This is a genomic window from Baekduia sp. (genome assembly GCF_035685985.1).
Classification (GTDB): domain Bacteria; phylum Actinomycetota; class Thermoleophilia; order Solirubrobacterales; family Solirubrobacteraceae; genus Baekduia.
This window is the reverse complement of record NZ_DASRZV010000030.1, coordinates 1-97,593: the sequence shown is the minus strand read 5'-3', so window position 1 is coordinate 97,593 and position 97,593 is coordinate 1. Positions and strand designations below refer to the sequence as shown.

Sequence of the window (97,593 nt, the reverse complement as noted above, 5' to 3'; positions counted from 1 at the left end):
GCGCTGGTCGCGGGCGTCCCGGTCGTCGGCCTGCTGGCCTACGTGGCGATCGGCGCCGGGCTGTCGGTCGTGATCCCGCTGGTCTTCCGCGCCGCCGCGGGCGGCGGCGACGCCGGGCCCGCGCTCGCGAGCGTCACGACGACCGGCTACCTCGGCCTGCTCTCCGGCCCGCCGATCATCGGCGCGGTCGCGTCGCTGACCTCGGTGCCGGGCGCGCTCGTCCTCGTCATCGTCGCCGCCGCCGGGATCTGCGCCGGCGCCCCCGCCCTGCGAACCCCGACCCTCGTCCCCGCCTCCGCATGACCGACACCATCGCCATCTCCGCCATCCTCTCCGACCTCGACGGCGTCCTCGTCGACTCCGGCGACGCCATCGAGACCACCTGGGCCACGTGGGCCGTCTCGCGCGGCATCGACCCCGACGCGCTCGCCGGTCGCATCCACGGCCGCCCGGCGGGCGACGTGATCCGCGAGATCGCGCCGCACCTCGACGCCGAGGCGGAGGGCGCGGCGGTCACCCAGATGGACATCGACGGCCCGCCCGCCAAGCTGCTGGACGGCGCGCGCCGCCTGCTCGACGAGGACCTCGGCGTGCCGGTCGCGATCGTGACCTCGTGCCCGGACGCGCTGGCGCACGTGCGGCTGAAGACCGCGGAGCTGCGCGTGCCCGACGTGCTGGTGACCGCCGACCGCGTCGCCAACGGCAAGCCCGATCCCGAGGGCTACCGCCTGGCCGCGACCGAGCTGGGCGTCGACCCGGCGGCGGCCGTCGTCTTCGAGGACGCGCCCGCGGGCATCGTGGCCGCCAAGGCCGCGGGCGCGCGCGTGATCGGCATCACGACCACGCATCCGCGCGCGGAGCTGCTGGAGGCCGGAGCCGACGACACCGCGGCGTCGGTCGCCGACGCGCTGGCGCGCCTGGCGCTCTGAGCCGCGGCGGGCCGAGCCGAGCCGCCAGCGGCCCACCGGCCGCGCCTTCGCCTACAGCCCCAGCTCGTGCCGGTACGTCGACCGGTACTGCTTGCGCGCGTCGAGCACCTTGGTGACGTAGGAGCGCGTCTCGCCGAACGGGATCGCGTCGATGTCCAGGTCCTTGCCCTTGGCGCGCGCGGAGGCGATCCACTTGTCGACGTTGCCCTCCCCCGCGTTGTAGGCCGCGAGCACGAGCGGGACGTCGTTGCCGTAGCGCCGCATCAGGTAGCGCAGGTAGAACGCGCCGTAGGAGATGTTGACCTGCGGCGTGCCGAGGTCCGACGTGCGGAACGCGGTGCCGCCGGACTTCTGGGCGATGTAGTGCGCGGTGGCCGGCGTGAGCTGCATCAGGCCCTCCGCGCCGGCCGACGAGGTGCGGCCGTCGATGAAGTGCGACTCGGCGTAGATCACGCCGGCGATCAGCGCCGGGTCCAGGCCCTTGTCGCGCGCCTGCTGGCGGATGATGTCCTCGTGGCGCAGCGGCAGGGAGATCTCCTTGACCGCGTGGTGGAACGCGGGCCGCAGCATCAGCACCGCGCACAGCGCGAGGCCTGCGGCGGCCAGGATCGCCAGCCCGCGGCGGCGGCGCATCCGCGCCTCGCGACGGCGCCGGTCGGCGATCCGGCGCGACGACGCGGTCGCGGCCGGCCGACGGCGCGGCGCGGAGGTGGCGGTCCGGGTGCTCATCGCGAAGCAGTCAGCTTGCCAAGCACGGAGGACAGTGCGGCCTCCAGGTCAGCTTCCGTACCGTCATTCCGCACCGTGAAGGTCGCACGTTGCGCCTTCTCGTCCTGGGAGAGCTGGCGCGCCGCCCGCTCGTCGACCGCCTCGTGGCCGCGGGCCGCCGCGCGCGCCGCGCGCACCGACTCGTCGGCGACGACCGCGATCGTCGCGTCGTAGATCCCGTCCATCCCGGCCTCGAACAGCAGCGGCGTCTCCACCACCGTCGCCTTCGGCGCCGGGTCGGCGGACTCCTGCTCGACGCGGAACGCCCAGATCCGCTCGCCGACCAAGGGCCACAGCATCTGCTCCAGCCACTCGCGCTCGGCGGGCGCGGAGAACACGTGGCGCGCGATCGCGCCGCGATCGGCGCCGCCGTCGGGCGCGATGACGTCGTCGCCCCAGCGCTCGCGGATCGCGTCCAGCACGCGCTGCGAGCCGTACAGCTCGTGCACGACCGCGTCGCTGGAGATCGTGGCCGCGCCCAGCCGGGCCAGCGCCGCCAGCGCGGTCGACTTGCCCGAGCCCAGCCCGCCGGTCAGGCCGACGAAGGGCACCCGGCCGCGACCGGCCGAAGGGTCTGGGTTGGCGGTCGTCATCGTCCGGTCGTCGTCGTGAAAAGCTCGACGGCCGCACCGGGATCGGTGCGGCCGTCGGATGCAGCGTTGCGCTCGGGAGATGCGGCCAAGCCGCGGCTCCTAGGCCTCCGGCTCGGCGTCGCCCTCGGCGGCCGCGGGCTCCTCGCCCTCGGCCTCGGGAGCGGCCTCCTCGGCGGCGGCCTCCTCGGCCTCGGCGGCCGGCTCCTCGGCGGGAGCCTCCTCCGCGGCGGGAGCCTCCTCCGCGGCGGCGGCCTCCGGCTCGGCGGCCGCGTCGTCGGCGGCCTCCACCGGCAGCTCGGCCTCGACCGTGGCGGCGTCCGCCTCGGCCACCGGAGCGGCGGCGTCGGGGTCGCCCTCGCCGGCGAAGACGTCCTCGGACAGGCCGAGGTCGGCCACGTCGCTGAGGTCGCCGGCACCGGCCACGCCGGCGGCCGCGGCCTCGCCCGGCGTGGGCAGGCCGGCCTCGCGGGCGCGGATCTCGCTCGGCAGGATCTGGCCCTCGACGCGCTTGATCGACAGCGACAGACGGCGGCGCTCGGAGTCGATCTCGAGGATCTTCACACGGACGACGTCGCCCGGCTGGACGACCTCACGCGGGTTCTCCACGTGGTGCGCGGCCAGCTCGGAGATGTGCACCAGGCCCTCGACGCCGTCGAGGATCTCGACGAACGCGCCGAACGTGACGACCTTGGTGACCGTCCCCTCCAGCTCGTCGCCGACGTTGTAGGTGTCGACGACGCGCTGCCACGGATCCTCCTGGGTCTGCTTGAGACCCAGCGAGATGCGCTGGCGGTCGCGATCGATGTCCAGGACCTTGACCTGGACGGTGTCGCCGATGTTGAGGATCTCCGACGGGTGGTTGACGTGCGACCACGACAGCTCGGAGATGTGGATGAGACCGTCGATGCCGTTCAGATCCACGAACGCGCCGAAGTCGACGATGTTCGAGATGACGCCCTCGACGACGAGGCCGGGCTGCAGGCGGTCCAGGATCTCCTGGCGCTGCTCCTTGCGCTCCTCTTCCAGCACGGCCCGTCGCGACAGGACCACATTGTTTCGCGACCGGTTTAGCTCTATAACCTTGCACTCGATCGGCTGGGACATGTACTCGTCCAGGTTCGGAACCCGGCGAATGTCCACCAGCGAGGCGGGCAGGAAGCCGCGGACGCCGAGGTCCACGATCAGGCCGCCCTTGACGACCTCGATGACCGTGCCGGTGACGGGCTGACCCGACTCCGCCGCGGCCTCGATGTTGCGCCAAGCCTTCTCGAAGCGAGCCCGCTTCTTGGAGACGATCAGACGGCCGTCCTGATCCTCCTTGGTGAGGACGAGGGCGTCGACCTCCTCGCCGAGCTCGACCTCGTCGTGCGGATCCACGTTCTTGCGGATCGAAAGCTCGTTGGAGGGGATGACCCCCTCGCTCTTGTAGCCGATGTCGACAAGGACCTCGTCGTTGTCGATGCGGACGACCTTGCCGCTGACGACGTCACCCTCCTCGAAGGGAGAGAACGTGGCGTCATAGTTCGGGACGATGTGACCGTCGATCTCGAGCAGCAGGCCGTCGCTGCCCTCGACGATCTTCGCCTCGGGGGTAGGTGAAATGGTCTGGGTCATGTGCGACCAGGGAGGGTAGCGCGAAACGGCACTTGGCCGCCGACCGAGTCTTCCCGCGCGAGGGACGGCTACGATCGCCAGCGCATGCCCGTTCGCGCGACGAAGAGAGGGGCCGAGCGCACGCCGCTGGCCGGGGACCACGACGTCATCATCTGTGGCGCGTCCTTCGCGGGCCTCGCCGTGGCGCGGGAGCTGGCGGGCAGCGGGGCCGACGTGCTCGTCGTGGACCGCTACGAGATCGGCGAGCGGCAGACCAGCGCCTGCGCGGCGCCGACCGAGTGGCTGGCCAACCTCGGCCTGGAGGCGTCGGTCCGCCAGACCTTCCGCGACCTCGTCGTCCACCGCCCGTCCGGCAAGGCCTACCGCTGGACGCTGCCGTGGTCGTTCTCGACCTTCGACTACCGCCTGCTGTGCGCGCTGCTGGCCGAGCAGGGCGACTTCACCTTCGACACCGCGAAGGTCGACGGCATCACGCGCGGCGGCGCGATCCACACCGTGCACACCGACCGCGGCGACCTGCGGGCGCCGCTGGTCGTCGACGCGCTCGGCTGGCGCCGGGTGCTGAGCGAGACGCCCGACGCGATCCAGCCGCCGAACGCGCGCCTGTCGCGCGGCCTGGAGGTCCACCCGCCGGCCACCGGCGAGGACCTCGAGCTGTGGCTGGACCCCAAGTACATCGGCCCCGGCTACTCGTGGGCGTTCCCCGCGGGCGACGAGGTCCGCACCGGCGTCGGCTCCTTCGACCCGCACCTGCACGTCAAGGACCCGACCGTCGCGCTGGCCACCGACCTCGGCATCGGCACCGAGGGCGGCTACCAGGGCAACTGGATCCCCCACCGCCTGCGACCCGCCACCGGCGCCGGCGTCTTCTTCGTCGGCGACAGCGCCGGCCACTGCCTGCCGACCACGGCCGAGGGCATCCGGACGGCGCTGTACTTCGGCCTGGCCGCCGGGCGCGAGCTGCGCCGCGTGATCGAGGGCCGCCAGACGCGCGAGCAGGCGCTGGCGCGCTACGGCTCGTTCAGCGAAGACCACCGCTGGGCGTTCGACTGGCTCTGGCGCGTGCAGTGCCTGGTCTCCGGGATCAACAGGTACCCGGCGATGGACACCGCGTTGAACGTCATGAGCCGCCCGAAGCTCATCCGCTGGGCGTTCACGCACTACCTCGACATCGCCCCGCCGTCGTTCGCGCTGCAGGGCGCGCGGCCGTTCACCCGGCCGGCCGCGCTCCCGCTGGCCGCCTAGCCCTCAGAACCCACGCCGCTCGCGGGCGTGGACGAGCCGCGGGTCCCGGTCGTCGCGCCGTCGGCGGCCGGACGTGACCGCGCGCAGGATCCACAGCGCCACCAGCACGGCGACCGCGACCGTGAGCGGGAGCACGTCGCCGGGCGAGAACGCGCCGAGCGCCGCGAAGAACGCGTAGGCGGCGATCACGCCGATCGCCAGGACCCAGAACAGGTCGATCGCGGTCCGCCCCGCCTGGGGATGGTCACGGATCGGGTGCGGGACCCGCACGGCAGCCATGGACTCGGCACCTCCTGGACGGACTCGGCGACGGTTCGTGACGATCGTAACGATCCCGCCGGTCCTCGTTCAAGGTCCGAGGTTCCACCGATGCGCTGACGATCGGCACCGATCACCGTGAGGCGCCATGCGCCGTCCGCTCGCCGTCGTGCTCCCCGCCGTCCTCGTCCTCGTCGCCGCGCCGCCCGCCGCGCGCGCGGCCTCCTCCGACCTCACGATCGACGACCGCGCGCTCGGCCACGCCGGGACGTGGGCGAAGGTCGCCTCCGCCAAGGCCAAGGGCCGGACGCTGCTGAAGGCGACGCGCAAGGGCGCGACCCTGACCGCCAAGACGAAGGCGAAGGCCGGCGGCGCGGTCGTCGTGCAGGTCGGCCAGGGGCGCGGGACCGTGGCGATCGCGGTGAACGGCAGGCGCGCGCGGACGGTGGCGACCGCGGCGCGGAGGACCGCGTTCAAGACCTACGCCTTCAGCGGCAAGGGCACCGTGAAGCTCACGGTGACCAAGGCGGGCAAGGGCGTCTACGTGGACGCGGTCGTGCTGAAGGGCCTGGGCAGGGCGACGGGCACGGGGTCCTCGCCCGCGGGCTCGGGCGGCGCCGGCGCGGGCGGCGCGGCGTCGCCGTCCGGGCCGGGCGGGATCGGCTCTGGCGGCGGCGCGGCGGCGCTCCCGCCCCTGGCCGGAGGACCGCTCGCGCAGGTCGACACCGACGCCGCCGGCAACGGCGGCAACGGCGGCGACGTGACCACGGTCGCGGTCTCCCCCGACGGCCGGCACGTGGCCTTCTGGTCGCCGGCGACCAACCTCGTGCCCGGCGTGGCCAACGGCGTCCAGCACCTCTACCTCAAGACGTTGGCCACCGGCGCGATCCGCGTGCTGGACGCGGCGCAGGACGGCACGCTGTCCAACGACGTCTCGTCCGACAGCGGCGCGCACGCGCTCGCCTGGAAGCCGGACTCCAACGAGGTGCTCTTCACCTCCGGCGCCACGAACCTCGGCCCGGACGTGTCGGGCCTCTCGGCGCCGTACCTGTACGCCAAGGAGATCGACGACAACTCGGTCGGCCTCCTGGCCGAGAAGGCCACCAGCAACGCGGCCTGGTCGCCGGACGGCAAGAAGATCGCCTACGGGTCCAGCGGCGACTACTGCTTCCCGGCGCAGTCGCCGTGCACGAGCACGTCGGTCAGCGACTCCAAGCTGTACGTGCTGGACCTGACGACGTTCAAGCACATCCCGGTCAGCGCGACCCAGTCGGGCGTGCAGCCGGTCGTCAACGGCGGCCCCAACGGCAGCTACCACCCGGTCTGGTCCCCGGACTCGACCAGGGTCGCCTTCGAGTCCGACAGCCCGCAGCTCGTCCCCAACGACACCAACACCGCCACCGACGTCTTCGTCAAGGACATCACCTCGCTGGCCATCGCGCGGGTGTCGGTCACCGCCGCGGGCAGCCAGGCCAACGCCTCCAGCGAGTGGCCGGCGTGGTCGCCCGACGGCACCCGCATCGCCTTCGACTCCAAGGCCGACAACTTCGTCGCAGGCGACAACAACTCGGGCGAGGACGTCTTCGTCAAGGAGCTGGGCACCGGCGCGGTGAGCGCGATCTCGGCCGAGCCGTCGGGCGAGTTCAAGCTGTTCTCGCACCGGATCCCGAAGTGGTCCCCGGACGGCACCCGGATCGCGTTCAACTCCAAGTCGGTGGACCTGATCCCCGGCTACGTGGACAGCAACCAGCGCGAGGACGTCTACGTCCGCGACCTGCGGACCGGCACGTTCCAGGTCGTCTCGGCGCGGGCCGACGGCGTCATCGGCAACGGCGACTCGACCCAGTGGAGCGTCCTCGGCTCGACCGGCGGCTGGCTGCCCGACGGCCACGGGCTCGTCTTCCTGTCGCGGTCGACGAACTTCTCGGCCGACGGCAACGCCTTCAACGAGAGCGTGTTCGTGAAGTCCGGGCTCTAGTTGCGCACGACCAGCAGCACTCCGGCCGCGAGCAGCACGATGCCCAGCACGCGCGCCGGCGTGATCACCTGCTGCTGGACGCCGAACCAGCCGAACTGGTCGATCAGCACGGCGACGGTCAGCTCGCCGGCGATCGTCGCGGCGATCACGCCGCCGGTGCCCAGCGAGCGGACGCTGACCAGCGCGGTCGTCACGTAGCCCGCGCCGAGGACGCCGCCGGTGAGGTAGATCGCGTTGACCTCGCCGACGTGCCCGATCCGGCCCAGGCCGCCGCGCGCCAGCGCCGCGGCGACGAACAGCACGACGGTCCCCACGGCGAACGAGACGAACGCGCCCTGCAGCGCGCCGACCGCGTGGCCGAGCCGCGAGTTGATCGGCGACTGCAGCGCGATGAAGCCCCCGGCGATCACCATCAGGACCGCCGCGACGCCACGGTCCATCGCGCTACTTCGCCTCCAGCCAGGTGATCCCCACGCCGCCCTCGACGGCCAGCGGCGGCGTGCGGTCGCCCCACGGCGCGAGCATCTCGCGCTCGGCCAGCGCCTTGACCTGCTCGGCCTCCTCGGGCGGGCCCTCGAACAGCAGCTCGTCGTGGATCGTGAGGATCATCCGCGTCTTCAGCCCGGACGCCTTCAGCGCGTTGTGCGCGCCGATCATCGCTAGCTTCATGACGTCGGCCGCCGTGCCCTGGATGACCGTGTTGACCGCCAGGCGCTCGCCGAGCGTGCGCACCTGGTAGTTGCGCGCCCGCAGCTCGGGGATCTGGCGGCGGCGGCCGAAGAGCGTCGTGACGTATCCGCGCTCCTTGGCCTCCTCGATCGTCGTCGTCATGAACGCGTGCACGCGCGCGAAGCGCTCCAGGTAGGCGTCGATGAACGACTTGGCCTCCTCGCGCGCGATGTTGAGGCGGTCGGCCAAGCCGTAGTCGCTCAACCCGTACACGATGCCGTAGTTGATCATCTTGGACTTGGAGCGGTCCATCGGCGTCAGCTCCTCCGGCGGCTTGCCGAAGACCTGCGACGCGGTCGCGGTGTGGACGTCCTCGCCCTTGACGAAGATCTCCTTGAGCACCGCCTCGTCGGCGATGAAGGCCATCACGCGCAGCTCGACCTGGGAGTAGTCGACGCTGACCAGCACGTTGCCGGGCGCCGCCTCGAAGCAGCCGCGGATCTCGCGGCCCAGCTCGGTGCGGACCGGGACGTTCTGCAGGTTGGGGTTGATCGACGCCAGGCGGCCGGTCGTGGCCGCGGCCTGCACGAACGTGGTGTGGATCCGCGCCTCGTCGTCGGTCAGCGACGGCAGGACGTCGAGGTAGGTCTTCATGAGCTGGTTGAGCTCACGCCAGCGCTCGATCTTGGGGACGATCGGATGCTCGTCGCGGATCGCCTGCAGGACGCGCGCGTCGGTCGAGAAGCCGGTCTTGCCGCGGCGCTTGCGCGACAGCTTCAGCTTGTCGAACAGGATCGCGCCGAGCTGCTGGGGCGAGCCGATCGTGAACTCCTCGTCGGCCAGCGCGAAGATGTCGCGCTGCAGGTCGGCGATCTCGTCCACGACCCGCGTCCGGATGCCCGCCAGGCGCTCCTTGTTCAGCCGGACGCCCGCCAGCTCCATGTCGCGCAGCACCGGGACCAGCGGCAGCTCGACCTCGTCCATCAGCCCGGTGAGGCCGCGGTCGTCGAGCTGCTCGCGCTGCCAGGCGGTGAGCGCCTGGATGAGCGCGGCGTCGGCGGCCAGCGCGGGCGTGCCGTCGTCGGCCTTCAGCCCGCGCTCCTCGCAGATCTCGGCGAACGGGAAGCCGCGGCGCGCGGGCTCCAGCAGGTAGGCGGCCAGCAGCGTGTCGTGCGTGAGGTTGGCCGGGATCGACCCCCACGCCTTGGCGTCGTGGGCGACGACCGGGCGGTCGCCGAGCGCGGCGACCAGCTCGGCCGGGTCGGCGACCGTGCCGAAGATGGCCTCCTCCCCCACGATCGCGCCGAACCGCCAGTTGGGCTCCTCGGCCAGCAGCTGGCCCTCGGCGGGCTCGGGCGCGACGAACGCGATCGCGATCTCCTGGTCGGCCCCGCCGCCGCCCAGCGCGCGGACCTCGGCGGGCGTGCCCTCCCGCGCGCGCACGCGGACCGTGGCGGCCTCGACCGGGATCGAGGACGGGACGCCGGCGACGTCGTCGGCGGCCAGCGCCTCCTCCAGGCGCGCGAGCGGGGCGCGCAGCTCGAACTGGCGGAAGACGTCGCGCAGCCGGGAGCGGTCGGGCTCGCGGGCGGCCTCGGCGGCCGGGTCGACGTCGACCGGGACGTCGCGCATGATGGTGGCCAACTGCTTGGACAGCCGCGCGTCGTCGGCGTGGTTGGTCAGGTTCTCCTTGCGCTTGGCGCCGGAGATCTGGTCGACCGACGCCAGGACCGTCTCGAGGTCCTTGAACTTGTCGAGCAGCTGCGCGGCCGTCTTGTCGCCGATGCCCGGGACGCCGGGGATGTTGTCCGACGTGTCGCCCTTCAGGCCGTAGAAGTCGGGGATCTTCTCGGGCGGCAGGCCGTAGCGGTCGATGACCGCCTGGTAGTCATACAGCTTGGTGTCGGTGATCCCGCGGCCGGTCGCCATCACGCGGACCTTCGAGTCCGGGTCGATCAGCTGGAAGATGTCGCGGTCGCCGGTGACGATCACCACCGGCACGTCCTGCGCGCGCGCCTTCTCGGCGATCGAGGCGATGACGTCGTCGGCCTCGTAGCCGTCGACCGACACGTTCTTGTAGCCGAACGCCTCGACCAGCGGCGCGAGGTGCGGCCACTGCTCGCGCAGCAGGTCCGGGCGCGACTGGCGCGTGGACTTGTAGTCGGCGCTGACGTCCTTGCGCCCCGAGTGGCCGGCGTCCCAGACCACGATCGTCGGCTTCTGGCCGTGCTCGGTCAGCAGCTTCACCAACATGGAGGCGAACCCGAAGATCGCGTTGGTCGGCATGCCCGTGGAGGTCGCGATCGACTCGGGCAACGCGAAGAACGCCCGGTACGCGAGGGAGCTGCCGTCGATCAGGTAGAGCTCGTCGTGGCCATTGGAGGACATCGACTGTGACCCTATCGTCGCGCGGGCGGCGAGCTAAGGCAGCGGAGCGACGCGGACCTGCGGGAGACCGACCGGCGGAACGTCGGCCCAGGCGACCGTGTCGCCCGCGACGCCGAAGCCCACGGGGCAGGCCGCCGGGTCGACGCGCCGGGGCGGGACGGCGATCGTCCCGTCGGGCAGCGTCGCCAGGGTCGGGACCGCGTGTCGCCAGAGGTCCGAGGCCATCCGCGCGTCGGCCGTGGTCCGGCGGCCGTCGGGCCCGACGCGGGCCAGGGCGAGCGAGGAGCCGAGGACGACCGCCGCCGTCGGCGCGGCCGCCTCGGCGTCGGAGCAGCAGCCGCGTGCGGCGCGCGCGGTCGCCGCCGCGCTGGCCGGCCGCGCGGGCTCGGCGTGCGCGGGCTGGACCTGCGCGGCCGGGGCGAGCGTCGTGGCGAGCGCGATCGGCACGAGCGCGCATGTCCGGTGGAGCCTCCTCACCGGAGCGAGCGTAGACGCCGTCGCGGTCGTCCAGGACGCCCGGCCCAGCTGCCATACAAGTACGCAGCCTCCCTGGCCGTCGTGGCGGCGGATTCCGTCGTATTGTGCGGTCCCGATGTCGTCCTCCCCGTCCGCCCAGTACAGCCTCACGATCCGCGTCGAGATCGCCGACCGGCCCGGGATGCTCGGGCTGGTAACGAGCGCGATCGGCACGGCGGGCGGGTCGATCGGGTCGATCGACCTGGTCGAGGTCAAGGAGGACGTGCTGCTGCGCGACATCACGGTCGACGCGACCGGCGCCGAGCACTGGGACGTGATCACGGCCGCGCTGGACGCGATCGACGGCGTGACCGTCGTCGACACGACCGACCGCACGTTCCTGCTGCACATCGGCGGCAAGATCGAGCAGGCCAACAAGTCGCCGCTGAAGACGCGCGCGGACCTCTCGATGGCCTACACGCCGGGCGTCGCGCGCGTGTGCACCGCGATCCACGAGGACCGCGACAAGGCGTTCCAGTACACGATCAAGCGCAACACGGTGGCCGTCGTCTCCGACGGCACCGCGGTCCTCGGCCTCGGTGACATCGGCCCGGAGGCCGCCATGCCGGTCATGGAGGGCAAGGCGATGCTCTTCAAGGAGTTCGCCAACGTCGACGCGTTCCCGATCTGCCTGAACACCAAGGACCCCGACGAGATCGTCTCGATCGTCAGGGCGATGGCGCCGACCTTCGGCGGGATCAACCTGGAGGACATCTCCGCCCCGCGCTGCTTCGAGATCGAGGACCGGCTGAAGGCCGAGCTCGACATCCCGGTCTTCCACGACGACCAGCACGGCACCGCGATCGTCACGATGGCCGCGCTGATCAACGCCTGCAAGCTGACCGGCAAGTCGCTGGCCGACCTGCGCGTGCTGATCATCGGCCTCGGCGCCGCGGGGGTCGCGGTCACCAAGATCCTCATGGAGGCCGGCGTCCGCCACATCATCGGCGCCGACTCGCGCGGCGTGCTGAGCGTCGACCGCGGCGACTACCAGGACGGCTCGATGCCGCCGATCAAGCGCTGGTACGCGGAGTCGACGAACCCGGACCGCCTCGGCGGCACGCCCGCGACGGTCATCGACGGCATCGACCTGCTGATCGGCCTGTCGGGCGCCAAGGTCTTCCCCGCCGACGCGCTGGCGCGGATGAACAGCGACGCCATGGTCTTCGCGATGGCCAACCCGACGCCCGAGGTCTCCCCCGAGGAGGCCGCGCCCTACGCGCGGATCGTCGCGACCGGCCGCAGCGACTACCCCAACCAGATCAACAACGTGCTCGCGTTCCCGGGCATCTTCCGCGGCGCGCTGGACGTGCGCGCGCCGCAGATCACCGAGCCGATGAAGATGGCCGCCGCCCGCGCGATCGCCGACATCGTCCCCGAGTCCGAGCTGCGCGAGGACTACATCATCCCGTCGGTGTTCAACCGCGACGTGGCGCCCGCGGTCGCCGAGGCGGTGTCCGCCGAGGCGCGCCGCGCCGGCGAGGACCGCGCCGGGGACACGATCGGCTTCGCCGCGATGGACATCGAGCAACTGCGCAACTGACACGCGAAGCCCAGCTTCCGCCGCGATGGACATCGAGCAGCTGCGCAACTGATCGCTGCGCGGCCGCGGGCCGTAGGTGATGGAGATGAACGTCACCGTCACCGGCGCCACCGGCCTCGTCGGCCGCAAGCTCGTCCTCGCGCTGCGCGACCACGGCGAGGACGTCACCGTGCTGTCGCGCTCGCCCGAGAAGGCGCAGGCCTCGTTGGGCGTGGCCGCCGTCGCCTGGGATCCGCTGTCGGGCCCCGCGCCCGCCGAGGCGCTGGCGGGCCGCGACGCGGTGGTGCACCTGGCGGGCGAGCCGGTCGCCCAGCGCTGGAACGCCGACGTCAAGCGGCGCATCCGCGAGAGCCGCGAGACCGGGACGCGCAACCTCGTCGCCGGCCTGGCCGCGCTCGACGACGCGCGGCGCCCGCGGGCGCTCGTCAGCTCCAGCGCCGTCGGCTACTACGGCAAGCACGGCGACGAGCGCGTCCCCGAGTCGGCGCCGCCCGGCTCGGACTTCCTGGCGGAGGTCTGCGTGGCCTGGGAGCGCGAGGCCGACGCGGCCGCCGCCCACGGCCTGCGCGTCGCGAAGATCCGCACCGGCGTCGTGCTCGACCGGTCCGGCGGCGCGCTGAAGACGATGCTCCCGCCGTTCCGCCTCGGCGTCGGCGGCCCGGTCGCCGGCGGCGACCAGTACCTGCCGTGGATCCACGTCGACGACCTCGTCGGCCTCTACCTCCGCGCGCTGACCGACGCCTCGTGGTCCGGCGCCTACAACGGCGCGGCGCCCGAGCCCGTCACCAACAAGGCCTTCAGCAAGGCGCTCGGCCGCGCGCTGCGCCGCCCCGCCTTCGCGCCCGTCCCGGCCTTCGCGATCCGCCTGCTCTACGGCGACATGGCCGAGATCGTCACCGAAGGCCAACGCGCCGTGCCCGAGCGCCCGCTCGCGCAGGGCTTCGCGTTCGCCCACGCGGACCTGGACGCCGCGCTGGCCGACGCGCTGAGGTGACCGCCGCGGCCCGGGGCGCCGCGTTCAGACCGACGTGGGCTCCTCGCCCTCGTTCGCCGCGTCACGCCGGCGCTTCTGCATCCACGGCGAATCGGGCTTGGGCGGCACGATCAGCCAGATGACCACGCCGATGGCCGAGAGGATCAGGCCGCAGCCCAGGCCCCACTTCTCGCCGTAGCCCTTCCGCTTGGACAGCTCGGACGCGCCCCAGGCGGAGGCGAGCCAGAGGTAGAGCAGCCAGAAGGCCTTGGAGCCGAAGGCGGCGGTGATCAAGGCGATGGTCATGGCTCAGGCTCCCAGGTACGCGGCCTTGACGCGGTCGTCGGTGCGCAGCGCCGACGAGCTGTCGGTCAGCGCCACCGACCCGGTCTCCAGCACGTAGCCGCGCGAGGAGACGTCGAGGGCGTAGTTGGCGTTCTGCTCCACGAGCAGAATCGTCACGCCCTGCTCGTTGATCTCCCGGATGATCTCGTAGATCTTGTCCACGATCACCGGCGCGAGGCCCAGCGACGGCTCGTCCAGCAGCAGCAGCGTGGGCTGCGCCATCAGCGCGCGGCCCATCGCGAGCATCTGCTGCTCGCCGCCGGACATCGTCCCCGCCTTCTGCTTCTCGCGCTCCTTCAGGCGCGGGAACAGCTCGAAGACGCGCTCGATGTCGGCGCGGATCCCGTCGGCGTCGCGGCGCGTGAAGGCCCCCATGTCGAGGTTCTCGCGCACGCTCATGCGCGGGAAGATCCGCCGGCCCTCCGGCGAGTGCGCGATCCCCATCGCCGCGACCTGATGGCCGGGCAGGCCGGTGATGTCCCGGCCCTGGTAGACGATCTTGCCGGTGCGCGGCGGCACGATCCCCGAGATCGAGCGCAAGGTGGTGGTCTTCCCGGCGCCGTTGGAGCCGATCAGCGTGACGACCTCGCCCTCGTAGACCTCCAGCGAGATCCCCTTCAGCGCCTGGATCGCGCCGTAGTAGGTCTGGATGTCCTCGACCCGCAGGACCGGCTTGGTCTTGCCGTCGCCGTCGATGCCGGGCGTGGTAGCGGGCGCTTGCGGTGTCGTGCTCATCAGGCCTGGCTCCCGAGGTAGGCCTCGATCACCCGCGGGTTCTCGCGCACCTCTTGCGGCGTGCCCTCCGCGATCTTCTCGCCGTGGTCGAGCACGGTGATGTGGTCGCTCACGTTCATGATGACCTTCATGTCGTGCTCGATCAGCAGGATCGAGATGTCCTGCTCGGTGCGCAGCTTCTCCATCAGCCGGCGCAGCTCCTCGGACTCCTTGGCGTTCATGCCCGCCGTCGGCTCGTCCAACAGCAACAGCTTGGGCTCGGACGCCAGCGCGCGGGCGATCTCCAGCCGCCGCTGGTCGCCGTAGGGCAGGTTCATGGCCAGCTCGTCCTTGCGCTTGAGCCCGACGAGCTCCAGCAGCTCCCGCGCGCGCTCGCGGCCGGCCTTCTCCTCCCGGCGCACGAACGGCGTGCGCAGGACCATCCCGGTCACCCGGGCGCGGAGCCGCGGGTGCATGCCGACCTGGACGTTCTCGGTCGCGGTCATCGTCCGGAACAGCTTGATGTTCTGGAACGTGCGCGCGACGCCGGCGCGGGTGACGATGTCCGGCCGCTTGGCGGTGATGTCGACGCCGTCGAAGCTGACGCGGCCGGTCGTCGGCCGGTACAGGCCCGTCAGGCAGTTGAAGAACGTGGTCTTCCCCGCCCCGTTGGGGCCGATGAGCGACACGATGGCCTTGTGCGGCACGACGAAGTTGACGTCGTTGACCGCCACCAGGCCGCCGAACACCTTCGAGATGCCGGCGGCGTCCAGCAGGACGTCCTCCGGCGCGACGTCGACGGCGACCTTGTCGACCGCGGTGATCTGATCGCTCACTGTCGCACCTCGTACATCTGGGACATGTCGCCGACGGCCGCGGCCTCTTCCGCGCCCTCGATCTCGGACTCGTGCAGCTCCAGCCGCCTTCGACCGGACGGGATCAGGCCCTCGGGCCGCAGCACCATCATCACCAGCAGGAAGAACCCGAAGATGCCGAACGAGATCGACGTCACGTCGAACCCGAGCGGGCCGGACAGGTTGTTCAGCTGCGGCAGGCCGTAGCGGTTCATCATCGACAGCGCGACGGCGCCGACGATCACGCCCCAGATGTTGCCCATGCCGCCGACGATGACCATCGCCAGGATGAACACGGAGAAGCCGAACTCGAACTGGTCGACGTTGACCGTGTTGTTGTAGGAGCCCAAGAACACGCCCGCGAAGCCGCCGAACGCGGCGCCGATCGCGTAGGCCCACAGCTTGGTCCGCACGAGGTTGACGCCCATCGACGCGGCGGCGACCTCGTCCTCGCGCACCGCGATCCACGCGCGGCCCAGGCGCGAGTCGCGCAGCCGGCGGTTCACGAAGACCGTGAACACGACCATGCCGAGCGCCACCCAGTACGCGGGTTTGAGGTTCTGGTCCGTGTAGAGGATGTCGTGCGACCAGGGCAGGTTGATGGTGTCGATCGGCGTGATGCCCTGGCGGCCGTGCGAGAAGTCGGTCGAGCCGATGCCGAACAGGCCGCTCGTCGAGTTCTCGAAGATGCGCGGCACGATCTCGCCGAAGGCCAGCGTGACGATGGCCAGGTAGTCGCCGCGCAGGCGCAGCGTCGGCGCGCCGAGCAGCACGCCCCACAGCGCCGTGATCGCCATCGCGATGAAGATCACGATGAAGAAGTTGATGTGGATCCCCGCGATGTCCAGCCTGCCGCCGTCGAGCTTGGGCTGGAACGTCGAGCGGTCCGACACCAGGATGTGGATGCCCTTGCCGCCGTTGACGTTCGGGAACTGCTGGCTGCCGAACCAGCCGATGACGAAGGCGCCGATCGCGTAGAACGCGACGTAGCCGAGGTCGAGCAGGCCGGCGAAGCCGACCACGATGTTCAGGCCCAGCGCCATGATCACGTAGGCCAGCGTCTGGATCGACGCGTCGAGCAGATCGCCCGAGCCGATCAGCAGCGGGAAGGCGATCGCGGCCACGAGCGCCGCGAGCATCCACGCGGTCGGCGGAAGGACCCGCGTGAAGGAGCCCCAACGGGTGCGCAGGTCGGTCATCCCTCTCGCGTCTCCTCGCCGAAGAGGCCCTGGGGACGGAAGACCATCACCAGGATCAGGATCCCGAACACCACGGCGGGCGTCCACTCCTCGCCGAGCGGCAGGCCGAGGAAGTTGCCGCCGTCGGAGACGGCCTGGATCACGCCGATGATGAGGCCGCCCGCCACCGCGCCCTTGAGGTTGCCGATGCCGCCCATGACCGCCGCCGTGAAGGCGATCAGCCCGGCCGTGAAGCCCATGTTGAAGCGGACGGTCAGGTTGTAGAGCGCGTAGATCAGGCCCGCCGCGCCGGCCATCGCGCCGCCGAGCAGGAAGGTCAGGCTGATCGTCCGGTCCACGTTGATGCCCATCAGGCGGGCCGCGTCCGGATCCTGCGCGGTGGCGCGCATCGCCTTGCCGTGCTTGGTCGTGTTCACGAACCACAGCAGCGCGACCAGCAGCGGGACCGTGATGATCACCGCGAAGACGTCGGAGTGCAGGATGTCGACGTCGAAGACCGTGAAGTACTTGGAGTGGGAGCCGATGAGGTCCGGCACCTGGTCGGGCGTCGGGCGCCACAGCAGGCCCACGTTCTGCAGGATGAAGCTCATGCCGATCGCGGTGATCAGCGGCGCGAGCTTCGGCGCGCCTCTGAGCGGCCGGTAGGCCGCGCGCTCGATCAGCACGTTGAGCGTCGCGCTCGCGGTCATCGCGAGCAGGAGGAAGACGACGATCGAGACGACGATCAGCGCCAGGCCCGTGTCGGCGGTGACGCCGAAGGTCTGCCACAGCGACAGCGACACGAACGCGCCGATCATGAACACCTCGCCGTGGGCGAAGTTGATCAGCTCGACGATGCCGTAGACCAGCGTGTACCCCAGCGCGATCAGCGCCCAGACCATGCCGTTGGAGAGGCCGGTCTTGACGTTGTCGAGCGTCGCGGTGGGCTCGTAGATGAACTGCGCCACCAGCGCGCCGAACAGCAGCAGCGGCAACGCGTAGGCGTTGAGGATGTCGCCCACCTTGCGCGCCGGAGGCGGCGCGGAGGCGGTCTCGGTGATGGATGCGGCTTCCATGGTGTGGGGCTCCTCGGAAGGCGGCGGCCCCGCCGGTCGGGGCGTCACGCCCCGACCGGCGGACTCCGCGAGGCCTCAGGAGGTCTTGGCCTTGATCACCTTGTTGAACACGAGCTTGCCGTTCTTGACGGTGTCTCCGCCGTAGTCCGACAGCGTCGTGTCGCCGTTCTGGTCGATCGAGTACGTGCCCAGCACCGACTCACGGTTCTTGATCTTGTAGAAGGCGTCGATGACCGCCTGGCGGTCGTTGCCCTTGTCCCCGGCGTTCTTGATCGCCTCGAGCACGACGCTCATCGCCTCGTACCCGTAGATCGCGTACGCCTCGGGATCCGTGCCGTACTTCGCCTTGTAGTCCTTGAAGAAGTCCTGCCCCGCCGCGGGGTAGAGCTTCGGATCGAGGGTCGGGTTGGTGATGTACGTCTGCTTCTCGGCCTTGGAGCCGATCTTCGTCGTGAAGGGCGACTCCGCGACGCCGTCGGGGCCGAACAGCTTGGCGCTCGGCATCGTGGCGTTGAGGTCCTTCCACAGCTGCACCGCGTTGTTCTGCGTGATGCCGCCGAAGAAGATGCAGTCGGCGCCCTTGGACTTGATCGACTGGGCCAGCGCGCGGTAGTTCGCGGCCTTCGGGTCGATGCCGTCGTTGCCGAGGACCGTCAGGCCCTGGGCCTTGGCGATCGGCACGACCTGGTCGGCGAGGCCCTTCCCGTAGACCTCCTTGTCGTTCAGGATGTACAGCTTGCTGCAGCCGTTGTCCTTCTGGTAGGTCACCTGGGCGGCGGCCTGGATGTGGTCCGCCGGGACGACGCGGCCGAACGTCCGCTTGCCCGTCGGGTAGTACTTGTCCGGCTCGCCCTTGTCGGCACCCTGGGAGCGCGTCAGGCCGACGGCCGTGTTGGACGGCGACACCTGCAGGATCCCGGCCTCGTTGAGGATCGGGAGCGAGATGGCGGTCGCGCCGGAGTTGAACTCGCCGATGTAGGCGATCGTGGACTTGTCCTGCGCGGCCTTGCGGGCGTCCGACGACGTGGCGCCCGGCTCCCACTTGCCGGCCGCCGCGGTGGCGTCGTCCAGCTTCTTGAACGTGATGGTGAACTTGCCGGCCTTGTTGCCGGCCTTCTCGAGCGCGAGCTGCTCGCCATCGTTGACGGACATGGACTGCGGACGAGAATCGCCCTGGAGCGGGAGACTCGAGTAGATGGTCAGGTTGGTGGCGCCCGACGAGCTCCCCGAGCTCGACGTGGACGACCCACCTCCGGCGTTGTCGTCATCGGAGCTGCCGCACGCGGCGACTCCGAAGGACAACGCGGCCAGCAGGCAGCTGCCTGCTGCCAGATGACGTACGCGCAACGTGGTCCCCTCCTCAAGGGATCGATTCCGGAGAAGGGCGAGTCTAAACAGGACTCATGACGCCGCGCAATGGTCACCCCCGCACACCACAACGTGGAGATGTTGGTTGACCACCATATGAGCACCACCGGTTTCCGGCACGCCGCCCGCGGGCGGCGGCCCCGCGCTAGCCGCGGTGGCGCTTGGAGGGGTTGTACTTCGACAGCGTGTGAACCGTGATCGCGATGATCATCAGCAGCCCGGCGAGCAGGAAGCTGTCCAGCGCCTTGGCGCCCAAGGCCCACAGGGTGAGCCAGAGGCACAGCGAACCGGTGATGGCGTACGCGAGTCCCATGTCGGCGCGGATGTTATCTCTCTAGGCCGCGAGATGACGTGTGGCCGGGTCGTAGCGCGCGGCGGGCGTTGTCCGATGGTGGACGCCGCCGACCCAGCGGTCCAGCGGAGCGAGCAGCGCGGCGGCGTCGGCCTCCCCCGCGAGGACCGCGCGGCCGTCGCCGGCCAGCGCGTAGGTGCCGTCGGCGCCGATCGTCAGCAGCCGGGGCGCGAGGCGGCCCGCGCGCCACCAGAGCGTCGAGTCGCCGAAGAACGGCCGCTCCTCGCGCGCGCCGACCGCGGTGAACAGCGCCCGCGGGTGCAGCGGGCCGCCCTGCAGCGCCTCGAGGATCTGGCGCTCGGTCCGGCTGAGGCCGTCGGTGGTGGCGGGATGCTCCTCCAGCAGGCGGTGCAGCGCGGCGGCGAGGTGCGGCAGGTTGGCCGGCGGTCGCTCGGTCAGGCGCTGGGAGGCGTCCTGGACGGCGCGCGGGTCGGGCGCGGTGACGGCGGCCCAGGCGCGTGCGGCGGTCGCGTGGTCGTCGGCGCCCAGCGAGCCGGCGCGGGCGAGGCGGTCGCGCAGGAACGTGCGCGGGCCGCGCGGCAGGTGGACGAGCTGGACCGGGCCGAGCGGGCGCGAGCGGCGCAGCGCGCCCTCCCCCGTCGCCAGGCGGTCGAGGATCTGGACGAGCTGGAGCTGGTCGTAGAGGTCGTCCTCGAACCAGAGGACCAGCTTGGTGGAGAAGTCGACGGCGTCCAGCCGGGCGTCGCGCGCGGCGAGGCGGGCGCGCGTCTCCGTGAAGGACGACGCCAGGCCGGCGTCGGCCAGGAAGCGGGCGCGGGTCTCGCGCAGCGCCGCGGGCGGTTGGGGGAGGACCGGGCCCTCGTGCAGGACGTCGTCCCAGGTCAGGACCTCCTGGCCGAGGGTCTTCAGGTCCCGCGCCGCCTCCGTGCCGTTGGTGACGTGCAGGACCGCCATGGCCGCTCAGGCCACGAGCGCGGCGGAGAACCCCTCGACGAGCGCGCGGACGGCGGCGGGCGGGTCGTCGGACTCGGCGGCGGCGCGGACGAGCCGGCTGCCGACGATGACGCCGTCGGCGCCGGAGGCCGCGGCCTGCGCGGCCTGCTCGGGGTTGCCGATGCCGAAGCCGAGCGCGACGGGGACGTCGGTCGCGGCCTTGGCGCGGGCGACCAGCGTGCCGAAGGTCTCCGACAGCGCGGCGCGCTCGCCGGTCGTGCCGACGACCGAGACGGTGTAGACGAAGCCGCGGGCGCGGGCGCCGATGCGGGCCATGCGGTCGTCGGGCGTGGTCGGCGCGACGAGCGGGACGAGCGCGAGGCCGGCGGCGTCGCAGGCGGCCAGGACCTCGTCGGACTCCTCCAGCGGGAGGTCGGGGACGATCAGCCCGGAGGCGCCGGCGTCGGCGAGCTTGCGGGCGAAGACGTCGGCGCCGCGCGCGAGCACGAGGTTCGCGTACAACATCATGATGACCGGGACGCGCCGGGACAGCTGGGCGCAGACGGTCAGGACGTCGTCGACCGTGGTGCCGTGCTCCAGGGCCTGGGTCCCGGCGGCGTGGATCACCGGGCCGTCGGCGAGCGGGTCGGAGAACGGGACGCCCAGCTCGATCAGGTCGGCGCCGCCGTCGACGTAGGCCTCGCCGATCGCCAGCGAGGTCGGGACGTCCGGAAAGCCGCCCATCAGGTAGGGCATGAGGGCCGCCCGGCCCTTGGCGTCGGCGAAGGCTTTGGCGATGCGCGCGGGTCCATCCATGTCGCGGGCAAGCCTACGACCCGGCCGCGTCCTATGCTCGCTGCGGTCGTGACCTCCGATCCCGACGACAACGAGACCACCGGACTGCGCCGCGTTCGCGACGCGCTGCCCCTCCCCGGACCCACGGGGCGGCGGGCGCTGCTCTGGTTCGGGGCGACCGGCGTCGCGATCCTCGTCGTCTACCTGCTGGTCCCGCACCTGGCGGGCATCGAGGACACGTGGAACCGGATTCGGGACGGATCCCCGTACTGGCTGGCGGCGGCCGTCGGCCTCGAAGCGATGTCGTACCTGGGCTACGCGTGGAACATGGCCGCGGTCAGCGCCGTGGACGGCGTCGTGCTGGGCGTCAAGCGCTCGACGCTGATCACGCTGGCGGCGACGGCCGCGACGCGGCTGGTCGCCGCGGGCGGCGCGGGCGGCATCGCGGTGACGACGTGGGCGCTGTCCCGCGCCGGACACGGCAACCGGCAGGCGGCCAAGCAGGTCAGCCAGCACCTCGTGGCCACCTACGGCGTCTTCATGGCGATGGTGATCCTGGTCGGGACCGCGCTGGCGGTCTCGGGGGCCGACCCGCTGCTGTCCGCCGTGCCCGCGGTGATCGCCGCGTTGGCCGTCGCCGCGTTCATGGTGTTGATCCAGGCGCCGGACTGGATCGCCAAGCGCCTGGACACCGGCCCGCAGTGGCGCCGGAGGCTGCTGGCGGCGCCGCAGGCGCTGGCCGACGGGACGCAGTTCACCGTCGAGCTGATCCGCCGTCGCGAGCCCGGCCTGTGGGGCACCGTGATGTGGTGGGTCTTCGACGTCGCGACGCTGTGGGCGTGCTTCTGGGCCTTCGGCTACCACCCGATCGTCACCGAGCTGGTCATGGCCTACCTGCTGGGGATGCTCGGCAACCTGCTGCCGCTGCCCGGCGGCGTGGGCGGCGTCGAGGGCGGCATGCTCGGCGCCTGCGCGGCGTTCGACATGCCCGCGAGCGCCGCCCTGGTGGCGGTCCTGGCCTACCGGGCGATCTCGGTGTGGCTGCCGGCGCTCCCGGGCGTCCTGGCGCTGGCGACGCTGCGGCGCGCGGCGGAGGGCGCGGACGTCGTGGACGAGGACGAGGACGAGGGCGGCGGCGACGGTTCGCCGCGGACGCCGGGGACGTTGGGGACGACGCCGGAGACGCCGGGCTCGTCGGGGGAGCCGCGCGACGCGGAGGGCCGTTCGGTGCCCAGCTCCTCGCCGCGCGACGATCCGGGTCGCTGAGACCCCTGGCCCCGCCTCACACCGCGTCCGGCGCGCCCGTCCCGTACCGCGCGATGATCTGCGCGAGGTCCTTGTCGCCGCGCCCCGAGAGGTTGATCACGTCCAGCTGGGACTCCGAGGGCTCGTGCAAGGCGTAGTACAACGCGTGCGAGGTCTCCAGCGCCGGGATGATGCCCTCCAGCCGCGTGACCTCCTTGAAGGCCCGAACCGCCTGGTCGTCGGTCACCGCCACGTAGCGCGCGCGGCCCGTGTCGCGCAGCCAGGCGTGCTCGGGCCCGGAGCCCGGGTAGTCGAGGCCCGCCGAGATCGAGTAGGCCTCCAGGACCTGCCCGTCGTCGTCCTGCAGCACGGCGCTCAGCGACCCGTGCAGCACGCCCGGCCGCCCGCCGGCGGTCAGCGGCGCGCCGTGGCGGGCGTTCAGGCCCTCGCCGCCGGCTTCCACGCCGACCAGCTCGACGCCGGAGTCCGGCACGAACGCCGCGAAGATCCCCATCGCGTTGGACCCGCCGCCGACGCAGGCGAGCACGCGGTCGGGCAGGCGGCCCTCCTTCTCCAGCAGCTGCTCGCGCGCCTCCTCGCCGATGATCCGCTGCAGCTCGCGCACGATCGCCGGATACGGCGCCGGGCCGGCGACCGTCCCGAGCACGTAGTGCGTGTCGGCGACGCGCGCGACCCAGTCCCGGATCGCCTCGGACGTCGCCTCCTTCAGCGTGCGCGAGCCCGCCGACACCGGCACGACCGTCGCCCCCAGGAGCTGCATGCGCTCCACGTTGGGCTTCTGGCGCTCGATGTCGACCTCGCCCATGTAGACCACGCACTCCAGGCCCAGCAGCGCGCAGGCCGTCGCGGTCGCGGTGCCGTGGGAGCCCGCGCCGGTCTCGGCCACCACGCGCGGTTTGCCCATGCGCTTGGCCAGCAGCGCCTGGCCCAAGGCGTTGTTGATCTTGTGCGCGCCGGTGTGGTTGAGGTCCTCGCGCTTGAGGTAGATCGCGCGCCCCGCGAGCTCGCTCAGCCGCGGCGCCAGGTACAGCGGCGACGGCCGCCCGACGTAGTCGCGCTGCAAGTCCTTCAACTCGGTCCGGAACGCGGGATCGCCCCACGCGTCCAGCCACGTGCGCTCCAGCTCGCCCAGCGCGGGCATCAGCGTCTCGGGCACGTACTGCCCGCCGTAGGGCCCGAAGCGGACCTCCAGGCCGGTCCCGCCGCCGAGGGCGCTCATGCCGCCGGCCTCACCGGCGCGCCGCGGCCCGGAGGCGTCGGCGTGGGCACGAGTGGCGCGGTCGACCGCACCGCCTCGGCGAAGGCCTTCATCTTCTCGTGGTCCTTGATCCCCGGCGCGGACTCGACGCCGCTGGCGACGTCCACGCCCCACGGGTCGACTGCCTCGATCGCCGCCACCACGTTGTCCGGCGTCAGGCCGCCCGCGAGGATCAGCGGGACCTCGGAGCGGCGCCGGGACAGCATCGACCACTCGAACGTCTCCCCCGTCCCGCCGCGCACGCCCGCTCGGTGCGTGTCCAGCAGGTGGAAGTCGGTGTGGAACGCCTGCACGGCCACGACGTCGGACGCCAGCCGCACCGGCTGCGCCTTGATGACCTTCGCGCCGGTGCGCCGGGCGACCTCGTTGGCGTAGGACGGCCCCTCGTCGCCGTGCAGCTGGACGACCGTCAACCCGATGACGTCGGCCAGCGACGCGACCTCGTCCAAGGACTGGTTCACGAACACGCCCACGACCTCGACCTTGCGGCGCAGGTTGCGCGCGATCGCCTCGGCGACGGCCGGGTCCGCGGCGCGCTTGGAGCCCGGCCACAGGATCATCCCGATCGCCCACGCGTCCAGGGAGACCGCCAGCTCGGCGTCCTCCATCCGCGTCATGCCACAGAACTTGATCCTCGGTGCGCTCACGCCGCGAAGTTTAGGAGGCCGCGCGAAGGGAGCCCCTGGCGAGCGTGGCGCCCGGAACCTCGCCCTCCGGGCGAGCGTTCCGCCCTCAGCCGGTCTGCAGCGACGACGGCCGCTTGCCGAGCGTCACGGTGACGGTCTTGGTCGCCTTCTTGCGGACGACCTCGAGCTTGATCTTGTCGCCCGGCTTGTGCGACGACACCAGCTGCGACAGCTCGTCGGAGGACTTGATCTCCTTGCCGTCGACCTTGGTGATGATGTCGCCGCCGAGCACGACCGTGCCGTTGTCGCCCTGCCCGGACAGCTGGGCCTGCAGGTTCCCGGCCCTCAGCCCGGCCTGCTCGGCCGGCGAGCCGGACTCGACGGTCTGCACCAGCGCGCCGTGGTTGACCGGCAGGTCCAGCGCGTCGAGCTGGCCGTCGACGGTCAGCGACGTCACGCCGAGGTAGGCCCGCTGGACGGTCTCGCCCGCCTTGAGCTGGTTGAGGATGTTCTTGGCCGTGTCGATCGGGACCGCGAAGCCGATGCCGACGCTGCCCTCCGAGCCGGCGCCGCCGGTCTCGATCTGCGAGTTGATGCCGATCACGCGGCCCGCGGCGTCGATCAGCGGCCCGCCCGAGTTGCCCGGGTTGATCGCGGCGTCGGTCTGGATGACGTCCTTGATCGCCCACCCGTTGGGCGCGGAGATCTGCCGCTGCAGCGCCGAGACCACGCCGGTCGTCAGCGTCCGGTCCAGGCCGAACGGGTTGCCGATCGCGATCGTCGGGTCGCCGACCTTGACGTCCTTGGACGAGCCCAGCGGCAGCGCCTTGAGGTCCAGCCCCTCGGGGTCGACCTTCAGCAGCGCCAGGTCGGTCGACGGGTCGGTGCCGACGACCCTGGCCTTGACCGACTTCTTGTCCGCGAACTGGACCGAGATCGAGTTCGGCGTCGCGCCGTCGATGACGTGGTTGTTGGTGAGGATGTCGCCGGAGGCGTCGATGACGAAGCCGGAGCCCGTCGCCTCGCTCTTCTGCGCGCCGCCGAACCCGAAGTCGAACGGGTTGTTGGTCTGCTGGATGATCTCCGACGTGATGTAGACGACGCCCGGCGCGTAGCGCTGGTAGATGTCGGCCGCCGTCAGGCCCTCGGCCGCGTTGGTGCGGTTGCCGTTGGCGCCCTGCGCGGCGATCGCCGGCTGGCGGATCACCGTCGTCGTGTGTGTCTCGCCGCCGCCGTCGTTGAGCACGGTGGTGAGCCCCGCGGCCACACCGCCGCCCAGGAGGGCGGCGAGGACGACGGGCACGACGATGGACTTGGACGCGGAAGACGAGGACATGAAGGAGCAGAGATTCCTGACGGTCGCTGAAGCGACGCTGAAGTCGATCTAAAGATTGCTAAAGCGCCGGGCGCGCCCTGGACGGACGGCCAGTGCCACCTGGCTCAGAGGGCCTCTTCGGCGCCCTCGCCGTGACCGGTGAGGTCGCGCAGCGCGATCTCCGGGTCGGCCGCGCGCATCAGCGTCTCGCCGATCAGGACGGCGTCGACGCCCACGCGCTCCAGCTCCTCGATCTGCTCGCGCGTGTGGAAGCCGGACTCCGACACCACCGTCTTGCCGGCCGGCACGTCGGACAACAGCTCGTAGGTGCGCTCCACGTCCACCGTGAAGTCCACCAGGTTGCGGTTGTTGATGCCGATGACGTCCGCGTCGACGACCTCCAGCGCGGACTCCAGCTCCTCCTCGTCGTGGACCTCGACGATCACGTCCAGGTCCAGGCCCACGGCCTCGGCGTGCAGCGCCGCGAGCTCCTTGGGCTCCAGCGCGGCGACGATCAGCAGGATCGCGTCGGCGCCCGCCACCGCGGCCTCGGTGATCTGGTAGCCGTCGACGACGAAGTCCTTGCGCAGGATCGGCAGCTCGACCGCGCCGCGCGCCTCCTCGAGGTCGCCGAGCGTCCCGCCGAAGTGCGGGCCCTCGGTCAGGACCGACAGGGCGGCGGCACCGCCGCGCTCGTAGGCCTGGGCGATCTCGGTGACGGTCGCGCCCGCGCGGATCTCGCCCGCCGAGGGCGAGCGCCGCTTGTGCTCGGCGATGACCGAGACGCCGGGACGCACGAGCGCCTCGGCGAACGGGCGCCCCTCGCGGTGCGGGCCCAGCCGGGACTCCAGCTCGGACAGCGGCGTCTCCCTGCGACGTCGGCGGACCTCGTCGCGCGTGACGTCGACGATGCGCTCCAGCACGTTGCTCACTTGTGGTTGCTCTTTCGAGCTCGACGTAGTCGGGCCTTGCTCATGCGGTGATCGGTGCCAATTCCCCGGTGACGCGGATGTACTCGTCGAGCGTGCGGGCGGCGGCGCCCGACGCGATCGTCTCGCGGGCCAGCTCGACGCCGGCCTTCAGGTCGTCGGCGCGGCCCGCGGCGTAGATGGCGGCGCCGGCGTTCAGCAGCACCAGGTCGGTGTCGGGCCCGCTCGCCCCGCCGAAGACCGCGCGGGTGACGGCGGCGTTGGCCGTCGGGTCGCCGCCGGAGATCGCCTCGGGCGCGCTCTCCGGAAGGCCGACGTCGGCGGCGCTGACGTCGTAGCGGCGCAGCTCGTCGCCGTTGACCTCCACGACGTGCGTGGGGGCGGACGTGCTCATCTCGTCCAGGCCATCCGCCGACGAGACTACCAACGCGCGATCGCAGCCCAGGCGCGCCAGGGCGCCCGCGAGCGCCTCCAGGTAGCGCGGGTCCGACACGCCGACGACCTGCCGCCGCGCGCCGGCGGGGTTGGTCAGCGGGCCGAGGAAGTTGAAGATCGTGCGGACCGCCAGCTCGGCGCGCGCCGGGATGACGTAGCGCGTCGCCGCGTGGTGCGCGGGCGCGAACATGAAGCCGAAGCCGACGCGGTCGATGCAGTCGGCGACCGCCGCCGGCGTCAGGTCGATCCGGACGCCGAGCGCCTCCAGGACGTCGGCGGAGCCCGAGGCCCGCGTCGCCGAGCGGTTGCCGTGCTTGGCGACCGCCGCCCCCGCGGCCGCGGCGACCAGCGCCGCCGTGGTCGAGACGTTGAACGTGTGCCGCCCGCCGCCGGTGCCCGCGGTGTCGAGCAGGTCGTGGCGCGACGTCGGCACCGGCGTCGCCATCGCGCGCATCGTCTGGGCCAGGCCCGCGATCTCGTCGACGGTCTCCCCCTTCGTGCGCAGCGCGATCAGGAAGCCCGCGATCTGGGGGACCGAGCCGTTGCCGGCCATGATCTCGGCCAGCACGTCGCCGGCCTGCTCCTGGGTGAGGTCGCGGCCGTCGGCCAGCAGGTCGATCGCCGCGGTGAGGACGTCGTTGGGCATGTGAAAGGCGGACAGCCTACGCGATGGCCGCGACGTCCCTCAGCCGTCGGACAGGAAGTTGCGCAGCATGTCCTTGCCGCGATCGGTCAGGACCGACTCCGGATGGAACTGCACGCCCTCGACCGGCAGCTCGCGGTGGCGCAGGCCCATCAGGACGCCGCCGCCGCGCGCGGTGACCACGAACGCGTCGGGCAGGTCCTCCTCGGAGACCACCAGCGAGTGGTAGCGGCCGACGGTCAGCGGCCCGCGCAGCCCGCGGTAGACGCCCTCGCCGTCGTGCTCGATCTTGGTGGTCTTGCCGTGGATCGGCTCGTGGCGCAGGACCGTGCCGCCGAAGGCCTCGGCCAGCGACTGGTGGCCCAGGCAGACGCCCAGCGTCTTGACGCCCGCCTCCGGGAAGCGCCGCATCGCCTCGATCGAGATCCCCGCGTCGGCGGGCGTGCACGGGCCGGGCGAGACGACGACGCGGTCCGGCTTGCGCTCCAGCAGCTCGTCGACGGTCGCCACGTCGTTGCGCACGACGTCGATCTCGGCGCCCAGCTCGCCCAGGTACTGGACGAGATTGTAGGTGAACGAGTCGTAGTTGTCCACCATCAGGACGTTCACGGACATCATGCCCACCCCCGCTGGCGCGCGGCCAGGGCCACGGCGTTCTTGACCGCCTTGGACTTGTTGACCGACTCCTCGTACTCGTACTCGGGCTTGGCGTCGGCCACGGTGCCGCCGCCGGCCTGCACGTGTGCGGTGTCGTCCTTGATGACCACGGTGCGGATGTGGATGCAGGTGTCGAGGTCGCCGGAGTAGCTGAGGTAGCCGATCGCGCCGCCGTAGCCGCCGCGCTTGACGGACTCCAGCTCGTCGATGATCTCCATCGCGCGCACCTTCGGGGCGCCCGAGAGGGTGCCGGCCGGCAGGATCGACCGCAGCGCGTCCATCGGGCCGATGTCCGCGCGCAGCGTGCCCGACACCGACGAGACGATGTGCATGACGTGCGAGTACTGCTCGATCGCCATCAGCGTGTCGACCTCGACCGACCCGTACTCGCACACGCGCCCGAGGTCGTTGCGGCCGAGGTCGACGAGCATCACGTGCTCGGCGCGCTCCTTCTCGTCGGCCAGCAGCTCGGCCGGGTCGGCGTCGCGCGGGCGCGTGCCCGCGATCGGCCGTGTGGACGCCCGGCGGCCGGACACCGTCAGCAGCGGCTCGGGCGAGGCGCCCGCGATCTGGAAGTCGAGGAAGTCCAGGAAGTACATGTAGGGCGACGGGTTGACGACCCGCAGCCCACGGTAGACGGAGAACGGGTCGATCCCGCCCAGCGGGGCGCTCCAGCGCTGCGAGGGGACGACCTGGAAGGCGTCGCCCGCGTGCACGTACTCGACGATCCGCGAGACCATGCCCTCGAACCGCTCGCGCTCCATGTTGGAGGTGAACTCCGGCACCGGGCGCGGCGCGCCGTCGCGGTCGGCCTTCGGGACGGGGCCGTCGAGCGCGCGGCGGATCTCCGCGATCGTCTCGACCGCCTCGGCGTAGGAGGCGTCCACGTCGTCGGCAGTGACGTTGACGAGGATCGTCAGCGTGTGCTTGAGGTGGTCGAAGACCACGAGCGCGTCGGAGAGCATCAGCGCCATATCCGGCAGCCCGAGCACGTCCGGGTTGGGCTCGCCGAGCGTCGTCTCGACCGTGCGGACGAGGTCATAGCCGAAGAAGCCGACCGCCCCGCCGGTGAACGGCGGCGCGTCGTCGAAGCTCGCCTGCGAGGACGCCGCCGCCTGCTGGGCCAAGGCGTAGGGGTCGCCGTCGTCGCCCAGCGACCAGCGCACCAGCCCGCGCGGGCGCACGCCGATGAACGAGTAGCGCCCGACCTGCGTGCCCTGCTCGGCGGACTCCAGCAGGAACGACGGATGCTCGGCCTTGGCCGCCGCGCCGCGCAGCTTCAGGAACGCGGAGACCGGCGTCTCGCAGTCGTCGATGAACGTGTGGCGCAGCGGGACGAGGTCGTGGTCGCGCGCGAGCGCGCGGATCTCCTCCAGCGAGGGCTCGAGGTCGAGCCCGTCGGTGGCCGACTCAGCGAGCGCGCTCACGGAGCACCTCGGTCGCGTCGCTGAGGGACCGGTCGCGGGAGCGCAGCAGGACGAGCAGGTGGTAGAGGACGTCGGCCGCCTCGTTGTCGACGCGGTCGTCGGTCTCCTCGCGCGCGGCGCGGGCGACCTCCTCGGCCTCCTCCTCGACCTTCTCGCCGATGTGGGCCGGGTCGTCCAGCAGCTCGACGGTGTAGGAGCCCGCGGGCCGCTCGGCCTGGCGGGCGACGAGCGTGCGCTCCAGCGCGGGCAGGACCTCGTGGGGCGCCGGATCCATGTCACCGGTGAAGAAGCACGTGCGCTCGCCGGTGTGGCACGCGGGGCCCGCGGGCTCGACGAGCGCCAGCAGCGCGTCGCCGTCGCAGTCCAGCCGCAGCGCCTTGACCGCCTGCGTGTTGCCGGACGTCGCGCCCTTGTGCCAGAGCTCGCCGCGCGAGCGCGACCAGAGGTGGAGCTCGCCGGTCTCGCGCGTCTTGGCGACGGCCTCGGCGTTGGCGTAGGCCAGCGTCAGGACCTCGCCCGAGCGCCAGTCCTGGATGACGACGGGGACGAGCCCGTTCGCGTCGTAGTTGATCTCCACAGAGCGAAGCTTACGAGGGGCCGGCGGTTGCGGCGCGCTCCAGCAGCGGCTCGATCTCCTCCGCGGGCACGGGCCGCCCGAGCAGGTAGCCCTGTGCCAACGGGCAACCCCGCTCCACGAGGAACGCGCGCTGGTCCTCGTTCTCGACGCCTTCGGCCACCGCCTCCATCCCCAGAGCCCGTGCCAGCTCGATGATCGCGGTCACGATCGCGGTCGCCTGCACGTCGTGCGGGACGGCCTGCAGGAACGTCTTGTCGATCTTGAGGACTTGAACCGGCATCGTGCGCAGGCGGCTCAGCGAGCTGTAGCCGGCGCCGAAGTCGTCCACGGCGACCTCGATCCCGGCGGCCACCAGCTCGGTCAGCACGGGGTCGGTGCGCAGCGGGTCGGCCATCGCCGCCGACTCGGTGATCTCGACGGTCAGGCGCGAGGCGACGTCGTCGGGCATGACGAGGCCGAGCAGCCGCGCCCCGAAGTCCGGGCGGCGCAGCTGGCGCGGCGAGACGTTGACGGTCACCCGCGGCGACCGCAGCCCGGCGGCCTCCCAGGCCAGCACCTGGTCGCGGACCGCCGCGACGACCCAGTCGCCGATGCGGTCGACGAAGCCGGTCTCCTCGGCGAACGAGATGAAGTCGTCGGGCATCACCAGCCCGCGGAACGGATCCTGCCAGCGTACGAGGGCCTCCAGCTTGCGCAGCGTGCCGTCGCGCGGGTCGACGATCGGCTGCCAGTGCAGGACCAGCTCCTCGCGGTCCAGCGCCTTGCGCAGCCTGCTCGTCATGGAGAGGCGCTCCAGCGGCTCGTGCGGGTCGCCGTTGTAGACCGTGACCGCGTTGCGGCCCGCGGCCTTGGCGGCGTACATCGCGGCGTCGGCGTGGCGCAGCAGCTCGTCGGCGTCGGCCGCGTCGCGCGGGTAGAGCGAGATCCCGATCGACGCGCCGATGTGGAACTCGGCGCCGGAGATCGAGAACGGCTCCGCCAAGGCCTTCAGCAGGTCCTCGGCGACGCGGCGCGCGTGCGGCTCGGCCTCGGCGCGGTCGAGGTCGGCGAGGAGCAGCAGGAACTCGTCGCCGCCCTGGCGCGCCAGCAGGTCCATCCCGCGGCGGCGGTCGCTCAGGCGCATCGTGACGTGGACGAGCAGCTCGTCGCCCGCCGGGTGGCCGAGCGAGTCGTTGACGAGCTTGAAGCCGTCGAGGTCGAGGTAGAGCAGGCCGACCGCGTCGCCCTGGCGGCGCGCGCGGGCCAGCGCGAGGTCGAGGTGCTCCTGCAGCAGCGCGCGGTTGGGCAGGCCGGTGAGCGAGTCGTGGTAGGCCAGGTAGGCGATCTGCTCCTCGGCCGCGCGGCGCTCGGTCAGGTCCACCCCGCTGGACATCACGGCGTTGACGGCGCCGTCGGCGTCGCGGACGATCGTGTCGCGCCAGGCGATCGTGCGCTCGTCGCCGTCCTTGGTGACGACGACCGACTCGTGGACGGCGTCGTCCATGCCGGAGGCGATCTCCTCCGCGAAGGCCGCGCGGCCGGTCTCGCGCAGGCGCTCGGGGACGACGGCCTCGTACCAGTCGCGGCCGACCAGCTCGCCCTCGGAGTAGCCCAGCAGCTCGGCGCCGGCGCGGTTGAGCAGCGTGATCCGCGCCTCGGCGTCCAGCACGACGATGATCGCGCCGGCGATGTCGAGGTAGCGCTGGGCGCGGTGGCGCTCGTCGGCGGCCAGCTCGCGCTCCGACGCGCGCGTGGGCGTGACGTCGACCACGACGCCCTGGCTGAACGCGGGCGCGCCGTCGGCGTCGCGGATCACGGTCTCCTTGTCGCGCACCCAGACCTCGGCGCCGTCGCGCCGCAGCATCCGGAACTCCATGTCGACCTGCTCGCCGTCGGCGAACGAGCGCGCCTCCTCCTCGCGCACACGCGCGAGGTCGTCGGGATGGACGCAGCGGTACCAGAGGTCCTGGTCGTCGAGGAACGCCTGCGGCGGCCAGCCGAGCAGGTCCTCGATCTGCGGCGAGACGTAGGTGAGCGTCGACTGCTCGTCCCAGTCGGCGATGTAGGCGACGGCGGGCACGTACTCGACCAGCTCGCGGTAGCGGGCCTCGGCCAGCGCGAGCGCGTCGAGCGCGTCGAGGCGCTCGGTGACGTCGTCGACGACCGTGATCCAGTCGGTCAGCGCGCCGCCGGCGTCGCGCACGGGCGTGATCCGCATCTCGGCGCGCAGCGTCGTGCCGTCGGCGCGGCGCAGCGTCATCGTCGCCGCGTGCGCGATCCCGTGCTCCAGCGCGCGGGCCAGCGCGCGCCGGTCCTCGGGCTCGGCGGCCTCGCTGACCAGGACGGCCGGATCGCGGCCCAGCAGCTCCTCGCGCGGGCGTCCGAGCAGGCGCTCGAACGCGCCGTTGACGTAGGTGATCGGTCGTCCCGGGGCGGTCTCGTCGCAGACCAGCACGCCGCTGGTGGCGACGTCCAGCGCGCGGACGAGCGCCGCGGCGTGGTTCTTCGGGTCGGGGACGGTGGCCAACGGAGCACAAGAGTGACACGTGGCCCGGCGGTGCCTCGTCCAGCCCCGGACTAGGACAGACGTCCGTTCGGGCAGGAACGGGCCTCAACGCGGCGTGCCCCGGGCCGACGATAGGGAAGCAAGACAACAGGCGAATGCGACCCACGGACGGGTCGGCCCTGACGATGAGCGTCGCTTCTGGAGGGAGCGCGGCGCCGTCACTTTCAGGGACCGCCATGGATCTGCGAGTCGAGATCTTTCGCCACCTATACGCCTCCCACCGGAGGGGACATCCACGGTGCGGGCCCGAGCGACGACGGTCGCTCGGGCCCGTTCCCGTTTAATCGGGGCGTGGCCCGCCGCCCGCCCGAGTCCGCCGAGACCCTCGCCGCCTTCGAGACGCTGCTGGACGACGTCTCGCTCGCGGGCGAGGTCGAGCGGTCCGTCTGGTTCGGCACCCCGGCCGCCAAGGTCGAGGGCAAGGTCTTCGTCTGCCTGTGGCACGGCGCGCTGGTCGCGCGGATCGGCGCCGAGGAGGTCGACGCGCGCGTGCTCGCGGGCGACGGCGTCCGCTTCGACCCGTCCGGCAAGGGCATGGCGATGAAGGACTGGCTGGAGACCAACGCCGAGGCGGCCGAGTGGGAGGAGCTGGCGCTGTGCGCGATCGCGTTCACGGTCGGGTAGCGGGCGATCGCGGCCCGGGTAGATTGCGCGCGTGCCACGGACCGCGCTGATCACCGGCGTCTCGCGGCGCGCCGGGATCGGCTTCGCCGTCGCGCGCCGCCTGCTCGACGAGGGCTACGCGGTCGCCGTCCACTCGTGGGCGCCGCACGACGCGCGGCAGCCGTGGGGCGGCGACGACCTCGACGCCGTGCTGACCGCGCTGGGCGACCCGCCCCACGTCTCCGCCGACCTCGCCGAGCCGGACGCGCCCGCGCGCGTGATGGCACACGCGACCGAGGCCCTCGGCCGCGTCGACGTCCTCGTCGCCAACCACGCGCGCTCCGCGCCGGGCACGCTCGACGACGTGACCGCCGCCGAGCTGGACGCCGCGTGGGCCGTCAACGCGCGCGCCACCGTGCTCCTCGTGCGGGCCTTCGCCGCGCAGGCCGTGCCGCCGCGAGACGGCCGCGTCGTGCTCTTCACCTCCGGCCAGCACCTCGGCCCGATGGCCGACGAGTTGGCCTATGCCATCTCCAAGGGCGCCGTGCACCAGGCGACGCGCTCGCTGGCCGACACGGTCGCGGAGCGCGGCATCGCCGTCAACGCGGTGAACCCCGGTCCGGTCGACACGGGCTGGGCCGATCCGGTGCGGTTGGCGGCGACGCGCGAGCGGTTCCCGTCCGGCCGCTGGAGCCGTCCGGAGGACGTGGCGGGGGTCGTCGCGTGGCTCGCCTCCCCGGGCTCCGGGCAGCTGACCGGCCAGGTGCTCGACGCCGAGGCCGGGTTCCGCCGCTAGCGCGACCGCGCCGCTTTGCGGAGCGCTAGGCACGGTTGCCGAGCGGCGCGCGGCGGTGGGAGCATCGGCGCTTCCCAGGCTCGGCGTCCGAGCCGGGCCGACGCACGAAGGAGCCGTCATGGCCGACCGAGTCCTCGTCCTCAGCTGGGGTCAGAACGTCCGTGGCCGGGAGCAGCGCGGCCTCGAGGTCTTCCAGGAGGCCTTGACCTACTACTCGGAGCTGGAGGCCTCCGGCCGGATCGAGGCCTATGACGTGATGCTGCTCGCGCCCAACGGCCCGATGAGCGGCGCGATGGTCCTGCACGGCACGCACGCCCAGCTCCAGACGGTCGCCGAGGACGAGCGGTTCCGGCGGCTGATCATCGAGGCCAACCTGGTCGTCGAGGACCTGCGGATGGCCAGCGGCTACTCGGCCGAGGGCATCCCGCAGACGCTGCCGCTCTACGCCGAGGCGGTCGGGCGCGTGCCGCAGATGGCCTGAGAGGCCTGGTCCCTGACTCGGCCGGCCCGGCGAACGGCCTGCCCGCGTGGTCTACACGTCGAAGCCGAGCCGGTCGAGCAGGCCCTCGTCGCCGCGCCAGCCGCGGCGGACGCGGACGACGAGGTCGAGGTGGACCTTGGTGCCCAGCTCGCGCTCCAGCTCCTTGCGGGCGGCGGTGCCGATCGCGCGGATCATCTTGCCGCCCGCGCCGACGAGGATGCCCTTCTGGGACTCGGTCTCCACCCAGGCGCGGGCGTGGATGACCGTGAGGTCGTCGCGGTCGGCGACGACGTCCTCGACGACGACCTCGACCGCGTGCGGGACCTCCTTGAACGTCCGCCGCAGGATCTGCTCGCGGATCAGCTCGGCCAGGTGCACGTAGGGCGACAGGTCGCTGGACTCGGCCGGGTCGAACAGGAACGGCGACGCGGGCACGAGGCCGAAGAGGTGCTCGGCCAGCGGCTCGACGCCGGTGCCCTTGCGGGCGCTGATCGGGAAGATGTCGTCGCCGACGCCCAGCTCGGCGGCGGCCTGCAGCGCGGCCACGACGTGCGGGCGGTCGAGGCGGTCGACCTTGTTGACGGCGATCACGACCGGGCACGAGGCGCCCTGCAGCGCCTTGGCGATCCAGCGGTCGCCGGGCCCGACGCCCTGCTCGGCGTTGAGCACCAACAACGCGACGTCGGTCTCGCTCAGCTCGCGCTCGACCCGGCGCTGCATGCGCTCGGTGAGGTTGTCCAGCGGGCGCTGCACGCCCGGCAGGTCGGTCAGGACGAGCTGCGCGTCGTCGCGCGTGACGACGCCGCGGATCGCGCGCCGCGTGGTCTGCGGCTTGTCGGAGACGATCGCGACCTTGCGGCCGACGATCGCGTTGACGAGCGTCGACTTGCCGACGTTCGGCCGGCCGGCGAGCGCCACGAACCCGGCGCGGGTGTTGATCTCACTTACCACGACAGGATCTCCGCCTGCACGCTCAGCATCTCACCGTCGTCGGTCTCGTGGTCCATGCCCACCAGGTGCAGGGCGCCGTGGACGATCGCCTCGCGGATGTTCTCGGTGTGGGGCGGGCAGATGATGACGTCGCCCAGCTCGCGGGCCTCCGGGACCCCGCCCACGCCGTCGTCGTCGGCCTCGTCGATCGGGAAGGACAGCACGTCCGTCGGGCCCTCCTTGCCGCGGTGCGCCTCGTTGAGCTCGGTGATCCGCCCCGCGTCGACGAAGGCGATCGCGACGTGGCCGTCGCGGACGCCCGCGGTCGCCACGGCCAAGGACACCAACTTGACGATCTCGTCCTCCGGCGGCAGGTCGGGACGGCCGGCCGCGAGGTCGGCGTCGAGCACTTCGACCTCGAGGCTCACGCGCGCTTGCGCTCGGCCGACGCCGTGCGGATGTCCGGGGCCTGCGACTGGTCGAACGCGTCGTAGGCCTCGACGATCCGCTGCACCAGGCGGTGGCGGACGACGTCGCCGCCGCCGAAGCGCACGAAGTCGACGCCGTCGACGCCGGTCAGGATGTCGTTGACGACGATCAGCCCGGACTTCTCGTTACGCGGCAGGTCGACCTGCGTGATGTCGCCCGTGATGACCATCTTGGACCCGAACCCGAGGCGGGTCAGGAACATCTTCATCTGCTCGGGCGTCGTGTTCTGCGCCTCGTCGAGGATCACGAACGAGTCGTTGAGCGTGCGGCCGCGCATGAAGGCCAGCGGCGCGACCTCGATGACGCCCTTCTCCAGGAAGCCCGCGACCTTCTCGGGATCCAGCATGTCGTTCAAGGCATCGAACAACGGGCGCAGGTACGGGTCGATCTTGGCCATCAGGTCGCCCGGCAGGAAGCCGAGGCGCTCGCCGGCCTCGACGGCCGGGCGGGTCAAGATGATGCGGTTGACCTCGCGGCGCGCGAGCGCGGCCGCGGCCATCGCGACGGCCAGGAAGGTCTTGCCGGTGCCCGCCGGCCCGATGCCGAACGTCACCGTGTTGCGGCGGATCGAGTCGACGTAGCGCTTCTGGTTGACCGACTTCGGCGCGACCTTGGCGCTGCGGTGGCGCCACACGACGTCCTCCAGCACCTTGGCCGGGGACTCGTGCTCGTCGAGCGCGTTGGTGACCGCGTCCAGCGTGCCGGGCGTGATCTGGTGGCCGCCCTCGATCAGCTCGGCCAGCTCGCCGACGACCGTGGCGGCGTTGGCCACCGCGTCGGGCTCGCCCTCGAGCGTGATGAGGTTGCCGCGCAGGAAGAGGTCGCAGTCGACGTGCTCCTCGAGCTGGCGCAGGATCGCGTCGTGGGTGCCGCTGAGCGCGGCGGCGACGTCGTTGCTCAGCTCGATCTGGCGGCGAGTCGCGGCGCTCATGCCAGCGCCTCCCTCGCCAGGGCCGACACGCGCTTGCCGTCGGCGCGGCCGCCGGCCTTCTCCATCGCGAGCTTCATGACGCCGCCCATGTCCTTGGGCGAGGACGCGCCGCTCTCGGCGATCGCGTCGGCGACGATCCTGCGCAGCTCGTCGTCGCCCAGCTCCGCCGGCAGGTAGGCCTGGATGACGGCGGCCTCGGACTCCTCGCCCTCGGCCAGCTCGACGCGGCCCGCCTCGCGGAACGCGGTGGCGGACTCCAGGCGGCGCTTGCGCTCGCGGCGGAGGATGGCCTGCTCGTCGTCGTTGCCGTCCTTGGCGGCCTTCTGCAACTCGGACAGCACGAGACGCAAGGCGCCGACCTTGTCCTTCTCCCCCGCCTTCATGGCCGTGGTGAGATCCTGCTTGACGCTGTCGGCGATGCTCATGTGCTCTCGATTGTAGGCCGCCGGTGCGGACGCGCCGGGTAAAGCGATGTGGCCCGTCCGCCGATGGCCTCCGTGCGATGTCCCCGCGCCGTGTCCCCCTGCTGACCCTGTTGTGCGCGCTGGCCCTGGCGGGATCGGCGACGAGCGCCCGCGCCGCGGCGCCGCTGACCGGCACGCGGCTGCACGAGGAGCTGGGCCGGCTGGCCCTGTCCTTGGGCGTCGAGCCGGTGTCGGCGCCGTTCTCGAAGGTGTCGGTGACGAGCTTCGACGCGCTGATGGTGCGGCAGCTCGGCGCGAGCGACGTGGCGGCGTCGGTCCAGCACGAGGCGTGGCGGGCGGGGTTGACCCCGCCGCCGACGTTCGGGACCGAGGCCGTCGCGCGCCTGCTCGGGTTGCGCGACAACCTGCCCTATCGCGACGACGCGCGCGAGCTGTACCCGACCGACGCGATCACGCTGGCCGAGGCCAAGCACTCGTTCGCCGTCGCGTCGAGGTGGCAGGGCGGGGCGGCGGAGTGGGTGCGGGGGCAGTTCTCCACGTTCGCGCTGCCGCGGTACTCGACGGCGCAGAGGCGCGTGCTGGCGCTGGCGATCTCCAAGGTCGGCATGCCCTACGTCTGGGGCGGCGAGACCGACACGCGCGGCGCGGCCTACGGCGGCCAGGTCCACGGAGGCTATGACTGCAGCGGCTTCGCCTGGCGCGTCTTCAAGCTGTCGGGGTTCTCGTGGGGCACCGCGATCCACGGCCGGACGGCGGCCCAGCAGGCGGGCGAGATCCAGCGCTCGGCGCGGATCCGGCTCGACGACGTCCGCGGCGGCGACCTGGTGTTCTTCGGCCCCGGTCGCTTCTGGATGAAGGCCACCGAGCAGCGGATCGTTCACGAAGGCCTTGCCTTGAGCCCGGACTGGATGGTGCACTCCAGCGACCAGGGCGTGTACGTCTCGCCGCTGCGCCTGGACCCGTGGCGCGCCAAGCGGTTCAGCTGGGCGCGACGCGTTCTTCCCTGACCGGCTCGGCCGCCGGCCCCGTGCCGTTGGCCGCCGTGATCGAGCCGCCGCCCGTGGGGTCGACGCCCAGCGCGGGCGCGCGGCCCAGGCCGCCCAGCTCGGACGCGTCGCGGCCGAAGATCAGCTGGATGTTCCAGTCGATCAGCAGGCGCCACTTGCGCTTGCCGCCCGGCAGCGCGGCGAGGTGGTAGCTGCGGGCCAGCCACCAGGCCGGGACGCCGCGCCAGCGGATCCCGAGCGTCGTGGCGACCGCCTGCCCCTGCCCCATGTCCACGAACACGCCCTTGGTCTTGAACTTGAAGGGCTTGACCTTGCCGTTGCCGATCGCGGCGGCGACGTTGCGCCCCGCGGTCTTGCCCTGGCGCAGCGCGTGCTGGGCGGTCGGCGGCGTGGCGCTCTTGCCCTTCTTGGCCGGGTCGGGCACGGCGGCGGAGTCGCCGAGCGCCCAGACGTCGTCGTGGCCCTCGACGCGCAGCGTGGCGTCGACCTTGATCCGGCCCTGCTCGTCGAGCGGCAGGCCGAGGCGCGCGATCACCGGGTGCGGCTTGACGCCCGCGGTCCAGACCAGGGTCTTGGTCGGCACGACCTCGCCGCCGCTGAGCGTGACGTCGTCGTCGGTGACGCGGTCGAGCGTGGTGCTGGTCCGGATCGCGATGCCGCGCCCGCGCAGCTCGCGGGTGGCGAAGTCGGCCAGCGGCGCCGGGATCTCGGGCATGATCCGGTCGCGCGCCTCGACGAGGATCCAGCGCATGCCCTGCGTGCGGCAGCGGGGGTAGAGGTCGATGACGTCGGCGGCGAAGTCCTGCAGCTCGGCGAGGCCTTCGAGGCCCGCGTAGCCCGCGCCGACGAAGACGTAGGTCAACCACTTCTTGCGCTCTTCGGGATTCTCGAGCGTCTCGGCGATCTCCAGCGTCCGCAGGACGTGGTTGCGCAGCTGGATCGCTTCCGGGAGCGACTTGAAGCCGATCCCGTACTCGGCCAGGCCGGGGATCGGGAGCGTGCGGGAGACCGAGCCCAGCGCCACGATGAGGTGGTCGTAGCGCAGGTGCTCCTCGGTGCCCTTCAGCGTGCGGACGTCGATCGTCTTGGCGCTCGGGTCGGCGCCGGTGACCGTGCCGAGCCGCAGCGCGGTCCGCTTCAGCTCCTCGCGGAGCGGCACGACGACGTGCCGCGGCTCCAGCGTGCCCGCCGCCGCGCCGGGCAGCAGCGGCGTGTAGAGCATGAAGTTGACGTCGTTGACGAGCGTGATGTGCGCCGCCTGCGGCGGCAGCGACTTCTCCAGCGCCCGCGCCGCGTAGAAGCCCCCGAAGCCACCACCGGCGATCACCACGTGCCAAGCCATGTGGTTGACGGTAGTCCCACCGCGACGTTGAGGCCAATCGCACGTGGTTCGCGGTTGCGGCTGGGGGCGAGTCCGGGGTCCGGGTCGCCTAGTGGCTGCTATGCAGCCATTACGCGACCCGGATCGCCTGATCGCCGACCTCGCCGACCGCCAATACGGGCCGCTGGCACGTCACCAACTCGCCGAGCTCGGCCTGACGCCCCAGCACATCGCCCACCGCATCGCGATCGGCCGTCTCATCCGCCTGCACCGCGGCGTCTACGCGGTCGGGCACACGCGCCTCACGCGAGAGGGACGGTGGATGGCCGCCGTGCTGGCCTGCGGAGAACGAGCGGTGCTCAGCCACGGCGACGCGGCGACGCTGTGGGATCTCCTCCCGTCGCGTGGATCGGTGATCCACGTCACGACGCCCTCTCGATCAGGCCGGGTCCCGGATCGCGGCCGCGTCCGGCTGCATCGGGTAGGGACGCTCACCGACGACGAGCGGACCGTGGCTGCCGGGATCCCCGTGACGACGCCGGCACGAACGCTCCTCGATGTGGCGCCGTCCCTCCGGCCACGGGCGCTCGAGGACGTCGTCGAGCGCATGGATCGCCTCCAGCTCTTCGATCTCGTCGCCGTCCGTCGGTGCCTCGAAGCGCATCCGAGGCAGAGCGGCGCGCCCAAGTTGAGGATGGTGCTCGAGCGTCTGGCGGGCACCGACACCCGGAGCCCGCTCGAGGTCGCGCTCCTTCAGCTGTGCGACGACTACAACTTGCCGACGCCGCTGGCGAACACCACGATCGCCGGCTTCCTCGTCGACTTCCACTGGCCGGGAACCGATCTCATCGTCGAGACCGACGGCTTCGCCTTCCACCGCACCCGCACCGCCTTCGACGCCGACCGCGAGCGCGATCAGGCGCTCGCCCTGGCGGGGTATCGGGTCATCCGCTTCACCTACGACCAGGTCACGCGCCGGCGCCGGGACACGGCGCGCCGCCTCCAGGCTCTCCTCCAGCGGTCCGGGTCACTCTATGACGAATAGTTCGTCATAGAGTGACCCGGATCCTCAGGCGGGGCGGCGCAGCAGCAGCGCCGCCCACTCGGCGGAGGTGCGGCGGTCGGCCTCGGCGAGGCCGTGGCGGGCGAAGGCCGCGGCGACCTCGTCGGCCTCGTGGACCAGCAGCCCGGAGGCGATCAGCGTGCGTGGGGGCTCGCCCGCCCAGCCCGCGCGGGCGACGCAGAGCAGCAGCGGGCGCAGGAGGTTGGCGAGCACCAGCGGCGCGGTGGGCGCGGCGCCGCCGCGGATGAGGTCGAAGCGGTCGGTGGCGACCTCCACCCCGTTGGCGGCGGCGTTCTCGGCGGTCGCGCGGACGGACTCCAGCTCGTGGTCGACGCCGGCGACGGGCGACCACCCCAACTTGGCGGCGGCGATGGCCAGGACGCCGGAGCCGCAGCCGAGGTCCATCACGCCACGGGCACCGGCGTCGCCCGCGAGCGGCTCCTCCACCAGCAGCTCCAGGCACAGCCGCGTCGTGTGGTGCGCCCCGGTCCCGAAGGCCTGGCCCGGGTCGATGACCAGGTCCATCAACTCGTCGCGCGCCGGCTCCCACGGCGGCCGGACGTACAGCCGGCCGCCGACCTCGATCGGCCGGTGGAACTGGCGCCAGCGGTCGGCCCAGTCGTCGGCCACCTCGGTCGTCCGCACCTCGACCAGCGCGCCGCCGACCGCGGCCTCGACGTCGGGCAGGTCCGGCAGCTCGCCGGGCGCGCCGTAGACCGCGTACTCGACGATCGCGCCGCCCTCCAGGTCCGCCTCCTCGACCCCGGACGGCGCCAGCGTCAGCAGCTCGGCCAGCACCACGTCGGCGTCCTTGCGCCGGACCCTCACCGCGAGACGGATCATCTACTTGCCGAACAGCCGCCGCAGCTTGCCGACCATCGACTCGTCCTCGGCGCGCAGCTGCTCGTCGCCGATCGTGTCGGCGAACGCCTGCAGCGCCTCGCGCTGCTGGGCGTTCAGGCGCCGCGGGATGACGACGTTGGCCACGACGCGCAGGTCGCCGAAGCGACCCTGGCGGCGCAGGACCGGCATGCCCTTGCCCTTCGCGGTCAGCACCGTGCCCGGCTGCGTGCCCGCCGGCACCTCGACCTCGACGTCGCCGTCCGGATGGTCGATCGTCAGCGTCGTCCCCAGCGCGGCCAGGGGCGCGGGGATGTCGCCGACCGTCACGAGGTCGTCGCTGTCGCGCATGAAGCGCTCGCCCAGATCGACCTGCACGACGACGTAGAGGTCGCCGGGAGGCCCGCCGTGCTCGCCCGCGTGGCCGCGTCCGGACAGCCGGATCCGCTGGCCGTCGGCGATGCCCGCCGGGATCTCGACCTCCAGCCGCCGCTGGCCGACGACCAGCCCGCGGCCGTCGCAGACCTCGCACGGCGTCTGCGGGATGCGGCCGTCGCCGCCGCACTTGTCGCAGGCCACCTGCCGGACGACCTGGCCGAACGGCGACCGCGTCACGGCCTGCAGGACGCCCTGCCCGCCGCACTTGTCGCACGTCTCGATCGGCGTGCCGGGCTCCGCGCCGTTGCCGTGGCAGTGCTCGCAGCGGTCGATCGCCTCGAACGTCACCTCGACCTTGGCGCCGCGGTAGGCCTGCTCCAGGTCGATCTGCGCCGCGATCGCGACGTCCTCGCCCTGGCGCGGGCCCGTGCGCGCCCCGCCACCGCCGCCGAACGCGCCCCCGAAGAACGCGTCGAACAGGTCCGAGATGTTCCCGAAGCCGTCGAAGTTCGGCGCCTGCCCGCCGGTCCGCAGGCCCTCGTGGCCGTAGCGGTCGTACGTGGCGCGCCGCTGCGGGTCGCTGAGGATCTCGTAGGCCTCGGCGGCCTGCTTGAACTTCTCCTCGGCGTCCGGGTCGTGGCTGTTGACGTCGGGGTGCAGCTCGCGCGCGAGCTTGCGGAACGCCTTCTTGATCGTCGTGTCGTCGGCGTCGCGGGCGACGCCGAGCAGCTCATAGGGGTCGCTGGGCAAGGTGGAGCTCAAGATCCGTATACGTCCTCGATGAAGCGCGACAGCTCATGCGCGGCCTCGCGCACCGAGCGAATCGCGCGGGGGTAGTCCATGCGCACCGGGCCGATGACCGACACGGTGCCGAGCTTGCGGTTGGGGAGCCCGTAGCCGGCGCCGACGACCGCCAGCCCCTGGAAGGCGGGCGTCTGGTTCTCGGAGCCGATGCGCACCAGCACGTCGGGCTCCTGCAGCGCGACGCGCAGCAGGCCGAGCAGCGTCGCGCGCCGCTCGAGCATCGACATCAGCTCGTTGATCTGCGCGAGGTCCTGCACGCGATGCTCGCCGATCAGCCGCGCGGCGCCGTCGACGTACAGCGTGTCCTCGGAGGTCTCGGCCAGCTCCGTGAAGACCGGCGTCAGCTGGTCCAGGAACGTGCGCTCGCGCGCGCTGAGGCTCGGGTCGCTCAGCCGCGTGTGCAGCATGCGGGCGCCGAGCCCGACGCCGGTCAGGCGCTCGTCCAGGAACTCGCCCGCCCACGCGGCCAGGCCCGGGTCGACCGGCTGGTCGAAGGTGAAGACGCGCTTGGTCACGCCGCCGGTCGAGGTGATGACGACGACCATCAGGACCTGCGGCTGCAGCAGCAGGACCTCGACGTGGCGGACCGTCGCGGTGTCCACCGGCGGCGCGGAGACGATCGCCAGGAGGTTGGTGACCTGCGAGAGCGTCTCGCTCGTCACGCGCATCGCCTCGTCGACCTCGCGGCGGATCAGCTGCAGGCCGAGGCGCTCGCCGGCGACGGCGGGCACGAGGGCCCCGCCGGAGCGCAGCTGGTCGACGTACCAGCGGTGGCCCGCGTCGGTCGGCACGCGGCCGGCGGAGGTGTGCGGGTGCGCGAGCAGCCCCTGGTCCTCCAGCGACGCCAGCTCGTTGCGGATCGTCGACGGGCCGGCCTCGATGTCGGGGTCGGCGGCGAGGGTCTTGGATCCCACGGGCAGGCCGGTCTCGGTGTACGCCTCGACGACCTTGCGCAGGAGCAGCTCTTGACGGGGCGAGAGCACGTCCCGCCCCATTCTAGGGTTTGAGTTCCGCGTCTCCCCGGCGCACGATCGCGGTGCCGGACTGCACGGCCTCGGCGTCGACGTGGACGGTCCCGTCCTCGTCGACCGAGCGGACCTTGGAGGTCACGACGACCTCCTGCTCCATGACGCCCATGCCGCGGAAGCCGACGCTGAGGCGCTTGAGCGCGTGCGGCCCGCCGGCCGCCTCGGTCTGGGCGCGAGCGACCTGGGCCATCGTCCACAGCCCGTGCAGGATCCGGCCGGGCAGGCCGACCTGCTGGGCGAAGTCCTCGTCGATGTGGATGGGGTTGAAGTCCCCGGACGCGCCCGCGTAGCGGACGGTCAGGTAGCGATCGGGCGTGACCTTGAGCTCGGGAAGCTCCTGGCCGGGCTCGAAGGACCGATCGGTCATGCGGTCTCCCGGACGATGTTGGTCCACGTGCCGACGCTCACCGTGTGTCCGTGCTGGTTGGCCGACACTGACTCGAAGACGAAGAAGCCGTTGCCGGCGCGGTGCTCGATCGACTTGACCGAGACCGTGGTCGTGATCTCGTCGCCGGCGACGACCAAGGGCCCCCACTTGAACTCCTGCCCGCCGTGGACGAGGCGGGAGAAGTCGATCCCCAGCTCGGGGTCGAAGTACACCGGGCCCATCGCGGGCGAGCAGTAGACGACCGCGAACATCGGCGGCGCGACGACGTCCGCGTAGCCCGCCGCGCGGGCGGCCTCGTGGTCGAGGTGCAGCGGGTCGGTCTCGCCGACGGCGCGCGCGTACTCCTTGACCTTCTCGCGGCCGACCGCGTAGAGCGTGGGTGGATAGGTCTTGCCGATCGGCTTGGCGTCCGCGTCCGGGGTCATCCGGGGCGGGATGCTACCCGCGTGCGCTGCGTGGCCACCACGCAGGCCAGGACCGCGAGCGCCGCGAGGATCGTGATGGCCTTGATCCGCTCGCCGAGGACGAGCCCGGCCCAGAGCAGGCCCAGGACCGGCTGGGCGAGCTGGACCTGGCCGATCTTCGCGACGCCGCCGCGGGCCAGCCCGGCGTACCAGGCGAAGAACCCCAAGAACATCGAGATCAGCGACACGTAGGAGAACCCGAGCCAGGCGGTCGCGCTCGCGTGCGCGCCGTGGGTCGCCAGCGCGGCGGCGGCGATCGCGGTCGTGAGCGGCAGGCTCAGGACCAAGGCCCAGCAGATCGTGCGAGCGCCGCCGAGGTCGCGCGACAGGTGCCCGCCGTGGGCGTAGCCGATCGCGCACAGCGCCATCGCGCCGAGCAGCTCGAGGTCGGCGAGGCGCAGCGTCCCGCCGCCCTGGGCCAGCGCGAAGCCGACGACCGCCAGCAGGCCCGCGAGCGAGGCCGCCCAGAACGCGGGCGACGGCCGCTCGCCGGCGACCAGGACCGCGGCGACCGCGGTGGCGGCCGGGAGCATTCCGACGACGACCGCGCCGTGCGAGGCCGGGAGGTGCTGGAGCGCCAGCGACGTCAGGGCCGGGAACCCGGCGACGACGCCCAGCGCGACGAACGCCAGCGCGCGCAGCTGGGGCGCGGTCGGGCGCGGCGCGCGGGTGGCGACCAGGACGCCGATCGCCGGCACGCCCGCGACGACCGCGCGACCGAAGGCCACCAACAACGGGTCGAGGCCGGCGACGGCCAGCCGCGTCGCGGGCAGCGAGAACGAGAAGGCCAGGACGCCGAGCGCGCCGAGGACGAGGCCGGGCGGAAGCGCGGACGCGCGTCCCCGCGACGTCGCCGGCGTTATCGTCGCCGGTGTAGTAACGTTACTCTCAGTTCTCATGAATGACGGTAACACAGAACACCGTGTTATCCAGGACGTGCGGACGGCTGCCCGTGCCCTCCCCCCGGGCAGCCGCCTGCCGTCCGTTCGTGAGCTGATGGCGCGCCACCGCGCCTCGCCGGTCACCGTCCAGCGCGCGCTGGCCCGGCTGGCGGGCGAAGGCCTCGTGGTCCCCCGCCCCGGCCGCGGCACGTTCGTCGCCGAGCGCCCCGGCGGCGCCGCGGCCCTCGCCGCGACGGCCAAGGCCCCGGACCTCGGCTGGCAGGAGGTCGCGCTCGCCGACCGGCCGCCGCTGGACGCCGCCTCGCTGGACCAGCTGCTCGCCGCGCCCGCCGACGGCGCGATCCCGCTCACCGGCGGCTACGTCCATCCCGATCTCCAGCCGCTGGCCGCCCTCGGCGCGGCCACCGCGCGCGCCGCGCGGCGTCCCGAGGCCTGGGGTCGCCTGCCCGTCGCGGGCCTCGAGGAGCTGCGCGGCTGGTTCGCGCGCGAGGCGGGCGCGCACACGCGCGCCCACGACGTCGTCGTCTGCAACGGCGGCCAGCCCGCGCTGGCGACCGCGTTCCGCGCGCTGGCCGCGCCCGGCGAGCCCGTGCTCGTCGAGTCCCCCACCTACCTCGGCGCGATCGCCGCGCTGCGCGCCGCGGGCCTGCGCGCGGTCCCGGTCCCCACCGACGAGCGCGGCGTCCGGCCGGACCTCCTGGCCGATGCCTTCGCCTTGACCGGCGCCCGGGTCTTCTACTGCCAGCCGCTGCACGCCAACCCGACGGGCGCGTCGCTGGCGCCCGAGCGCCGCGCCGCCGTGCTCGAAGCGGTCGCCGCGGCGGGCGCGTTCCTGATCGAGGACGACTGGGCGCGCGACCTGCGGATCGACCCCGCGCCCGCGCCGCCGCCGCTGGCCGCCGAGGACCCCGACGGGCACGTCGTCCACCTGCGGTCGCTGACGAAGTCGGTGGCGCCGTCGCTGCGGATCGCGGCGGTCTCGGCCCGCGGCGCGGCCGGCGCCCGCCTGCGCGCCGCGCGGATCATCGACGACTTCTTCGTCGCGGGCCCGCTGCAGCACGCGACGCTGGAGCTGGTCTCCTCGCCCGCCTGGCGCCGCCACCTCAAGGCGCTGCGCGGCGCGCTGGCGCCGCGCCGCGACGCGCTCGTCGCCACGCTCGGCGAGCACCTGCCGGACTGGACGATCGCGACCGTCCCGGCCGGCGGCCTGCACCTCTGGGTCCGGCTGCCCGACGGCCTCGACGACGTCGCGCTGACCGCCCGCGCCGCGGCCGCCGGCGTCCTCGTCTCCCCCGGCCGCCCGTGGTTCGCCGCCGAGCCCCCGGGCCCGCACCTGCGCCTGACCTTCGGCGGCGCGCCCGCGCCGGACCTCGCCGAGGGCGTCCGCCGGCTCGCCGCCGTCGCCGCCGCCTCGTAGCCTGCGCCGCGAGATGACCACGATCGTCGCCGTCGCCCCCACGCTCGCCGACGCCGTCCAGTCGGCCGGCGCCACGCTCGCGCGCCACGCGGCCGAGGGCCATCCGGTCGTCGTCGTGTCGGTGTTCACGCAGGACGGCGACCCCGACGACGCGGCCGCCGCCGGCGCGCTGGGCCTGGCGGGCGTCGTGCACCTCGCGCTGGACCCGGCGGCCCGGCGCGGCTACGACGCCGACCGCCAACATGATGGTCTACGAGAGGACGACGACGCGCCGAAGGTCGCCGCGTCGGTGATGGCGATCGCGCTCGGCCGCCTGGAGCCCGACCTGATCCTCGCGCCGCTGGGCCTCACCGGCCACGTCGACCATCTTGTCGTCGAACGCGCGCTTGACGAGCTGGAGCTGCCGCGCCTGCGCTGGCTCGACCTCCCCTACGCCTTGCGTCGCACGCCGGGCGCGCCGCTGGGCGCGGGCGAGGTCGTCGCGGTCCCGGCGTCGGAGGAGCACCTCGCGGCCAAGCTCGCCGCCGCCGCGCCGTACGCGGCCGCCGAGCCCGAGCGCCTGGCCCGGCACGCCCGCGACGAGGGCGCGCGCCTGGGCGCCGGCGGGCCGGTGGAAGTGCTGGTCAAACGACACTAGATGATGACCTGCACGGCGCCGCCGTCGGCCGACCAGGCGGCGCCCACGACGTTGCCCGCGCGCTCGCTGCAGAGGAAGGCCACCACGTCGGCGATCTCCTCCGGCGCGCCGAGGCGTCCGCGCGGGAGCTTCCGGCCGGCGGCGGCCAGCGCCTCCTCGCGCGACGTCCCGGCGGCGCGGGCCGCCTGATCGGCCAGGCCACCCTCGCCGATCCACAGCTCGCTCGCCGTCGGTCCGGGGGCGACCGCGTTGACCAGCACGCCGCGCGAGGCGTAGGCGTCCGCGAACGCGCGCGAGAGCGACAGCTGCCCGGCCTTGGCGACGCTGTAGGCGACGTTGGACTGCCCCGGCCGCTTGCCCGACGACGACGACACGTTGACGATCCGGCCCCAGCCGGCGGCGGCCATCCGCGGCGCGGCGAGGCGCATCAGCCGCATCGGCGCCATCACGTTCAGCTCGTGCTGGGAGAGCCACTCCGCGTCGGGCAGCTCGTCCAGCGGCGCGTGCGACGACGTGCCCGCGTTGTTGACCAAGATGTCCAGGCCGCCGAGCTGCTCGACGGCGGTCGCGACGATGCGCTCGACGCACGCGGGATCCGTGACGTCGGCGGCGATCCACGCGACCTCGCCGTCGCCCGCCGAAGCGGCGGCCTCCGCCAGCCGCTCCGCGTCGCGCGCGACCATCAGCACCCGCGCGCCCTCGGCCACCAGCCGGCGGCTGACCGCCAGCCCGATCCCGCGGCTCGCGCCGGTCACGATCGCCACGCGACCGTCGAGCCCGAGGTCCACGGTCTACTTCCCCTTGCCGCCCGACGCGTCGTCGCCCAACTCCAGCACGGCCAGGAACGCCTCCTGCGGGACCTCGATGCGCCCGACCTGCTTCATGCGCTTCTTGCCCTCCTTCTGGCGCTCCAGCAGCTTGCGCTTGCGGGAGATGTCGCCGCCGTAGCACTTGGCGGTGACGTCCTTGCGGTAGGCCTTGACGGTCTCGCGGGCGATGATCGCCGAGCCGATCGCGGCCTGGATCGGCACGTCGAACTGCTGGCGCGGGATCTTCGCGCGCAGCTTCTCGGTCAGCGCGCGGCCCACGTCGTAGGCCTTGTCGCGGTGCACGACCATCGACAGCGCGTCGACGACGTCGCCGGCCAGCAGCACGTCGAGCTTGGCGAGCTTCGACGGCCGCAGCCCGATCTGCTCGTAGTCCAGCGACGCGTAGCCGCGCGTGCGCGACTTGAGCTGGTCGAAGAAGTCCAGGACGACCTCGCCGAGCGGCAGGTCGTAGTACAGCTGGACGCGGTCGGCGCTCAGGTAGTGCATGCCCGCGTGCTCGCCGCGGCGCTCCTGGCACAGCTCCATCGTCACCCCGACGTACTCCTTGGGGAGCAGGATGGAGGCCTTGATGTAGGGCTCGCGGATCTCGGCGATCTTCGCCGGGTCGGGCATGTCGGACGGGTTGTGGACCTCGACGATCGAGCCGTCGGTCATCGTCAGCTCGAACGACACCGACGGCATCGTCGCCATCAGCTCGAGGTCGTACTCGCGCTCCAGGCGCTCGCGCACGATGTCCATGTGGAGCAGGCCCAGGAAGCCGCAGCGGAAGCCGAAGCCGAGCGCGTCGGAGGTCTCGGGCTCCCACGTCAGCGCCGCGTCGTTCAAGGACAACTTCTCCAGGGCGTCGCGGAAGTCCGGGTAGTCGTCGTTGTTGATCGGGAACAGCCCGCAGAAGACCATCGGCTTGACGTCGCGGTAGCCGGGCAGCGGCTCGCTCGCGCCGTCGCGCTTGGTCGTCAGCGTGTCGCCGACGCGCAGCTTGGTGACGTCCTTGATGCCGGTGATCAAGTACCCCACCTCGCCCGGGCCGAGCTGGGCGGCGGGCGTCATGCGGGGCGTGAAGAACCCGATGTCGTCGATGTCGGCCTCGGTGCCCGCGGCCATCGCGCGGATCGCCTCGCCCTTCTTGAAGACGCCGTCGACGACGCGGATGTAGGCGACGACGCCGCGGTACTGGTCGAACTCCGAGTCGAAGATCAGCGCGCGGGCGGGCGCCTCGGGGTCGCCGGTGGGCGGCGGGACCTTCTCGACCAGCTGCTCCAGGACCTCGGTGACGCCCTCGCCGGTCTTGCCGGAGATGATCAGGATCGAGTCCGGGTCCTCGCCGATCAGCTCGCTGACCTCGCCGGCGACGCGCTCGGGCTCGGCGCCGGGCAGGTCGATCTTGTTCAGGCACGGGATCAGCTCCAGGCCCGCGTCGACCGCCAGGTAGGTGTTGGCGACGGTCTGGGCCTCGACGCCCTGCGACGCGTCGACCACCAGCAGCGCGCCCTCGCACGCCGCGAGGCTGCGGCTGACCTCGTAGGTGAAGTCGACGTGGCCGGGCGTGTCGATGAGGTGGAACTGGTAGGTCTGGCCGTCGCGCGAGTCGAAGTAGACGCGCACGGCCTGGGACTTGATCGTGATCCCGCGCTCGCGCTCCAGGTCCATCGAGTCGAGCAGCTGGTCGCGCATGTCGCGCTCGGAGACCGTCTTGGTCATCTCGAGGATGCGGTCGGCCAGCGTCGACTTGCCGTGGTCGATGTGGGCGATGATCGAGAAGTTGCGGATGAGGCTCTGGTCGGACAAGCGGCCGCCCAGGATAGGGCGAACGCCGCACCCGGCGGCTCGCCGTTCGCCCGCGGTCCTGCCCGGGCGGCGAAACCGCCGTCAGCGCGACAGCCGCCGTCGCACGATGGCCTCGAGCTGCCGCGCTTCCGGCAGGCGCATCGCCAGCGTCATCTTCACGTAGGTGTACAGGCCGACGGCCAGGCCGCCGCCGACCGAGATGACCTGGCCGATCAGGTCCCGGCCGAAGAGCCAGTCGAGCCCCAGCCAGGCCAGGTAGGCGGTGATGCCGAACCAGACCGAGGCGATCAGCATCCCGAGGATGATCTCGCCGCCGGCACGCAGGTCCAGGCCGCCGTGCAGCTCGCCGCGCAGCACGTGCAGCTGGGCGGCGGCCATCGCGATGTCGGCGATCGCGGTCCCCGCGACGATGCCGCCGACGCCGAAGCCCAGCGCGACGAAGACGATCGAGACGCCGACGTTGACCACCAGGTTGCCGACGCTGAGGTAGGTGACCATCCACGGCCGCTGGAGGCTGAAGAACGTGCGCGTGAGCAGGAGGTTCACGCCGCTGAAGGGCAGGCTGAACGAGAACCAGAACAGCGCGGTCGCGACGAGGGCGGTGTCGGACGCGGTGAACGCGCCGCGCTGGAAGACCAGGCGCGTGATCGGCTCGCTGAGCACGAGCGTCGCGGCGGTGGCCGGCAGCAGCATCAGGAAGATCAGCCGCAGGCCGTGGTCGACGCTGCCGCGCAGGCCGTCGAGGTCGCGGCGCGCGGCCAGGCGCGAGAGCTGCGGGAAGAGGACCGTCGCGATCGCGACGCTGAACATGCCCTGCGGGAGCATGTAGATGCGGAACGCGGCGTCGATCGCGCGCGGCGCCTCGGTCGAGACGTACGAGCCGAGGATCCCGTTGGCGAAGACGTTGAAGTTGATGAGGCCGAGCCCGAGCGTCACGGGCAGCATCAGCAGGAAGACCCGCTTGACGCGTGGGTCGCGCCAGTCGAACGACCACGCGAAGTGGAAGCCGACGGTCTTGAGCACCGGCAGGGCCATCAGGAACTGGACGCCGGTCCCGACCAGGATGCCGACCGCGTAGGCGTACAGGTCGTTGGAGAACAGCGGCCGCGCCAGGATCAGGAAGGCCATGATCACGACGTTCCAGACCAGCGGGCTGAGCGCCGGGATCGTGAAGTGGTCGTAGGCCTGGAGGATCCCGACGATCAGGCCGTTGAGGCCGAGGACGAGGACGATCGGGAACATCACGCGGCTGAGCCCGATCGCCAGCTGGTCGGTCGCGTGGCTGAACTGGTCGCCGGTGAAGAGCGGGACGATGAAGCCGGCGCTGAGGATGAACAGCGCGCAGATCGCGCCGAGCGCGGCGAGCATCACCAGGAAGAGCGTCGAGGCGAGCTTGAAGGCCTCGCGCTTGCGGTCGTGCTCCAGCAGCTCGGTGAAGACCGGGACGAACGCGGCCGACAGCGCGGAGTCGGCGAAGAGGCTTCGAACCACGTTCGGGATGTAGAACGCGATCGTGAACGCGGAGAACGCGGGGCTCAGCCCGAAGTAGGAGCTGGCGAGCACCTCGCGCATCAGCCCGGCGATGCGGCTGAGGCCCGTGAGGACCGAGAAGATCGCCGTGTTGCGCGCGAATGAGCGTCGCGGCGGGGCCGCGGGACGTGGGGGTGCAGCGCTCGTCACGGGACGCATGACTCTAGGGACGACAGCGGCTGACGTACCCGCACGACCGTCGACGTCACAACCTCGCTAGAATCCTCCGTCGCACATGGCCAACATCGACTCGCAGAAGAAGCGCATCCTCCGCGCTGAGCGTGAGCGCCTGGAGAACCGGCGCTACACCTCCACCATCAAGACCTACTTCCGTCGCCTCGAGACCGCGGCTGCCGCCGGCGATGACTCCGCCGCCGACGCGGAGCACCTCGCGCTCGTGAAGACGATCGACAAGGCCGTCAAGCGCGGCGCCCTGCATCGCAACACGGGCGCCCGCAAGAAGGCCCGCGCCGCCCGCGTCCGCGCGGGCCAGCCCTCCGCCTGAGGGCCGCCTCGCCGCGCCTGGCGGCCCCCGACGGAGCTTGACGGGCGGCCGCCCGCCTGGCGCTCGCCGGTGACCGCCAGCCACGACGATCCGGGCCTCAGCCGAAGGGCTGTCGCCCTCATTGGCCCCCGAGAACCGGGGGCCTTTTCGCGTTGTGGCGTCGTCTAGCCGGCCGCGGCCATGCGGCCGAGGGCGCGGATGGCCGCGGTGTCGTCGCTCAGCTCGCCGATGCCGCGGGTCTGCAGCTCGAGGTCGGCGAGGGTCTCGATGGCGCGGCGCAGGGCGTCGGGGTCGGTGGTGCGGGCTTCCTTGATGCGGCGGTCCAGCGCCCAGGGCGAGCCCTTGGTGGAGGACTTGACCTGGGCCGGGGACTCGCCGGCCTCCAGGCGGTCGGCGATCGCCAGGACCTCGCGCAGGCGGCGGGCCATGAGCGGGATCAGGCGGCCGACGGCCTCGCCCTGCTCGCGCAGCTCCAGGAAGGCCTTGAAGACCGTGCGGCGGTCGCGCGCGACGAGCGCGTCGACCAGGCCCCAGACCTGGATCTCGGCGGAGTCGGCGGCCGCGTCGGTGATGTCCTCGGCGGTCAGCTTGGTGCCCGGGCCGTGCTCGAGCGCGAGCTTCTCCAGCTCGCGCAGGATCCGCTGCTGGCGCTCGCCGACCTGCGCGACCAGCGCCTGGGCGGCGGACACGTCCATGTCGAGCCCGAGCCGCTGGGCCTCGCCGAGCGCCCACTTCGGCAGCTCGCGGGCCTTGACCGTCGCCTGCTCGACGACGTCGCCGCCCGCCTTCTTGACCGCCTTGGACAGCGAGGCCGGGATCTTCGCGCGGCCGTCCTCGCGGGCGAAGAACGCGACGGTCGTGTCCGGCGGCAGCCCGGCCAGCGCCGGTACGACGTGCGCGTCGACGTCGGCCTGCTTCCACCGCTCGACGCCGTCGACGACCACGAACCGGCGGCCGATCGCGAACGTCATCGCGCTCAGCGCCAGGCCGACGTTCTCCGGCGTGGCCGCGTCGCCCTCCAGGATCTCCAGGCCACCGACGCCGCTCTCGGCCTCCGCGCGGGCGCGCAGGCTCGCCCGCCGCTCGCCGATCCGTCCGTGGTCGTCGCCGTGGATGAGGTACGCGGGCTTCCAGCTGGCCATCGGCTCGGGAGTGTAGGCGCGCGGGCGGTCGCGGTCAGCGCGGGGGCGTCGCGGGTGCCGGCGGCCCGGTGAGATCGATCCGGATCGTGCCGTCGCGGTCGGTGCGCTTGGTCGGGATGGCGGCGGCGTGGAGGGCGGCGAGGGTCGAGGGGGCTGGGTGGCCGTAGGTGTTGTGGGCGCCGACCTCGATGAGGGCGAGGTGGGGCTGGAGCTGTTGGAGGAGTTGAGGTAGGCCGGGATCGGCGCTGCCGTGGTGGGAGACCTTCAGGACGTCGACGGGTGGGAGGTCGAGCGGCTGGAGGATCGGGGACTCGGCGTCGGCGGTGAGCAGGATGGATGTGTTGAAGGCGGTGGCGAGGGCGACGATCGCGCGGTCGTTGGGGTCGGTGGCGTCGGCGGCGGCGGCCGCCGGGTCGCGCGCGGGCGGCCAGAGGACGGAGAGCGTGAGCGGGCCGGCGTGGAGGGCCTGGCCCTGCTGGGCGGGGACGATGCGGGTGGCGTGGGCGGGCGCGTCGATGGCGCGGGAGGTCGGCGAGCGGTCGCCGTCGCGGCCGTCGAGGAGGAGGTCGGTCGGGAACGCGCGCAGGACGGCGGGCGCGTCGCCGTCGTGGTCGAGCTGTGGGTGGGTCAGGACGAGCGCGTCGAGGTGGCGGACGCCGGCGGTCCGGAGCTGGGCGACGAGCGTGGTCCCGGGCGGGCCGGCATCGACGAGGACCGCGTGGCCGTCGGCCTGCAGGAGCGTGGCGTCGCCCTGGCCGACGTCGAGCGCGGTGACGCGGAGCGTCCCGGGCGGCGGCGGCGGCGCGAGGGCCGTGGCGTGGCGGTGGACGGCGAGCGCGGCGACCGCCAGCGCGAGGGCGAGCGCGGCGGCGGGCCGGGTGCGGCGCCGACGCGCGGCGAGAGCGGCAACGGCGAGCGCCGCGAGCGCGACGAGCGGCGGGTCGGGCAGGTTCGCGGACGTCCGCGCGACGCCGACGAGGTAGCCCAGCGGCGGCCCGGTCAGCGCGACCAGCGGCGCGGCGAGCGCGGGCGTGAGCTGGCCGAGCGCGGCCGCGGCGAAGCCGAGCCACATGATCGGCGCCACGGCGGGCGCGGCGAGCACGTTGGCGGGCACCGTGATCGGCGCGAGCCGGCCGAAGTGCAGGGCGACCAGCGGCGCGGTCGCGAGCGTCGCGGCGAGCGTGACCGCGACGGCCTCGGCGGCGGCGGCAGGCAGGCGCCGCGGCAGCCGGCGGCGGATCGGCACGGCGAGCACCGCGATGCCGACGACCGCGGCGAAGCTCAGCTGCCAGCCCGCGTCGCCGGAGGCGCGCGGGTCCAGGGCGAGCGTCGCGACGGCCGCCAGCAGCAGCGCGTGCCAGCGCGACGCGGGCCGCCCGGCGAGCGCGGCGGCGATCGTCGCCGCGCCCATGAGGCCGGCGCGCTGGATCGACGCGCCGCCGCCGGCCAGCGGGACGTAGAGCGCGATCAGCGCCGACGTCGCCGGCCACCGGGCGCGCACGCCCGCGCCGACCGCGATGCTCAGCGCCAGGACGAGCGCGGCGAGCAGCGCGACGTTCTGGCCGCTGGCCGCCATGAGGTGGCTCAGGCCGACGGCGGTGAACGCGTCGGCGACGTCGTCGGGCAGTTCCGAGTCGTCGCCGAGGACCATCCCGCGCAGGAGCGCGGCCTCGTTCGGCGGCAGGTGCCCGGCCAGCGCGCGCTCGGCGCGGCGGCGGACGCCGTCGACGACGCCGAGGGCTCCCCCGCGCCGGCGTCCGGTCGCCCGCAGCGCGGTCGCGCGCAGCGTCGCGTGCGCGTGGACGGCGCGCGCGCCCCGATCGGGCTCGCGCAGCGTGCCGTCGAGCGCGACGACGTCGCCGACGCGCGGCGGCGGCGCGTCCCGCAGCCAGGCCGGGACGCGCACCAGCACCGGCTCGCCGCGCAGCCGCGCCGCGAAGCGGTGGCCGCCGAAGGCGTCGGAGCGCGGCGGCGCGAGGACCGTGGCCCGTTCGTGGACCTGGTCGCCGATGGGCAGGCGCGTGGCGTCGAGCGCGGCGGTCCGGGCGCCGCCCGCCCACGCGGCGGCGAGCAGCGTGACCGCGAGCCCGAGCGCGGCCACCGGCCGCCGCACGAGCGGGAGCGCGGCGACGGCGGCGGCGACGGCGAGCGCGCCCGCCGCGACGACCGACGCGGGCACGCGCGGCCCGAGCAGCAGGCCGGCGACGGCGAGCGCGAGGACGACGTGGCGCGGGTGGCCGTGGGCGGCGTGGAGGGCCGCGCGGGCGCTGTCGGCGGCGCGGGCGCGCAGCGCGGCGGCGGTGGCGGCGGTGCGAGGCGGGAGGCGCCGCCGCGGCGGCGGCGCGCTCATACCGTCACCTGCTTGCGCAGGGACTCCAGCTTCTTGGGCCCGATCCCGGGGATCTGGGCGAGGTCGTCGACGGAGGAGAAGCCGCCGTGTGCGGCGCGGTAGTCGAGGATCTTCTGGGCCGTCGAGGGGCCGACGCCGTCGAGGGTGTCGAGCTGCTCGGCGGTCGCCGAGTTGAGGCTGATGGGCGCCGAGGAGCCCGTGGCGGCGGCGCCGGCGCCCGCGCCGACGGCCGCCGCGGCCGCCGCGCCGCCCGGCGCGCCGCGCCGGGGCACCACCACCTGCTGGCCGTCGGCGACCTTCGCGGCCAGGTTGATGGCCTGGAGGTCGGCGCGGCCGGTCGCGCCGCCGGCGCGGGCGATCGCGTCCTGGACGCGGGCGCCGTCGCCCAGCCGGTAGACGCCGGGGTCGTGGACGGCGCCGACGACGTGGACGGTCGCGCGCCGCTCCGCCGCGGGCGCCGCGCTGACGGAGACCGAGCCCGTCCGCGCGCTCGCCGAGGCCGCCGGCGCCACCGTCGCCGCGCCGTGCTCGTCGGAGCGCAGCACCCGCCATCCCAAGACCACCACCAACACCGCGCACGCGGCGTAGGCGAGCAGCTCGGGGCGACGCAGGTCCACGGCAGGCATCGGCCCACCGTAGACCTACAACTACATCAAATCAGCGCGAGAGTGCCGCGGGTCAGCCGCGGACGACGACGTTGACGAGCTTGCCCGGGACGACGATCTCCTTGACCACGTCCTTGCCGTCGACGTGGGCGATCACGTTGGGCAGCCCGCGGGCCAGCGACAGCAGCTCGTCCTTCGACGCGCCCGACGGCGCCTCGACGCGATCGCGGACCTTGCCGTTGACCTGGACGACCAGCTCGAACGTGTCGGCCTCCAGGAAGCGCGGGTCGGCCGCCGGCCACGGCTCCTCCCACACGCGACGCCCGGTCAGCAGGTGATAGGCGTCGGTCGTCACGTGCGGCGCGAACGGGAACAGCAGCGACGACGCGGTCGCCAGCGCGAAGCGCACGCTCCCCGCGTCGGCGTCCCCGCGCTTCTCGGCCGTCACCTCGTTGAACAGCTCGCGGACCGCGGCGATCGCCGTGTTGAAGGCGAACCGCTGGTCCATGTCGTTGGTGACCTTGTCGATCGCCCAGTGCGCCTTGCGGACGATCCGCAGCGCGTCGGCGTTGAGCTGGTCGTCGTCGGGCACCGGCGCGTCGGGCAGCTCGTCGGCCGCCTCCGCGCTGACGCGCCACAGCCGCGACAGGAAGCGGTGCATGCCCTCCACCCCGCTGTCGGCCCAGTCGGCGTCCTGGTCGGGCGGGCCGATGAACAGGATGTAGGCCCTGGCGGTGTCGGACCCGAACTTCTCGACGATCGGCGCCGGGGCGACCACGTTGCCCTTGGACTTGGACATCTTCGCCCCGTCCTTGGTGATCATCCCCTGCGTGAACAGCCGCGCGAACGGCTCGTCGAAGGCCAAGTGCCCCATGTCGCGCAGGGCCTTGATGAAGAACCGCGCGTACAGCAGGTGCAGGATCGCGTGCTCGACGCCGCCGATGTACTGGTCGACCGGGCTCCAGTGGTTCAGGACCGCCGGGTCCCACGCCGCCGCGTCGTTGTGCGAGTCCGTGTAGCGCAGGAAGTACCACGACGAGTCCACGAACGTGTCCATCGTGTCGGTCTCGCGCCGCGCGGCGCCGCCGCACGACGGGCAGGTCGTGTTGACCCAGTCCTCGGCGGCGGCCAGCGGCGAGCGGCCCTTGGGCTTGTAGTCGGTGATGTCCGGCAGCGGCACGGGCAGGTCGGACGCCGGCACCGGCACCATCCCGCACGTCTCGCAGTGGACGATCGGGATCGGGCAGCCCCAGTAGCGCTGCCGCGACAGCAGCCAGTCGCGCAGGCGGTAGTTGACGGACCGGTGGCCCTTGCCCTCGCGGTCCAGCCAGTCGACGATCCGCTCCAGCGCCTCTTCCTTGTAGAGCCCGTCGAAGTCCGGGTGCGAGTTGACCAGCGGGCCCCGGCCCGTGAACGGCAGCTCGTCGGAGCCCTCCGGGTCCTCGACCACGCGCCGCACCGGCAGGTCGTACGCGCGCGCGAACGCGAAGTCGCGCTCGTCGTGCCCCGGAACCGCCATGATCGCGCCGGTGCCGTACTCCATCAGCACGTAGTCGGCGACGTACATCGGCAGCCGCTCGCCGTTGACCGGGTTGACGACGTGGCGGCCGAGGAAGACGCCGGTCTTGGGCTTCTCGACGTTGCCGCGCTCCTCCAGCGACTCGCCGACCGCGTGGTTGACGTAGGCGCGGACCTCCTCCTCGCGCCCCGTGCCGGCGATCAGCCGCTCGATGTCGGGGTGCTCGGGCGCCATCACGAAGAACGTCGCGCCGAACAAGGTGTCCGGGCGCGTGGTGAAGACCGGGTAGTCGATGTCCAGCTCGTCGCAGCGGAACGTGACCTCGGCGCCCTCCGAGCGCCCGATCCAGTTGCGCTGCATCGTCTTGACGTGCTCGGGCCAGGCGATGTTGTCGAGGTTGTCGACCAGCTCGTCGGCGTAGTCGGTGATCCGGAAGAACCACTGCTCCAGCTGGCGGACCTCGACCTCGTGGCCGCAGCGCTCGCAGCGCCCGTCGACGACCTGCTCGTTGGCCAGGACCGTCGCGTCGTTGGGACACCACTTGACCGCGGCGTCCTTGCGGTAGGCCAGACCGCGCTCGAACATCCGCAGGAAGATCCACTGCGTCCAGCGGTAGTAGGACGGCTCGTGCGTGGCCAGCTCGCGCGACCAGTCGATCGAGATCCCCCACTCGCGGAACTGCTTCTGGAACGAGCGGATCGCGGCGTCGGTGGACTCGCGCGGGTGCTGGCCGGTGCGGATCGCGTGGTTCTCGGCGGGCAGGCCGAACGCGTCGTAGCCCATCGGGTGCAGCACGCGCTTGCCCGTGCGGCGGTGGAAGTGCGCGACCGCGTCGCCCACCGAGTAGACCTTCAGGTGGCCGATGTGCGGCTCGCCGCTGGGGTACGGGAGCATCTCCAACACGTAGGACTTGTCCGACGCGTCGGCGAGGACGGCGTCGTTGGACACCTCCCACGTTCGCTCGTCGGCCCAGACCCGCTGCCAGCGGGGCTCGATCTCCTTGGGGTCGTAGCGATGTTCGGCCACGTTCTGGAGGCTACAGCGAGGGACCGTTTTGCCGATCCAAGGGTGAGCCCCCGCACGCGTCTCAGTCCCGCGCCATCGCGGCGGCCAGCTCGCGCTCGCGGTCGACGTAGGCGTCGTCGGCGAGGTCGATCGTCACCTTGACGACCCGCCCGCCGGCGAACGGGAACGGCGAGCCGGCGTACTCCTGGCTGACGGCGTCGCCGCCGTCGCGCCCGACGCAGAGGCCCTCGCCGCACAGCGCGAAATGCCCGGGCTGGGTGCGCAGCGGCGCCTCGGCGACCGGCCGCTCGTCGATCCACAGCCGCGCGGTGCCGTGCGCCTCGCCGCGGTCGCCGGTCGACTCCTTGTCGAACGACACGCCGAGGACGTGCCGGCCCGTCGGCACCGGCCCGTCGGAGACCAGGTGCTGCTCGGGCGGGATCCCGATGAAGTTGTTGACGTAGTGCAGCCGGCCGTCCTTGACGAACAGCGAGTAGCCGCCGAAGCGCGAGCCCTGCGCGATGATCACGCCCTCGCACCCGTCGCCGACCTCGACCTCGCCGAGGATCTTCCACGAGCGCCCGCGGATCGCCGCGGCGGAGCGCTCGGGCACCTCGGACGTGCGCGGGTAGTAGGTGTAGATCCCGTCCGGCGGGACCGGCGCCTGGAACTCGTACTTGAGGTACTCGAGGATCCCGAGGTCGCTCAGCGGCAGCACGTCGTACTTGCCCGCCTCGTTGAACCACAGCGACACCAGGTGCCGAACCATGTCGGGGTGCTCGCCCGCGAGGTCGTGGGCCTCGGCGCGGTCGACGTCGGTGTGGAACAGCTGCCACGTGTCCTGGTCGAAGTGGCCGATGTCGGCCGGCATCGGGCCGTGCTCGGCGACGACCTTCCAGCCGTCCTTCCAGAGGGCCCGCGTCCCGAGCATCTCGTAGTACTGGATCCTCTTGGTCGTCGGCGCCTGGGCGTCGTCGAAGGAGTAGTTCATCGCTTGGCCGGGCAGCGGCGTCTGCTCGTAGCCGAGCACGACGTCGGGCATCTCGACGCCGCAGGCCTCGAGGATCGTCGGGACGATGTCGATCGCGTGGTGGTACTGGTCGCGGACCTCGCCCCGGGCCTCGATGCCCTTGGGCCAGTGGACGATCAGCGGATCGCAGACGCCGCCCTGGTAGCTGTAGCGCTTGAACATGCGGTACGGCGTCGAGAACGCGACCGCCCAGCCCGTCGGGTAGTGGTTGTAGGTGTCGGGCGAGCCGAGCCGGTCGAGCATCTTGATGTTCTGCTCGATGCTGTCGGGCCAGCCGTTGAAGAAGTTGTTCTCGTTGACCGACCCGTCCGGGCTGCCCTCGCCCGAGGCCCCGTTGTCGGCCGCGTAGAAGATCAGCGTGTTGTCGAGCTGGCCGGTCTCCTCCAGGTAGGCGATCAGCCGCCCGGTCTCCACGTCGGTGTACTCCGAGTAGGCCGCGTAGACCTCGGCCATCCGGCAGAACAGCGCCTGCTCGTCGTCGCTGAGCGTCGCCCACGGCCGCACCATGTCGGCGGGCGACGTCGTGCCCTCGGGCATCGGGTTCAGCGGCGTGAGCTCGGTGTCGTCGGGGACCACGCCGCGCGCCTTCATCCGCTCCAGGACCCAGTCGCGGTAGGCCTCGTAGCCGTCGTCGAACCGGCCCTTGTACTTGTCGATGTACTCCCGGGGCGCGTGGTGCGGGGCGTGGTTGGCGCCCGGGCAGTAGAACATGTAGAACGGCTTGTCCGGCTGGGACTGCTTGAGGTCCGAGAGGTACTCGATGGCCTTGTCGGCCAGGTCCTTGGAGAGGTGGTAGCCGTCCTCGGGCCGGTAGGGCTGGTCCACGAAGTGGTTGTCCTCGGCGAGGTCGGGATACCACTGGTTGGTCTCGCCGCCGATGAAGCCGTAGAAGCGGTCGAAGCCGCGGGCCAGCGGCCAGTTGCGCTTCGTGGCCCCGATGTCGAACTCGTCGACCGGCACGTTGTGGTTCTTGCCGACCCAGAACGTCCCCCACCCCGCCTGGCGCAGCACCTCGGCACAGAACGCGTTCTCCATCGGGATGTGCGTGTTGTTGCCCGGGAACCCCGTCGCGCTCTCGGCGATCGTCGCGAACCCGTTCTGGTGGTGGGTGCGACCGGTGAGGAAGCACGAGCGCGTCGGTCCGCAGAGCGCGGTCGTGTGCCATTGCGTGTAGGTCAGGCCGTTGTCGGCCAGGCGCTGCAGCGTCGGCATCTCGACCCGTCCGCCGTACGGCGACCACGCGGCCTGGCCGGTGTCGTCGTAGAGGATGATCAGGACGTTGGGCGCGCCTTCCGGAGCCCTCTCGGCGAGGTAGGGCGACCAGTCGGGCGTCGAGTTCCGGATGTCGAGGTCGATGGCCCCGTCGAAGCGCTTGGGCATGGGCGCCACGTTCGGCCGTCAGGGGGTGATGGCGCCTCACCCGCGCCGAGTGACGCGGCGGCGCAGGCTTGCGTCGACCACCCCACCGGGTACCACCGGAACATGCTCGAGCACCGTTCCCGGCCCGTCCCCCGACAGCGCGAGCGACGCTTCACGCGACACCACGACTTCGAAGGTCGGACGCTGTCGCCGGAGGCGCTGGCGCTGCTCACCGAAGAGCTGCGCGAGGCGACCGGCCACCCCGACGCCGAGATCCCCGAGGGCCGGCACCGCAGCCCCGTCGAGCAGGCGGGCCGCTGGTCGCCGGGCGTCGCCGACATCGTCAACAACCGGCGCCTGCTCCTCGTCACGTTCCTGACCGCGATCGTCGTCGGCGCCATCATCTCGATCGTCACCGGCTGGTTCGGCGCGCTGCTGATCGCGCTCGCGGTGCACGCGGTGGCGACGCTGATCGTCGCCGCGGGCGTGATCCAGCTGACGGGCGAGGTCGAGCACGTCTCGCCCGAGACCGCCGCGCGGCTGGAGGCCGAGGGCGTCGCCGACCCCGACCGGCTGTTCACCGACATCCTCCTCGAGGAGGCCGCGAGCGCCGAGCGCGCCGACGGCGCGCGCCCCCCGATCAGCTCGGGAGCGAGAGCTGGAGGTGGCAGAGCGCCGACAGCGCCGCGGTGACCTGGGCGTCCCCCGCGCCGACCAGCGGCTGCCCGGTCGGCGCGGCGCCGTCGGCCTGCTGGGCGGCCTGGTCGGCGGAGGCCTCGAACGGCGCGGTCCTCTGGGTCGCGGTGGCCGCGGCCAGGCGGGTCATCGCGGCGGTCAGCGCGGACGGGTCGCGGGCCAGCGCGGGCGCGGCGGTCGCGACGGCGGCCACGGCGCCGTTCTTGACCAGGTAGGCCCAGGCGCCGCCGTCGGGGCGCGGGATCGTGCGCACGGCGGCGGGCGCGCCGGGCGTCCCGCCCGCGCGGGTGCCGACCGCGATGCCGCCGGCGCTGCGGCCGGCCGCGGTGCTGCCGACCAGCTCGACGTCGCCGCCGGTCGTCAGCTCGGCGACGTCGGCGCGACCCTCGTTGCCGGCGCCGCCGACGCAGTAGCTCCAGGCGCGGTCGCGCTGCTGGGGCTGGCCCGCGGACGTGAGCAGGTCCTCCCACGCGGTCCCGAGGCGCAGCGCGCCGCGGCCGGTCGCGTCGATCGCGCCGCTCGCGTCCGCGCAGCCGGGCGTGGCGACGCCCTCGGCGCGCTCCCACATCTCCAGGTAGGCCTCGGCGCCGCTCATCATGTCCTTGACGAGCGCGTCGCCGCCGACGCGGCGCAGGTCGGCGAACCAGTCGGCGTAGAGGCCGTAGTGCGCGACGCCGTCGGCGTTGTAGTCGAACGTGCGGTCGCCGGTCTTCTGGCGGTCGAAGGTCACCGCGCCGTCCAGGCCCTTGAACGGATAGGCGATCCCGCCGCCGTCGCCGTCCGTTCCCGGCTGCTCGGAGAGGCCGCCGAGGTCCGCGCCGTAGCCCCAGCCGAGCTGGTAGGGCGTCTGGCGCGGGCGGTACTCCCGCCACTGCTTCACGTAGTCGTCGGCCGCCGAGTGGCCGGGGAACGCGAGGCCGCCGAGCTTCCAGATCCGCGGCCAGTTGCCGGGATCCATCCAGCCGTGGGGCGAGATCACGCCGGAGTAGTGGCGCGCCTCCAGCAGGCCGAGCGTGCGGTCGACCCCGGCCTGGCTCATGTGGTCGGGGTTGACGATCATGTGCAGGTCCATCATCCGCCGCACGACGTGCGCGCCGAGGTCGGTCAGCCCGCGCGTGTTGCAGTTCGGCGCCGGCGGGTAGGCCGGCGCGATCCCGGACGGCAGCCCGGCGGCGGAGAACAGCGAGCCGACCAGGTTGGTGACCTGGGGCAGCGGCGAATAGATGTCGTTGTCGTGCAGCGGCCCCTGGCACGTCTGGGCGCTCCAGAACGAGCCGGCGCTGGCGAGGTTGCCCGCGTTGATGAGCAGGCCGACCGGTCCGCCGTCGAAGCGCACGCCGGTCAGCGGGTTGTCGAACTTGTTCAACAACAGCATCGAGCGCACGCCGAGGCGGTGCAGCTCGTCGAGCTGCTGGTCGACCTGGGCCTGGTCGCAGGTCGGGACGGTCGTCCCGCTGCAGCCGAACGGCTCGCTCACCTCGACCTCCAGCACGACCGCCATGCGCCCCTGGTTGATGACGCGGCGCGCCTGCTCGGGGTCGGTGACGATCTCGAAGAAGCCCTTGCCGGGGCCGCCGGACTGGGCGTCGACGTAGTCCTGCAGGTCGTGGATGGCCTGCAGGCTGCCGCGGACGGTCGCCATCTCGTCGCAGTCGGTCTGGCGGTTGACCTGCAGCAGGCAGAGGATCCGGTTCTCGTTGGGGCTCATGACCATCAGGCGCAGGCCCGCCATCCAGGCGCGCTGGATCCACTTCCAGTAGGTGCCCTCGTAGGTGAGGTTCTCGGGCGTCCAGGACGCCAGCGTCGGCCAGCCGGCCGTGTCGTGCGGCTGGACGGGGTTGCCGTAGTTGAGGAAGTTCTGCATCGGCGCCAGCAGCCCCTGCGGGCCCTCGATCGACGAGCAGTTGGGCAAGGCATAGGGGATGCCGTACGGGCTCCACGGCCGGCCGCAGTGGAAGCGGCCGCCGAGGAACTGGTAGGTCATCCAGTGCATGTGGCCTTCGAGCAGGCCGGAGACGCGGCCGTAGCTCGTGTCGCCCTTGGACGGCGTGCCGGTCGCGTCCAGCTCGGCCTCGGGGTAGTCGGCGCAGCCGTCGGTGGCGCGGAAGGCGACGTCGCGCAGCGTGGCCGCGCCGTTCTGGGTGGTCAACATGAAGGTGCCGGCGCCCGCCTCGTCGACGCGCCAGTCGGCGGCGTCGCTGGGCGTGGCGGCGGTGCCGACGCCCAGGCCGAGCGGCCGCGCGGCGACGAAGCGGCGGTCGGGCGTGTAGAGCAGGTAGCGCCCGAGCGCGGTCGCCTGCATGCGGACGCGCGCGGCGCCGAGGACGGGCACGCCGTGCTGGGTCAGCGCGTAGCAGCCGTGGACCAACGAGTAGCGCGTGGGCGTCGGCGCGGCGGCGCCCACGGCGCCGCTGCCGCCCGCCACGAGCGCGATCGACAGGCCGACGGTCAGGAACCACCGCGTTCTCCCCATGCGGGCTCCAACGCGCCGGGCCGCCGAATCTTGCGCCAAGCCCGAACCTGGACCTTCGACCGGGCTCGAGCGACCGGTTCTCCGTAGGTCTTACGGAGACCGACCGACCGGTTTCCGGCGTTGCATCGAGGCGGCTATACGCTCGCGCGACATGGACACGGACCGTCGCTTCTCCCGCCTCGCACGGATGCTCGCCGCCGCTGTCGCCGGCCTCGTCCTCGCCCCCACGAGCACGGCGCTGGCCGCCGATCCCTCGTGTGACAAGACGTGGACCGGCGGCAGCGGCCTGTGGAGCGACGGCGCCCACTGGTCGCCGGCGGGCGTGCCGAGCAATCAGGTCGCCTGCCTGCCGGCGGGCGGCTACACCGTCACCTACCCCGGCGGCCTGCCGGCGATCACCGGCCTCGTCGTCGGCGCGGGCGCCACGGTCGTCACCCAGAACGACTACACCTCGCTGTACTCCAGCGGCGAGGTCGTCAACCGCGGCACGATCCAGCTGGTCAGCCGCACGAACCTCAACGCGCCGACGGTCACCAACGCGGGCACGATCGAGGACAGCGGGCTGATCGCCACCACGCCGCAGGTGCTGACCAACGCCTTCACGAACTCCGGGACCCTGCGCGCCAACGGCGCGCTGCAGGTCTGGGGCAACGGCGGCGGCACGTTCACCAACGCGGCGGGCGGCAAGGTCATCAGCGACGGAATCGCCTCGTCGCTGTCGTGGTGGGCGATGAGCGCGGTGAGCTTCACCGCCGGCACGGTCACCAACCACGGCGACATGCCGATGTCCACCGGCGCCTTCACCGCGGGGAGCGTCACCGGAACGGGCCTGCCGGTCCGCGTCGTCGGCGGCAGCCCGGCGCCGGTCCTCGACCTGTCGGGCACCGGCGCGCTCGCCGTCGACCTCAACTCCTCGGCCTACAGCGCCTCCGACATCGCCAAGGACATGACCCTGAACGTCCGCTCGCTCGGCGGCGGCCCGCTGGGCAACGGCTACGGACACCTCGTGCTCAGCGGCCCGATCACCAACCGTGGCACGCTCAGCCTGCGCACCGACGGCACGTACGCCATGGACGCCGACGTCGTCGGCAACAGCGGCACCGAGCGGCTGACCAACGCCGGCACGATGACGGTCGTCCAGGGCTCGGGCGGCAGCCGCGTGATCGGCGTGCCGTTCACCAACACGGCCACCGGGTCGCTCAGCGTGGGTCCCGGCACCGGGCTCGCCCTGCGCAACTTCAACGACAACACCGCCCACGTCGACGCCGGGACGATCACCGTCGACGCGACCGGCTCGCTCGGCCTCGACGGCGCGCAGACGATGACGTTCACGCAGACCGGCGGCACGCTCACCAACAACGGGACCTTCGAGCAGGGCGCGGGCACGTTCGTCCACCAGGGCGGCACGATCAACGGCACGGTGCGCATGGCGCAGCGGCGCGGCTCGCCCGCCCTGGACCCGTCCGGACCCGGCGCCGCCAACTACGAGATCGGCGGCCAGATCGACCTCGTCGGCAACGTCAACGCCGCGGCGACGATCGACGTCTCCGCCCGCGCCGACGTCGGCAGCGCCTACCTCCGGCTGACCGCCGACCGCACCAACGACGGCACGATCCGGATGGGCGCCAACGACTACGCCTACGACGCCGCGATCTCCGACGACGGCGCGCTGCGCAACCTCACCAACAACGGCCGCGTCGAGGCGCGCCAGGGCACCGGCGGCAACCGCTTCGTCAGCCCGCAGCTGACCAACGCGGCCGCGGGCACGGTCGACGTCGGCCCGAGCGCCCGCCTCTACCTGCGCAACTACGGCGTCGCCGTCCAGCACACCTCGGCGGGGACGATCGCCATCGACCCGACCGGCTCGCTGTCCGTCGACGGCACGTCGGACCTCGGCTTCACGCAGACCGGCGGCACGATCACCACCGGCGGCGGCTTCACGCAGTCCGACGGCCTGCACCGGCACACGGCGGGCACGGTCGTCGGGCGCGTCACGCTCCAGTCCGCCCACGCCTCCTGGGTCCGCCTGGACCCGTCGGGCACCGGCTCGCCGACGTTCGAGGCCCGCGCGGCGCGGCTGGTCGGCGACGTCGCGCCCGGGACGACCGTCGACGTCCACGGCGAGTCGACGTACGGCGGCGCGACGCTCGAGCTGGCGGGCGCCCACACCAACAACGGCACGGTCCTGCTCGACGACCTCGGCGGCTACTCGGCCGGCCTGCGCGGCGACGAGCTGACCAACAAGGGCACGCTGCGCGTCGTCCCCGGCGGCGGCCGCTCGCTGAACCTCGGCGTGATCACCGCGGCGGGCGGCAGCACGCAGCTCGACGGCGACCTCACGGCCATCGACGGCAACGACGGCGACGAGCCGGCGCTGAAGGTCACCGGCGGCACGCTGCGGATCACCGCCGGCGTCACCACCTGGGGCGGCTTCCGGCAGACCGGCGGCGCGACGACGCTCGCCGGCGGCTCGCTCCTCATCCCCCGCGACTGCCCCACCAAGCCCGCCAACTGCAAGGTCGACCTCGCGGGCGGCACGTTCTCCGGCGCCGGCGCGCTGTACGCGCCGGTGCTCAACCGCGGCGGCGTCCTGCGGGTCGGGACCGCCGACCAGCCCTACGCGACGCTGGCGCTGAAGGACACGACCGAGTACCAGCACGTCCGCCAGACCTCCTACACCCAGACCGCGACCGGCACGCTGAGCGTCGGCGTCAACGGCCGCGCGGCAGGCACCGGCTACGACCAGATGACGGTCGAGGGCCCGGCGACGCTGGACGGCGAGCTGGACATCGCCACCGGCGCGGGCTTCCGGCCCGACAGCGCGACGCCCGACCGCTTCGAGATCCTCAAGGCCGAGTCGCGCAGCGGCCAGTGGGCGTCGCTCAGCGGTGACGACAGCGGGCCCTACGCGGTCGAGTACACCGCCACCGGCGCGACGCTCAAGGCCATCGCCTCGGCCGGCCCGGCCGTGCGCGTGAGCGTGGCCGACGCCCAGGTCGCCGAGGGCGACAGCGGCACCAGCGACCTCGTGTTCCACGTCACGCTGTCGGCCGCCTCGGCGCAGCCGGTCAGCGTCGACTACGCGACCGTCGACGACACGGCGGTCGCGCCCGGCGACTACGCGGCGCAGTCGGGCACGCTGACCTTCGCGCCCGGCGAGACCGACAAGACCGTGGTCGTGAAGGTCGTCGGCGACACCGAGGTCGAGGGCGCCGAGCAGCTGCTGCTGCGCCTCACCCACCCGGTCGGCGCGCTGCTGGGCGTCGCGCGCGCCGTCGGCACGATCCTCGCCGACGACCTCGGGATCACCAGCGTCGCGCCGGGCGCGGCGGGCGACGGCGGGGCGACGACGCTGACGATCACCGGCGGCGGCCTGGCCGCGGGCGACACGGTCACGCTGCGCCGCGGCGGCTCGCCGGAGCGCGCGGCGACGATCGTCGGCGCGGCCGCCGACGGCACCCGCCTGGCCGCGCGCGTCGACCTCGACGGCGCCGCGCGCGGCGCGTGGGACGTGCGCGTGACCGCGCCGGGCGGCGGCGGTGGCGCTGGCGCGACGGCCACGGCGACGGGCGCGCTGACCGTCGCCGCCGCGGTCGCGCCGCGCCTGGCCGTGACGGTCTCGACCCCGTCGAGCCTGCGCTACGGCTGGCCGGGCTCGGCGGTCGTCTCGGTGCGCAACGAGGGCAACTCCGACGCGCCCGTCGGGCTGCTGCGCGTCACCGGCGACAGCGTCCAGGTCCGCAGCGAGAGCCAGGCCGCCTTCCACGACACGCTCGACCTCGCCGACGACGACCTCGCGGCGCTGTGGACCGCGTGGGGCGGCGGCAACGTCATCCCCGCGGGCGAGACGCGCTCGGTCGTCGTGCGCTTCCAGTCGACGACCTCGACCGCGCACGCCACGCTGAACCTCCGCGCCGCGGTCTACGCCGACGGCCTGGTCGAGCAGGAGGTCGGCGGCGACGACGCGGCGCCGCCGGACGGTCGCATCAGCGGCCGCCTGCGCGACGCCGACGGCGAGCCGGTCGCGGGCGTCGCGGTGACCGCCTCCGCCCCGCCCGCCGCCGGCGCGGGCAACACGCGCGGCTACAACGCGGCCGTCGCGGTCACCGGCTCCGACGGGACGTTCACGCTGCGCCCGCTGGCCGACGGCGCCTACACGGTCGGCGTCGGCCGCGAGCCGACGGCGGACCCGGGTGCCCGGCACGTGACGGTCGGCAACGGCGGCGCGGCGACCGCCGACCTGACCGCCGACGTCGCCACGCTCGCGGGCCGCCTGCGCACCAGCGGCGGCACCGCCCAGCCGGGCACGGTCACGCTGCTGCGCGCCGGCCAGGTCGTCTCGACGCGCAGGACGGCGGCCGACGGCGGCTTCGCCTTCCCGGTGCTGCGCTCCGGCACCTACAACCTGGTCGGCCGGACCGCGGCCGGCGGCCTGGCGGTCGGCGCCGAGCTGGCCGTCACCGCGGGCCGCGCTCAGACGGGGATCGACCTGCGCACCGGCGGCCGCGCGCTGACCGTGACGGTCACCGACGGCGGCGGCGGCGCGCCCGTCGGCGGCGCCATGGTCGCGGTCACGACCGACGCCACCGCGGGCGTGCCGCTGCTGCTGCGCACCGACGCCGACGGCCAGGCGACGTTCGGCGGCCTGCCGTCCGGGAGCGTCAGCGTGCGCGCCGTGTCCGCGACGCGCGCGCCGGCGACGACCACCGCCTCCGGGGCGACGGCGGCGCTCGCGCTGCCCGCCGGCGCGACCGTCGCCGGCACGGTCACGGCGGCGGGCGCGCCGCTGCCCAACGCCACCGTCACCGTGGCGGTGGCGGGCGAGACGCGCCGCGCCGACACCGGCGCGGACGGCAAATACACGATCCCGGGGTTGCCCGCCGGCGCCGCGACGCTGTGGACGGTCGGCGGCGGCCTCGCGCCGCTGCGGTCCACCGCCACGCTGACCGCCGGCGGAACGACGACCGCCGACGTCGCGCTGACGACCGGCGGCAGCGCCCGGACGCTGAGCGGCGACGGCATCGCCAACGCGCGCCTCGACGTCGTCGACCCCGCGACCGGCACGGTCCTGCGCAGCGTCTTCACGGGCGCCGACGGCACCGCGTCCAGCGGGCTCCTGCGCGCCGGCGACTACGCCGTCCGGACCACCGTCCCGGGCGCGGCGACGACCACGCGGGCGCTGTCGGTCGCCGCGCGCCTCACCGCGCGCCGCGACGCGGGCGACCCCGGCACGGTCGAGGTCGTCGAGCCCGTCGACGTCGAGAACCCGCTCGACCGGCCGCCGATGGTCACGTGGTCGGGGCTGCCCGAGCCCAAGCAGACGCCCTGGCACCGCGCCCACCACGAGTACGACTACACCAGGATCGCGCTCACGGAGCCGTGCCCGGCGGGCAACCGGATGAAGGCCATCATCTCGCGCTACGCGACCGCGCTGTCGCGGGCCTGGGACTCCTACTACTCCGCGTGGGACCTGCTGCGCATCCAGGATCGGCTCGACGTCGCCAACTACCTGCTGAAGGCCAGCGACGTCGGCGCGAAGGCGACGCTGGCGCTGGTCTCGCTCAACAGCACGATCCGGGGCATGGACACCCCGCTGCCGGGCTCGGTGGCCAACGCGATCCAGACGCTGTCCAACCAGCTCACCGGGGCGGTCGGCCGCAACCGCGCGGGCGAGTCGGTCGACGTCTGGGCGGTCCGCGACGGCCTCGCCGACGTGCTCCAGACGGCCGCCGCCTACCAGCAGGAGCTCGGCGTCTCGGCGTGGTCCGGGCACGGCTCCGACGCGTTCGCCGCGCTGTCGGCGCTGAAGGGCGTCTTCGACCTCGCCGACGAGATGGCCTCGCTGCCGGACGAGGTCCGCGCCCGCGGCGACGCGTTCCGCGAGCAGGAGAACCACTACTACGACCTCCAGCGCACGATCAACGAGCTGACCAACCGGCTGCGGACGATCGCCGCGGCGTGCCCCGATCCCCATGACGACGACCTCCCGAAGCCGTCGGGCTCGGGCTCGGGCTCGGCCGACAACGTGATGCCGGGCGACCCCAACGACCTCCTCGGCCCGCGGGGCGTCGGCGCCCAGGGCTGGATCCCGGCCGGGCAGGACCTGGCCTACCAGGTGCGCTTCGAGAACCTCGGGCCGGGCTCGGAGCACAACCCGCAGAACCTGCCGCTGGCCACCGCGCCCGCCGTGCTGGTGCAGATCGACGCGCCGCTCGACGCCGGCGTCGACCTCGACAGCGTCGAGCTGGGCGACGTCGGCTGGGGCAAGACCACCGTGACGGTCCCGGCCGGGCGCCAGAGCTACCACGGCGACGTGCCGTCGGCCGACGGCGACCTCGTCCGCGTCGACGGCCGCCTGGACCGCGCGGCGCGCGCGCTGCGCTGGACGATCACGTCGATCGACCCCCGCACCGGCGAGACCGAGACCAGCCCGACCAAGGGCTTCCTGCCGCCCGAGGACGGCAGCGGCGACGGCCAGGGCTACGCCGCCTACCGGGCGCGCGCCAAGGACGGCCTCGCCCACGGCACGACGATCACCGCCCAGGCGTCGATCGTCTTCGACGCCAACGCGGTCATCGACACGCCGACGCACACCAACACCATCGACGTCACGCCGCCGACCAGCGCGGTGAGCGCGGCGGCGCAGCCGGGTGCGGGGACGGCGTCGTGCCGGCCGGAGGTGCAGGTGAGCTGGAGCGGCGGCGACGTCGGCGCCGGGCTCGCGACCTACGACGTCTGGGTCTCCGCCGACGGCGGCGCGCCCAAGCCCTTCGTGTTGGGCACGACCGCCACGAGCGGGACGTTCACCGGCGGCGCGACGGGCCACACCTACGCCTTCTTCTCGACGGCACGCGACGCGGTCGGCCTGGTCGAGGCGCCGCCGACCGAGCCGGACAAGACGGTGGACGTGCGGCGGTGCGACAGCACGGCGCCGAGCGCCGTGGCGACGATCACCGGCGCGGCGGCCAAGGACGGCTGGCGCGACGGGCCGGTGGACGTCCGGCTGGACGCCGTCGACGACCCCGACGGCCTCGGCGTGAGCAACGTGGTGTGGTCGGCCGAGGGCGCGACCAGCGGCGGCGCGACCGTCGCCGGGGACACGACGACCGTGCATCTGGACCGCGACGGCGTGACGACGCTGCGCTACGCGGGGGTCGACGCCGCGGGCAACCGGACGCCGGAGCGGGTCGCGACCGTGCGGATCGACCAGAGCGCGCCGACGATCGACGTCCGCACGCCGGCCGAGGGCGCGCGGGTGACGCGAGGCGCGGCGATGGCGGCGGACTTCGCGTGCGCGGACGCGGGGTCGGGCGTGGCCGCGTGCACGGGGAGCGTCGCGGCGGGCGCGCCGCTGGACACGACGACGCTCGGGGACCACACGCTCACCGTCCACGCCGAGGACCGCCTCGGGCACGCCGCCGAGGTCACGCGCCGCTACACGGTGGTCGCGGAGACGGCGCCGCCGCCCGGCGGCGGCGGTGACGGCGGCGGGACGCCGCCCGGTGGCGGGACGCCGCCCGGCGGTGGCGGTGGCGGTGGCGGCGGCGGTGGCACGCCGCGCGGCCCGGCCTTCTCCACGCGGCCGCTGGGCATCGCCGCCGGCCGGGTCGGCCGCGCCGGGACCTTCACGCTGACGCTGCGCAATCGGGAGGCCTTCGCGATCGCCGGCCGCGCGACGCTGACCGGCCGGCTCCCACGGCAGAAGCGGGCGACCGCGTTGGCGTCCGGGCTCTCGATCAAGCTCACGGCGCGCGGCACGCGGAAGCTGACGGTCCGGCTGACGCGCCGCGCACGGGCCGCCCTGCGCGCGCACCGTACGATCACCGCCACCCTGACCCTCACGCTGCGCTCCGGGACCGCGACCAAGACCGTGAAGACGACGATCACGCTGAAGACCTCGCCGTGAGCCGGCGCCGGCTCGCCGTCGAGCAGCGCCTGGCCAACCTCATCGGGACGGCCTACGCGTTCGAGGACCTCGACGAGTTCCGGCACGGGATCCTGCCCGAGCTGCGCGAGACCGTGCCCGCCGACCGCGCGTCCTACAACGAGTTCGACGACCAGCCGGACCGCACGTGGTGGATCGCCGACCCGGCGCTGTCGATCACCCCGGAGATGGCCGAGCGGTTCGCGACGATGGTGACGCAGAACCCGGTCCTGGCGCACCACCAGCGGACCGGCGACGGGCGGCCGCGGCGGATCTCGGACTTCGTCGACCGGGCGACGTGGCACCAGATGCCGGTCTACACCGACTTCTACCGACATGTAGGGGTCGAGGCGATGATCGGCTTCACGCTGCCGTCGCGGCCGCCGGTGACGATCGGGATCGCGCTGATCCGCGCCGAGGGCGACTTCGCTGACGAGGAGGTCGCGACGGTCGCGGCCGCCCGCCCGCACCTGATCCGCGCCTACCGGACGGTCGAGCTGTCCAGCGCGCGCCGGGCGACGATCGCGGCGATCGAGGCCGGGCTGGAGACGCTGGGCAGCGCGGTGCTGGTCGTCGACGGGCACGGACGCGTCGACCTCGCGACGCCGTCCGCGCGGCGCCTGCTGGCCGGGCGCCTGGGCGCCGCCAGCGGCCGGCTCGCGCCGGACGTCGTCGCGCGGCTGGCCGAGCGGCGCGCGGCCCGGACGCCGGTCACCGAGCCGCTGGTCCTGGAGGACGCGGACGGCACGCGGCTGTCGCTGCGCGTCCTGGCGGGCCCGGAAGGCAACACGGACATGTTGGTCGTCGAGCCGGGGTCCAGCGGGCTCAGCGTGGCCGCGCTGCAGGGCCTCGGCCTGACCCGCCGCGAGGCCGAGGCCCTGCGCTGGATCGCGCTCGGACGTCGCGGGCCGCAGGCGGCGCAGCTGATGGGCGTCTCGCCGCGCACGGTCGAGACGCACCTGCAGAACGCCTACGCCAAGCTCGACGTCCACACCGCCGCCGACGCGGCCGCGACCGCCTGGGCGGCGGTCGGCGTGCGCCTGCCGCAGCTGTCCGACGGCGGCGCCGCCTGAGCGCGGGCGCGGGCGCGGATCAGTAGTCCACGCGGTCGGGCTTGGCCCGCCACGCGGAGAACGGCGCCGCGGGGTCGGCGACCGGGGCGCTGGTGACGGCCATCGGCCACCGGTCGCGCGGCGTCGCGAACAGCTCGTAGAACGCCAGGTCGTCGAAGCCGCCGCGCGCCGCGTCGTGGCGGTCGGCCGCGTAGACGACGCGGTCCACGCGCGCCCACAGCGCGGCGGCCAGGCAGAGCGGGCACGGCTCGCAGGAGGTCACCAGCACGCAGCCGTCGAGCCGGAAGTCGCCGACCGCGCGGCAGGCGGCCCGGATCGCGACGACCTCGGCGTGGGCGGTCGGGTCGTTGGTCGTGGTCACCTGGTTGACGCCGGTCGCCACCACCGCGCCGTCGCGCACGATCAGCGCGCCGAACGGCCCGCCGCCCGCGGCGACGTTCTCGACGGCCAGCGCGACGGCCTCGTCCAGCCACCGGGCGTCCCGCTGGGCGTCGTCGTCGGCGGCGGCGTCGGCGTCGGTCATCTCCCCCGCAACGTAGCGCGCCCGCCGCCCCCGGGCGCCCGCACCCGTCCCGGTGCCGTGCGGGCACCATTGCCGCCGCCGGACCCGGCGGGGAGCCTGCGACCATGATCCTCGCCGCCGACTACCCCTTCCTGGACATCGTGGGAACGATGTTGGTGTTCTTCCTCTGGGTGATGTGGTTCTGGTGCCTCATCATCGTCCTGACCGACGTCTTCGGCCGGAGCGACATCGGCGGCTGGAGCAAGGCCACGTGGACGCTGTTCCTGCTCATCATCCCGGTGGTCGGCATGTTGGTGTACCTGATCGCGCACGGCAAGGACATGGCCGAGCGCCGCGCCAACGACGCCGTCCGCGCCCAGGCGCAGATCGACGACCACATCCGCACCGTGGCCGCGAGCGACGGCGGCGGCGCGCCCCAGACGCCGACCGGCGAGATCGCGCGCGCCAAGCAGCTGCTGGACACCGGGGCGATCGACGCCGGCGAGTTCGAGCAGCTCAAGCGCCGGGCGCTCGGGGCGGCGGTCTGACGTGGCGACCCGCCCCTGACGCCCCGGTCCCGGCCCGCCCTCGCGATCACCATGATGCTCGAGGACTACGCGCTCCTCGGCGACCTGGAGTCGGCGGCGCTGGTCAGCCGCGCCGGGGCGATCGACTGGCTGTGCGTCCCGCGCTTCGACTCCCCCGCCGCGCTGACCGCGCTGCTGGGCGACGAGGACCACGGCGCCTGGGAGGTCGCGCCGGCGACGACGGTCCACGAGATCTCCCGCCGCTACCGGCCGGGCACGCTCGTGCTCGACACGCGGTTCGACACGCCGCACGGCTCGGTCGTCGTCACGGACTTCATGCCGATCCGCGGCGACGGGCCGCCGCGCCTGATCCGGATCGTCGAGGGCATCAAGGGCCGCGTCCCGATGCGGATGCGCCTGCGCGTGCGCCCCGACTACGGCGCGGTCAAGCCGTGGCTGGAGCCGATCCCCGACGGCGTCATCGCGATCTCCGGGCCCGACGCGTTCCGGCTCAGCACGCCGCTGTCCCTGACGACGCAGGACGCGACGGCCACCGCCGAGTTCGCGGTCGGCCCCGGCCTGCGCCGGCACCTGTCGCTGCACTGGTGGCCGTCGCACGAGCGCTCGCCGCTGGTCGAGGACGCCGACTCGGCGATGGCGCGCACGATCGCCTGGTGGCAGCGGTGGTCGGGCCGCTGCGCCTACGACGGCGAGTACGCCGACGCGGTCAAGGCCTCGCTGATCGCGATCAAGGCCATGACCTCGGCGACGACCGGCGCGCTGATCGCGGCCCCCACGACGTCGCTGCCCGAGGAGCTGGGCGGCGTGCGCAACTGGGACTACCGCTACTGCTGGCTGCGCGACGCCGCGCTCACCCTCCAGGTGCTGCTGACCGGCGGCTACGACGAGGAGGCGCTGGCCTTCCGCGGCTTCCTGGAGCGCGTCGCGACCGGCGATCCCGCCGACATCCAGATCATGTACGGCGTCGGCGGCGAGCGGCGCCTGACCGAGCACGAGCTGCGCCACCTGCCCGGCTACGAGGCCTCGCGGCCGGTGCGCGTCGGCAACGCGGCCTCCGAGCAGTTCCAGCTCGACGTCTACGGCGAGCTCATCTCGGTCGCCTCGATCGTCGCCGCGCGCCTCGGTCGCGTGGAGGCGCGCTCGTGGTCGCGCTGGCGCGCGGTCGTCGAGCACGTCGAGGCCGTCTGGCGCACGCCCGACGACGGCATCTGGGAGACGCGCGACGGCCCCCAGCACTACACCTACTCCAAGGTCATGGCCTGGGTGGTGCTCGACCGCGCGCTGCGGATCGCCGAGCGCTTCGGCCTCGACGCGCCGACCGAGCGCTGGAGCGCCGTGCGCGACGAGATCCACGCCGAGGTCTGCGAGCACGGCTACGACGCCGAGCGCCACACGTTCACGCAGACCTACAACATGCCCGCGCTGGACGCCGCCACGCTGGCGATCCCGCTCGTCGGCTTCCTGCCCGCCGACGACGCGCGCGTCACCGGCACGATCGACGCGATCCGCGACGAGCTCGGCCGCGACGGCCTCGTCGCGCGCTGCTCGACCGCCGACGGCGGCCCGCCCGGCGACGTGGGCCGGCTCCTGGCCTGCTCGTTCTGGCTGGTCAGCGCGCTGGCGGTCAACGGCCGCCCGGACGAGGCGCGGGCGCTGTTCGAGCGCCTGCTGGACCTGCGCAACGACGTCGGGCTGCTCGCCGAGGAGTACGACCTGCCCCACCAGCGGCAGCTCGGCAACTTCCCGCAGGCCTTCAGCCACCTGGCGCTGATCCAGGCCGCGACGGCGATCACCGACGCGACGAGCCCGCGCTCCCGGGAGAGCCACGGGCTCACCACCGCCACGAGGACGGGCGTGGACGCTAGACCGCGTTGAGGATCTTGGCCTTCTGGACGGCGAACTCCTCGTCGGTCAGCACGCCCTGCTCGCGCAGCGCGCCGAGCTGCTTGAGCTGCTCGATCGGGTCGACGGCGGGCGCGGCGGGCGCGGGCGGCGGCGGCGCATAGCCCGGCTCGGGCTCCTGGTCGTAGTAGGGCGCGGGCATGCTGCCCTGCTCGGTCCAGCGGTTGGCCTGGCGGCGCGACACGCGGTTGCTGACCGCGGTGGCGGTGCCCGCCACGACGGCGGTGCGGGCCATCCCGCGCAGCAGTCCTGGCATCGTGCTCTCCTCCTAGATGGGGTCGGCGGCCTCGAGCGCGTCGAGGGCCGCGATGATGGCCTGGATCTCGATCCGCCCGTCGGCCAGCAGCAGGCCGCCCGAGCGCCGCAGCGCGACCGCCAACGGCGCCGCCCAGCGGTTCTCATACAACAAGATGGCGGCGGAGTCGCCCGGGTCCAGCGCCGCGGCCGCCTCCTCCACGTCGGCGTGGTCGATCAGGCCCGTCGACGCGCCGGCGAAGATCGCGAACGGGCTGTCGGGACCGAGGTGCTCGAGGTCCAGCGCGGTGACCGCGCCGCGGTCGTCCTTGGCCACGAACGCGATGTCGAGCACGCGGATGATCCCGCGGTCGGCCAGGTCGACGATCATCGGCGCCAGCTCCGCGCCGTCCGGTCGCTTGCCCGGCCACCCGATCACGATCCAGTCGACGGGGCCCATCTCCTCCAGCGTTTCGAGTGCTTGTTCGTCGCTCATCGGTCCTCCTCTCGGTGGGGCGGATGGCCGGGATCGCCGGCCACGCGCGGTCATGGGCGCGACGCTAGGTGGGCGCGGGCGACGCGACATCGCCCGCTTCGGGGGATGCCCGGCGACCGGCGCGCACCGGCACGGCCGGCGTGCGGGCGCCCTTGCCGGGGCCGCGCGCCGCGGCGACCCTCGGGCGATGAGCACCGTCGTCGACCTGAGGGGGCGGCACCTGCTGACCCTCGACGACTACACGGCGGCGGAGATCGTGCACCTGATCGACCTCGCCGCCGAGCTGAAGGCCGCCCGGCGCGACGGCCGCGAGGTGCCGCGGCTGGAGGGCAGGGAGATCGCGTTCGTCTTCGAGCAGGACGCCCCGCACGCGCGCTGCGCGCTGGAGGTCGCCGCCCGCGACCAGGGCGCGCACGTCACGCTCCTCGGGCCGGGCGGCGCGCGCCTCGGCCGCGACGAGTCCGTCAAGGACACCGCGCGCGTGCTCGGGCGCCTGTACGACGCGATCGAGTACCGCGGCTTCGCCGAGGCGATCGCCGACGAGCTGGCGCGCTGGGCGGGCGTGCCGGTCTACAACGGGCTGACCGGCGAGTGGCATCCGGCGCAGGTCCTCGCCGACTTCCTGACCCTGCGCGAGCACGTGCGCAAGCCGTGGTCGGAGATCGCGCTCTGCTACCTCGGCGACGCCCGCTTCACGATCGCCGACACCTACGTCGCGGGCGCGGGCAAGCTCGCGATGGACATCCGGATCGCGGCGCCCGAGAGCCTCTGGCCGTCGCCCGCGGTCCTCGACCGCGCCCGGGCCCACGCGGCGCAGGGCGGCGGCACGGTGCTCATCACCGAGGACGTCGAGGAGGCGGTCGCGGGCTGCGACGCGCTGATCGCCGACGCGTGGGTGGCGCCGGGCGAGCTCCCGGAGGTGTGGGCCGAGCGCATCGCGCTCCTGCGCCCCTACCAGGTCAACGCGGACGTGATGGCGCTGACCGGCAACCCCGACGTCAAGTTCCTGCACGGCCTGCCCGCGTCCCACAACACCGACACGGCGCGCGGCCAGGAGATCCTGGACGCGCACGGCGTCGAGGCGCTGGAGGTCACCGAGGAGGTCTTCGAGTCGCCCGCGTCGGTCGTCTTCGACGCGGCCGAGAACCGGATGCACGCGATCAAGGCGGTCCTCGTCGCCACGCTCGGGGCCTGAACGGCGTCGCCGGCCCGCTCGGCGCCGGGCGCGGGCCGCCGGTGCCTAGACACCAAGAAGGTGTCCGTGCGAGTCCTTTAAGATCGGGAGGCACAACCACGAAGGGTTGCTGCACATTCGAGAGGGAGTGTCGGACCCATGCACGCCGCACCGCTCGCACGCACCGTCCCCGCCCGCGAGATGCTCTCGCGCCCCGCGCTCTACGTGCTGCTCACGACCGCCGCGGTCACGCTGACCGTCGCCGCCGGGACGCTCGGCGCCGAAGCCCGCGGGACCGGCCATCCGGGAACCACCGCGCTGCTGAGCGCGATGATCGCCGGCGTGCCGCTGGCCGCCGGGCTATACGGCTGCTACACGCGGCAGTTCCCGGCGTTCGCGCGCCTGCTGCTGATCGTCGGGGCCGTCGCGGCGCTGACCGCGCTGGCCGAGTCCGACGACGATCTCGCCTACACCGTGGGCCGCCTGGCCGCCTACGGCCTCGAGGTGCTGCTGGTCGTGGCGCTGCTGGCGTTCCCCAGGGGCGCGCCGCGCGGCCGCGGCGACCGGGCCCTGGTCGGCGCCATGGGCGCCGCCGCCGGCCTGCTCGCGCTGACCGCCATGGTCTCGGACACGTTCCGCCTCCCGAGCCCGTACACGAGCTGCACCGCCCACTGCCCGGACAGCGGGATCTCGGTCGCGGCGCTGCCCGCCCCGGTCGTCGACGCGCTCTTCGCGCTCGGCGGCGCGATCGCCTTCGCCGTGCTCGTGCTGGTCGTCGTGCGCCTGGAGCGGCGGGTCGTGGACGCGCCCGCGCCGCTGGGCGCGGTCCTGCGCCCGGTGCTGTTCGCGGGCATGCTCCGCACGACGCTCGTCGGCTGGGCGATCGTCGGCCGGACGCTGGACCCCGGCGCGTCGGCGACCGCGCTCGCGACCACGCTCGTCGCCTGGTCCACGCCGCTGCTGGGGATCGCGTTCCTCGTCGGCCTGGTCCAGCTGCGCCTCGGCGACGAGCGGGCGCTGGTGGTCCTCGCGCGGCGCGTCGGCATCGCCACCAGCCCCGCGCTGGTCCAGCGCGCGTTCGCCGAGGCGTTCGGCGACCGCGGGATGCGGCTGCTGCTGGCCGACGAGCACGCCGCGCGCCACGACCCGTCGCGCCTGGTGCGCGAGCTGCGCGACGGGGAGAACCGCGTCCTCGGCGCGCTGTCCTGCGACCCCACGCTGGCCGAGCGGCCCGACCTGCTGGAGGCGGCGAGCGCGCTCGGCACCGTCGCGCTGGAGAACCTGCGCCTGGCGCGCGCGGCCGACGTCGCGGCGGGCGAGGTCGCCCGGTCGCGCCTGCGGATCGCGGCGACCGCCGAGCGCGAGCGCAGGCGGATCGAGCGCGACCTGCACGACGGCGCCCAGCAGCGGCTGGTCGCGCTGCGCATCGAGCTCGGGCTCGTCGAGGAGCTGGTCGCGCGCGGCCACGCGCGCAACAGCATCGAGCGCCTGCACGAGCTGGAGGCGTCGGTCGAGGCCGCGCTGGAGGAGCTGCGCACGCTCGCCCACGGCGTCTGCCCGCCGCTGCTGGCCGACCGCGGGCTGGCCGAGGCGCTGAAGGCCGCGAGCGTGCGCTGCCCCGTGCCGGCGCGCGTCAGCGCCGAGCGCGTCGCGCGCTACCCGTCGGAGGTCGAGAGCGCGATCTACTTCTGCGTCCTGGAGGCGCTGCAGAACGTCGCCAAGCACGCGCGCGGCGCGCGCCGGGTGCTGGTCACGCTGCGCGACGACGACCACGGCCGGCTGACGTTCTCGGTGCGCGACGACGGCGCGGGCGCGCGCGACGACCGCCTCGGCGCGGGCGCCGGGCTGGCGAACATGCGCGATCGCGTGGAGGCCGTCGGCGGCGAGCTGCGGATCACGATGACCCGCGGCGCGGGCGCCGAGGTCCGCGGCAGCGTCCCGGCGCGGGCGCTCGACGGCTCGGGAGGCTAGACGCGGCCGTGCAGGTGCCAGAGCCCGCGCAGGCGCCCGGGCGACAGCTCCTGCTTGCGGACGTGCGCCGCCGCGCCCGCCGACGCCATCGAGGCGGGCAGGTCGGCCAGGCGCTCCAGCGAGATCAGCACGACGACCGTGCCCGGCGCCACGGCGGGCAGCCGCCGCGCGGTCTCGATGCCGTCCAGGCCGGGCATCCGGACGTCCAGGAGCACCAGGTCGGGGCGCAGCTCGGAGGCCAGCGCCAGGGCCTCCTCGCCCGAGGACGCCTCGGCGACCAGCTCGAAGCCGTCGGTGGACTGGACGAGCTGGCGGGCGACCCTCCGGAAGACCGGCTGGTCGTCGACCGCGAGCACCTTCACCACCGACACGCGCTCACCGTCCCGCCGACGGGCGCGGCGGGCAAGGGCATGCGCGCCTCTCCACGCGCGTGCGCGCACCCCGTTTGACAACGGGTCCGCGCAGGAACATATTCGTCCCCATGACCGCCCATGCGCCGAACGGGGATGCGGGCGCGGGAGCACGGATCTTGCGGGTCGTCGCCGCCGACGACAGCTTCCTCGTGCGCGAGGCGCTGTCGCACGTGCTCGAGGGCGCCGAGCGGATCGACCTCGTGGAGATCTGCCCGGACGCCGACACGCTGCTGGCCGCCATCGACCAGGCGCGCCCCGACGTCGTCGTCACCGACATCCGGATGCCGCCGACGCTGACCGACGAGGGCCTGCGGATCGCCGCGCGGCTGCGGGAGACGCACCCCGAGATCGGGGTCGTGCTGCTCAGCCAGTTCGCCGAGCCGCGCTACAGCTTGGCGCTGCTGGACCAGGGCTCCGACGGCCGCGCGTACCTGCTCAAGGAGCGGATCCAGTACCGCGGGCAGCTGGTGTCGGCGATCGAGTCGGTCGCCGAGGGCGGCTCGGTCATGGACGCCAAGCTCGTCGAGGGCCTGGTCGCCACGCGCCGCCGGGCCGAGCGCTCGCCGCTCAACGAGCTGACGCCGCGCGAGCTGGAGATCCTGACGTTCATCGCCCGCGGCCACAGCAACCAGGCGATCGCCGACGAGCTCGTGCTGACCAAGCGCGCCGTCGAGAAGCACATCAACGCGATCTTCCTGAAGCTCGGGTTGACCGACCAGTCGGACGTGGCGCGGCGCGTGAAGGCCGCGCTGCTGTACCTGTCCGAGCACGACGGGGACGGCGACGGCGGCGGCTGACGCGTCAGATGACCCCGCCCCGCCGCGGATGGCCGTGGGCGACCAACCCGTACAGGATGAGGATGTCGACGCCGAACAGCGCGAGCGACAGGAACGGGTAGCCGGGGATCGCCAGCAGCTGGGCGATCGCGTTGGCCCCCGCCGCCAGGATGCCGATCCAGCGGCCGTACTGGTTGCCGGCGAAGAGGCCGATCGCGCCGGTGACCTGGATCGCGCCGATGACCAGCACGACCCAGCCCCACGTGTTGAGGTCGCTGATGACGTACTGGGCGTTGTTGACGTAGAAGTTGGCGCTGTCGATCGCCGCCCATCCGTAGATGAAGTTCAGGATGCCGCCGATCAGGAGCATGATCGCGGCGAACCCCCACCAGGCGGCGCCGCTGTCGTCCTCGAAGCGCTGGGTTCCGCGAGGCGGCCCCGACACGGGGTCGGCGGGCGGCGGATAGGTCGGGCTGGACATCGGGTGCGTCCTCCTCGTGGTCGGTGGGTGGTGGGTCGGGGTCAGGTCGGGCCGGCGTCCACCAGGCCGAAGGCGGTCGCGCGGGCGACGGCCTCCGAGCGCGACGTGACGCCGAGCTTGCGGTAGACGGCGTGGGCCTGGGACTTCACGGTGTGGCCCGAGGTCCGGAAGCGCTCGCCGATCTCGCGGTAGCTGAGATGGGTCGGCAGCAGGCGCAGGACGCGCAGCTCGGCGACCGTCAGCGGCTCCGAGATCACCGGCGCGGCGACCGCGACGGCGTGCGCGTCGTGCAGCGCGGTGGCGATCCAGGCGCGCAGGCCGTCGGCGCCGGCGACGTGTCCGGCGGCGCGGTCGGCGCGGGCGAGCCGCTCGCGGGCCCCGGCGATCGCGCCGAAGCGCAGCCGCGCCCGTCCGGCCGCGAGGTCGGTCTGGGCGGCGTACCAGGCCGGCGGGCGGGCGCCGTCCAGCAGGCGCTCGGCGCTCGCGACGTCCTCGGCGGCCGCCGCGTAGCGGCCGTCCAACGCGCGCACGAGCCCGGCGACGGCGAACGTGAGCGCCGTCGCGGGCAGCTCCTGCAGGCCCTCGGCGACGACGCGGGCGCGGGCGCGCTCGGCGATCTCCCGGGCGGCGGCGCGATCGCCGGCCTCCGGGCGGCCGTCGCCCAGCAGCGTGAGCAGCGCCAGCTCGGCCTCGCACAGCGCAGCCAGCCCGGGCGCGGCGACCGCGCAGGCGCGGCGGCCGTCGTCCAGGGCGACCGCGCCGGGCGCGGCGGCGCCGGCGAGGAGCGCGCCGGAGCCCTCGGCCAGGCGCCCGAGCCCGTGCAGCGCCTGGCAGCGCGGCACGGCGGTTGATGCCCGGGCGCCCTGAGCGCGCAACGCGGACGAGTCGTCGACGACGAGCGCGCCGAGCGTGGCCCGGCCCGCGGCGGCTGAGGGCGACAGCGGGCCGGTCACGCGGCCGAGGTGGTGGTCGAGCCGTTCGGCGTCGAGGTCGGTGAAGGCGACGATCGCGTGGGCGAGCGCCAGCGTGGGCGCCTCGGCCTCGGCGTGCGCGGGGATGCGCTCCAGCCGCCGGCGCAGCCGCGTGGCGCGGGCGCTCCAGGCGTCGCCCTGGGCCGCGTCCCACAGCAGCGTGCCCGCCTGCCGCAGGTCGCCCGCGGCGAGCGCGTGGCGGACGGCGCCGTCGACGTCGTCGTGCTCGGCGTGCCAGGCGCCGGCGCGCCGGTGCAGCTCGCGCTCGGCGCCGGGCTCGGCGGCGCGCAGCTCGGCGAGCAGGACGTCGCGGACCAGCGGATGGCAGCGCACGCCGCCGTTGCCGCGCTTGAGCGGCACCGCGGCGAGGTCGGCGGCCAGCGTGCGGGCCTCGGGCGCGCGCAGGACGGCGGCGCAGCCGTCGGGGTCCAGCGCGTCGAGGACGGCCGCGCGGCGCAGCAGCCGACGGCGGCGCGCCGGGAGCTCGTCGAGGATCTCGCGGCGGACGAGGTCGGCGACGCCGTCGTCCTCGCCGCCGAACGCGCGGGCGGCCAGGCCGGGCGACGAGGCGGCGTCGAGCGCCTGCGCGGCCAGCGAGACCGCCGCGGGCCATCCGTCGATCGCGGCGACGAGCGCGTCGGCGGTCTCGGCCGGGAGGCGGACGCCCGCGGCGTCCAGCGCGGCCCGCGTCTCGCCGCGGGTCATCGCCAGCTCGGAGGCGTCGAGCGTCAGCAGCCGGCGCTGTGCGCGCAGCCGGCCGTGGGCGAGACCCGCGGCGTCGCGGGTCGCCACCGCCAGCAGGCAGCCGGGCGGGAGCCGCGCGGCGATCGCCGCGAGGTCCTCCACGCCGGCGGCCGCCGGCGGTCGGTGGTCGGCGACCAGCACGCGCTCGGGCGCGCCGTCGTCGCGCCGCACCGCACGCGTCACCTCGGTGGCCAGGCGCGTCCCCGCACGCAGCCAGGTGAACGGCCGGGCATCCTCGGCCTCCCACTGGCGCAGCAGGACGGTCTTGCCGTAGCCCGCGGGCGCGGCGAGCAGCACGACCGGCACGTCGCGCGCGCGCTCCAGCCGGCCGACGAGCCGCCCGCGCGCCACCAGGCCCTCCCGGGCCGGGGTCGCGGAGGGCCCAGGAGGGGCCGGCAGGTGGTGGGCGAGACGCGCGAGGGTCATCGTGTGGGTCGTCCGTCCCACCGACGATCCCGCCCGGCGGCCGGGGCGGGCAAGGGCGCGCACCGGTCGGTCCGACGCAGGCGCGCACCAACGGTCAGCCGGCGAGGAGCTCGAGCGCACGGCGCGTCTTGGTCGCCTGCTCGCCGCTGGTGTCGATGCCGCGGCCCGCGAGGTAGGCGCGCAGGCGGGCGGCGAGGTCGAAGGCCTCGCGCGGCGGGCTCTTGGCCGACAGCTCGATGATCCGCGACTCGTCGGGATACAGCCACAGCTCGGCGACGAGCTTGCGCTCGACGATCCGTGGGACCGAGCGGAGCTTGAGCACGAAGATCGGGCCGAGGACCTTGAGGTCGTCGAGCGTGACGCCGTCGGGCGCGTAGCGCTCGAACAGCGCGCGCTGGGGCTTGGTGAACAGCTTGCGCGGCGACTTGGCGTCGCGCACGACCGTCCGGACGTCGGCGGCGGCCTGCGCCTTCAGCGAGCCCGAGCAGACGAACCCGCCGGGCATCGCGTCGACCTCGATCCCGAAGCCCTCGGTCCGGCGCAGCTTCGACGAGACCTTGGCCGGGTCGACCGGCCGCAGCTTGACGACGGTGTCGTCGGGGCGGCCCGCGACGCGCCGCGCGCGGACCACCACCCCGCTCCGGTCGAGGCGCAGGTCGGGCGTCTCGAAGAAGAAGACCTGGCGGATCTGCGCGTCGAGCGGGTCGAGGTCGAGCGCGGCGAGCGCGTCGCGCAGGTGCTCGGGCGGGATCGTGACCTTCAGCTCGGCGCTGTCGGCCAGCTGAAGCAGCGGCAGCAGCTCGCCGAGCTGCTGGTCGGTGAGCGCGGGACGGTGCGCGGGCGGAGCGGTCGTGGGGGCGCTGGTGCTCATGGTGGAACCTCCGATCGCGCCGATGTTCCGCGCCCCATGGGTGAGCGGCCATCATCCGGTTCGGGTGAGGCGGGCGTCAGCCGCGATCGGCGGCGGCGTGGCCGCCGGCGCGCTCTGGGCGCGCGCGTGGGCCGGCCGAACGGCTGACGGCCGCGCGGTTTCGAGCTACCGTCGGCACGTGGAGACCCGGCGGGCCGGAGCGTGGGCGAGGCCGTGATGTGAGCGAGCGCGCGCACGCCCACGAGCACGACCATGGCCACCATCATGGTCACGGCCACAGCCACGGGCTCGTGGATCCGTCGATCGCGCGCTCGCGCGAGGGCGTGCGCGTCGTCGTGGCGTCCTTGGCGCTGCTCGGCGCCACGGCGGCCGCGCAGGCGGCGATCTACGTCGCGACCGACTCGGTCGCGCTGCTGGCCGACCTGATCCACAACGTCGGCGACGCGCTGACCGCGATCCCGCTCGGCGCCGCGTTCCTGCTGCGCTCCGACCGCGCCGAGCGCTGGGCCGGGCTGGTCGTGGTCGCCGCGATCTTCGCCAGCGCGCTCGTCGCCGGGATCGTCGCGCTGGACCGCATCGTCCACCCGCTGGCCCCCGAGCACCTGCTCGCGCTGGGCCTGGCGGGCGGCGTCGGCGTCCTGGGCAACGGCGCCGCCGCGCGCGTCCGCCTGGCCGGCGGCGCGCGCCTGGACAGCGCCGCGCTGATCGCCGACGGCCGGCACGCCCGCGCCGACGCCGTCGTGTCGGTCGGCGTCGTGGCCAGCGCGGTCGCCGTCGCGCTGGGCGCGCCGATCGCCGACCCGATCATCGGCCTGGCGATCGCCGCGCTGATCCTGCGCATCACCTGGCAGAGCCTGCTCACGGTCCGCCACGACGACCGCGGCCGCCGCTGAGGCGGCCGGGCCCGTGGGCCTCCGCCGCCCGGCCCGCGCGGCGCCTCAGTAGCCGAGCGTCTTGTGCGACACCTTCTCGCAGTGCCGGATCACGTAGTGCTTCTGCGCGCGGCGGCTGATGTAGAGCGTGTCGCGGCCGGGGCCGCAGTCGATGACGCCACGGCCGTAGTGGGCCTTGATGTAGTCGTTGCCGGGGCCGGCGTCGATGATGTTGGTGCCGTGGCCGGCGTAGATGAAGTCGTTGCCCGCGCCGCCGAAGATGGTGTCCTTCTGCGTCGAGGGCTGGCCGGAGGGCTTGTAGTCGGCCCAGATGACGTCGCCCTGTTGGCCAGCGTAGATGGTGTCGTTGCCGTGGCCGCCGAGCAGCTCGTTGTGGCCGCGGTGCGCGACCGTCCCGGTCCGCGAGGCGCAGGAGCGGTTCTTGTGGAGGCCGTCGCACGAGTAGGACGGATCGGTCCCGGCGAACAGGTCGCGGCCGGGACGGGCGTCGATCGGCCGGCTCTGGTCCCGCTTGTTCATGATCAGCACGCCGGTGAACTTCGGCCAGCCCTCGTGGCTGGTGTTGGCCGTGGCGGTCGCGCCGCCGAAGGCGGTCGCCGCCAGCGCGGCGGTCAGGGGGATGGCGAGTCTGCGCATGGCGGGCAGGGTGCCCAGGCGCCGCGGCGTCCCATGCGGCGGGCGTCAGCGTCTCGACGGTCAGCTCCGCCGATCGGTGGAGGTCGGACGGGCGGCCCGTTCGGAGCCTGACGTCGCCCTCGTCCGATCGGCCCCCACCGGTCGGTCGAGGCCCGCGCCGCGCGACCGACGGCGAGCGTGGTCTCGACGCCGACCAGGCCGGGCGCGGCTTGCACAGGTTGTCCCCCCATCAACCGTGCAAAGTCCTCCAACTCGCGAGCTGCCCTTGCCCAGGAGGAAGAACCGGAAACAGGATCGACGATCTGCCGCGGGAGGGCGGAGATGATGAACTTGCTGCAGGGATGGCGCGGCCCACTGTCGGGCCTCGCATCGGTGGCCTGTGTCACGACGGTGGCGGCGCTGCCGGCCGTGGCCGGCGGCGCGAGCGTCGCGCACGCCGCCGCCGGGCTCACGCGGGCGGCGGCCGCCTGCCCCGGCGCCGAGACCCCGATCGGCTCCACGACGCTCGCCGCGAGCCGGGCCGCGCTGTCGTGCCTGATCGGCGCGGTGCGCGCCGAGCGCGGGCTCGGGCCGGTGCGCGCCGACGACCGCCTCGCGGCCGCCGCGCGGTCCCACGCCGCCGACATGGTCCGCCGCGGCTACTTCGCCCACCGCTCGCCGGACGGGTCCAAGGTCGGCGACCGCCTCGCCCACGCGGGCTGGACGCCGTCGCGCGGCTCCTGGTGGGCCGGCGAGATCCTCGTCGCCGGCAGCGGCGCGGCGGGCACACCGCGGCGCCTGGTCGCCGCGTGGCTGATGAGCCCTCACCATCGCTCGGTCCTGCTCAGCGCGCGGCCGAACGCGATCGGCCTCGGCGCCGTGCGCAACACCCCCGACCGCGAGCACGCCAACACCGGCATCACCGTCGACGCCGTGTTCGCCCGCCACTGCGCCGGCGGCCCCGGCGCGACCGGCACCGACCCGCTCTCCGGCTACCGGACGCGCTCCCACCAGGACCGAGAGCCCGACCTGTGCGCCGCCTGACCCTCGTCCTCCGCTCGCGCTGGAGAACGTCGTCATCGCCGCGCACGCCGCCTACTCCTCGGTCTACGACGGGTCGCCGGGCGCGGGCCCGAGGCCCCGCCCGCCCGGTCCGTCGGAGCCGACGTCGTACTCCTCCAGCGGCACCAGGCCCCGCGACCAGCCCTCCAGGATCGGGGTGACGACGCGCCACGCCTCCTCGGCCTCGTCGCCGCGGATCGACAGCGCGCTGTTCGCGATCAGCACGTCGAGCAGGATCCGGCCGTAGGCGGGCAGCTCCGGCGGCTCCATCTCGGCGCCGAGCCGCAGCGGCACGAGGCTCATCGCGGGGCCGATGCCCATCAGCTCGAGGCTGAGGCCCTCCGGCTCCAGCCCGAAGCGCAGCGTGTTGGGAGCGGACGCGAACGGGTGGCGCGGCACGGGCCGGAAGCGCACCACCACCTCCATGCGATCCCGGCCCAGCGCCTTGCCCGTGCGCAGCCGGAAGCGCGTGCCCGACCAGCGCCGGCTGTCGAGCTCCAGCACCACCTCGGCGAACGTCTCGGTCCCGCGCTCCGGCGCGACCCCCTCCTCGCCGGCGTAGCCGCGGTAGCGGCCGCGACGCGTGCGCGCGACGACCTGCTCGTCGCCCATCGGGCGCACCGACCGCAGGACGTCGACCTTGCGATCGCGCAGGTCGCGCTCGGACAGGCTGTTCGGCGGCTCCATGGCCACCAGGCAGAGCAGTTGTAGGAGATGGTTCTGGACCATGTCCTTGAGCGCGCCGACGTGGTCGTAGTAGCCGGCCCGCCCCTCCAGCGCGAGCGACTCGTCCCAGACGACCTCGACCTCCTCGATGTGCGCGCTGTTGAAGATCGGCTCCAGCACCCGGTTGGCCAGGCGCGTCCCGAGCACGTTCTGCACGGTGGTCATCGCGAGGAAGTGGTCGACGCGGAACACGTGGCGCTCGTCGACCAGCGCGGCGAGCAGGCGGTTGAGCGCCATCGCGCTCTCCAGGTCCTCGCCGAACGGCTTCTCCAAGACGACCTGGCTGCCGTCCGGGATCCCGGTTTGGTGCAGCGCGGTGACCGCGATCGGGAAGACGGCCGGGGGCAGCGCCAGGTAGGCCGCGACGGGACCGTCGCCCGCGATGCACGCCGCCACGCTCGCCGGGTCGGCGAGGTCGAGCCGCTCGTAGCGCGCCGCGCGCACCACCGCCTCCTTGGCCGCGGCGTCCAGGTCGCCGTCGGCGCGCGCCAGCCGGCCCTCGGCCCAGCTCCGGTAGCGATCGTCGTCGAGGTCCTCACGGGCGGCGCCCACGACCTCGAAGCGCTCGGGCAGATGCCCGCGGGCCGCCAGCGCGGCCAGCCCCGGCAGCAGGTAGCGGCCCATCAGGTCGCCGGTCCCGCCGAAGACGACGAGCCGCTCGATCATGGTCCGCCGCCGCTCGCGCGCGCCAGCGTGACGCCGGCGGCGATCACGCCGATGTGGCTGAACGCCTGCGGGAAGTTGCCGCAGAACGCGCCGGTCGTGGGGTCGATCTGCTCGGGCAGCAGCCCGAGGGCGCTCGCCCGCGCGCACAGCGAGGCGTAGAGCTCCGAGGCGGCGTCGTGCCGGCCCTGGCGCGCGAGGGTCTCGACCAGCCAGAAGCTGCACAGCAGGAACGCGCCCTCGTCGCCGGCGATCCCGTCCGGGGAGTCCTCGTGCCGGTAGCGGTACAGCAGCCCGTCGCCGGCCGCCAGCCGGTCGGCCACCGCGTCGGTGGTCGCCACCATGCGTGGGTGGTCGGCGGGCACGACGCGGCGCAGCGGCAGCGCCAGCAGGCTCGCGTCGAGGCTGCCGCCACCGTCGAGGTGCTCGCTCAGCGTCCGGGCGTCCTCGTCCCAGGAGCCTTCGAGCACGGTCGCGCGCAGGTCGGTGGCGGCGGTCCGCCACCGCCAGGCCGCGCCCGGCAGGTCGAGCCGCTCGGCGAGGCGGGCGGCGCGGTCCAGCGCGACGTGGCACAGCCCGGCCGAGTAGGTGAACACGCGGCCTTCGCTGCGCACCTCCCAGATCCCCTGGTCGGGCTGGCGCCAGGCGTCGACGGCCAGGTCGGCCAGCCCGGCCAGCCCGGTCCAGAGGTGGTCGTCCAGCCGCCCTCCGCCCCGCACCCACTGGTACGCGCAGTCGAGCACCTCGCCGTAGACGTCGTGCTGGCGCTGGTCGGCGGCGCCATTGCCCCAGCGCACCGGCGCCGAGCGCCGGTAGCCCTCCAGCTCGCCGTCGACCACCTCGTCGGGCACGGGGCCGCCCGCCACGTCGTACATGATCCGCGGTGCGCTGCCGTGCTCGAACGTGTCGAGGACCCAGCCCAGGAACGCTCCGGCTTCCTCCTCGAACCCGATCCGCCGCAACGCGTACACCGAGAACGAGGCGTCGCGGATCCACGTGTAGCGGTAGTCCCAGTTGCGCACGCCGCCGATCGGCGCCGGCAGCGACGAGGTCGGCGCCGCGATCAGCGCCCCGTTGCTCCAGTGGTCGCACAGCTTGAGCGTGATCGCGGCCCGCCGGACCATGGCGTCCTGGGGTCCCGAGTAGTCGAAGTCCTCCATCCAACCCCGCCACGAGCGGGCGGTCGCGGCCAGCAGCTCCTCCGCGTCGAACCGGTGGTGGCGGTACGCGCCGCCCCAGGACAGCACCACGTCGAGGCGCTGGCCGGCGTGCAGCTCGTGGACGCTGTCCAGGGCGTCGAGCCGGTGGTCGCAGCGCACGTGCAGGTCGAGGTCGGGCCGGCGCCAGGCCTCCACGGAGAGGCCGCCCGCGGCGGGCCGCGCGGTGGCCCCGCCCCGCGGCTCGATCGCGACCCGCAGCCGGACCGAGCCTTCGCGCACGACCGCCGAGCGGATCAGCTCCTGGCGCCCGGCCGGGGCGTCGTCGCTCAGCACCGCGCCCGACCGCAGCGCGAGCGCGTCGGTGACGGCCACCACGCCGGTCGGGGTGCGCAGCTCGGTGACCAGCACGGCGGTGTCGGGCTCGTAGCGCTGCCGGGCCTCGGTCACGTCGTCGGGCGCGACCGTGAAGCGCCCGCCGCCGGCGTGGTCCAGGAGGCCGCAGAACAGCGGCTCGGAGTCGAAGCGCGGAACGCACAGCCAGACGACGTCGCCGTCGAGGCCGGCCAGCGCCGCCGTCGTCCCGTCGCCGATCAGGCCGAGGTCTTCGAGCGGCGGATAGCCGTCGTCTCGGCGTACCCGGCGAAACGGAGGATCCGGGTCAAGCACCGCCGCCCCTCGTCCGGCGGCGGCCCCGGAGCGCGGGCCGCTGGGTGCGGCCGAGCTGGTCGTCGGCGCCTCGCACGGCATCCAGAGTGCTCGCTCGGAGCGAGCGACGCAAGCGGCCCCCGCTCGCCGGCCCTCAGGTCAGCAGCCCGCGACGCATCCCCGCGGCCACGGCGGCCGCGCGCTCGGAGACCTCGAGCTTGGCGTACAGGCTGCGCAGATGGGTCTTGACCGTGGCCTGGCTGAGGTGCAGCTCGGCGGCGATGTCGGCGACCGACAGGCCCTCGGCGATCCGCTCGAGCATCTGCCCCTCGCGCTGGGTCAGCGGCGGCGCGCCGCCGGCCGGTCGTCGCCGAGCGCGGCGCGGCTCGGCCGGACGTTGGTCACGCTTCGCGGTGTCAACGGCTGCGCACCTGTCCCCCGCGGAGCGTGTGCGTCATGACCGAGCTGACCGAGCAGTGTGCTTGCACACACTGCTGAGGATCAGTACGGTGGCGCACCGCCGCATCGCCAATTTGCGGCCCTGCACGCTGAGCGCTCCTCGGCGGTCCCTGCGACGTGGAGAGGTCCAAGTTGTCCATCCGTGCCCTGTCGGCTGCTGTCCTGATGCTTTGCGTGTTGCTCTGCACCTCGAGTGCCAGTGGGGCGGATGCCCACCGGGCTGCACGTCTCGGTTCGGGTGGCTCGTTGACGCGGCTGCCCGATGCGCCGATCCTTCCGCAGGCGGCCGCGCCGTTCGGTGGGTCTTCTGCGCCGGTCCCGCAGAGGCGTGTCAAGACGCGCGCGCTGAAGTTGACCGCCCACTCGGGTCGGCGGTTGGGGCGTGCGTGGCGCAGGGCGCAGGCGCAGCGGCGACGGGCGCTGCGGGCGTTGCGGGCGCCGGCGGCGCGGCGTGCTCGTGTGCGGTCGCGCACGGCGTATCGTCGGCTTGGGGCGCGTGCCGCGTTGCGGGCGATGCAGGCCGCGGCGGCGCAGGTGACGACGCAGCCGGCGTGGCAGCCGCCCAGGCTGCGTGATGGCGAGAAGGTCCTTGCCTACACGAGTTCGACGACGATGTTGGTCGACGAGCCGGGCACGGCGGGCAACCTGGTCGTTGAGTCATCCTGGCCGTTGGTGACCGAGGACGCCCAGGGTGCGTTGGCTCCGACCGACATGACGCTGCAGCCGCTGGCGTCGGGCGGGTGGGCCCCGGTCAACTCTCCGGTCCGAGACGTGATCGGGCAGGATCTCGGCGCGGGCGTCACTCTGGGCGCGGGCGCGGACACGTTGACGATCCGGCCTGGCGGCGCAGGGGACGCGGTCGGGGTTCGGTCGGCCAACAAGGTGTTCTACGCGAACACCGACGCCGACATCGACACGATCGTGGAGCCGACGCCGAGCGGCGTCGGGCTGGACTGGACGCTTCGCTCTCCGTCGGCTTCGGAGCAGACGAGCATGACGTTGGATCTTCCGGTCGGGGTGACGCTGCTGGCGTCGGGCACGACGGTGGACCTGGTGCAGGGCGGGCGGGTGGTCGGCATGGTGTCTCCGCCGATGGCGTGGGACGCCCAGAACACGCAGGTCCCGGTGCGCTATGACGTCTCGGGCTCGACGATCACGGTGACGACCAGCCACCACGGGCGCGACCTCGCCTACCCCGTCAGCGTCGACCCGGTCATCTTGTACAACGGCGGCACCGGCCCCTTGGTCGCGCTGGATCCGGGCTTCTTCCCGGGCCCGACGCAGACGGCCAACTGGGCGTACACGGCACTGCCCGGCTATGAGTCGTACTTCAATGGTGGGTTCACGGGTGGCCGCTTCTTCATCGCGGCGTCGGCGGGTCTCTCGGCGGGCAACGCGGTGTGGATGAACCGGCGGCTGAACGCGTTTGCGACGCGCGTCGACTTCCCCGACGTTCGCTTCAACGCGGCGGCCAACGTCTGCCTGTTCGCCGGCCTGTGGAACTTCAATGCTCCCAACGCAGGCGTGGAGACGGGATATGCGGGCATCCCCAACGGTCCGTCCGCCCCGTACCTGTTCGGCAACTGCGCCGGGCTCAGCGGGGCGACGTACATCACCGCGTGTGTCTCGAGTGTGTGCGATCCGAACGTGGGGACCACCGGCAACTGGTCGGGCGTCAACCTGATCGTGGCGGGGCCGGTGAGCGGGTCGGGCGCCGTCATGAGCTTCACCGGTGCCTATCTGTACTGGAACGACCATGATGCGCCGGCGCTGACCGTGAGCGGGCTGCCAACGGGTTGGACCAGCAACAACCACCCCAGCGCCTACGTGTACCTGCACGACAACGGCCTCGGCATCGGCACCGACGCCTCCGTCAACGACCATCGGGACATCGCGTGGGCCACCATCGACAACGACCCCGCCGTGAGGACAGCGCCGCTCAGCTCGAACCACGCGTTGTGCAGCGGCACGCTGAGCAGCCAATGCTGGGCCGACGGAGACGCGACGCTGGCGTTCAGCACGGTCCCGGACGGGGTGCGCACGGTGCACTTCAGCGGGCAGGACATCCTGGGCCACACCACGACGACAGACAGGACCGTGATGGTCGACACCACCCCGCCGGTCATCACGACGACGGGGCGCTTGGCCGATCTCGGTCGGTCGACATCGGGCTCTGAGCCGTCGCGATCGGTGAGCAAGACGGTGCACCTGACCGCGATCGCCAGTGACGCCAGCGCCAGCGTCGCCACCTCGGGAATGGGCTCGTTCATCCTGACGACCTCGCAGCCAGGATTCCTGACGGTCAAGCAGATGATCCCTGAAGTGCTCGCCGACGGCTCGATGAAGTTCGACTACGACTTCGCGCCCAGCGGTTGGAATCAGGGGCCGGTCACGTTCACCCTCAGTGCCACGGATGCGGCAGGGAACGTCGCGAGCAACAGCTTCACGGTCAACGTCGCACGCGGCGACATCAACACCCTGATCGAGGGCCAGAAGACGGCCAAGCGCCTCGTGTTGCAGGCCGAGGATCTCAAGCCCACCTCGCCGGCCTCGACGGTCGTCTTTCAGTACCGGACCAAGACCACCGCGTGGCAGAACATCCCGGCGGCGAACTTGCAGGCCATGGACGGCAGCGCGATCAGCACCAACTCCTTTGCGGTGTCGGCGAGCACGCATCGCAGCCCGCAGGTGGTCTACAACGTCACCGATCAGCTGCCTACCGCGACGCAGGTCTACGTGCGCGGCTACTTCAGTGCCGCGGCGGGTGACACGACCGACGACGTGTTGACCGGGATCGACACCACCGGACTGGGCACCAGCGACTCGATGCGCGACATCGGCCCGGGCCAGGTGGACGAGCTGACCGGCAACTTCCAGCTGAGCGCGACCGACGTCGACATCGACAGCTTCAAGGAGTCCCTCGGGATCACGCGCACGTACAACTCGCGTAACCCCGGAATCATCGTGAATGCCGTGCAGCCGTTCGGTCCGGGGTGGACGCTGGGCATGCCGGTCGATGATGACGCGAGCATCTACACCAAGGTCATCGACTACAACGCCTCCAGCGACCCTGACCTCGCGTTCCTCGGTGCGGCGGAGGTCGACACCAGCGATGGCAATGCGCTGCCGTTTGAGGAGCATGAGACCGACAACGGCTACTACTCGCTGCCTGAGCTGGACGGCTTGAGCTTGCAGCGTCAGGTCGACGTCAAGGGGAACACGACGTCGTTCACGCTCACCGACCGTGACAGCGGCCAGAAGCTGACCTTCGGCAAGGCTTCGGGCAACCCGGGCGAATGGGCGCTCAGCACGGTGCAGCAGGCCACCAGCGCGGTGGCGACGACGTTCCAGTACTCGCCGGGGACCGATGGTCGGCAGCGGCTGACCGACGTCATCGCGCCGTCGCCGGTGGACTGCACGGGCACGAACCTCTCGACGGCGGCGGGGTGCCGCTCGTTGCACCTGAACTGGAACAGCGGCTGGACGCGCGTGACGAGCATCGACTTCGTCGCGCCCGGCAACGGCTTGACCAACAACAAGGTCTCGGTCGCCGCCTACACCTACAACTCCGACAACCGGCTCAGCTCCGCCTACGACCCACGGCAGGGCGCGGCGCTGGCCACGCAGTACGCCTACGACACGAACGGCCGGCTCTCGACGATCACCCCGCCGGGCGAGAACGCCTGGACGCTGAGCTACACGCAGACCGGCGGCGAGTGGTCGACCGTCGGCCGCCTGGGGAGCGTGTCGCGCTCCCAACCGGTCGGCGCCGCGGGCACGCCGACGACGGCGAAGCAGACGGTCCTCTACGGCGTCTCGGTCAGAGGCTCCGGCGCGCCCTACGACATGAGCGCCGGCGCACTCGCCGGTTGGTCGCAGGTCGATGACATCCCCACCGACGCGACCGCGCTGTTCCGGCCCGACGACGTGCCCGACAGCGCGTCGACCTACGCCAAGGCCACCGTCCACTACCTCGACGCGTTGGGCCGGTTGACCAACGAGGTCCGGCCCGGCGGTGAGACGACCACGACCGAGCATGACGCCGGCGGCAACGTCACGCGGGAGCTGAGCGCGGTCAACCGGGCCACCGCGTTGGCGACCGGGTCGACGACCGCGGCTCACGCCGCGCGGGCCCAGGAGCTGAGCACGGTCCGCTCGTTCGGCGAGCGGACGCAGGGCTCGGGCTGGCGACTGCTTGACGAGAAGGGGCCGCTGCACTCCACGCGGTTGGCCAACGGCACGACCGTCCAGGCACGCAAGCACACCGTCTACACCTACAACGACTCCGATCCCGATTCGAAGTCGTTGAACCTGCCGATCAAGACGGTCAGGTCGGCCTATGTCGCCGGGACGGGGGACAGCGACTCTCGTACGACGGCGATGACCTACAACAGCGACGGTCTGCTGACCAGCACGGCCATCGACCCGGCCGGCCTCAACTTGGTGACCAGGACCGAGTACAACAGCCTCGGCCTGGTGACCTACCAGGAGCAACCGCGGTCGTCCAGCCAGACGGCGGCCAGCACGCGCCGCACGATCTACTACACCGTGGGCGCCAACGCCGACGGCAGCGACTGTTCCAACAAGCCCGCCTGGGCCAACCTCCCGTGCAAGACGAAGACGGGCGGCCAGCCGACCAGCACGTTGCCCAAGCTGCCGGAGTCGGTCTATGAGTACGACGCCTACGAGCAGCAGACCAAGAAGACCGACTCCGTCGACGGCACCCCGCGCCGCGTCCAGATCGACACCTACAACGGCGACCGCCACACGTCAAGGACGGTCACCGGCAGCACGGGCGACGCTCGTCCGCCGGTGGTCTACGGCTACAGCTCGACGACGGGCCGGCTGCTGACCGCCACGGCGCAGTCCAGCCCGACGAAGACCGTCACGCGTGCCTACAACGCCGCCGGTCAGATCTCGTCCTACACCGACGCCGACGGCGGGACGACCACGACGGCCTACGACATCGATGGTCGCCCGACGACGATCACCGACCCATCGGGTACCCGGACCATGGCCTACGACGCGACGACCGGCCGCACGTCGTCGATCACCGAGCCCCAGCTCGGCGCGATCACGACCGCGTGGACGGCCGATGGCGCGCTCAGCAGCGAGGTGTTCCCCAACGCCAACGTCAAGTTGACCATCGCCAGCGACGAGACCGGCACCGTGACGGGTCGGACCTACGTCGCGCAGTCGCCGTGCGGCACGGGCTGCACGATCTACAGCGACAGCGCCACGCGCTCGATCCACGACCAGTGGCTCACGCAGACCGGCACCGACAAGACGCGCACCTACGCCTACGACGCCGCGGGCCGTCTGACCTCCTCCAGCGACGCGCCGGGCGCAACCGCGTGCGTCACCAAGACCTACACCTACGACACCGACGGCAACCGCCTGACCCGCAAGACCTACCCAGCCGGCACCGGCGGCGCCTGCTCGACATCCACCACACCCACGACCCAGACGCTGGCCTACGACGAGGCCGACCGCCTCAACAACTCCGGCTACGCCTACGACACGCTCGGGCGGATCACCACCGTCCCCGCCGCCGACGCCGGAGGCACCAACGCGCTGACGTCCAGCTACTACGTCGACGACCGCGCCCACACGCTCACCCAAGGCGGCACGACCACCACGCTGGACCTCGACCCGCAGGACCGCGTGCGACAGCGCACGGTCGGCTCCGGCACCCCGACGGTCAACCACTACGACGACAGCAGCGACGAGCCGGCCTGGACGACCCAGGGCAGCACGACCCTTCGCAACAGCGAGGACGCCACCGGCGACGTCGTCGCGACGGTCGGCCCGTCGGGTGGCGGCTCGTCGAGTTGGTCGGCGCCGACGACCTCGGTGCTGGACAACTTCAACCGCGCCGACGGCGGCCTGGGCTCCAACTGGACCAACCTGACCGGCACCTCCGCAGGGGCGATCGCCTCCAACCAGGCCAAGATCAACGGCACCTCCTACGGCTATGAGTGGTGGAACGCCGCGTCGTTCACCGGCGCGGGCGAGGTCTACATGACGGTGCCGGCGGTCAGCACCACCACCAACGACCAGCTCTACCTCGACATCGTCTCGGGCTGGTCGACGGGCAGCCTCAACGGCTACGAGCTCACGCTGGCTCGCGGGACGACCAACGACACCGTCCAGATCTCCAAATACACCAACAACAGCGAAACCTCGCTGGGCTCGGCACAGACCATGACCGGTCACCTCGCCGCCGGCGACAAGATCGCCCTGACCCGCGAGGCCGGCGGCCTGCTGAAGGTCTGGCGATCGGCATCGGGCACCACCACCTGGACCCAGATCGGCACGACGATCACCAACACCACCTACTTCGACGCCGGCCAGTCCTGGCAGATCGCCTGGGGCGCCTCCAACTCCGCCTACCGCGTCG

Annotated in this window: 81 protein-coding genes and 2 pseudogenes; 27 read left to right on the top strand and 56 right to left on the bottom strand. The window is 73.2% G+C overall.

From position 1 onward, the window contains the following. Positions 1–303: pseudogene (locus tag VFG42_RS20775) on the top strand (MFS transporter); the annotation flags it as partial. Continuing rightward, positions 300–929 carry an HAD-IA family hydrolase gene (locus tag VFG42_RS20770; RefSeq protein WP_324910713.1) on the top strand — a complete coding sequence of 210 codons (630 nt, stop codon included), beginning with the start codon at positions 300–302 and terminating at the stop codon, positions 927–929. The pseudogene VFG42_RS20775 and the gene VFG42_RS20770, both read left to right, overlap by 4 nt. 51 nt (positions 930–980) lie before the next feature. Here the strand turns inward: VFG42_RS20770 and VFG42_RS20765 are convergent, their stop codons facing one another. From VFG42_RS20765 to rpsA, 3 genes are all read right to left on the bottom strand, one after another. After that, positions 981–1,658 (bottom strand): lytic transglycosylase domain-containing protein, encoded by a 678-nt coding sequence (locus tag VFG42_RS20765; protein ID WP_324910712.1) that lies wholly within the window; start codon positions 1,656–1,658, stop codon positions 981–983. Beyond that, on the bottom strand, positions 1,655–2,248 hold the full coding sequence (coaE, locus tag VFG42_RS20760; RefSeq protein WP_324910711.1) for a dephospho-CoA kinase: 594 nt from the start codon (positions 2,246–2,248) through the stop codon (positions 1,655–1,657). Before coaE ends, VFG42_RS20765 begins: the two co-directional genes overlap by 4 nt. Positions 2,249–2,389: 141 nt before the next feature. Beyond that, the gene (gene rpsA / locus VFG42_RS20755; RefSeq protein WP_324910710.1) at positions 2,390–3,904 is read right to left on the bottom strand and encodes a 30S ribosomal protein S1; all 1,515 of its coding nucleotides are present in this window, start codon (positions 3,902–3,904) and stop codon (positions 2,390–2,392) included. Positions 3,905–3,988: 84 nt separating this feature from the next. Here rpsA and VFG42_RS20750 point away from each other — a divergent pair, with 84 nt between their 5' ends. Next, a complete protein-coding gene (locus VFG42_RS20750; RefSeq protein WP_324910709.1) occupies positions 3,989–5,149 on the top strand; it encodes an NAD(P)/FAD-dependent oxidoreductase in 1,161 nt (386 codons plus the stop codon). Between the two features lie 3 nt (positions 5,150–5,152). On the opposite strand, the gene VFG42_RS20745 is transcribed toward VFG42_RS20750, so the two are convergent. Then, positions 5,153–5,428: a hypothetical protein gene (locus tag VFG42_RS20745; protein WP_324910708.1), complete on the bottom strand. Its 276-nt coding sequence runs from the start codon at positions 5,426–5,428 to the stop codon at positions 5,153–5,155. Positions 5,429–5,555: 127 nt separating this feature from the next. Here VFG42_RS20745 and VFG42_RS20740 point away from each other — a divergent pair, with 127 nt between their 5' ends. Further along, complete coding sequence (locus VFG42_RS20740) at positions 5,556–7,385, top strand: hypothetical protein (RefSeq protein WP_324910707.1); 1,830 nt, start codon at positions 5,556–5,558, stop codon at positions 7,383–7,385. On the opposite strand, the gene VFG42_RS20735 is transcribed toward VFG42_RS20740, so the two are convergent. The 3 genes from VFG42_RS20735 to VFG42_RS20725 are packed head-to-tail and all read right to left on the bottom strand — an operon-like array spanning position 7,382 to position 10,919. Continuing rightward, positions 7,382–7,825 (bottom strand): DMT family transporter, encoded by a 444-nt coding sequence (locus tag VFG42_RS20735; RefSeq protein ID WP_324910706.1) that lies wholly within the window; start codon positions 7,823–7,825, stop codon positions 7,382–7,384. The genes VFG42_RS20740 and VFG42_RS20735 overlap by 4 nt on opposite strands. Positions 7,826–7,829: 4 nt before the next feature. Next, positions 7,830–10,442 carry a DNA polymerase I gene (polA, locus tag VFG42_RS20730; protein WP_324910705.1) on the bottom strand — a complete coding sequence of 871 codons (2,613 nt, stop codon included), beginning with the start codon at positions 10,440–10,442 and terminating at the stop codon, positions 7,830–7,832. A gap of 33 nt (positions 10,443–10,475) precedes the next feature. Next, positions 10,476–10,919 (bottom strand): hypothetical protein, encoded by a 444-nt coding sequence (locus VFG42_RS20725; protein ID WP_324910704.1) that lies wholly within the window; start codon positions 10,917–10,919, stop codon positions 10,476–10,478. A gap of 115 nt (positions 10,920–11,034) precedes the next feature. Between VFG42_RS20725 and VFG42_RS20720 the strand changes: the two genes are divergently transcribed. Together VFG42_RS20720 and VFG42_RS20715 are read left to right on the top strand one after the other, a co-directional pair. Next, the gene (locus tag VFG42_RS20720; RefSeq protein ID WP_324910703.1) at positions 11,035–12,501 is read left to right on the top strand and encodes an NAD-dependent malic enzyme; all 1,467 of its coding nucleotides are present in this window, start codon (positions 11,035–11,037) and stop codon (positions 12,499–12,501) included. A gap of 85 nt (positions 12,502–12,586) precedes the next feature. Beyond that, positions 12,587–13,495, top strand: coding sequence for a TIGR01777 family oxidoreductase (locus VFG42_RS20715; RefSeq protein WP_324910702.1), 909 nt, complete (start codon positions 12,587–12,589; stop codon positions 13,493–13,495). 24 nt (positions 13,496–13,519) lie between these two features. Here VFG42_RS20715 and VFG42_RS20710 read toward each other — a convergent pair whose 3' ends face one another. From VFG42_RS20710 to trpA, 9 genes are all read right to left on the bottom strand, one after another. Continuing rightward, entirely contained in the window at positions 13,520–13,780 is a 261-nt protein-coding gene (locus VFG42_RS20710; protein ID WP_324910701.1) for a hypothetical protein, read from the bottom strand. A gap of 3 nt (positions 13,781–13,783) precedes the next feature. Further along, the gene (locus tag VFG42_RS20705) at positions 13,784–14,554 is read right to left on the bottom strand and encodes an ABC transporter ATP-binding protein (RefSeq protein WP_324910700.1); all 771 of its coding nucleotides are present in this window, start codon (positions 14,552–14,554) and stop codon (positions 13,784–13,786) included. Next, a complete protein-coding gene (locus VFG42_RS20700; RefSeq protein WP_324910699.1) occupies positions 14,554–15,369 on the bottom strand; it encodes an ABC transporter ATP-binding protein in 816 nt (271 codons plus the stop codon). The genes VFG42_RS20705 and VFG42_RS20700 overlap by 1 nt, the downstream gene beginning before the upstream one ends. After that, positions 15,366–16,586: a branched-chain amino acid ABC transporter permease gene (locus VFG42_RS20695; protein ID WP_324910698.1), complete on the bottom strand. Its 1,221-nt coding sequence runs from the start codon at positions 16,584–16,586 to the stop codon at positions 15,366–15,368. Before VFG42_RS20695 ends, VFG42_RS20700 begins: the two co-directional genes overlap by 4 nt. Continuing rightward, positions 16,583–17,641 (bottom strand): branched-chain amino acid ABC transporter permease, encoded by a 1,059-nt coding sequence (locus VFG42_RS20690; protein WP_324910697.1) that lies wholly within the window; start codon positions 17,639–17,641, stop codon positions 16,583–16,585. The genes VFG42_RS20695 and VFG42_RS20690 overlap by 4 nt, the downstream gene beginning before the upstream one ends. A 75-nt stretch (positions 17,642–17,716) precedes the next feature. Next, complete coding sequence (locus tag VFG42_RS20685; RefSeq protein WP_324910716.1) at positions 17,717–18,943, bottom strand: branched-chain amino acid ABC transporter substrate-binding protein; 1,227 nt, start codon at positions 18,941–18,943, stop codon at positions 17,717–17,719. Between the two features lie 211 nt (positions 18,944–19,154). Then, positions 19,155–19,322 (bottom strand): hypothetical protein, encoded by a 168-nt coding sequence (locus tag VFG42_RS20680; protein ID WP_324910696.1) that lies wholly within the window; start codon positions 19,320–19,322, stop codon positions 19,155–19,157. Positions 19,323–19,343: 21 nt separating this feature from the next. After that, positions 19,344–20,276 carry a hypothetical protein gene (locus tag VFG42_RS20675; protein WP_324910695.1) on the bottom strand — a complete coding sequence of 311 codons (933 nt, stop codon included), beginning with the start codon at positions 20,274–20,276 and terminating at the stop codon, positions 19,344–19,346. A 6-nt stretch (positions 20,277–20,282) separates the two neighbouring features. Continuing rightward, positions 20,283–21,071: a tryptophan synthase subunit alpha gene (trpA, locus tag VFG42_RS20670; RefSeq protein WP_324910694.1), complete on the bottom strand. Its 789-nt coding sequence runs from the start codon at positions 21,069–21,071 to the stop codon at positions 20,283–20,285. A 48-nt stretch (positions 21,072–21,119) separates the two neighbouring features. On the opposite strand from trpA, the gene VFG42_RS20665 reads away from it, so the two are divergent. Further along, complete coding sequence (locus VFG42_RS20665; RefSeq protein ID WP_324910693.1) at positions 21,120–22,316, top strand: lysylphosphatidylglycerol synthase transmembrane domain-containing protein; 1,197 nt, start codon at positions 21,120–21,122, stop codon at positions 22,314–22,316. A gap of 16 nt (positions 22,317–22,332) precedes the next feature. Here VFG42_RS20665 and trpB read toward each other — a convergent pair whose 3' ends face one another. From trpB to VFG42_RS20620, 9 genes are all read right to left on the bottom strand, one after another. Continuing rightward, complete coding sequence (gene trpB, locus VFG42_RS20660; RefSeq protein ID WP_324910692.1) at positions 22,333–23,535, bottom strand: tryptophan synthase subunit beta; 1,203 nt, start codon at positions 23,533–23,535, stop codon at positions 22,333–22,335. Then, positions 23,532–24,221 (bottom strand): phosphoribosylanthranilate isomerase, encoded by a 690-nt coding sequence (locus VFG42_RS20655; protein ID WP_324910691.1) that lies wholly within the window; start codon positions 24,219–24,221, stop codon positions 23,532–23,534. Before VFG42_RS20655 ends, trpB begins: the two co-directional genes overlap by 4 nt. An 85-nt stretch (positions 24,222–24,306) precedes the next feature. Further along, positions 24,307–25,536 carry a S1C family serine protease gene (locus VFG42_RS20650; protein ID WP_324910690.1) on the bottom strand — a complete coding sequence of 410 codons (1,230 nt, stop codon included), beginning with the start codon at positions 25,534–25,536 and terminating at the stop codon, positions 24,307–24,309. A gap of 104 nt (positions 25,537–25,640) precedes the next feature. Continuing rightward, positions 25,641–26,447, bottom strand: a complete 807-nt coding sequence (gene trpC / locus VFG42_RS20645; RefSeq protein WP_324910689.1) for an indole-3-glycerol phosphate synthase TrpC — start codon at positions 26,445–26,447, stop codon at positions 25,641–25,643. A 40-nt stretch (positions 26,448–26,487) separates the two neighbouring features. Next, positions 26,488–27,525, bottom strand: coding sequence for an anthranilate phosphoribosyltransferase (trpD, locus tag VFG42_RS20640; RefSeq protein WP_324910688.1), 1,038 nt, complete (start codon positions 27,523–27,525; stop codon positions 26,488–26,490). A 39-nt stretch (positions 27,526–27,564) separates the two neighbouring features. Then, on the bottom strand, positions 27,565–28,140 hold the full coding sequence (locus tag VFG42_RS20635; RefSeq protein ID WP_324910687.1) for an aminodeoxychorismate/anthranilate synthase component II: 576 nt from the start codon (positions 28,138–28,140) through the stop codon (positions 27,565–27,567). Then, positions 28,137–29,606: an anthranilate synthase component I family protein gene (locus VFG42_RS20630; protein ID WP_324910686.1), complete on the bottom strand. Its 1,470-nt coding sequence runs from the start codon at positions 29,604–29,606 to the stop codon at positions 28,137–28,139. Before VFG42_RS20630 ends, VFG42_RS20635 begins: the two co-directional genes overlap by 4 nt. Continuing rightward, complete coding sequence (hisIE, locus tag VFG42_RS20625; protein WP_324910685.1) at positions 29,590–30,183, bottom strand: bifunctional phosphoribosyl-AMP cyclohydrolase/phosphoribosyl-ATP diphosphatase HisIE; 594 nt, start codon at positions 30,181–30,183, stop codon at positions 29,590–29,592. Before hisIE ends, VFG42_RS20630 begins: the two co-directional genes overlap by 17 nt. A 10-nt stretch (positions 30,184–30,193) precedes the next feature. Beyond that, entirely contained in the window at positions 30,194–32,689 is a 2,496-nt protein-coding gene (locus tag VFG42_RS20620; RefSeq protein WP_324910684.1) for a sensor domain-containing protein, read from the bottom strand. Positions 32,690–33,019: 330 nt separating this feature from the next. Between VFG42_RS20620 and VFG42_RS20615 the strand changes: the two genes are divergently transcribed. The 3 genes from VFG42_RS20615 to VFG42_RS20605 all read left to right on the top strand — a co-directional run bounded on the left by VFG42_RS20615 (position 33,020) and on the right by VFG42_RS20605 (position 34,608). After that, positions 33,020–33,352, top strand: a complete 333-nt coding sequence (locus VFG42_RS20615) for a hypothetical protein (protein WP_324910683.1) — start codon at positions 33,020–33,022, stop codon at positions 33,350–33,352. A gap of 31 nt (positions 33,353–33,383) precedes the next feature. After that, positions 33,384–34,127 carry an SDR family oxidoreductase gene (locus VFG42_RS20610; protein ID WP_324910682.1) on the top strand — a complete coding sequence of 248 codons (744 nt, stop codon included), beginning with the start codon at positions 33,384–33,386 and terminating at the stop codon, positions 34,125–34,127. Positions 34,128–34,245: 118 nt separating this feature from the next. Beyond that, complete coding sequence (locus VFG42_RS20605; RefSeq protein ID WP_324910681.1) at positions 34,246–34,608, top strand: hypothetical protein; 363 nt, start codon at positions 34,246–34,248, stop codon at positions 34,606–34,608. Positions 34,609–34,659: 51 nt separating this feature from the next. Here VFG42_RS20605 and era read toward each other — a convergent pair whose 3' ends face one another. The 4 genes from era to VFG42_RS20585 are packed head-to-tail and all read right to left on the bottom strand — an operon-like array spanning position 34,660 to position 37,383. Continuing rightward, complete coding sequence (era, locus tag VFG42_RS20600; protein ID WP_324910680.1) at positions 34,660–35,559, bottom strand: GTPase Era; 900 nt, start codon at positions 35,557–35,559, stop codon at positions 34,660–34,662. Next, positions 35,553–35,966 (bottom strand): rRNA maturation RNase YbeY, encoded by a 414-nt coding sequence (gene ybeY, locus VFG42_RS20595; protein ID WP_324910679.1) that lies wholly within the window; start codon positions 35,964–35,966, stop codon positions 35,553–35,555. Before ybeY ends, era begins: the two co-directional genes overlap by 7 nt. Beyond that, on the bottom strand, positions 35,963–36,958 hold the full coding sequence (locus VFG42_RS20590; protein WP_324910678.1) for a PhoH family protein: 996 nt from the start codon (positions 36,956–36,958) through the stop codon (positions 35,963–35,965). Before VFG42_RS20590 ends, ybeY begins: the two co-directional genes overlap by 4 nt. Further along, positions 36,955–37,383, bottom strand: coding sequence for a GatB/YqeY domain-containing protein (locus VFG42_RS20585; protein WP_324910677.1), 429 nt, complete (start codon positions 37,381–37,383; stop codon positions 36,955–36,957). Before VFG42_RS20585 ends, VFG42_RS20590 begins: the two co-directional genes overlap by 4 nt. 77 nt (positions 37,384–37,460) lie before the next feature. On the opposite strand from VFG42_RS20585, the gene VFG42_RS20580 reads away from it, so the two are divergent. Further along, positions 37,461–38,390, top strand: coding sequence for a C40 family peptidase (locus VFG42_RS20580; protein ID WP_324910676.1), 930 nt, complete (start codon positions 37,461–37,463; stop codon positions 38,388–38,390). Here VFG42_RS20580 and VFG42_RS20575 read toward each other — a convergent pair. Then, positions 38,362–39,732, bottom strand: coding sequence for an NAD(P)/FAD-dependent oxidoreductase (locus VFG42_RS20575; RefSeq protein ID WP_324910675.1), 1,371 nt, complete (start codon positions 39,730–39,732; stop codon positions 38,362–38,364). The two genes, VFG42_RS20580 and VFG42_RS20575, sit on opposite strands and share 29 nt — an antisense overlap. A gap of 100 nt (positions 39,733–39,832) precedes the next feature. On the opposite strand from VFG42_RS20575, the pseudogene VFG42_RS27555 reads away from it, so the two are divergent. Next, positions 39,833–39,940, top strand: a pseudogene (locus tag VFG42_RS27555) (hypothetical protein); the annotation flags it as partial. 93 nt (positions 39,941–40,033) lie between these two features. Next, positions 40,034–40,756, top strand: a complete 723-nt coding sequence (locus tag VFG42_RS20565) for a DUF559 domain-containing protein (RefSeq protein ID WP_324910673.1) — start codon at positions 40,034–40,036, stop codon at positions 40,754–40,756. Between the two features lie 24 nt (positions 40,757–40,780). Here the strand turns inward: VFG42_RS20565 and VFG42_RS20560 are convergent, their stop codons facing one another. Genes VFG42_RS20560 through VFG42_RS20535 form a run of 6 tightly spaced genes read right to left on the bottom strand, consistent with a single transcriptional unit; the run spans position 40,781 to position 45,575 of the window. Next, a complete protein-coding gene (locus tag VFG42_RS20560) occupies positions 40,781–41,617 on the bottom strand; it encodes a 50S ribosomal protein L11 methyltransferase (protein ID WP_324910672.1) in 837 nt (278 codons plus the stop codon). Further along, positions 41,618–42,754: a molecular chaperone DnaJ gene (gene dnaJ, locus VFG42_RS20555; RefSeq protein ID WP_324910671.1), complete on the bottom strand. Its 1,137-nt coding sequence runs from the start codon at positions 42,752–42,754 to the stop codon at positions 41,618–41,620. Continuing rightward, the gene (gene hrcA, locus VFG42_RS20550) at positions 42,751–43,779 is read right to left on the bottom strand and encodes a heat-inducible transcriptional repressor HrcA (protein WP_324910670.1); all 1,029 of its coding nucleotides are present in this window, start codon (positions 43,777–43,779) and stop codon (positions 42,751–42,753) included. Before hrcA ends, dnaJ begins: the two co-directional genes overlap by 4 nt. A 13-nt stretch (positions 43,780–43,792) precedes the next feature. Next, complete coding sequence (locus tag VFG42_RS20545) at positions 43,793–44,191, bottom strand: MaoC/PaaZ C-terminal domain-containing protein (RefSeq protein ID WP_324910669.1); 399 nt, start codon at positions 44,189–44,191, stop codon at positions 43,793–43,795. Further along, a complete protein-coding gene (locus VFG42_RS20540) occupies positions 44,188–44,637 on the bottom strand; it encodes a MaoC family dehydratase N-terminal domain-containing protein (protein ID WP_324910668.1) in 450 nt (149 codons plus the stop codon). The genes VFG42_RS20545 and VFG42_RS20540 overlap by 4 nt, the downstream gene beginning before the upstream one ends. Further along, the gene (locus tag VFG42_RS20535; protein WP_324910667.1) at positions 44,634–45,575 is read right to left on the bottom strand and encodes a DMT family transporter; all 942 of its coding nucleotides are present in this window, start codon (positions 45,573–45,575) and stop codon (positions 44,634–44,636) included. The genes VFG42_RS20540 and VFG42_RS20535 overlap by 4 nt, the downstream gene beginning before the upstream one ends. Between VFG42_RS20535 and VFG42_RS20530 the strand changes: the two genes are divergently transcribed. Together VFG42_RS20530 and VFG42_RS20525 are read left to right on the top strand one after the other, a co-directional pair. Further along, the gene (locus tag VFG42_RS20530) at positions 45,574–46,995 is read left to right on the top strand and encodes a PLP-dependent aminotransferase family protein (RefSeq protein WP_324910666.1); all 1,422 of its coding nucleotides are present in this window, start codon (positions 45,574–45,576) and stop codon (positions 46,993–46,995) included. The genes VFG42_RS20535 and VFG42_RS20530 overlap by 2 nt on opposite strands. Before the next feature lie 13 nt (positions 46,996–47,008). Continuing rightward, the gene (locus VFG42_RS20525) at positions 47,009–47,632 is read left to right on the top strand and encodes a hypothetical protein (protein ID WP_324910665.1); all 624 of its coding nucleotides are present in this window, start codon (positions 47,009–47,011) and stop codon (positions 47,630–47,632) included. Here the strand turns inward: VFG42_RS20525 and VFG42_RS20520 are convergent. The 3 genes from VFG42_RS20520 to murJ all read right to left on the bottom strand — a co-directional run bounded on the left by VFG42_RS20520 (position 47,629) and on the right by murJ (position 51,930). Next, on the bottom strand, positions 47,629–48,420 hold the full coding sequence (locus tag VFG42_RS20520) for an SDR family NAD(P)-dependent oxidoreductase (protein ID WP_324910664.1): 792 nt from the start codon (positions 48,418–48,420) through the stop codon (positions 47,629–47,631). The genes VFG42_RS20525 and VFG42_RS20520 overlap by 4 nt on opposite strands. 3 nt (positions 48,421–48,423) lie before the next feature. After that, complete coding sequence (lepA, locus tag VFG42_RS20515) at positions 48,424–50,250, bottom strand: translation elongation factor 4 (protein WP_324910663.1); 1,827 nt, start codon at positions 50,248–50,250, stop codon at positions 48,424–48,426. A gap of 81 nt (positions 50,251–50,331) precedes the next feature. Continuing rightward, positions 50,332–51,930, bottom strand: coding sequence for a murein biosynthesis integral membrane protein MurJ (gene murJ / locus VFG42_RS20510; protein WP_324910662.1), 1,599 nt, complete (start codon positions 51,928–51,930; stop codon positions 50,332–50,334). A gap of 85 nt (positions 51,931–52,015) precedes the next feature. On the opposite strand from murJ, the gene rpsT reads away from it, so the two are divergent. Then, a complete protein-coding gene (rpsT, locus tag VFG42_RS20505) occupies positions 52,016–52,285 on the top strand; it encodes a 30S ribosomal protein S20 (protein WP_324910661.1) in 270 nt (89 codons plus the stop codon). Positions 52,286–52,449: 164 nt separating this feature from the next. Here the strand turns inward: rpsT and holA are convergent, their stop codons facing one another. The 5 genes from holA to VFG42_RS20480 all read right to left on the bottom strand — a co-directional run bounded on the left by holA (position 52,450) and on the right by VFG42_RS20480 (position 61,316). Beyond that, positions 52,450–53,427, bottom strand: coding sequence for a DNA polymerase III subunit delta (gene holA, locus VFG42_RS20500; RefSeq protein ID WP_324910660.1), 978 nt, complete (start codon positions 53,425–53,427; stop codon positions 52,450–52,452). A 34-nt stretch (positions 53,428–53,461) separates the two neighbouring features. After that, a complete protein-coding gene (locus VFG42_RS20495) occupies positions 53,462–55,777 on the bottom strand; it encodes a ComEC/Rec2 family competence protein (RefSeq protein ID WP_324910658.1) in 2,316 nt (771 codons plus the stop codon). Then, positions 55,774–56,403 carry a helix-hairpin-helix domain-containing protein gene (locus tag VFG42_RS20490; protein ID WP_324910657.1) on the bottom strand — a complete coding sequence of 210 codons (630 nt, stop codon included), beginning with the start codon at positions 56,401–56,403 and terminating at the stop codon, positions 55,774–55,776. Before VFG42_RS20490 ends, VFG42_RS20495 begins: the two co-directional genes overlap by 4 nt. A gap of 52 nt (positions 56,404–56,455) precedes the next feature. Beyond that, positions 56,456–58,927: a leucine--tRNA ligase gene (gene leuS / locus VFG42_RS20485; RefSeq protein WP_324910656.1), complete on the bottom strand. Its 2,472-nt coding sequence runs from the start codon at positions 58,925–58,927 to the stop codon at positions 56,456–56,458. Positions 58,928–58,988: 61 nt separating this feature from the next. Beyond that, positions 58,989–61,316 (bottom strand): arylsulfatase, encoded by a 2,328-nt coding sequence (locus VFG42_RS20480; protein WP_324910655.1) that lies wholly within the window; start codon positions 61,314–61,316, stop codon positions 58,989–58,991. A 102-nt stretch (positions 61,317–61,418) separates the two neighbouring features. On the opposite strand from VFG42_RS20480, the gene VFG42_RS20475 reads away from it, so the two are divergent. After that, the gene (locus VFG42_RS20475) at positions 61,419–61,988 is read left to right on the top strand and encodes a hypothetical protein (RefSeq protein WP_324910654.1); all 570 of its coding nucleotides are present in this window, start codon (positions 61,419–61,421) and stop codon (positions 61,986–61,988) included. Here VFG42_RS20475 and VFG42_RS20470 read toward each other — a convergent pair. Beyond that, complete coding sequence (locus VFG42_RS20470; RefSeq protein ID WP_324910653.1) at positions 61,936–64,464, bottom strand: Coagulation factor 5/8 type domain-containing protein; 2,529 nt, start codon at positions 64,462–64,464, stop codon at positions 61,936–61,938. The two genes, VFG42_RS20475 and VFG42_RS20470, sit on opposite strands and share 53 nt — an antisense overlap. 151 nt (positions 64,465–64,615) lie before the next feature. On the opposite strand from VFG42_RS20470, the gene VFG42_RS20465 reads away from it, so the two are divergent. Then, positions 64,616–72,370, top strand: a complete 7,755-nt coding sequence (locus tag VFG42_RS20465; protein ID WP_324910652.1) for a carboxypeptidase regulatory-like domain-containing protein — start codon at positions 64,616–64,618, stop codon at positions 72,368–72,370. Beyond that, on the top strand, positions 72,367–73,461 hold the full coding sequence (locus VFG42_RS20460) for a helix-turn-helix transcriptional regulator (protein ID WP_324910651.1): 1,095 nt from the start codon (positions 72,367–72,369) through the stop codon (positions 73,459–73,461). The genes VFG42_RS20465 and VFG42_RS20460 overlap by 4 nt, the downstream gene beginning before the upstream one ends. A gap of 19 nt (positions 73,462–73,480) precedes the next feature. Here the strand turns inward: VFG42_RS20460 and VFG42_RS20455 are convergent, their stop codons facing one another. Further along, positions 73,481–73,984 carry a nucleoside deaminase gene (locus VFG42_RS20455; RefSeq protein ID WP_324910650.1) on the bottom strand — a complete coding sequence of 168 codons (504 nt, stop codon included), beginning with the start codon at positions 73,982–73,984 and terminating at the stop codon, positions 73,481–73,483. Positions 73,985–74,088: 104 nt separating this feature from the next. Here VFG42_RS20455 and VFG42_RS20450 point away from each other — a divergent pair, with 104 nt between their 5' ends. Both VFG42_RS20450 and VFG42_RS20445 read left to right on the top strand, forming a co-directional pair. Then, entirely contained in the window at positions 74,089–74,511 is a 423-nt protein-coding gene (locus VFG42_RS20450) for an SHOCT domain-containing protein (protein WP_324910649.1), read from the top strand. Positions 74,512–74,562: 51 nt separating this feature from the next. After that, on the top strand, positions 74,563–76,386 hold the full coding sequence (locus VFG42_RS20445) for a glycoside hydrolase family 15 protein (protein WP_324910648.1): 1,824 nt from the start codon (positions 74,563–74,565) through the stop codon (positions 76,384–76,386). On the opposite strand, the gene VFG42_RS20440 is transcribed toward VFG42_RS20445, so the two are convergent. Next, complete coding sequence (locus tag VFG42_RS20440; protein ID WP_324910647.1) at positions 76,373–76,669, bottom strand: SHOCT domain-containing protein; 297 nt, start codon at positions 76,667–76,669, stop codon at positions 76,373–76,375. The two genes, VFG42_RS20445 and VFG42_RS20440, sit on opposite strands and share 14 nt — an antisense overlap. A gap of 12 nt (positions 76,670–76,681) precedes the next feature. Continuing rightward, positions 76,682–77,143 carry a DUF6325 family protein gene (locus tag VFG42_RS20435; RefSeq protein ID WP_324910646.1) on the bottom strand — a complete coding sequence of 154 codons (462 nt, stop codon included), beginning with the start codon at positions 77,141–77,143 and terminating at the stop codon, positions 76,682–76,684. Between the two features lie 187 nt (positions 77,144–77,330). Here VFG42_RS20435 and argF point away from each other — a divergent pair, with 187 nt between their 5' ends. Both argF and VFG42_RS20425 read left to right on the top strand, forming a co-directional pair. Further along, the gene (gene argF / locus VFG42_RS20430; protein ID WP_324910645.1) at positions 77,331–78,338 is read left to right on the top strand and encodes an ornithine carbamoyltransferase; all 1,008 of its coding nucleotides are present in this window, start codon (positions 77,331–77,333) and stop codon (positions 78,336–78,338) included. Positions 78,339–78,476: 138 nt separating this feature from the next. Beyond that, positions 78,477–80,288, top strand: a complete 1,812-nt coding sequence (locus VFG42_RS20425) for a sensor histidine kinase (protein ID WP_324910644.1) — start codon at positions 78,477–78,479, stop codon at positions 80,286–80,288. Here the strand turns inward: VFG42_RS20425 and VFG42_RS20420 are convergent. Next, positions 80,285–80,659: a response regulator transcription factor gene (locus VFG42_RS20420; protein WP_324910643.1), complete on the bottom strand. Its 375-nt coding sequence runs from the start codon at positions 80,657–80,659 to the stop codon at positions 80,285–80,287. The genes VFG42_RS20425 and VFG42_RS20420 overlap by 4 nt on opposite strands. A gap of 110 nt (positions 80,660–80,769) precedes the next feature. On the opposite strand from VFG42_RS20420, the gene VFG42_RS20415 reads away from it, so the two are divergent. After that, entirely contained in the window at positions 80,770–81,498 is a 729-nt protein-coding gene (locus VFG42_RS20415) for a response regulator transcription factor (RefSeq protein ID WP_324910642.1), read from the top strand. A 4-nt stretch (positions 81,499–81,502) separates the two neighbouring features. Here the strand turns inward: VFG42_RS20415 and VFG42_RS20410 are convergent, their stop codons facing one another. From VFG42_RS20410 to VFG42_RS20400, 3 genes are all read right to left on the bottom strand, one after another. Next, complete coding sequence (locus VFG42_RS20410) at positions 81,503–81,958, bottom strand: DUF7144 family membrane protein (RefSeq protein ID WP_324910641.1); 456 nt, start codon at positions 81,956–81,958, stop codon at positions 81,503–81,505. A 41-nt stretch (positions 81,959–81,999) separates the two neighbouring features. Further along, complete coding sequence (locus tag VFG42_RS20405) at positions 82,000–84,099, bottom strand: helix-turn-helix transcriptional regulator (protein ID WP_324910640.1); 2,100 nt, start codon at positions 84,097–84,099, stop codon at positions 82,000–82,002. A gap of 94 nt (positions 84,100–84,193) precedes the next feature. Continuing rightward, complete coding sequence (locus tag VFG42_RS20400; RefSeq protein WP_324910639.1) at positions 84,194–84,970, bottom strand: hypothetical protein; 777 nt, start codon at positions 84,968–84,970, stop codon at positions 84,194–84,196. Positions 84,971–85,188: 218 nt separating this feature from the next. On the opposite strand from VFG42_RS20400, the gene VFG42_RS20395 reads away from it, so the two are divergent. Continuing rightward, complete coding sequence (locus VFG42_RS20395; RefSeq protein ID WP_324910638.1) at positions 85,189–85,863, top strand: cation transporter; 675 nt, start codon at positions 85,189–85,191, stop codon at positions 85,861–85,863. 45 nt (positions 85,864–85,908) lie between these two features. Here VFG42_RS20395 and VFG42_RS20390 read toward each other — a convergent pair whose 3' ends face one another. After that, the gene (locus tag VFG42_RS20390) at positions 85,909–86,499 is read right to left on the bottom strand and encodes a hypothetical protein (protein WP_324910637.1); all 591 of its coding nucleotides are present in this window, start codon (positions 86,497–86,499) and stop codon (positions 85,909–85,911) included. A 372-nt stretch (positions 86,500–86,871) separates the two neighbouring features. Between VFG42_RS20390 and VFG42_RS20385 the strand changes: the two genes are divergently transcribed. Further along, a complete protein-coding gene (locus VFG42_RS20385) occupies positions 86,872–87,522 on the top strand; it encodes a CAP domain-containing protein (protein WP_324910636.1) in 651 nt (216 codons plus the stop codon). A gap of 63 nt (positions 87,523–87,585) precedes the next feature. Here VFG42_RS20385 and VFG42_RS20380 read toward each other — a convergent pair whose 3' ends face one another. The 3 genes from VFG42_RS20380 to VFG42_RS20370 form a co-directional block, all read right to left on the bottom strand. Then, on the bottom strand, positions 87,586–88,932 hold the full coding sequence (locus VFG42_RS20380) for a glucose-6-phosphate dehydrogenase (RefSeq protein ID WP_324910635.1): 1,347 nt from the start codon (positions 88,930–88,932) through the stop codon (positions 87,586–87,588). Next, entirely contained in the window at positions 88,929–90,755 is a 1,827-nt protein-coding gene (locus tag VFG42_RS20375) for a glycoside hydrolase family 15 protein (protein WP_324910634.1), read from the bottom strand. The genes VFG42_RS20380 and VFG42_RS20375 overlap by 4 nt, the downstream gene beginning before the upstream one ends. Before the next feature lie 133 nt (positions 90,756–90,888). Then, the gene (locus VFG42_RS20370) at positions 90,889–91,077 is read right to left on the bottom strand and encodes a response regulator transcription factor (RefSeq protein ID WP_324910715.1); all 189 of its coding nucleotides are present in this window, start codon (positions 91,075–91,077) and stop codon (positions 90,889–90,891) included. Positions 91,078–91,706: 629 nt separating this feature from the next. Between VFG42_RS20370 and VFG42_RS20365 the strand changes: the two genes are divergently transcribed. Then, positions 91,707–97,593 (top strand): DUF6531 domain-containing protein (locus tag VFG42_RS20365; RefSeq protein ID WP_324910633.1); only part of this gene is annotated, 5,887 nt, incomplete at its 3' end.

Coding starts and splice junctions, on each gene's coding strand:
- VFG42_RS20770 (WP_324910713.1), top strand. CDS start 300: ATGACCGACACCATCGCCATCTCCGCCATCCTCTCCGACCTCGACGGC.
- VFG42_RS20765 (WP_324910712.1), bottom strand. CDS start 1,658: ATGAGCACCCGGACCGCCACCTCCGCGCCGCGCCGTCGGCCGGCCGCG.
- rpsA (WP_324910710.1), bottom strand. CDS start 3,904: ATGACCCAGACCATTTCACCTACCCCCGAGGCGAAGATCGTCGAGGGC.
- VFG42_RS20750 (WP_324910709.1), top strand. CDS start 3,989: ATGCCCGTTCGCGCGACGAAGAGAGGGGCCGAGCGCACGCCGCTGGCC.
- VFG42_RS20745 (WP_324910708.1), bottom strand. CDS start 5,428: ATGGCTGCCGTGCGGGTCCCGCACCCGATCCGTGACCATCCCCAGGCG.
- VFG42_RS20740 (WP_324910707.1), top strand. CDS start 5,556: ATGCGCCGTCCGCTCGCCGTCGTGCTCCCCGCCGTCCTCGTCCTCGTC.
- VFG42_RS20735 (WP_324910706.1), bottom strand. CDS start 7,825: ATGGACCGTGGCGTCGCGGCGGTCCTGATGGTGATCGCCGGGGGCTTC.
- polA (WP_324910705.1), bottom strand. CDS start 10,442: ATGTCCTCCAATGGCCACGACGAGCTCTACCTGATCGACGGCAGCTCC.
- VFG42_RS20720 (WP_324910703.1), top strand. CDS start 11,035: ATGTCGTCCTCCCCGTCCGCCCAGTACAGCCTCACGATCCGCGTCGAG.
- VFG42_RS20715 (WP_324910702.1), top strand. CDS start 12,587: ATGAACGTCACCGTCACCGGCGCCACCGGCCTCGTCGGCCGCAAGCTC.
- VFG42_RS20710 (WP_324910701.1), bottom strand. CDS start 13,780: ATGACCATCGCCTTGATCACCGCCGCCTTCGGCTCCAAGGCCTTCTGG.
- VFG42_RS20705 (WP_324910700.1), bottom strand. CDS start 14,554: ATGAGCACGACACCGCAAGCGCCCGCTACCACGCCCGGCATCGACGGC.
- VFG42_RS20695 (WP_324910698.1), bottom strand. CDS start 16,586: ATGACCGACCTGCGCACCCGTTGGGGCTCCTTCACGCGGGTCCTTCCG.
- VFG42_RS20690 (WP_324910697.1), bottom strand. CDS start 17,641: ATGGAAGCCGCATCCATCACCGAGACCGCCTCCGCGCCGCCTCCGGCG.
- VFG42_RS20680 (WP_324910696.1), bottom strand. CDS start 19,322: ATGGGACTCGCGTACGCCATCACCGGTTCGCTGTGCCTCTGGCTCACC.
- VFG42_RS20675 (WP_324910695.1), bottom strand. CDS start 20,276: ATGGCGGTCCTGCACGTCACCAACGGCACGGAGGCGGCGCGGGACCTG.
- trpA (WP_324910694.1), bottom strand. CDS start 21,071: ATGGATGGACCCGCGCGCATCGCCAAAGCCTTCGCCGACGCCAAGGGC.
- trpB (WP_324910692.1), bottom strand. CDS start 23,535: ATGAGCGCCCTCGGCGGCGGGACCGGCCTGGAGGTCCGCTTCGGGCCC.
- VFG42_RS20650 (WP_324910690.1), bottom strand. CDS start 25,536: ATGTCCTCGTCTTCCGCGTCCAAGTCCATCGTCGTGCCCGTCGTCCTC.
- trpD (WP_324910688.1), bottom strand. CDS start 27,525: ATGCCCAACGACGTCCTCACCGCGGCGATCGACCTGCTGGCCGACGGC.
- VFG42_RS20635 (WP_324910687.1), bottom strand. CDS start 28,140: ATGATGTCCGTGAACGTCCTGATGGTGGACAACTACGACTCGTTCACC.
- VFG42_RS20605 (WP_324910681.1), top strand. CDS start 34,246: ATGGCCGACCGAGTCCTCGTCCTCAGCTGGGGTCAGAACGTCCGTGGC.
- VFG42_RS20590 (WP_324910678.1), bottom strand. CDS start 36,958: ATGAGCGCCGCGACTCGCCGCCAGATCGAGCTGAGCAACGACGTCGCC.
- VFG42_RS20585 (WP_324910677.1), bottom strand. CDS start 37,383: ATGAGCATCGCCGACAGCGTCAAGCAGGATCTCACCACGGCCATGAAG.
- VFG42_RS20580 (WP_324910676.1), top strand. CDS start 37,461: ATGTCCCCGCGCCGTGTCCCCCTGCTGACCCTGTTGTGCGCGCTGGCC.
- VFG42_RS20575 (WP_324910675.1), bottom strand. CDS start 39,732: ATGGCTTGGCACGTGGTGATCGCCGGTGGTGGCTTCGGGGGCTTCTAC.
- VFG42_RS20565 (WP_324910673.1), top strand. CDS start 40,034: ATGGCCGCCGTGCTGGCCTGCGGAGAACGAGCGGTGCTCAGCCACGGC.
- VFG42_RS20560 (WP_324910672.1), bottom strand. CDS start 41,617: ATGATCCGTCTCGCGGTGAGGGTCCGGCGCAAGGACGCCGACGTGGTG.
- VFG42_RS20545 (WP_324910669.1), bottom strand. CDS start 44,191: ATGACCGATCGGTCCTTCGAGCCCGGCCAGGAGCTTCCCGAGCTCAAG.
- VFG42_RS20540 (WP_324910668.1), bottom strand. CDS start 44,637: ATGACCCCGGACGCGGACGCCAAGCCGATCGGCAAGACCTATCCACCC.
- VFG42_RS20530 (WP_324910666.1), top strand. CDS start 45,574: ATGAATGACGGTAACACAGAACACCGTGTTATCCAGGACGTGCGGACG.
- VFG42_RS20535 (WP_324910667.1), bottom strand. CDS start 45,575: ATGAGAACTGAGAGTAACGTTACTACACCGGCGACGATAACGCCGGCG.
- VFG42_RS20525 (WP_324910665.1), top strand. CDS start 47,009: ATGACCACGATCGTCGCCGTCGCCCCCACGCTCGCCGACGCCGTCCAG.
- rpsT (WP_324910661.1), top strand. CDS start 52,016: ATGGCCAACATCGACTCGCAGAAGAAGCGCATCCTCCGCGCTGAGCGT.
- holA (WP_324910660.1), bottom strand. CDS start 53,427: ATGGCCAGCTGGAAGCCCGCGTACCTCATCCACGGCGACGACCACGGA.
- VFG42_RS20495 (WP_324910658.1), bottom strand. CDS start 55,777: ATGAGCGCGCCGCCGCCGCGGCGGCGCCTCCCGCCTCGCACCGCCGCC.
- VFG42_RS20490 (WP_324910657.1), bottom strand. CDS start 56,403: ATGCCTGCCGTGGACCTGCGTCGCCCCGAGCTGCTCGCCTACGCCGCG.
- VFG42_RS20480 (WP_324910655.1), bottom strand. CDS start 61,316: ATGCCCAAGCGCTTCGACGGGGCCATCGACCTCGACATCCGGAACTCG.
- VFG42_RS20475 (WP_324910654.1), top strand. CDS start 61,419: ATGCTCGAGCACCGTTCCCGGCCCGTCCCCCGACAGCGCGAGCGACGC.
- VFG42_RS20470 (WP_324910653.1), bottom strand. CDS start 64,464: ATGGGGAGAACGCGGTGGTTCCTGACCGTCGGCCTGTCGATCGCGCTC.
- VFG42_RS20465 (WP_324910652.1), top strand. CDS start 64,616: ATGGACACGGACCGTCGCTTCTCCCGCCTCGCACGGATGCTCGCCGCC.
- VFG42_RS20455 (WP_324910650.1), bottom strand. CDS start 73,984: ATGACCGACGCCGACGCCGCCGCCGACGACGACGCCCAGCGGGACGCC.
- VFG42_RS20450 (WP_324910649.1), top strand. CDS start 74,089: ATGATCCTCGCCGCCGACTACCCCTTCCTGGACATCGTGGGAACGATG.
- VFG42_RS20445 (WP_324910648.1), top strand. CDS start 74,563: ATGATGCTCGAGGACTACGCGCTCCTCGGCGACCTGGAGTCGGCGGCG.
- VFG42_RS20440 (WP_324910647.1), bottom strand. CDS start 76,669: ATGCCAGGACTGCTGCGCGGGATGGCCCGCACCGCCGTCGTGGCGGGC.
- VFG42_RS20435 (WP_324910646.1), bottom strand. CDS start 77,143: ATGAGCGACGAACAAGCACTCGAAACGCTGGAGGAGATGGGCCCCGTC.
- argF (WP_324910645.1), top strand. CDS start 77,331: ATGAGCACCGTCGTCGACCTGAGGGGGCGGCACCTGCTGACCCTCGAC.
- VFG42_RS20425 (WP_324910644.1), top strand. CDS start 78,477: ATGCACGCCGCACCGCTCGCACGCACCGTCCCCGCCCGCGAGATGCTC.
- VFG42_RS20415 (WP_324910642.1), top strand. CDS start 80,770: ATGACCGCCCATGCGCCGAACGGGGATGCGGGCGCGGGAGCACGGATC.
- VFG42_RS20410 (WP_324910641.1), bottom strand. CDS start 81,958: ATGTCCAGCCCGACCTATCCGCCGCCCGCCGACCCCGTGTCGGGGCCG.
- VFG42_RS20405 (WP_324910640.1), bottom strand. CDS start 84,099: ATGACCCTCGCGCGTCTCGCCCACCACCTGCCGGCCCCTCCTGGGCCC.
- VFG42_RS20400 (WP_324910639.1), bottom strand. CDS start 84,970: ATGAGCACCAGCGCCCCCACGACCGCTCCGCCCGCGCACCGTCCCGCG.
- VFG42_RS20390 (WP_324910637.1), bottom strand. CDS start 86,499: ATGCGCAGACTCGCCATCCCCCTGACCGCCGCGCTGGCGGCGACCGCC.
- VFG42_RS20380 (WP_324910635.1), bottom strand. CDS start 88,932: ATGATCGAGCGGCTCGTCGTCTTCGGCGGGACCGGCGACCTGATGGGC.